This is a genomic window from Loktanella gaetbuli (genome assembly GCF_020531945.1).
GTDB lineage: Bacteria > Pseudomonadota > Alphaproteobacteria > Rhodobacterales > Rhodobacteraceae > Loktanella > Loktanella gaetbuli.
The window spans coordinates 1-113,191 of record NZ_JAJATZ010000005.1; the positions used below are offsets into that span (position 1 = coordinate 1).

Genomic DNA, 113,191 nt, shown 5'->3' on the forward strand with positions numbered 1-113,191 from the left:
CTCCTTGGTTCCAAAATTACCAAGCAAAGCGTCTACAAATCTAGGGGCACCTCAGAACGCGACGACGGCCTTGATATTGTTCATCTGACGCTTGGCCGATGAGGGCTTCATACGAGCTAGCAGGCTATCCCTAAGGGCCTTCGCGTCCTGCCTCGTAATCTTGGTCAAAGGAAGGTCAGCACCCCAGACAGCCAAGGCTTCCCGTTCGATGCGACCAAAGTTAGTGACCTGTTGGTCCCGTTTATAGGGGTCAGGATTGACGTTTTCTTTGAGGTAAATCTTGAATGCGTCCGTGATCGTCGGTTCAGCCTTCACAGCCTCAATGCCATTCCTGAGAGCGACCACCAAGGCCCGGTCCCCTGCCGTCATGTCCTCAGGGTGGCCCGTATCGGGGTCTAGGTGATAGCTGAAGATGATCTCATCGGCCTTGGCGTCACGCGATGTCCGCTCATCCTCGGTCCGACCATCGCTGAATTGGTCCAGCCCGTGAGCCTGAAAGAAGGTCTTCACGTCCTCCAGCAGTTCCATGGGTGACTTGATGTCGCCACTGATCTTGCCCATGGCGATCTGACGCTCAACAAAGTGGTGATAGGGTCCGTAGGCGTTGATAGCCTCACGCTCCGTCTTGCCCAGCACCTTAATGAACTCTGTGATGCCCAAGGTCGCCTGAAGGGGCTGAGGCACACGGCGACGGTACCTATAACGACCGTTGGCGTCGATCTTGACGTGCTTCAACATCAACATGGCCTTCATCCCGAAACCCCAATGTGGACCTATATGTGGACCTAAGGGAGACTACGGTATCCTTTTAGCGTTGTAAATAAGGGCTTCTGTCACTTAAAAGTGGTGCCCCCGGCCGGACTCGAACCGGCACGACCAAAAGGTCAGGAGATTTTAAGTCTCCGGTGTCTACCATTCCACCACGGGGGCACGCGGCGTTGGTAATCCGGCACGCCCGCGCGGACAAGCGTCAGATGTCGGTGCCGGGCGGTTCATCCAGCAACCGGCGTTCCTGCAACCAGGGATTCATCGCAACGGCCGCCCGCAACGTGGCCTGACCTTCTGCGTCACGCCCCAAACCGAACAGCGTTAGCGCCTTGCCGGACAGGGCTGCGACGTGGTTGGGCAAAAGGTCCAGCGCGCGGTCCAGATCCACCAGCGACGCCGCGAAATCGCGTTGCAGGAAATATGACAATGCCCGCTGATTATAACCCTCTGCATAGGCGGGGCAGTAGTTGACCAGATCGTCGAAAAAACCGATCGCCCCCGCGAAATCGCCCAGATCACGCCGGGTCATTCCCGCATCCAGCAGCGCCTGTGCGTGACTGTCAGGCGCATCCAGCCAATAGGACCACAGCGCAGACGCGGAACGCTGCGCCTCTGCCGCTGACTGCGCCCGCTGCATATGTGAAATGGCCTGCGCCATTTCCGCTGCGTGATCGGGCACCGCAGGACATGCATCCTGCGCCACGGCAGGCCCGGCGGACAACACCAGACAAAGACAAAGGGTTCTGATCATGCCGACAGTCTTGGGCGGATGAACGCACCCGTCAAGTCACGCAACCGTCAGCTTGATGGCGGCACGGGCGACACACCCTCTTCCTTGACAGCCTGCATCGCAACATAGGTCGACGTGCCCGACACGTTCGGCAGGGTCGAGATAAAGGACGCCAGTACCGCACGGTAATCGGTCATGCCCTGCGTCCGCACCTTCAGCAGGTAATCGTATGATCCGGCAATCATGTGACATTGTTCGATCTGGGGGATCGCCAGCACGGCGTCGTTGAACGCCCGCAAGGCCGCCTCGCGCGTGTCGGACAACTTGACCTCGACAAAGGATACGTGGTCTCGTCCCAGTGCGATCGGGTCAAACAGGGCCCGGTAGCCCCGAATGACGCCATCCGACTCCAGTTTGCGCAGGCGCGCCTGGGTAGGGGATTTGGACAGGCCGATACGCTCGGCGAGTGCGGTGACACTGATGCGCCCGTCGACCGCCAGCACGTCAAGAATCTTTGCGTCGAATCGGTCCAGGTCACCAGTCGAATTCGGCATAAATTCCCCTAAAATGCGGGCCATCTGACCCCGCAACGATATGATAGAGGTCAGATAGACTAGCGGCAAGTTGATACAGTGGTCCGTATTCAAAATCGGAGAGTGCTATGCCCCGTGATATTCACAATACCCTGCGCGAACAAATCGAGGCTGGCATCTACGCCGACGAACGTGCGGTGGTGGCTGACCTTGTCAGTCAATCGGAACTGACCGACGCGGACCGCGCCCGGATCGTCCGGAATGGCGCCGATCTGGTGCGCCAGATTCGAAACAGCTCTGAACCCGGCCTGATGGAAGTGTTCCTGGCCGAATACGGTCTGTCCACCGACGAGGGCATCGCCCTGATGTGTCTGGCCGAGGCACTGCTGCGCGTGCCCGACAGCATCACGATCGACGCCCTGATCGAGGACAAGATCGCGCCATCCGACTGGGGCAAGCATCTGGGCCATTCCGCATCCAGCCTGGTGAACGCATCGACCTGGGCACTGATGCTGACGGGCCGCGTGCTGGACGACGAAAAGCCGGGCATCACCCGCCACCTGCGTGGTGCCGTCAAACGTCTGGGCGAACCCGTGATCCGGACGGCCGTGGGCCGCGCGATGCGCGAGATGGGCCGCCAGTTCGTGCTGGGCGAAACGATCGAAAAGGCGATGAAACGCGCCGACGGCATGCAGGAAAAGGGATTCACCTATTCCTATGACATGCTGGGCGAGGCCGCACGCACAGACAAGGACGCGCGTGCCTATCAACTGTCCTATTCGCGTGCAATTTCCGCCATTGCAAAACATTGCACGCACGATTCCGTTGCTGAAAACCCCGGTATCTCGGTCAAGCTGTCCGCCCTGCACCCCCGCTACGAAGAGGCGCACCGCGACCGCGTGATGGCCGAACTGGTCCCCCGCGTGCGGTCCCTGGCCATTCTCGCCAAGGCGGCGGGCATGGGGTTCAATATCGACGCCGAAGAGGCCGACCGCCTGTCGCTGTCTCTGGATGTGATCGAAGAGGTTCTGTCAGAACCGTCGCTGGACGGCTGGGACGGGTTCGGCGTCGTGGTGCAGGCCTACGGTCTGCGCGCCGGCATGGTGCTGGATTACCTACACGCGATGGCCGAACGCCTGAACCGCAAGATCATGGTGCGTCTGGTCAAGGGGGCCTATTGGGACGCCGAAATCAAACGCGCCCAGGTCATGGGCATCGACGGTTTCCCGGTGTTCACCGCGAAATCGCACACTGATGTCAGCTACATGGTCAACGCGCGCAAACTGCTGGGCATGACCGACCGCATCTATCCGCAGTTCGCCACCCACAACGCGCATACCGTTGCCGCGATCCTCGACATCGCGGATACGATGGGCCGCGGCACCGATGATTTCGAATTTCAGCGCCTGCACGGTATGGGCGAAACGCTGCATACCATCGTGCTCAAGGATCGCGGCACCCGTTGCCGCATCTACGCACCCGTCGGCGCACACGAGGATCTGCTGGCCTATCTGGTCCGGCGTCTGTTGGAAAACGGAGCCAACAGTTCGTTCGTGAACCAGATCGTGGACGAGGACGTCCCACCAGAGGTTGTCGCCGCCGACCCGTTCGACAACATCAACAAGGTGCCTGACCTGCACGCTGGTCCCGACCTGTTTCAGCCAGAACGCCTGAATTCCAAGGGGTTCGACCTGACGCATATCCCGACGCTGCAGCAGATCGCCGCCGCACGCGATACCTATCGCACGGCCGTCTGGACGGTCGAGCCGATCATCGCTGGCGAAACCGATACCACCCGCGAGGTCATCGAACGCTATAACCCCGCGATCTCGGGCGATCTTGTGGGGCAGATTGCCCACGCGACCCCGGATGATGTTGCCGTGGCCCTGGATGCGGCCACCACTTGGGATGTTCCGGTGCAGGAACGCGCGCGGGTCCTCAACGACGTGGCCGACGCGTTCGAGGACAACTACGGCGTGCTGTTTGCCGCATTGACCCGCGAGGCGGGCAAGGCCCTGCCCGATTGCGTGGCTGAACTGCGCGAAGCGGTCGATTTCCTGCGCTACTACGCCGCGCAATCACTGGACCAGACGGAGGCCACCCCGCGCGGGATCTGGACCTGCATCAGCCCGTGGAATTTCCCGCTGGCGATTTTCACGGGCCAGATTGCGGCGGCCCTTGCGGCCGGCAACGCCGTGCTGGCCAAACCTGCGGAACAGACGCCGGTTGTCGCAAAACTGGCGGTCGACCTGATGCACAAGGCCGGTGTGCCTGCCACTGCCGTGCAGCTGCTGCCGGGCGGTGGCGATGTCGGTGCCGCCGTGACATCCGATCGCAGGATCAAGGGTGTGGCCTTTACCGGGTCGACAGCCACCGCGCGCAAGATTGCGTCCGCCATGGCCGAACACTGCCTGCCCGGCACACCGCTGATCGCGGAAACCGGCGGTCTGAACGCGATGATCACCGACAGCACCGCCCTGCCGGAACACGCCGTGCGTGACATCATCAACGGCGCTTTCCGGTCAGCCGGACAGCGCTGTTCCGCGCTGCGCTGCCTTTATGTCCAAGAGGATGTCGCGGACAAGTTGATCGACATGCTCAAGGGCGCGATGAACGCATTGACGCTGGGCGATCCCTGGTCGCTGTCAAACGACATCGGCCCGGTGATCGACTCCGCCGCCAAGGCCAATATCGACGACCATATCGCCAAGGCCGCAGCAGAGGGCCGCGTGATTCACCAGTTGCCGATCCCGGCACAGGGTCATTTCGTGGCCCCGACCATCATCGCGCTGGACAGTATCGCCGATCTGGAACGCGAGGTTTTTGGCCCCGTCCTGCATGTGGTCCGGTTCAACGCACGCGATCTGTCCAAGGTTGTCGATGCGGTGAATGCCACGGGCTACGGCCTGACATTCGGCCTGCACACGCGGATCGACGACCGTGTCGAGATGATCGTGAACAACGTCCACTGCGGCAACATCTACGTGAACCGCGACCAGATCGGCGCCATCGTCGGGTCTCAGCCTTTTGGTGGTGAGGGCCTGTCCGGCACCGGCCCCAAGGCAGGCGGCCCACTGTATCTGCCGCGTTTCAGCACCGCTGCGCCGGGTGCAGCACTGGGCGGTGGCTGGACGACAGAGGACAACGCCAAACGGCTGGAAAAGGCGTTGGCGGATGCACCCAAGGGTGCGTCGTCCGAACCGCGCGACATGCCCGGACCGACCGGCGAATCGAACCGCTGGTCAACGCACCCGCGCGGCCCGGTGCTGTGCATGGGGCCGGGACAGGACATGGCGGACGCCCAGGCCGAGGCGGTGCGTGCCCTCGGTGGTCAACCGGTCACCGCACGCGGCGAAATCTCGCCCGAGACCCTGACGCTGCTGTCCGATCTGGCCTGCGTGCTGTGGTGGGGGGACGAAGATCGCGCCCGCGCCTATGCCAAGGCGTTGACGCAGCGCGACGGCCCGATCACGGCGCTGGTCACGACGATGCCGGACAAGGCGCATGTGACCCATGAACGCCACGTCTGCATCGACACGACAGCCGCGGGCGGCAACGCCGCCCTTCTGGCCGAAGTCGCAGGCTGAACAGCAAATCCGCCGCCCCGCCCTTGACGCGGGGCGGCGGACCGTCACCTTGGGTCTATGTTTCCGATCCGTGACCACAATCCGTCAACGCGCACGCCGTTCGTGACCTACGCCCTGCTGGCCGCGAATATCGCGATCTGGCTCTGGACGGTTATGGCAGCACAGACCGATGCCGCACTTGGGCAGCTCTATTACGATTACGCCCTGATCCCCGCCCGCGTCACCGGGTTCGAGGGTTGGGGCGGTTTCATCACATCCATGTTCCTGCACGGCGGCATCATGCATCTGGGCGGCAACATGCTGTTTCTTTTCATCTTCGGCGACAACCTCGAGGACAGGATGGGTCATGTCCCCTTTGCGCTGTTCTACCTGGCCTGCGGAATCGCGGCAGGCCTGGCGCAGGTCGCGTCCGAGCCGTTTTCCCCGATCCCTACAATCGGCGCATCAGGCGCGATCGCAGGCGTGATGGGCGGCTACCTCCTGCTGTTCCCCAAGGCGCGGGTGGACGTGTTTTTCTTTTTCATCGTGTTTTTCAAGATCATCCCGATCCCCGCATGGATCACGCTGGCAGTGTGGTTCGTCATGCAGGTCTGGGGCGGTTTCAGCCCCAACGACGGCGTCGCCTACTGGGCGCACAACGGCGGGTTCGTGGCAGGTCTGCTCCTGGTGATCCCCTTGTGGCTCCGGCTGGGTGGCCCCGGATTCTGGCGGGCCACAGACGGTCACCCCGATCACCCGCCCGCGCAATACCGCGAATCCCGCATCCCCAAAGTGCCACGCAGGCGGTAACGTTGGGCGACGCGACCCCAAAGCCGTGAGGATCGCGCGAGCCTGTCGTCTCACGCCAGAGATCGCGATTGCTTTTGGACCTTGCAGCGAAGGTCGGGTTTGAGCCCATTTTGACGGATGCTGCATCGTCGACAAAGGTCTGTTATCAGGTGAGCTCGCGCCAATGAGGAGATTTTTGAATGTTTGGGTTCGGCCGACGATCAAAGGAAATGCCGTCACTCGATGACAACTTGAAATGGTGGGTCATCGAAAGTGAGCGGTTCAATCTGGAATCGAAAGCTTCGTTCAGGGTCTTTGATGCGGTGGTCGCACAAAGTGAAGAAATGGCAATTGAGCACTTACGAATCTCTGACGAGAAATTGGATAAATCTCTCATGAATTCCGCCATTCGGGCGGGAAAAATCGTGGATGAGTTTGATTGGGAACCCGTCAGCACACTTGTCCGACACTTGTCTGTTTTATAGGTTACCACCGAAACGGAGGTCGCCGAACGTGACGAAGTGCTTCTTGGTATGTTGAAAGAGCACGACTTCTTTATGGACGAGTTCAAGGAAGACCCACAGATGGCCGTTGGTGGTGGAATCTACGACTGGCCTAAAGCCTAAGCAGACCTTCGCGCAACTGCAGCGAATTCGCGCTTTGTCCCACACACCGGACCTTCACCGCCTTCTAGCGAAAAGACTGCTGAGATCAGGTCGCACACACACCTGAGCGGACTGCGGCGGCGGGATGACCGGATGGCGCGCTGTCGTCAGGCCTTGCGGACGACTTTGGCGAAATTGTCAAAGATATCGCTGTTCGACACGATCATGGCACCCGTTTCCAGCGGATCGGCGTCGGGGGTGATCGCCTCGACGATGGCACCTGCCTCTTTGCAGATCAGCACGCCTGCGGCGACGTCCCAGATATTCAGGCGGCGTTCCCAGAACCCGTCATAACGACCGGCGGCAACATAGGCCAAATCCAGTGAGGCGGCACCGAACCGGCGCACACCGGCGCAGGCGGGCAGCAACCTTGCCAGGTCTTGCAGTGTTTCGGGCAGATCGGTGCGTCCGGCCCAAGGCAGGCCAGTGGCAAACAGACCGTCCGACAGGCGATGACGCCCCGACACGCGGATGCGCGATTCGTTCACGAATGCGCCGAAACCTTTTTCGGCGTAGAACATCTCGTCCTTGACCGGGTCATAGATCACGCCAGACACGATCTGCCCCTTGTGTTCCAGCGCGATGGAAACCGCCCAATGCGGCAGGCCGTGCAGAAAATTGGTGGTGCCGTCCAACGGGTCGACGATCCAGCGGCGTGTCGGGTCCTCGCCCTCTTTCTCGCCGCCCTCTTCGCCCAGAAAACCATAGGACGGACGCGCATGCATCAGATCATCGCGGATCGTCTGTTCGGCCTGACGGTCGGCGCGGGTGACGAAATCGCCGGGGCCTTTGGTCGACACCTGAAGCTGTTCGACCTCGCCAAAGTCCTTGAGCAGGGCGCGACCGGCCTTGCGGGCGGTTTTCATCATCACATTGAGGTTTGCGCTGCCAGCCATGGGGACTCTCCGATTTACGTCAAGCGGGGCGTATAGGCCCGCAGGCGTCTGCGCACAAGCACATCAGGCGCGTTGCAGTTTGACCGCCTCCTGGCGCGCCAGCCGGACAACATGCGACATGAACGGCAGCCCGTCGTCCGCCGTGCGCGTCGCCGCATACAGCCGTTTCGTGACACCGTCCGCCGTCAGGGGCCGCGTGATATAGTCGGCGTTGTAGCGCACCTGCCGCACGACCCAGTCAGGCAGAACCGCAACCCCCCGGTTGGACGCCACCAGCAGCAGGATCATCGCGGTCAGTTCCACCTGACGCACCGCCAGCGGTTCGACCTTGGCCGGGGTCAACAAGGCGTTAAAGACATCCAGCCGGTGCCGGTCCACAGGATAGGTGATTAGGGTCTGATCCACGAAATCCGCCGCCTCGACATAGGGTTTTTGGGCCAAGGGATGCCCGGCAGGGGCCACGAAGATGGGTTCATAGTCGAAAATCGGGGTAAATCCGACACCAGGCAAATCCTCGGGGTCGGACGACACGACCAGATCCACCTCTTCGCGGATCAGCGCAGGCAGCGCTTCAAACGCCAGTCCGGGGCGGATATCGACATCGACCTCTGGCCAGGCCTTGCGGAACTGATCGAGCACCGGCATCAGCCATTCGAAACAGGCGTGACACTCGATCGCGATATGCAGTCGCCCTGCCTTGCCCGCGACAAGGCCGTCGAATTCGGCCTCCAGTGCCGCGACCTGCGGCAGGATGCGTTCGGCAGCGGCCAGCAGTTTCATGCCCGCAGCCGACAGGCGCAGCGGTTTGGTGCGCCGCACGAACAATTCGACCCCGGCCTGATCCTCGATCCCCTTGATCTGATGGCTCAGCGCGCTTTGCGTGATGCCCAGCATATCCGCCGCACGGCCCAACCCGCCGGTATCATGGATCGCCTTGATCGTGCGCAGGTGACGGAACTCGATGTGCATTTCGCGGTTTGCCTCATGATCATCGTGAAAGTTATGAATTTGCTTCATATGCGGCGCGGTGGCATCTAGGCAAGAACTCAGATCAGGATGAACCATCATGACCCGCCCCGCCATCAGCTTTGAATTCTTTCCGCCCAAGAACATCGCGGGTTCGTTTCGCCTGTGGGATTGCGTCAATGCGCTGTCGCCACTGGCCCCCGAATTCGTGTCGGTCACCTATGGTGCCGGCGGCACCACCCGCCAGCTGACACATGAGGCCGTCACCGCGATCGACAAAACCACCGGTCTCAAGGTTGCGGCCCACCTGACCTGTGTGGACGCCACCCGCGCGGAAACCTTGGCCATCGCCAATGAATATGCTGACGCGGGAATCACCGATCTGGTCGCCCTGCGCGGCGACGCGCCCAAGGGCAGCGACGGTTTCAAACCCCACCCCGAAGGATTCGCAAGCTCGATCGAATTGATCGAGGCGCTGGCCGATACCGGGAAATTCACGCTGCGTGTCGGTGCCTATCCCGAAAAACACCCCGAGGCCCGCAGCCAGGCCGACGACATCGCGTTCCTGAAACGCAAGATCGACGCCGGTGCCTCTGCGGCCATCACGCAGTTCTTCTTCGAGGCAGACACATTCTTTCGTTTCCGCGATGCCTGTGTGGCCGCCGGTATCACCGCCCCGATCATTCCCGGCATCCTGCCCGTCGAAAACTGGAAGGGTGCGTCGAAATTTGCTGCCGCCACCGGCACAAGCATTCCGCCCGTGATCGCGCAGGCCTTTGAAAACGCGACCCGCGACGGAAGCGCCGATCTGCTTGCGACCGCATTGGCGACCGAGCTGTGTGACGAGCTGTTGCAAGGTGGCGTCGACCATCTGCATTTCTATACGCTGAACAAACCGCAGTTGACGCAGGACGTTTGCCGCGCGTTGGGAATTGCCCCTCAGGCACGCTTGCAAAACGTCGCCTGACCAGACCATCTTGGGCGGACCTCAGGACAGGACCGCCCCATGCCACTTGCCACTACTTTTGACGAACTGCCCAGCCGCGAGACGCTGTTGTCACTGACAGGGCTGGAATTCATGCAGTCCGTATTGGCAGGAGAACTGTCCGGTCCGCCGATTTCGGGCATCATGAACTACCACTTGCACAGCGTGGACCACGGGAGCGTCGTGTTCCACGGCACACCTGATTTCGCGCATACCAACCCGATGGGCGGCATCCACGGGGGCTGGTATGGCACACTGCTGGATTCCGCGATGGCCTGCGCGGTCATGACGACCGTGCCGCGCGGGTCGGTCTACACAACGTTGGAATACAAGATCAACATCACCCGCGCGATCCCGCCCGGCACCCCGATCATCGCCACAGGCCAGATCGACCATGCAGGCAGGTCAACCGGCGTGGCCACGGGCCGCATCACCGACGCGGATGGCAAGCTCTATGCCACGGGTTCAACAACCTGCCTGATCATGCAGATTGCCTGACCGTTTCATGCATCCGTTCCGACGGGTCGGTCAGCCTGCGACGCGGCACGCGCCACAAGAACAGCCTGGCCCAGCCGTGCCACTGACCGACTGACGGTGCGTCGGGGTCCGTGGGAAACCTGTCACGCCAACCATCGGGCAATGCCATGCCGGCCTGCGACAGCCGATCCAGCATCCAGACCAGCGGGATGTTCGACAGGGGGCGCACCTGTGACTTGCCATCCAGATGCCCGCCGACATCGGCATGGGTGCCGCGAAACCAGACCTGATCCACCCGGGCCGCATCATCAGCGTCCGTGTCCCACAGGACCGGCACATAGGCCCTGCGACGTTCATCCAGCGCCAGCGCGTGAAATCCCCGCCCGACGTGATCGCCCAGGTGATGATCGTGAAAATCTTGGTTGTTCTCGATGAAACGCCAGATGACCGGCAGGCCCAGCGCCCGGACCGTGTCCCAGACACCGACCGCCGCGACGGGTGTCGCATCATAACAGAACCGCGCACGGAACCGTGCCAGCACCTCGGGCGCGCTTTGCCGCTGATAGTGGCGAAAGGCCTGGCGGACCGCGCGTGTCGTTGCCTGCTGCCGGCGCAACAGGCCGACACGTCCGATCATGCCGGACAATGACCGCACCGCATAGGCACCCCGCGAATAGCCCATCAGCACGATTAGGTCGCCCGGCCGATACCGCGAGGCCAACACGCCATAGGCCCGCGCGATCTGGTCATCGATGCCATGCCCCGACACGACGGCCAGCGTGTCGCGCCAGCCGCGCCATTGGATACCTGCCTCGTAATAGACGGTCAGATTGGACTTCTGCCCGGCCTCGCGCAGCAATTTGTAGGTCAACCCGGCGTTGGTTTCATAACCCTGCGCCAGCGACGACATCGTGCCATCGAGGATGATTACATGGGTCGCCTGCCCCGGTTCGCGTGCCGCGTTGCTCTTGCGGCGCGGCAGAAACCGGAAAAGGCCGAACAGGCGTTTAAGCGGCGTCACGCGACCTAGCATCCCGGAGCCAAGCCCAGACGCGATGCGGAGTCAGCGGCATTTCCACGTGGCGCACGCCCGCGTCCCACATCGCATCAAGTGCTGCATTGGTGACAGCGGCCAGCGCACCGACCGTGCCCGCCTCGCCGCAGCCTTTCATACCCATCGGATTGTATAGCGACGGCGTGGGTCTGGTCGAGAACCCGATCATGGGCATTTCGGACGCGCGCGGCATGGCGTAGTCCATGAAACTTGCTGTCAGCAGCTGGCCGTCCGCGTCGAACACCGTGCGTTCCATCAAGGCCTGCCCCAGCCCCTGCGCGACGCCGCCATGAATCTGTCCCTCGACCAGCATCGGATTCATGAGGTTCCCGAAATCGTCGACCACCGTGTAACGGTCCACGTGGCTTTCGCCCGTTTCGGGATCAATCTCGATCTCGGCCACGTGGCAGCCGTTCGGGAAACTGCGGTTGTCCAGCGTGATCCGCTGGCTGTGGCGCAGCAGGTCGCCGCGGCCGTCAGCCCGCGCCATATCCGCGACCTCCAGCACAGTGGGCGACAGGTTGCTGCCCGGAATGCGAAAGCGTTCGTCGTCGAATGTGACGCCTGCGGCGTCGACACCTTCCTTGTCCGCCAGATAGGCGGCAAAGGCAGGGATCATCGCCTCGACCGTCGCCAGCGTCGCGGTGTTCTGGACCGTCACCGACCGTGATCCACCCGTGCCGCCGCCTTGCGGGATCAGATCGCTGTCGCCCTGCACCACAGCAATCCGGTCGGCAGGAATACCCGTATGGTCCGATAGGAACTGGGCAAAGACCGTTTCGTGCCCCTGCCCGTTTGACTGCGTTCCGACGTAAATATCGACCCGCCCGTCGTCGCGAAATTCCACCGCCGTGGTTTCCGACGGATCGCCGAGGATGCTTTCGATGTAATAGCAGATCCCCTGCCCGCGCAGCAGACCCTTGGCCGCACTCGCGGCCTTGCGCGCGGCAAAACCGGTGGTGTCTGCGCTGTTCTTGGCGGCAGCCAGCACGGCGGCAAAATCACCCACGTCGTAGGTCACGCCGCTGACGGTCGTATAGGGAAACTGATCGGGCCGGATGAAATTTGCGCGCCGCAGCTCCCACGGGTCGACGCCCAACTGGCGCGCCGCCTCGTCCATGGTGCGTTCGAGGACAAAGATCGCCTCGGGTCGACCGGCCCCGCGATAGGCGTCAACGGGCGTGGTGTTGGTATAGATGCCGCGCGTCCGCATGAAGGCGGTCTGCACGTCATAAGTGCCCATCAGCACCTTGGAAAACAAATCCGTCTGGATCGCCTGCGCGAACTGGCTGTTGTAGGCACCCATGTTGGCAACCGTATCCAGATGGTAGGCCACAATCCGGTTGTTCGCATCAAAGGCCAGCGTCGCCGTCGTCGTCAGGTCACGCCCCGCGTTGTCGGTCAGCATCGCCTCTGTGCGTTCAGACATCCAGCGCACCGGACGGCCCAGCACGCGGGCCGCATGCGCACAGGCCAGCGGTTCGGGATAGCGCATCCCCTTCATCCCGAAACCGCCGCCCGTGTCCGGATTGGTCACGCGGATCTGGTCGTCGTCCAGACCAAAGTGTTTCTTGAAATCAGCCTTTGGTCCCCAGACACCCTGTCCGTTGATGGCGACGTGCAACTTGCCATCTGTCCACTCCGCATAGGTGCCGCGTGGTTCCATCGCGTTGACGATCACACGGTTGTCCGGCACCGCGACCGTCACCACATGCGCCGCACCCGCAATCGCGGTGGCCACCGCATCGGCATCACCTAATCCATAGTCAAATGCGAGGTTTTCGGGCGCGCTGTCGTGCAAGGGTTCACCGCCCACCTCCAGCGTCATATGCGCGGGCCGTTCGTCGATATCGACGATTACCGCCTCTGCGGCGTCGCGGGCGTTGTTCAGCGTGTCGGCCAGCACGATGGCGATCGGTTCACCCACATGGCGCACGCGGTCCAGTGCCAGAATCGGGCGCGATGTATGCGCGCCCTTGGACCCGTCACGGTTTTTGACCTGCACGCCGGCCATGTCCATGACCACACCCGCAGCCTGCATGTCAGCCCCCGTGATGACGCCCGCAACACCCGGCATCGCCAGTGCATCCGACACGTCGATCCCGGTGATGGTCCCGTGCGCCACCTGTGCGCGCACAAAAACCGCCCGCAGCGCATCTGCGGGGGCAATATCGTCGACATAGCGTCCCTCGCCTGTCAGGAACCGCAGGTCCTCGACCCGTTTGACCGACTGGCTTTTGCCGAATTTTTCCACTGCGCCACCCCTCGTGTTTTCGCGGCAAACCCTCAGACAATCGCGACCGGGTGTCCAGCCCCCGGCATTGCCCCTTTTCGCCGCAACCCGCTTTGGGGTATTGGGGCGACAACAAAGCTGAAGGACAAGACCCATGGCCCTGCCCAAATCGTTCGACCCCGCCACCCGCGAAGCGGAACTCTACCGGATGTGGGAAGAGTCCGGCGCGTTCAAGGCCGGCGCGGGCAAGCGCCGGGACGAGACATTCACCATCATGCTGCCGCCACCGAACGTCACGGGCGTTTTGCATGTTGGCCATGCGTTCAACCACACGCTGATGGACATTCTGACCCGTTGGAAACGGATGCAGGGCTACGATACGCTCTGGCAGCCCGGTCTGGACCACGCGGGCATCGCCACCCAGCTGGTCGTGGAAAAGGACATGGCCGCCAAGGGCGAGACCCGCAAACGCTCGGAAATGGACCGTGAAGAGTTTCTGGCAAAGGTCTGGGACTGGAAAAAATCATCCGGGGGCACGATCGAGGATCAGGCCCGCCGGTTGGGCGACAGCTTGGACTGGTCACGCTCAGCCTTTACCATGTCGGGGGCACCCAACGCGCCTGCGGGTGAAAAGGACGGCAATTTCCACGATGCCGTGCTCAAGGTGTTCGTCGAGATGTACAACAAGGGTCTGATCTACCGCGGCAAGCGGCTGGTGAACTGGGACCCGCATTTCGAGACCGCGATTTCCGACCTCGAGGTCGAGAATATCGAGGTCGACGGCCACATGTGGCACTTCAAATACCCGCTGGCCGGGGGCGAAACCTATACCTACGTGGAAAAGGACGAGGACGGGAACGTGCTCTTCGAGGAAGAGCGCGACTATATCTCGATCGCGACCACCCGGCCCGAAACCATGCTGGGCGACGGTGCCGTGGCCGTGCACAAGGACGACGCACGCTATGCGCCCATCGTCGGCAAACTGTGCGAAATCCCGGTGGGGCCCAAAGAGTCCCGCCGCCTGATCCCGATCATCACTGACCCCTACCCGGACATGACTTTCGGCTCTGGTGCGGTGAAAATCACCGGGGCGCATGATTTCAACGACTACGAGGTCGCCAAACGCGGCGGCATCCCGATGTATGCGCTGATGGATACGCGCGGGGCGATGCGCGCCGACGGCAAACCCTACGCCGAAGAGGCCGCGACCGCGCAGGCCATCGCAAACGGCGAACAGACATTTGACGAGGCGATGATCGCCGCGATGAACCTCGTGCCAGAGGACTATCGTGGTCTTGACCGGTTCGAGGCGCGCAAGCGCGTCGTGGACGACATCACCGCAGAAGGTCTGGCCGTGATGGTCGCGCCCAATGATCCGCGTCTGGGTGCTGCCGCCGAAAAACTGGTCGCACCCGAAGAAGGCGGCGAGGACCGGCTGGACCAGCTGACCCCCCTGGTCGAGCCCAAGAAAATCATGCAGCCCTTCGGCGACCGCTCCAAGGTCGTGATCGAGCCGATGCTGACCGACCAGTGGTTTGTGGACACCGCGCAGATCGTCCAGCCCGCGCTGGAGGCGGTCAAGGACGGGCGCACGACGATCATCCCCGAGTCCGGCCGCAAGGTGTACGATCACTGGCTGGAAAACATCGAGCCGTGGTGCATTTCCCGCCAGCTGTGGTGGGGCCACCAGATCCCGGTGTGGTTCGATGATGATGGCAATCAATTCTGTGCTGCGAGCGAGGCCGAGGCGCGTGCGCAGGCAGGCGACGACCGCACGCTCACACGCGATCCCGATGTCCTCGACACATGGTTCTCCTCGGGCCTTTGGCCTTTTGGCACCCTCGGCTGGCCGGATCAGACCGAGGAACTCGACCGCTACTTCCCAGGCGACGTGCTGATCACCGGGCAGGACATCCTGTTTTTCTGGGTCGCCCGCATGATGATGATGTCGCTGGCCGTCATGGACGACGTGCCGTTCCACACGATCTACCTGCACCAGCTGGTCCGCGACGCCAAGGGCGAGAAAATGTCCAAGACCAAGGGCAACGTCATCGACCCGCTGACCATGGTGGACACCTACGGTGCCGACGCGCTGCGCATGTCCAATGCCGCGATGGCGTCCATCGGCGGTGTGCTGAAAATCAGCGAGGACCGCATCGGCGGCTACGCCAAGTTCGTCAACAAGCTGTGGAATGCCGCGAAACTGGCGGAAATGAACGGCGCGTTTGACGCACCGGCAGAGCGGCCCGCACCCCGCCAGACCGTCAACCGCTGGATCATGGCAGAGGTCGGACAGTTGCGCGCGGACGTGGACGCCGCATTGACCGACTACCGGTTCAACGACGCGGCCAGCGCGCTTTATGCCTTTATCTGGGGCCGATTCTGCGACTGGTATCTGGAATTTTCAAAACCCCTGCTGATGGACGGCAGCGACGCGGACAAGGCGGAAACGCAGGCGACCTTGGCCTGGACGCTGGACCAGTGTCTGATCCTGCTGCACCCGATCATGCCGTTCGTAACCGAAGAGTTGTGGCAGCAATCGCGCCCGCGCGACCAGATGCTGGCGCTGACCCCCTGGCCCGAATACAACGACCTGGCAGACGCCGACGCGGTGGCCGAAATGAACTGGGTGATTTCCCTGATCGAAGGCATCCGGTCCGCCCGCGCGCAACTGAACGTGCCCGCCGGTCTGAAAATCCCAGTCCTGCAGATCGAGGCGGACGATGCCGCGAAAACCGCGCAGGCCAACAACATCGCGATGATCATGCGCATGGCACGGGTCGACAGCATCGACACCGCCGACACGCCACCCAAGGGATCGCTGACCGTGGCGACCAAGGGCGCGACCTTTGCCCTGCCGCTGGCGGGCCTGATCGACGTGGCCGCCGAAAAGGCGCGTCTGGGCAAATCGCTGGTCAAGCTGGAAAAGGAAATCAAGGGTCTGGCTGGGCGCGCAAACAACCCCAAATTCGCCGAATCCGCCCCGCCAGAGGTCGTCGCCGAAACCAAGGCCAACCTTGCAGAGCGCGAGGCAGAGGCCGCACAGCTGACGACGGCGCTTGATCGTCTGGCGGAACTCGACTGATGACCGACCCACGACTGACACGGCTGGCACAGGGGCTACCCGCCTCTGTGCCGTTTGTGGGGCCTGAACGGCTGGAACGGATGCGCGGTGCACCCTTTGTCGCGCGGCTGGGGGCAAACGAATCCGGCTTTGGGCCCTCGCCGCGTGTCGCAGAGGCGATCCGGGCCGCCGCCGATGAGGCGTGGATGTATCCCGATCCGGACATGCACGCGTTGCGCAACGCCATCGCCGCACACAATGAGGTCGCCCCCGAAAACGTCATGATCGGCGAAGGCATCGACGGATTGCTGGGCAATCTGGTGCGCCTGCTGGTGGCACCGGGCGATAGTGTCGTGACCTCGGTTGGGGCCTATCCGACGTTCAATTACCATGTCACAGGCTTTGGCGGTGTGCTGCACACCGTGCCCTATACCGGCAATTTCGAAGATCCAGAGCGTCTGGTTGCCAAGGCCCGCGAAACCGGTGCCAAGCTGATCTACCTCGCCAACCCCGACAACCCGATGGGCAGCCATCACAGCGCGCACATGATGCGCAATCTGGTCACAAATGTACCGGCAGGCTGTCTGCTGATCGTGGACGAGGCCTATATCGAACTGGCACCACAGGGCACGGCGCTGGCCGTCGCCCCCGATGATGCGCGCGTGATCCGCATGCGCACCTTTTCCAAGGGGTACGGGTTGGCAGGTCTGCGGGTCGGCTATGCACTGGGCGCGCGCGACCTGATCGCGGCCTTTGACAGGGTGCGCAACCATTTCGGGGTTGGCCGCGTGGCACAGGCTGCCGCGCTGGCGGCACTCGGGGATCAGGACTGGCTGGCGCAGATCAACGCGCGTGTCGCGGACAGCCGCGACAGGCTGGCGGCGATCGCGCTCGAAAACGGGCTGGTGCCACTGGCCTCGGCCACCAATTTCGTCGCGATCGACTGCGGGGCCGACGGGACCTTTGCGCGTGCGGTGCTGGATGTACTGGCGACACGCGGTATTTTCGTGAGAATGCCCGGTGTCGCTCCGCTGGATCGCTGCATCCGCGTCACATGCGGCCCGGACAACCAGATCGACGCCTTCGCAAAAGCGTTACCGGATGCATTGGCTGCGGCGCGTCGCCACGCTTGACCGCCGCACGATCCTGACCGCAGGATGGCACAGCGGACAGAGGAAGGGCGATGCAGCACAAGGTTGGACGGGTCCAGGACTATACCAACGCGTTCCTCGGGACGCTTGGCCTGATCCTGTTCATGGCGTTCTGGTGCATCGGTGCGTTGTTCGGTTTTTTCTGGGTGGTCCTGACTGCGGCCTGCCTGGACCATCTGCGGGTGCGGTTCATCCGCGTAAATGCCTGCGACGGCGACGATCACCCCTCTGTAAAATGACTTGCACATGTCCAGGCCCCGTGCTGACTGGATCACAAGGCGTGCAATCTGCGCGTCACCTTCTGACATGATTGGAAATTGAGATGTCGACACGCATTGGTGCGCTTGCCGGGTTGGTTGTGGGGGCTGGTCTGGGGATCGGAGGCATGATGATCTTGCAACAGGATTCCATGATGGATCACGGTACCATGGCGGGGATGGGCGACATGCCGATGACCGGAAACCCCGACCACGATTTCATGGCCGGCATGGTTCCCCATCATCAGGCTGCCGTCGACATGGCAAACGACGTGCTGGCGAACGGCACGGACCCAGAGGTCCGCGCCCTCGCGCAGACTATCTTGCAAAGTCAGCAGGCCGAGATCGACGAAATGAACGACTGGCTGGCCGCCAATCCTGTGCAGAACTAGCCGGCGGCGATCACGGCGGCGGCGGCATCCAGCGCCCCCGGCCCGTGGGCCACACCGGTGGCCATCAGCCCCGCCTGAATGGTGCCCAGCGCGCCCATCATCATCTGCGCGTTGATATGGCCCATGTGACCGACGCGGAAATAGGCGCTTTCCGGTTGGCGGCCCAGGCCGATGCCCAGCGTCAGACCGGCGGTATGTTCGCACCAATGGCGCAGCGCATCGGCCTGTCCCTCTGCCATGCACAGCGATGTCACCGCATGACTGCGGTGCGCTGCATCCGACACGTTCAGATGCAGCGGACCCTGCGCGCCCCAGGCCTCGAACGCAGCCCACAGTGCGCGCGCAAGCACCGTATGCCGGGCAAAAACCGCATCCAGCCCCTCGGCCTTGATCAGATCGAGCGCCGCGCGCAAACCGTACAGATGATGGGTCGGTGCCGTGCCGCAGAAATACTGGTAGAATTGCGCAGGCCGCGCCCGTGGCCGCCAGTTCCAATAGGTCGACACCTGTGCAGGCTGACGCGCGTCGGCACGTGCGTTGAACCAGACAAAGCTGATGCCCGCAGGCGTCATCAGACCCTTTTGGCAGGCGGCGACCATCACGTCGACGCCCCAGTCGTCCATGCGGAAATCATCGCATCCCAACGACGCGATGCAGTCAATCATCAGCAAGGCGTCATGCCCGCTGGCCGTCAGGGCCGCCCGCATCGCCGCCACGTCGGATTTCACACCGGTCGAGGTATCGACGTGACAGGCCAGAACGGCCTTGATCCGACCATCGGTATCCGCGCGCAACCGCGCCTCCAGCCTTGCGGCATCCACCGGGGCCTGCTGTCCGAATTCCAGGATCTCAACATCCAGCCCCAGCCCCTTGGCCATTTCACCCCAGCCGTGCCCGAACCGGCCGGTGGCGCAGACCAGCACCAGATCGCCCGGCGCACAGATATTGACCAATGCGGCCTCCCATGCGGCGTGGCCGTTGCCGATGTAGATCGCCACGTCAGCCGTGGTCCGCGCCACCATCTGCAGATCGGGGATCAGGCTGGCGGTCAGGTCGTGCAGTTCGCCTTCGTAGATATTGGGGGACGCGCGGTGCATCGCCCGCAGAACCGCATCGGGAATGACCGAAGGGCCGGGAATGGCGAGATAGGACCGACCGTGTGACAACGACATGGGAATTGACCTTTGCGGATTGAATTGCGCGAACCCTATGCCTGTCCCGCGCGGCGTCAACACCCCCTGTGCCTTGCCTGACTTGGGGCGGTCGACTAGGTGTCTGTGATGAACACAACACCCGCACCAGTCACCGACACCGCCGCAGGCCAGCCTGCCGCCGACCGGCCCGACATCACACCGATGTTCCGGTGGCTGTGGCGCACCTATCTGCGCCGCCACCGCAAACTGCTGATCGCCGCCGTTCTGCTGATGTCGATGGAAGGCGCGATGCTGGGCCTTCTGTCCTATCTGATCAAACCGATGTTCGACGACGTGTTCATCGCGGGTCAGACCACGGCGCTGTGGGGCGTGGGCATCGCGATCATGCTGATCTTTGTCGTGCGCGCCGTCACCAGTGCGGGACAAAAGATCCTGATGATGCGCGCCAGCCAACGCGCTGCCGCCGCGATGCGCACCGACCTGCTAGACCATCTGATGACGCTGGACAGTGCCTATCATCAGGTCAACCCGCCGGGTCAGCTGATCGAACGGGTGCAATCCGACGTCACTGTGGTGAACAACAGCTGGGCCGACATCCTGGTGTCCATCGGACGCGACACCGTGACCGTGATCGTGCTGTTCGGCGTGGCCGTTTCGGTCGATCTGCAATGGACGCTTGTGACCCTCGTCGGTGTGCCGTTCCTGGTCCTGCCTGCCCTGCTGGCGCAACGCTACGTGCGCCGCCGGTCGGTTTCCGCGCGCGAGTTGGCAGGCCGCATGGCAACGCGCCTGGACGAGGTGTTCCACGGCATCAACCCGATCAAGCTGAACGCGCTCGAATCCTACCAATCCGTGCGCTACCGCAAGCTGACCGGTGATCGCGCGCGCGCCGAAATCAAAGCGACCACGGGTCAGGCCACGGTCCCGGCACTTGTCGATATCGTCACCGGCATAGGGTTTCTGGCCGTGATGATCTACGGCGGCGGCGAAATCATCGCTGGCACGAAAACCGTGGGCGAATTCATGTCGTTCTTTACCGCGATCGCACTGGTGTTCGACCCGCTGCGCCGGATCGCGAACACTTCGGGCAAATGGCAGATTGCGGCAGCCAGCATCGACCGGCTGCGCAGCGTTTTTGACGAACGTCCTACCCTGCTGTCGCCGGCACACCCCAAACCCGCACCGCAGGGCGCACCCGAAATCCGGTTCCGCGATGTCGAAATGCGTTACGGCGACCTTCCCGTTCTGCGGGGGGCCACATTTACGGCCAAGGCTGGCCAGACCACGGCGCTGGTGGGCGCATCCGGCGCAGGCAAGAGTACCGTGTTCAATGTGCTGACCCGTCTGGTCGAACCGAACGGCGGCGAGGTCAGCATCGACGGCACCGCTGTGTCCGACATCGACCTGGGCCAGTTGCGCGCACTGTTTTCGGTCGTGACACAGGATGCCGCCTTGTTTGACGAAAGCCTGCGCGAAAACATCCTGCTCGGCCGCGATGACATCACCGAGGACCGCCTGCGCGAAGTCCTTGACGCAGCCCATGTCACTGATTTTCTGCCGCAGCTGTCGCACGGCCTGGACAGCGCCGCTGGCCCGCGCGGATCGAACCTGTCGGGTGGTCAGCGTCAGCGCGTGGCCATTGCCCGCGCCGTGTTGCGCGACACGCCGATCCTGCTGCTGGACGAGGCAACCAGCGCGCTGGACACCAAATCAGAAGCCGTGGTCCAGCAGGCGCTGGAACGGCTGAGCGTGGGACGCACGACCTTGGTGATCGCGCACCGCCTGTCCACGATCCAGAATGCCGACAGCATCGTGGTGATGGACCAAGGACGCGTTGCGGATCAGGGCACGCATGACGAACTTCTGGCGCGGGGCGGCATCTATGCCGATCTCTACCGGATGCAATTCAAATCAAAGGCGGCTGAAAACAATGACTGATCGCATCGTCCTGGCGCTGACCGGCACTGACCGCGTTGAATTCCTGCAGGGTCTGGTGACCAACGACGTGACCCGCGCTGACGGCGGGATCGTCTACACGGCCCTGCTGACGCCGCAGGGCAAGTTTCTGGCCGATTTCTTTGTTCTCGGTCAGCCTGACCGCCTGCTGATCGACGTGGCCGCCAGCCATGCGCAGGGGTTGGGTCAGCGCCTGAACATGTACCGTTTGCGGGCGGACGTGCAGATCGAAACAACGGACCTGATCGTATCGCGCGGGACAGGGGATGCGCCGGACGGGGCGCTGGCCGATCCCCGACACCCTGCCTTGGGCTGGCGCGCCTATGCCATGACCGACCAGTCGGATGCGACCGATTGGGATGCGCTGCGCGTGGCCCATGTCATTCCCGAGACAGGCATCGAACTGACGCCCGAAACCTATATCCTCGAGGCGGGATTCGAACGTCTGAACGGCGTCGATTTCCGCAAGGGATGTTTCGTCGGACAGGAAATCGTGGCGCGCATGAAACACAAGACGACCCTGCGCAAGGGGCTGGTCCGCGTCACGTTGGACGGTGATGCCGCGGCCGGCACAGCGCTGTCGCAGGATGGCAAGGATGCGGGCGTCTTGCACACGGTGGCGGGCCATCAGGCCATCGCCTACATGCGTTTCGATCGCAGCGACACTGTGTTCGCGGATGAAACGCGGGTTTTCGTCGATTTGGACGCGCAGTCCTGACGACGGTAAGCTTCTGTTAAGACCTCTGCGCCACAACCTCCCCAGATCGGTAACCTGGGGAGGTTGAATGACACACTTGCCGAAACCACCTTAGGCGCGTTCGACGTATTCCATAAGTTCGGTGTTCACGACGATATCCTCGTCGGTGCCCACGAACGGCGGGATCATGACGCGCACGCCATTGTCCAGGATAGCAGGCTTGAAACTGTTTGCAGCGGTCTGACCTTTGACGACCGGCTCGGTCTCGACGACCTTGCAGGTGACGCGCAGCGGCAGGGTCACGTTCAGCGCTTCTTCGCCGTAGTATTCGATCTTGACGATCATGCCGTCCTGTAGAAACGGGCGACGGTCGCCCAGAATATCGGCGGGCAGCGCGATCTGGTCGTAGGTTTCGCTATCCATGAAGGTCAGCATATCGTCGGATTCGAACAGGAATTGCTGGTCCTTTTGTTCCAGACGCACCTGCTCGACCTTGTCTGCGGACCGGAAACGTTCGTTCAGTTTGCGACCGTCGCGCAGGTTTTTCAGCTCGACTTGCGCAAAGGCACCGCCTTTGCCGGGCTTGACGTGATCGACCTTGACCGCAGCCCACAGGCCGTTTTCGTGGTCCAGCACATTGCCGGGGCGAATTTCATTACCGTTGATTTTTGGCATGGGTCACTTCGTGTCAAAATTGTGGCGAAAACTTGATGATTTCTTAACCGGCTCTATATCTGGCAGGCAGTTGCGCCGCAAGACAACTAGATCGGCTGATTTCGACTGATAGCCATGCATTTCGCGCATGGCAGTCATTCCAAATCAGGCGCCCTCCTGAAGGGTGATTCAGAGCATACAAAGCGTCACCGTAACTGCGATGACCGAAACAAGCGAGAAGGACCACACATGAGAGATTTCGTTGACGGGACCGCATTCAACAACGAGCAAGGCAACCGCGCACGCAAACTGTTTGCAGCAGTTGTACTCGCTGCGCTGGACGATGCAATTGCCGACGACAAGAAATATGGCAACGGACCAGAGCAGATCGCACGCTGGGCCCGCTCTCGTGATGGTCGTGAAGTCTTGTCCTGCGCAGGCATCGACCCCAACGAACGTGTCGTTGCCGGCCTGATGGATTTTGTGGGCAAAGGTGTGCGCACCTCGGTCGCGCTGTCCCGCGAAGAAAGCGAACGCCGCCATGCCGCAGAGCAGGACGCCAAGGCCGCCTGATCCGATTGATTGAATGACGTATTTGACGCGGTGCCCTCGGGTGCCGCGTTTTGCGTTTCAGCCCAGGCTCATCAGACCGAACATCAACGGCGGCGTCACCTCGAGCACCAGCAGCACAGCCAGCAGCGTGCGCATCACGCGCCCCGGATATTGCCGCCACAGCCACAGCGTTGCGGCGACAACTGTCGCAACCTCAACGCCCGCGACGATCCGGCCATGATGCGCGGGATCCCAATAGCTGACAGGACTGATGAATTTCCAGTCTGTCAGGGGCCAGAAATGCGCGCGCGCATCTTCTCGGTGGAACGGGAAATCCAACACCAGATGCAACAGTGCCGCCGCGCACAGCGCCACGACCACCCGGGATTTCAGTGCGATGCCTGCGGCCAGGGCCATGCTCCACAGGATGAAGGAATTATCGATCCTGAAAACGGCCTGCCAGGCGTCCGAATAGTACAGCTCTCCGAAAACGACCTGACCCGGAATGCGCTGCACCAGCAACGCCCAGCCGGCCAACAGGTACAGCGACAGATCGGGTAACAGCGCCCCCGTGATCGCGGCACCGGTGACACGACGATCCTTTGGGTCGGCAAAGGCAAACAGCCCGAAAACCACGTGCGCTGGCGTGTTCATGTCTTTTCCTGTCGCTGCCCGTCACCTAAGACTACGGCAAAGGAGCCGCGATGACACGTGCGATCATGATCCAGGGGGCCGGGTCCAATGTCGGCAAATCGTTGCTTGTCGCAGGAATTGCGCGGGCAGCGGTGCGCCGCGGCCTCTCTGTCGCACCGTTCAAACCGCAAAACATGTCCAACAACGCAGCCGTCACTGTTGATGGCGGTGAAATCGGGCGGGCGCAGGCGCTTCAGGCGCTGGCTTGTGGGCGCGATCCGGTGGTCGACATGAATCCGGTCCTGCTCAAGCCCGAAACGGATGTCGGTGCACAGGTCGTGGTGCAGGGCCAGCGCCTGACCACCGTGCGCGCCCGTGACTACGCAGCACTCAAACCGACACTCCTGCCCCGTGTTCTGGACAGCTTTTACAGGCTTTCGCAGTCCTGCGACCTGATCGTCGTCGAAGGTGCAGGCAGCCCGGCCGAGGTCAACCTGCGCGCAGGCGATATCGCCAACATGGGTTTTGCCGCGGCAGCCGATGTGCCGGTTGTTCTGATCGGTGACATAGACCGGGGCGGTGTCATCGCCCAAATGGTGGGCACCCGCGCCGTGCTGGACCCTGCGGATGCCGCCCTGATCAAGGGATTCGCTATCAACAAGTTCCGCGGCGATGTCAGCCTGTTCGATGAGGGCATGGTCACCATTGCCGACAGCACAGGATGGGCACCGCTGGGCGTCTTGCCCTGGTTCGCCGATGCCTGGAAATTGCCTGCCGAGGATGTCATGGACATCGCCAGCCGGGGCGGCGGCGATATTCGCATCGTCGTGCCCCGGCTGAATCGCATCGCGAATTTCGACGATCTGGACCCGCTGTCTGCGACACCGGGCGTCAGCGTCGACATCATCCCCGAAGGCCGCCCCCTGCCCCTGGACGCCGATCTGATCATCCTGCCGGGATCGAAATCCACCATCGCAGATCTCGATCATTTCCGCGCACAGGGATGGGATATTGACCTGGCGGCCCATATCCGGCGCGGCGGCCACGTGCTGGGGATCTGCGGTGGTTACCAGATGCTTGGCACCCGTATCAGCGACCCTGACGGGCTCGAAGGGCCTGCACGCAGCGTGCCGGGGCTGGGTCATCTTGATGTGCAGACCACGCTGCACCCCAGCAAACGGTTGGCACTGTCGCAGGCCAGTTATCTGCCCAGTGGTGACCCCGTGTCGGGGTATGAAATCCATCTGGGTGCCACGACGGGGCCAGACACCGACCGAGCCTGGCTGTCACTGGATGGCAGGCCCGAAGGGGCCGCCAGCCCATCGCAACGTGTGCGCGGCTGCTACCTGCACGGGTTATTTGCCAAGGACCGGTTTCGCGCGGCCTATCTGTCCGACCTTGGAAAACCCGTGGCAGCGGGTGACTACGGCGGTCAAGTACAGGCCACGCTCGACGCACTCGCCGATCATGTCGAAAATCATCTTGATGTAGATGCAGTCCTTGCGATGGCAGCAGAGGTGCAGCGACCGTCCGATTGATGCTCAGGTCAGGTCAGAACTGGACAGGACACGCTGAATTTCGCGGCGGACCAGTTTGCGCACGTTGCGCGTGATGCGCTCACCCATTGTACCCTGCAATTCCTCGCGCACGATCTGGCGCACGATTTCCTGCAACTGATCGTTCTTGACCGTCAGCCCGCCTTCCAGAAACATATGCAGCGCGGCCTCTGCCTCTGGGTCGCGCTCGTCCAGTGCCTCGATCAGGTCGTCATTATAGTCTTGATCAACAGCCTCATGGTCTGCCGCGGCACGGTGACGATGATGGCGAAACAGGACCTGCGCTGAATCGTCTTCATCCTCGTCCTGGATACGGTACAGGCGGGCGGCCTCTGACAATGTGGCGGGCCAGGCCTCTGGCCCTTGCGGCACACCCAGCGGGCGATCGGCGCTGTCCAGCTCGATCGCATCCTCGACGGGCACATCGCCACGGAAACCGGCGCTGGACCAGCTTTTGTCCAGTTCAGTGCCCGTGCCGTCGTCTTCCCAGTCCTCGGCCTGGTCACTGACAGCCGCCTCAAGTTCCGCGATGGTCGAGAGGAGTGACGCGGGGCCGGACGTGTCCTCGGCTGGTGTCACCGCATGCGATGCCTCCAGCACAAATGGCGCGTCTGATTCTGCATCCGAGTCGCGTGCGTCTTCTTCGTGATCCACACGCAAGGCGGGGGTCAGAACAAACTTTTCGATTCTCGCACTTGGGCGCGGTGCCTCACGTTCGGCGGCGTTGTCTTCCGCGACAAGCCTGCGAATGGACGACAGCACATCCTCAATTCTGGCGTTACTCATCGGTTCGGCCATTCTGCATCCTCAACGTCTGTCCCTGACCCTAGACCGAAGCGTCTTGCCAAACAACAAATGTATCCAGGTTACTGACCGATTGCGCGCAAAACACGGTCCAATGCGCGCCCCTGCTCGGACAGTGCCGGCGGCGCGTCCTTCACCAGCTCGTAATAGGCGTTGGGATCGTATTGCTGCACCGGCAGACGCAGATGATCCGTGGTCAACAGTCCCATCGCGGACAAAACCGCATAAGAGGCATTCACCTCGGCTTGCTGTGCGGTGATCACGTTGGCACGCGCATCCAGCAGGTCCTGTTCAGCGTTCAGCACGTCCAGTGTCGTGCGGGCCCCCAGTGTCGCTTCTTCGCGGACACCGTCGAACGCCAGACGCGCGGCGCGCACCTGTTCGGCGGTGGATGACAATTGCGACCGTGCGACCTGATAAACCGCATAGGCATTTGCAACCTGCTGACGAATCCCAAGGGTCGTGATGTGCAACCCTGCACGCGACTGGTCACGCTGCGCCATCGCTTGACGCACCACGGACGCAAGCGCCCCGCCCTGATAGATCGGCCCACCAATGCTGAGGCCGACGCTGTTGCCGACGTTCAGATCGGGATCGACGCCGATCTGTGCATCCAGCGTCGCACGCGGGCCATAGGCCGCCTCGGCGCGTGCGATTCCCAGCTCTGCGGCAGACACGCCGAATTGCGCCTGAAGGATGTCGGGATGACTGCGCACTGCAACAGCGACCGCATCGGCCTCGGACTGCGCAACCGGCGCTGGCTGCGCCGTCGTGAGGTTGCCGGGCGCGCGCCCGATGGCCGCAGCGAATTCCGCTACGGCCTGTTCGCGATCACCGCGCGCGGATTCGAGCAGGGTACGCGCCTCGGCCAGACGCGCCTGGGCCAGTGCGACGTCCGTGCGCGTGACCTCGCCGACCTCGAACCGGTCCTGGGCGGCACCCAGTTCCTGGTTCAGCAGCCGCAGATTGTTTTCACGCAACGAAATAAAGGCGTTGGCGGCGATCACGCCCATATAGGCCTGAACACCGCGCAGCAGGACCTGTTGTTCGGCAGACCGCAGCGCCTGCCGCGTGCCCAGCACCAGTTCCTTTTGTGCCGCAATCGCCAGACGGTTTGCACCGCCGTCATACAGCGTCAGCTGGCCGGTCAGGGACAAAGACCCGGTAAAGCGGTCCGCTCCCACGGGGCGCGGGCTTTGGGTATTCACCGACGCGGCCCAGTTGATCACGGGCAGCAGGCGAGCGGTCGCCTGTGCGACGTCCTCGTCCGCGGCACGCAAGACAGCACGGTTCTGCGCAAGCAATCCGGAATTCGCGTAGGCATCCGTCAGCGCCTGGCTCAGTGTATCCGCATGGGCCAGTTGACCGATCACCGATACGCACAGCACCGCGGCCCCACGACGCAACGTTTCCAGAACGCTCACAAGGCAAACTCCTTGGGCTTGCGAAAGCCACCCAGGATCGGGGCCCCTGCATTGAAGGCATAGCGCCAGCTGACACGACCATGCGCCTTGATGCCGATCCGTACGGTCCCCAACGCGCCGTCGGCAAAGATCGCCGCGATGCGCCCGCCATCCTTGAGCTGGTCAAGCAGGCTGTCGGGGACGACTTCCACAGCACCGTGGATCATCATCAGGTCATAGGGCGCAGATTTGGCACAGCCATCTTCCAGCGGGTTGACCATGACGGCGGCATTGTCGATCCCGTGGTCCGACAAATTTGTCTGCGCGTCATCCGCCAGATCCGCGTCGGATTCGACGGCCACGACGAAATCGGCCAGCCGGGCAGCTACGGCAGCGGAATATCCCAGACCACAGCCCAGATCCAACATCACCTCGTGCGGTTGCACGTCGAGGGCATCAAGCATCTTTGCCAAGGTGCGTGGTTCCAGCATCACGCGCTCTGGGGACAGCATCAGGTTCTCGCCCACATAGGCTGCCTCGCGCAGCGATGACGGCACGAACGCCTCGCGCGGGATGGACAGCATTGCGTCGATGATGGGGAATTTGGTCACGTCTGATGGCCGCACTTGCGTATCGACCATCATCGTGCGGCGTGCTTGAAAATCTGCCACGGTCTGATTTGTCCGTCTGAATTGTTTATCCATCACCAATGCCATAGCTGGCGGTCGCGAGCAACGCATTGATCTGCGTTTGTGAGATAGCGCCGGCACGCGATTGCGCAATCCCCGTTGACCCCGCCCGCGTTCCGTCCTATCCGGGCGACGGATGGCGAGTGGGCAGGTAGGTTATGCAGCGGATTGCAAATCCGTGTAGACCGGTTCGATTCCGGTACTCGCCTCCATCACCCCTTTTTCGATAGATTTCTGGCCGACGCGATGCCTGCGATCAGCCCAGACTGCGGGATGGCGGGCGGGGCGCGTTTGCCCGGAACGGGCCAAACAGCGCCGTCCCGACATCGTCAGGCCACCATCTGTTCCGCTTTTTTCAGATCAACCGACACCAGCTGGCTGACGCCCTGTTCCGCCATCGTCACACCAAACAGGCGGTCCATCCGGCTCATGGTGACAGCGTGGTGCGTGATGATCAGGAACCGGGTCTGTGTCCGGCGTGTCATCTCGTCCAGCAGATCACAGAATCGGGTGACGTTTGCATCGTCCAGCGGCGCATCTACCTCGTCCAGAACACAGATCGGCGCGGGGTTCGCCAAGAACACCGCGAATATCAGCGCCATGGCCGTCAGCGTCTGTTCACCACCCGACAACAGGCTCAGCGTCGACAACTTCTTACCCGGTGGCTGGCACATGATTTCCAGCCCGGCATCCAGAGGATCATCGCTTTCGACCAGTTCAAGCCGCGCCTCACCACCACCGAACAGATGCGCAAACAGGGTACCAAAGCTTTCGTTGACCTGCTCGAATGCCGTCAGCAGCCGTTCGCGCCCCTCGCGGTTCAGGCTCGCGATTCCCGACCGCAGTGCTGCAATCGCCTCTTCGAGGTCGCGCTTTTCCTCGACCAGCGACGCATGTTCGGACTGCACCGCGCGGCTGTCCTCCTCGGCCCGCAGATTGACGGACCCCAAGGCGTCGCGCTGACGCCGGTGACCTGCGACCTCGGCTTCGATCCGGTCAACGGGCGGGATCGTGTCCGGATCAATGGCCAGCACCTCGATCAATGCGGCCGGTGTCAGGTCACGTGCGTCACGGATGCTCATGACAGCCGCCGCAACGGTCTCGCCTGCAGCTTCTGCACGGGCATCCGCCGCGGCACGGGCCTCGCGCGCCTCGGATGCGGCGCGTTCGGCATCGCGTTCCGCCAGGGTCGCCGTCCGCAGATCGCCCTCCCCGACCGAAAGCGCATCACGCGCGGCGGCATGACGCCGTTCCGCCGCCTGCAAGGACCCGGCCAATGTTTCACGCTGTGTTGCCAACGTGGCGGGCGTATCGTGCGCAGCGGTCAATTCTGCCTCGGACGCGGCCTTGCGCGCTTCCAGTTCGGCCAGCCGCCCGGTGGCGGTGTCCAGCCGCGTGCGCCAGCCCGTCAGATCCTTGGCAATGGTGCGTAGTCGCGCCGCGCGCGTGTCACCGGCACTGCGCAACTCATCCGCGGCAGCGCGGCGGTCCATCAGCGTCATGCGCGCTGCTTCGACCGTGACGCGCAGATCGTCGACGGCTGCGCGGGCCGCGGTCAGGTCCTCCAGCTGTGCGACTGCGGCGGTGGCCTGCTGCAATTCAGTCCGGGCCGCCGTTGCCTCATCCGCGTGCCGCGTCTGCGCAAGCGCGGAGGCATCCAGTTTGCTTTGTGCCAGATCACGATCCGCCTCGGCGCGCGAGGCGGCGCGCCGTGCGTCCGTGACCTGTGCATCGGCCGCGCGCCGGGCCGCGCGGGCAGATGTGTCGGCCTCGGTCAACTCCTTCAGCCGTGTGGCAAGCTTGTCGTGCGCCGCCTGCGCGTCACCGGCAACCGTTTCGGCCTGCGCCAGATCGGCACGCAGACGCGCCAGCCGGTTGACCTGTTCCAGACGCAAGGCCGCAGCCGAAGGCGCATCCGCCGCCCCTGCCCGCAATCCGTCCCAGCGCCACAGATCACCCTCGACCGATACCAGCCTTTGGCCCGGCTGCAGATCCCGCTGCATTGCAGCCCCCCGGTCTGCCGCGACCACCCCGACCTGCGACAGGCGGCGCGTCAGGGCCGTGGCCCCCGTCACCGTGTCGGCCAGCGGACGTGCGTCACCCGGCAGTGGCGGCACTGTCGGATAGGCCTCCAGCGCGACCCAGCCTGTCGCGGCATCATCCGTCACCACCGGTGCCTTGAGGTCGTCGGACAATGCGGCCCCCAACGCCCGCTCAAATCCCGGTGCCACGGTCAATGCATCCAGCAGCGCGGTTGCATCACCCCGGTCGCGGTCCACCAGCCGGGTCAGCGCCGCGACCTCTGCACGCAACGCGCTGGCCTCGCCTTCGGCTGCGGACCGCGCGGCGCGCGCCTCGGATTCGCTGGCCTGCGTTTTTGCGCGTGCCGCCTCGGCCATGGCGAGCGTTTCCTCGGCACGACGCGCCGTTTCGGTTGCAGCTTCTTCGGCCTGCCGCGCCGCATCAGAGGTCTGCGCAAGTGTCGCAAGCGTGGCCACGGCAGCAGCATTCGCATCGCGTGCCTGTTGTTCCTGCTGTTCGGCCCGCGCCACCCGTTTGGCGCTGTCCTCGGCCAGTCGCTGTGCGGATTGATGCCGCGCCGCAAGGCGTGCCGCATCCTCGGTCGCCTGCCCCAGATCGGCCTCACGGGTGCCCAGCACCTCGGCTGCGGCGACAGCCTCGCCCATCGCCGATTGCAAGGCAGCCTCATGACCGGCCTGTGCTGCCTCCAGCGCGGTCTGTTCGGCCTCCAGTGCGGCGATGCTCTCGCCTGCATCGGCATTCAGCGCGACCTCGCGGCTGATGTCGCGGGACAGCTGGGCAATGCGTGCGGTCAGGGTTTCGATGGCCTTGACCGCGCGTGTCTCTGCCGATTCCAGTTGGTCGCGTTCCACGATCAGGCGCTGGATCACGGCGGCGGCGATGGCGTCCTCGTCGCGCAGCGCCGGCAGTGCGTCCTCGGCCATCTGCCGCGCCGAGGCTGCCGCGCGGGCAGCGGCCTCGGCCCGCACGGCCTGTGTCGTGCAGTCGCGCACGGCAGCCTGTGCGGTAGCATAGGCCGCGTCCGCATCCCGCCAGCGCCGGTACAACAAAACACCCTCGGCCTGACGCAGTGCAGTTCCGATTTCGCGGTAGCGAGCAGCCTGCCGCGCCTGCCGCGCCAGCGTGCCCAGCTGTGCCGCCAGTTGCGCGATCACGTCATCGACGCGGGTCAGGTTGCCTTCTGCGCCGCGCAGTTTCAGCTCTGCCTCGTGGCGGCGCTGATACAGCCCCGAAATGCCAGCCGCCTCTTCCAGGATGCGACGGCGGGATTTGGGTTTGGCGTTGATCAACTCGCTGATCTGCCCCTGCCGGACCAGCGCCGGCGAATGCGCCCCGGTCGAGGCATCGGCAAACAGCATCTGCACATCGCGGGCGCGCACATCCTTTGCACCGACCTTGTAGGCAGACCCTGCATCACGGGTGATGCGCCGCGTGATATCCAGCGAATCGCTGTCATTGAACGCCGCAGGTGCCAGCCGTTCGCCGTTGTCGATCTGCAGCACGACCTCGGCGAAATTGCGTGCAGGGCGCGTCGCCGTGCCCGCAAAGATCACGTCCTCCATGCCGCCGCCGCGCATGGCAGAGGCGCGGTTTTCGCCCATGACCCAGCGCAACGCCTCGAGAAGGTTGGATTTTCCGCAACCGTTGGGTCCCACGACACCGGTCAGCCCGTCCGCGATCACCAGATCGGTCGGGTCGACAAAGCTCTTGAAGCCATTCAGGCGGAGCTTGGTGAACTGCATTGCGCGCGCTATCCTTGAACTGGCGGGCAGGATGCGTCACGGCAAAGCCCCGAGTCAACGCGCACAGCACCGCATCTGCGCTGATGCGCCCAGTTATCCACAAGATATTGCGCAGCTCCAGCCAGCCCCTCACGTCGGGAAAGCCTGACAGAACGCCGCAGTCCGCCCTTGACGCTGGACACCCCCGAAGCGCACAAAGGGCAGGCAAGGTTCCCCACACAGACGCAAAGCGTTGGGGATGAAACTGGGAATGCGGAACGGGCCGATCCGATCAAGGAGGCCCCCAGCCGCAGCCGCCCCCGCGACTGTAAGCGGAGAGTGCGTCGTCGATATGCCACTGGGGCCAGCCCCGGGAAGGTGACGCCGCACCTTGACCCGCAAGCCAGGAGACCGGCCCTGCACATTGAAACACCACCCGCCGGGGATGGCGGGCAAAGGAGACGACATTATGCATATCGAACCGGGCCTTGTGACAGGCGCAAAAATGGCATTGGGCGCAGTGACCGCAGCAGGCGCTGCCACCGTCAGCGCAAAACTGGTATGGGAAAGCGCCGCAGAGCGCGGGCTGGTCAGCCTCGGCGCACGCGCCGCGATGGCCACCATGGCCACCGTGGTCTTCTTCGAGGTCCTGCCCCACTTTGTCGCAGGTCCGTCCGAGGTCCACCTGATCCTGGGTTCAACCCTGCTGCTGATGCTTGGCACGGCCCCCGCCGCGATCGGTCTGGCAATGGGCCTGCTTGTTCAGGCGTTGTTCCTGTCCCCCAGCGACCTGCCGCAATACGCGATGAACGTGACCACGCTGCTGGTGCCCCTGCTCGGGCTGCACTTTGTCGCGCGCAAGGTGATCGCGTCCGACACGGCCTACGTCGATCTGACCTACACGCAGGCCCTGAAACTGTCCGCCACCTATCAGGCCGGCATCGTGGCCTGGGTTGCCTTCTGGGTGATGTGGGGTCAGGGCATGGGTGCCGAAACGATGGTGTCGCTGGCAACATTCGGTGCGGCCTACATGACCGTGTTGCTGCTGGAGCCGCTGGTCGATCTGGTCGTGCTGGCGGGTGCCAAGGCACTGCGCGCGAACGGCTCTTCGCTGCTGAACAGCCGCGTCTACAACGCCGCCTGAACAACACCCCATTGACTTGAAATCAACGGGCCGAGGGGTATCCCCTTGGCCCGATCCCTATTCCGCGCAGGAGCGTTCCCATGGCTAGCAAAATTCCCGCCACCGTCGTCACAGGATTTCTGGGCGCGGGCAAAACCACACTGATCCGCCACATGCTGCAAAACGCCAACGGCAAGCGCATCGCGTTGATCATCAATGAATTCGGCGATCTGGGCGTGGACGGCGACATTCTGAAAGGCTGCGATCAGGACGCCTGCGACAAGGACGACGTGGTCGAACTGTCGAACGGTTGCATCTGCTGCACCGTGGCCGATGATTTCATCCCCTCGATGGAGGCCCTGCTGGCCCGCGACCCTGCGCCCGATCACATCGTGATCGAAACCAGCGGTCTGGCCCTGCCGCAACCGCTGGTGCGGGCGTTCAACTGGCCGGGCCTCGCCAGCCGCGTGACGGTGGACGGCGTGGTGACCGTCGTGGACGGCGTCGCTGTCGACGAAGGCCGGTTTGCCCATAACGTCGATGCCGTGGACGCCCAGCGCCGCGCCGACGAAGGTCTTGATCACGAAACGCCACTGTCCGAACTGTTCGAGGATCAGATCGCCTGTGCCGACATGATCGTCATCAACAAGACCGACCTGATGAAACCAGAGGCCGCCGCCGCCCTCGCGGCCCGCCTCAAATCCGAATCCCGCGATGGTGTTCAGGTGGTTCGCACCGCGATGGGTGCCCTGCCCGTCGATGTGCTGCTGGGTCAGGGGATCGGTGCCGAAAACGATCTGGAATCGCGGCACGAGGTGCACCACCATCATCACGATGATGACGATGACCATGATCACGACGACGATGATGATCACGACCACCACCATCATCATGCCCATGAACACGGCCACGACGAATTTGATTCCTTTGTGGTCGAGCGGGCGGAAATCGATGATCCGGCGGCCTTTGCGACCCAGCTTGCCGACGTGATCCGCGCCCACGATATCCTGCGGCTCAAGGGGTTCACGTCGGTCGCTGGCAAGCCGATGCGCCTGACGGTGCAGGCGGTCGGCCCGCGGGTTGATCACTACTACGATCAGCCGCTGGGTCAGACCCCGCGCGGTGCACGCCTCGTGGTGATCGGTCAGGCCGGTCTTGACCGCGCCGCGATCACGGCGGCCTTGTCCGCCTGATGCTGACCGTCGCGCCAGCCGATCCGCGCGACCCCGACGGTCGCCGCCTGCTGACGGCCAGCCACGCATTTCTGCTGTCGAAATATCCGCCAGAGTTCAGCTTTGCCCTGTCGGTCGACGAACTGGCCGCACCGCACATCCGGTTTTTCATCGCCAACCAGGACGGCGATGCCCTGGGCTGTGTCGCACTCGCGAACAAGGGAGACTACGGCGAGGTGAAATCGATGTTCGTGGATCCCGCTGCACGCGGATCTGGGGTAGGTGCGGCTCTTATGCAGGCCCTGATCGCCGAGGCGCGCACCCAAGGCCTCGCCCTTTTGCGCCTTGAGAGTGGCGATGACCTCTACGCCGCGCACAGGCTTTATGCACGGCATGGGTTCACGCCATGCGGCCCATTCGGCGACTACGTCGAGGGACCGCATTCGGTGTTCATGGAATGCCGGCTATGACAGCGTTACTTGTCCAGCTTTTCCGGACCGCGCACGGTCTTGGGACCCATCTCGTCGATGGCGATCTTGTCGGCGCCTTCATTGGGACGGTCCAGCGGCAGGCCGCCGGTTTCCGCCAGCTTGGCAGCGCGACTGGCTTTCATCCGCTCCAAAAGGGCGGCCTTGTCGTTGCGCGCATCGCCGGTCTGCGGATTGCGCCCCTTGCCGTCGCGGGTCTTGGGCGCGTTGCGGCCCGGCTTTGCGGCGCCGGATTTGCTGTAGTCCATGGGATTGCCTCATGTATCAATGGTTGGCATGCGACCTACGCTGACCTGTCGAAAGGTCAAGCATAATGCATCTGTTGGCCGCCAGTGCGGGCGCGATATCCGACGGGACGGAACCCGTCGATCTGGGCCAGACACCCGCCGATGTGGTTGTCATCTCGGCCGCCGATACAGAACTCGCCGCCCTGTCAGAGGCGCGCGCCGCGATGGACGCGCCCCCCGGCCTGCGGCTGGCCAGCCTCATGCATTTGCAACACCCGATGTCGGTCGACCTGCATCTGGACGCCTGTGCCGCGAAATCGCGGCTGGTCATCGCCCGCGTGCTGGGCGGTGCCGGATACTGGCGCTATGGCCTGACGCAATACGCAGCCCAGCTGCGGACCGCTGGCGTGCCTGTCGCGTTCCTGCCCGGCGACGACCGAGAGGACCCCGACCTGCGCGGCCTGTCCACCGTCACCGACGCCGACTACGACGCCTTGTGGAGCTACCTTGTCGAAGGCGGACCGCAGAACGCCGTCCGGTTTCTGGCCTGCGCGAAATCCATCGTGGACGATACCGACCGCCCTGCCCCCGCCAGCCCGCTGCTGCGGGCGGGCGTCTACTGGCCCGGCGCGGGTGTGGCCGACCTGGATGCAGCGCAAGAGGGTTGGACCGACGGTGCCCCCGTCGTGCCCATCGTGTTCTACCGCGCGCTGGTGCAAGGCGGCGGGCTTGCCCCGATCAACCGGCTCGTCCGCGCATTGTCACGCAAGGGGCTCAACCCGCTGCCCGTCTTTGTGGCGTCGCTCAAGGACCCGCTGTCGACGGCCACCCTGACCGAACTTTTTCGACAGGCCCCGCCATCGGTGATCCTGAACGCCACCGCCTTTGCCGTCGGCAGCCCGCATGACGGTGACGACAGCCCCGACAACCCACTGGCCGGTCCGCAGGCACAGGGCGCGCCCGTGTTCCAGGTCGTGCTGTCAGGCGGCACCGAACAGGCCTGGCGCGACAGCCCACAGGGGTTGTCCGCCCGCGACATCGCCATGAACGTCGCCCTGCCAGAGGTCGATGGGCGCATCCTGACCCGCGCCATCAGCTTCAAGGGCGAGGCCTTCTTCGACGCCGCCACCGAATGTCCCATCGCTACTTATCAGGCGCAGGGTGATCGGATCACATGGGTGGCCGATCTTGTCGCCAACTGGACACGGCTTCAGCGCACCCCCGCAGCCGACCGCAACGTCGCCCTGATCCTCGCCAATTACCCCAACAAGGACGGCCGCCTCGCCAATGGTGTCGGCCTCGACACCCCCGCCGCCACGGTCCACGCGTTGGGGCTGCTGCAAGACGCAGGCTATGCCACGGCACCGCCCGCCAGCGCACAGGCGCTGATGGACCAGATGATGGCGGGGCCCACCAACTGGCTGACCGACCGCGCGGACACCGAAGGCGGTGAATTCCTGCCGCTCGACATCTACCGACAGCACTTCGACGCTCTCCCGTGGGAGGTCCGCGAACAGATCACCACGCGCTGGGGCGCACCTGACGACGACCCCTTCATCATCTTGCCGGAAATACTCCCGCCGGAGGCACCCGCCACCGAAATCAGCGCAGGTTTCAAATTGTCGATCCATCGTTTCGGCAATGCGGTCGTGGCCCTGCAACCCGCGCGCGGCTATAATATCGACCCGACCGAGACCTACCATTCCCCCGACCTGGTGCCGCCGCATAACTACCTGGCCTTCTATTTCTGGCTGCGCCACCACTGGGGTGCGCATGCGCTCTTGCACATGGGCAAACACGGCAACCTCGAATGGCTGCCGGGCAAGGCGCTGGCCCTCTCGGGCACCTGCTGGCCAGAGGTCACGCTGGGCCCGGTGCCACATATCTATCCCTTCATCGTCAATGACCCGGGCGAGGGCACGCAAGCCAAACGCCGCGCGGCGGCTGTGATCATCGACCACCTGACCCCACCACTGACCCGCGCCGAAAGCTATGGCCCCATGCGCGACCTCGAGGCGCTGGTCGACGAATACTACGAGGCGGCAGGCCTCGATCCCCGCCGTCTCGACCACCTGCGCCGCGAAATCCTGTCCCTGTCAGAGGTCACGGGCCTCAGCCAGGATGCAGGCTTCAAGGGCGACGCCGACGGCGATCTTGCGAAACTCGACGCCTACCTGTGCGAGTTGAAAGAGGCACAGATCCGCGACGGATTGCATGTCTTTGGTGTCAGCCCCACGGGCCAGCAGGAAATTGACCTCAGCATCGCGCTTGCCCGCGTGCCACGTGGTGATGGCAAGGGCGCGAATGCCTCGCTGCTGCGCGCGCTCGCGCTGGATTTCGGCCTGTCCATCGACCCGCTCGACTGCGACCTGGCGGCCCCCGCGCCAGAGAAACCCGGCGCACTTGGCGACGCAAAGGGCTGGCGGACCAATGGCGATACGGTCGAGCGGCTTGAGGCGCTGTCACAAGAACTTTTGACAGGCGGCACTCTTCCCGAAACGTTGCGCGCCGCCTCAGGGGACGGTGGGCGGGGCGCATTGGGCGTCAGCCCAACAGCGTCGGCCGCCGTCATATCGGAAATCGAGGCGCGTATCCGCCCTGCCGTCGCCACCTGTGGTCCGGACGAGGGGGCGGCCCTGCTGCGTGCCTTGGATGGCCGCGCGATCCCGCCGGGGCCATCGGGCGCGCCGACACGCGGCCGGCTGGATACCCTGCCGACAGGGCGCAACTTCTATTCCGTCGACAGCCGCGCGGTGCCGACACCGACCGCCTGGGCGCTCGGCTGGAAATCCGCCAACCTGCTGATCGACACGCATTTGCAAACCCACGGGGATTGGCCGCGCAGCCTGCTGCTGACCGCATGGGGCACCGCGAACATGCGCACGGGTGGCGACGACATCGCGCAGGCGCTGGCATTGATGGGGTGCAAACCCAAGTGGGACGCCGCCAACCGCCGGGTGACCGGTTTCGAGATCATCCCGTCCTCTGCCCTCGGTCGCCCGCGCGTCGACGTCACACTGCGCATATCGGGTTTTTTCCGGGACGCCTTTCCGCAGTTGATCGCGCTTGTCGACAGTGCCGCCCGCGCGATCCAGGCGCTGGACGAACCACAGGACATCAACCCTGCCGCAGCCCGCGCGCGCGCGGGCGAGGACGCATCCCGTGTCTTTGGATCAAAACCCGGGGCTTACGGTGCGGGCCTGCAAGCGCTGATCGACGAACGCATCTGGTCGGACCGCAGCGATTTCGCCGAGGCCTATCTGACCTGGGGCTCTTATGCCTACGGGGCCGACGCACAGGGCACCGCCGCGCGCCCCGCATTCGAGCAACGTCTGACCCAGACCGATGCGATCGTTCAGAACCAGGACAACCGTGAACACGACGTGCTGGACAGCGACGACTACTACCAGTTCGAGGGTGGCGCCGCCGCAGCCGTCGCCACGCTTCAGGGGCAGGATCGCCCGATCTATCACAACGACCATTCGCGTCCCGAACGCCCCCTGATCCGCACGCTCGAGGATGAAATCGGCCGCGTCGTGCGGTCCCGCGTCGTGAACCCCAAATGGATCGCGGGTGTAAAACGCCACGGCTACAAGGGTGCGTTCGAGATCGCGGCGACGGTTGACTATCTCTTTGCCTTTGCTGCCACAACCGGGGCCGTGCGCAACCATCATTTCGATCTGGTCGAAGAGGCCGTTCTGGCAGACGACGACACGCGCCAGTTCATCGCCGATACCAACGCGCCCGCGCTGGCCGAAATCGCGGCTCGCCTGCAAGAGGCCATCGACCGTGGCCTGTGGTCACCCAAATCGAATTCGGCCCGCGCGCGCATCGCGGGATTACTGTAGCGCGCAAACATGCGGCGCAATCTTGATACAGGATCGCATCAGGTCGCAGGCATGCTGCAACGGCCCGTTGCGGCAGGGGCTGTCCTGACTACAGCCCGACAGCCAGCGCCGCCGTACCCAGATAAAGCGCAAAGAGGGTCAGGACAAAAATGCGCATTTCAAGGGATTCCAACTCGTGCTGTTCTGGCGCTTCTCTTGGCAAGCCGCGCCATGCCGCGCCACATCTTTTTTGGCTCCCGATCATGCAGCCGTGAAAATCGTTTCTTTCCTGCCACAACTTCTGCGCTTAGACCGGTGACATGATACAACATCTGACCATTCTCTTGGGGTTTCAGCTCTTGGGCGAGGCAATCAGCCGTGGCGCAGCCCTCCCCCTGCCCGGCCCTGTTCTTGGCATGGCGCTGCTGTTCGTGGCCCTGATGGCTGTGCCACGTCTCGCCGCGATCACCACCACGGCACAAGGGTTGCTGGCACATCTGTCGTTGCTGTTCGTGCCGGCAGGCGTTGGTGTGGTGGGCCAGCTCGATCGCCTGGGCGACGACGGCTTGGGTCTGGCGCTGGCCATCCTGGGGTCGACCGCGCTGGCGATCATTGCGGCGGTCTACACCTTCATCGGCGTGGCACGGGTGCTGGGCCGATGACCGATGTGACCGATATCTGGATCTATCTTTCACAGGGGCCGCTGCTGTGGCTGACCTTGACGCTGATTGCCTACGGCATCGGTGACGCGGCCTTTCGCGCCTCGGGGCGCAAACCCATCGTCAATCCCGTCCTGCTGGCCGTGGCGATCCTGTCGGTCGTCCTGACCCTGACGAACACCAGCTACGCCACCTATTTCGAAGGTGCACAGTTCGTCCACTTCATGCTCGGGCCTGCGACCGTCGCCCTGGCCGTCCCGCTTTATACCAATCTCGCGCTGATCAGGCGCAGTTTTCTGCCGATGCTGGCCGCTCTGATCGTCGGCGCAGCCACCGCGATGGTGTCCGCCGTGGTGATCGCGCGCCTGGCAGGCGTCGGTCCCGACACCCTGCTCAGCCTTGTTCCGAAATCGGTCACCGCCCCCGTCGCCATCGGCATCACCGAGGCACTGGGCGGCCAGCCTGCACTGACCGCCGTGCTGGTCATCGTCACCGGTGTCACGGGCGCCATCATCGGCACACCCATTTTCAACGCACTGCGCATCACCGACTACCGCGCACGCGGTTTCGCCATGGGCGTGGCCAGCCACGGCATCGGCACCGCCCGCGCATTTCAGGTCAATGAAACCGCAGGCGCATTCGCAGGCATCGGCATGGGCTTGAATGCGCTGCTGACGGCACTGATCGCGCCCTTGCTTGCGCCCTATCTGGTCGCCGCCTACTAATACCCCAATCAAAACCGGAGCGCGCCATGACCGACGACACCGAACGCCACAACGCCAAGATGGCCAAGAAAAAGGCCGCCCGCGACAAGATCATGGCGACAAAAACCGACGAAAAAGGCCTGATCATCGTCCACACCGGCAAGGGCAAGGGCAAATCATCTGCCGCCTTCGGCATGATTTTTCGCTGCATCGCGCATGACATGCAATGCGCCGTTGTCCAGTTCATCAAGGGCGGGATGAGCACGGGTGAACGCGACCTGATCTTGTCGAAATTTTCCGACACCTGCGCGTTTCACACCATGGGCGAGGGGTTCACATGGGAAACCCAGGACAAGAGCCGTGACACGGAAATGGCGCAGGCCGCCTGGGCCAAGGCCCGCGACCTGATCCGCGACCCGGCCAACAAGATGGTCCTGCTGGACGAAATCAACATCGCGATCCGCTATGACTATGTCGATGCAGCCGAGGTGGTGGCCTTTCTGCGCGCCGAAAAACCACCCATGACCCACGTGGTCCTGACCGGCCGCAACGCCCATGCCTACCTGATCGAGGCGGCGGACCTGGTAACGGAAATGGAACTGGTCAAACATCCCTTCCGCGCTGGCATCAAGGCGCAGATCGGTGTCGAATACTGACCCATCATGCAGCTGACCAAGGCACATGCAGCCGCATTGCAAGACATCCTGACATGGCGCCGCGACGTGCGCCATTTCCGCACCGATCCGATTGCGCCAGACCGTATCGCGCGCCTGCGCGCGGCGATGGACCTTGCGCCATCGGTCGGCAATGCCCGCCCCTGGCGCGTGATGCAGGTGGACACGCCTGCAACCCGCGCCGCGGTCATCGCCAATTTCGAACGCGCCAACGCCGCAGCAGCAAAGGCCTATACCGACGACCGACGACGCGCCTATGACGCCCTCAAACTCGCGGGCCTGCGCGAAGCACCGGTCCACCTGGCCGTATTCACGGCCGATAATCCGGACGAGGGACACGGTCTGGGTCGCCAGACCATGCCGGAGATGCTCAGCTTTTCCACGGTCTGTGCGATCCACAGCCTCTGGCTGGCGGCACGTGCGGACAATATTGGCACTGGCTGGGTCTCTATCCTCGACCCCGTCGCATTGCATGCCACGCTGGCGGCCCCGCCACACTGGCAGCTGACAGCCTATCTCTGCCTCGGCCTGCCTGCCCGATCGGACGACACACCGCTTTTGCATCGCACCGACTGGCAGGAAAACACCGCAACCCCCTGGCAGGTGGTCTAGCTTTCTTCTGGGCAAAAATATCCCGGGGGAGGCGCAGCCGGGGGCAGCGCCCCCACCCGAATTTTCGCGAAAATTCGGCTATCCGCCCAGTGATGCACCGGGTGCCAGAACAGCAGGGTCCAGCACACATTCGATGATCGCGACGGTGCCGGCGGCGCGCGCCGCGGCAAAGGCCTCCGCGAACTGGTCCTGCGTCGTGACCGTCGCACCGAACCCGCCATAGGCGCGCGCCAGGGCCGCGTAGTCCGGATTGGCCAGCACGGTGCCCGACACACGCCCGGGATAATGCCGTTCCTGATGCATCCGGATCGTGCCGTAGCGCCCATTGTTCATCACGATCACGATCGGGGTGGCACCGTGCTGAATGGCCGTCGACATCTCGTTGCAGGTCATCTGGAAACACCCGTCCCCCGCAAGGCAGACCACCGGCCGGTCCGGATGTCGCAACGACGCGGCAATCGCTGCGGGAAATCCATATCCCATCGACCCCGAGGTCGGCGCCAACTGTGTCCCGTACTGCTTGTAGCTGAAATAGCGGTGCAGCCAGGCGGCATAATTGCCCGCCCCATTGGTCAGGATTGCATCGCCAGGCAGATGATCGGACAGCCAACGGATGATCTGTTCTTGCTTGACCGCGCCCGGCGTCTCGCGCGGCTTGATCCAGTCGAGGTAGTCCGCACGCGCGGCGGCGGTCCACGCGGACCAGCGCGATTCCGCGACAGGCTTTTCGACCAGTCCCACCAGCGTCATGATCGCATGATCCGCTGGGCAGACTGCCTGTGCATCAGCGCCGTAGACGCGTCCGATTTCGTCCGCATCGGCGTGGATGTGCAGAATCGTCTTGGCCGGCGCCGCAGGATCGACCAGCGTATAACCCTGCGTTTCGATATCGCCGAACCGCGTTCCCAGCAGCAGCAGGCAATCCGCATCCCGAACCCGTTGCGCCAGCGCAGGGTTGACCCCGACATTCAGGTCACCGGCAAAACCGTCGTGCCGGTTGTCCATGTAATCCTGCCTGCGAAAACTGGTCACGACGGGCACGCCCGTGGCCGTGGCAAAGCGTTTCAGCGCCTGTTGCGCGGCCGGGGACCAATGCGGCCCACCGACCACGACCAGGGGACGCGCCGCCTGCATCAGCTGATCCAGAATATTGGGCAGCGCACCTACGTCAGCTGCAGGTTGCGCCACGAGTCCCTGAAAATCGGGCACATCCGACGCGGCACTCAGCATATTTTCGGGCAGGGCGAGCACCACGGGACCGGGTCTGCCGGACTGTGCCAGCCGAAAGGCGCGCGCGATGTATTCCGGCAGACGATCCGTATCGTCCACTTGGGCCACCCATTTCGCCAGCCCGCCGAACATCTGTTTGTAATCGACCTCCTGGAACGTTTCGCGGTCCGTGTGGCCATTGTCGATCTGGCCTATGAACAGGACCATCGGCGTGCTGTCCTGCATCGCCACATGCACGCCCGCGCTGGCGTTGCAGGCCCCCGGCCCGCGGGTGACGAAACACACGCCCGGCCTGCCGGTCAGCTTGCCGTGCGCCTCGGCCATCATCGCGGCCCCGCCTTCGTGACGACAGACGACGTTCTGGATACCGCTGTCGTACAAACCGTCCAATGCCGCGAGAAAGCTTTCGCCCGGCACCGAAAACACGCGGTCCACCCCCAGTTTCACCAGCTGATCGGACAGAATTTTACCGCCGTGTCTCATTGCACACCCCTTTCGCGCATTCGCACATTGGCCTTTTGCCACCGCGCCTTACCTCAGCTTCGACTAATTCAAAGGAGGCTTCCATGGCCAAACTTCTCGGCATTTCAGGATCGTTGCGCAAGGCGTCACATAATCGGCTGCTCATCGCAGAAGCAGGGCGGTTGTTCGGCGCGGACACGCTGACATTTGGCGACATTGACCTGCCCCTGTACAACGGAGACCTGGAAGAGGCGTCGGGCATTCCCGCCGCGGTGCAGACCCTTTCCGACCAGATCGCAGCGGCAGACGCGGTCGTCATTTCCACGCCCGAATACAACAAGGCCCCTTCAGGCGCGTTGAAAAACGCATTGGACTGGATCAGCCGCACCGATGGTGCCGTGTTCAAGAACAAGCCCGTCGCAATCATGTCGGCCACCGCTGGCCGGTCGGGTGGCGAACGTGCCCAGTTTTCCCTGCGCCTGATGCTGACGGCATTCGATGCGCGCGTGCTGAACGGACCAGAGGTTCTGGTCGGTGCCAGCTACGAGCAATTCGACGAAAACGGACGTCTGATCGCTGACAGCTATCAGGATTTCCTCAAGGCACAGATGGATGCGCTGCGCGCCCTGATCTGACAGGGCGGCGGCGGCCTGCACGATTGCCCTGCGCTGCCCGTTGCGGCACTTTGTCGACATGGACAGCCGCGAAACCCTGACCCTGACCGATACGATGGACCCCGCCCGTGCCACGGCACTGGCGGCGACGATGGGCGTGGATCGCAGCTATGGTGTTGGCGATCCATTGCCGCCGTTTGGGCACCGTGTCTATTTCTGGACGCCTGAACCGCCCCAGGGATTGGCCGACAATGGCCACCCGGCTCAGGATGCAGGATTGCCCGATCTGGGGTTGCCGCGCCGCATGTGGGCCGCTGGTCGGCTGGTGTTGCACTGCGACCTGCTGGCCGGCGTGCGCGCCGAACGACACACCCGGATCGAGACGATCACGCAAAAGGAAGGGCGGTCCGGTCGGCTGGCCTTTGTCAGGCTGCGGCATGACATCCGACAGCGCCAGACCCTCGCGCTGACCGAATGGCAGGACATCGTCTATCGCGCGGCAGACGCGGACACCCTTGCACCAGCGCAGGCACCGACCGACCAGTCCGAGACACGCATCCATCATTTCGACAGCGTGACGCTGTTTCGCTATTCCGCGCTGACCTTCAACGGACACCGAATCCACTATGACGACCCCTATGCCCGCGCGCAGGGCTACCGCGGCTTGGTCGTCCATGCGCCGCTGCTGGCACATCTGCTGATAGATTTCGCCACGGATGCACTGGGGCCATTGCGCAGTTTCGACTACCGCGCGACGGCGCCGCTGCTGGTGCACGAGGCCGCAACACTCTGCCGGCGCGGCAACGATCTGTGGGTGCGCGCCCCGGACGGACGCCTGTGCCTGACGGCGGCGGCGACATGACCGACCGCCCGTTTCATCCCCGCGCACTGGGCGAAATCGCCATCCGCTGCCGCGACTACACCGCAATGCGTGATTTCTACGGCCGCATCCTGGGGCTGACGCCCATCACCGGCGGCGTGCGCGGCGGCTACCGCGACGGAATCACCTTTTATCAATTGGGCGAAAGCCACGCAGGCCATGTGGCGGTGCTCGCCCTGTTCGCGGATGAGAGGCCTGTGACCACCGGTGCGGGGTCAGCGTTGCACCATCTGGCGCTGGCGCTGCCTTGGGATGAGCAGGTCGCCGCCCGCGATTGGCTGCTTGCAGCGGGACATCCAGCGGAATTCACCGATTTCGACTGGGCTGGCTGGCGCGGGCTGTTTACCCGTGATCCCGATGGCAACACGGTCGAACTGGTCGCCGCATCGCCCGACTGGCATATTACCGCGGATTAGAGGTTCGCCGCGGCCCGGAAATCATCGGGGATCGCATCACGATCGTCGAGCATCAGATCGGCCATGACCTGCGCCACCTTGGGGGCCATGCCGAACCCGATCTTGAACCCGCCGTTGGCGACGAATTGGCCCGGCCTGAACGGATGCGCGCCCAGCATCGGCGCACGACTGCGGCTGCGCGGACGCACCCCGGCCCAGCGTGCGATCACGGCAGCGTCGCGCAACGCAGGCACCGCCGCGCGCGCCGCCGCGATCACCGCATCCAGCTGGTCGTCCGTTGTGCCGGGATCGTCAAAATCGCGTTCGGTGGTCGAGCCGACCGCTGTGGTGCCGTCATGGTGTGGCACGACATGCACACCACCGGCAAAAGCTTGCGCCTGTCCGCGCGCATCGACGTCCAGCAGCGCCGCCTGCCCCTTGACCCCTGTGCCCACCATCCGGCTATGGGCGGCGGTCATGTCTTGCAGACCCTGCCAGCCCGTGGCCCAGACCACCGCGCCGCTGTCCGGCCCTTCGGACAGGATCGGCACGCCCGCGCGGGTCAGCGCCTGCGCGAGGGCGCGGGTCGCGTCGCGTGGCTGGATCAGACCCGACAGGGTGTCATGCACCCACAACCCCGTGGGACTGTCGGGGATCAGGTCCCCGGGGGGCGCATCGGTCACCTGCCAGATGGCATGGCCCTGCCACAGATCCCGCGCGCCCTGCGCCCGCGACCGGGCCAGCGCCACCGCAGCATCATCGGCGAGGGGCTGAACCCGCCCGCTGCGGGCATATCCCGTCGGCAAACCCGAGGCCAAGGCCACGTCCGACCAGAAATCCTCCGCCAGCAGCAGGCTTTCGAATTGAAACGCCTTTTTCGGGTTCCATTGTTCCGGCACATGCGGGGCAAGGGCGCCGACGATGCCGCCGCTGGCCCCCGACGCCGGCCCATGCGGGTCGATGACCTGCACCGATGCACCGCGTTGCAGACAGGCCCAAGCGATGCCGAGACCGAAAACACCTGCGCCACGCACCGTCACATCACTTGCCATCGCGCCCTCTCCGGTTCAGACCTGACCCGACGCTTAAGGCAAACGACAATGACCGACCAGCCCGCCATCCTCAGTTGGAAAGACACGCCACACGGCCCGGTTCCGGTGTCCGACCTGTTCGACGATCCGTATTATTCGCTGAACGGTGGCGTCGATGAAACCGACCATGTCTTTCTGGGGGGCAACGGCCTGCCGGAACGGTTTCGTGACGGGTTCCACATTGCCGAACTGGGGTTCGGGACAGGGCTGAATTTTCTGTGCGCCCTGCGCGCATTTCGCGCCTCCGGCGTGGCGGGACGCCTGATGTTCACCAGTTTCGAACTGCACCCGATGACACAGGCAGACCGCGCACGCGCACTGGCCCCGTTGGACGGCCTGCCGGTGGGCACACTGGACGCGACCGATCTGACGCATGTCGCAGGTCCCGATTTCACGTTGCGGGTGATCGCGGGGGACGCAAACGTCACCCTGCCCGCTTGGGACGGCATGGCCGACGCATGGTTCCTTGACGGGTTTTCGCCGGCCAAGAACCCCGCACTGTGGCGGCCGGAACTGCTGCAACAGGTGGCTGACCACTGCCGCACGGGCGGCACCTGCGCGACCTATTCGGCGGCAGGCCATGTGCGCGCCTCACTGGCTGCAGCCGGTTTCACCGTCACGCGTCAGCCCGGCTACGGGCGCAAACGGCACATGACCACCGGGATCAAGGAATAACCCATGCAAAGTTCCAACACCCGGTTGGGTATCGGCCTGATGACGGCGACCACATTCGTCTTTGCCGTGCAGGACGGGCTGTCGCGGCATCTGGCGACGGATTACAACGTGATGATGGTGGTGATGATCCGCTACTGGTTCTTTGCCGCCTTTGTCATCACCCTTGCGCGGTTGCGCACCGGATCGGTGCGTCAGGCCGCCCGCACCAACCAGCCCAAGGTGCAGATCCTGCGCGGTCTGCTGCTGGCGACGGAAATCATGGTGATGGTCGCGGGTTTCGTGGCGCTGGGATTGGTCGAAAGTCATGCCGTCTTTGCCTGCTATCCGCTGCTGATCGCGGCCCTGTCCGGTCCCGTGCTGGGCGAAGGCGTGGGGCCGCGCCGCTGGATCGCCATTGGCGTGGGGTTCGTCGGCGTGCTCATCATTCTGGAACCCGGATTCGCTGTCTTTGCCCCCGCGGCCATCATCCCGTTGATCGCGGCAGTGATGTTCGCGCTATATGGCTTGTTGACGCGATACGTGGCGAAACTGGACACCGCCGCCACCAGCTTTTTCTGGACGGGCGTCGCGGGGGCGGTGGCGTCCACCGCCGCAGGCATCTGGTTCTGGGAACCCATGACCGGCCCCGACTGGGCGATCATGGCCGTGCTCTGCGTCACGGGCGTCAGCGGCCACTGGCTGCTGATCAAGACCTACGAGGTCGCAGAGGCAGGATCGGTCCAGCCGTTTGCCTATCTGCAACTGGTCTTTGCGACAGCGATCGGGCTGACATTCTTTGGCGAGGTGTTGGAATGGAACGTGGCGCTGGGGGCCGCGATTGTCGTCGCCGCCGGCGTATTCACGCTGATCCGCAGCCGCGCACGCAGTTGAAAACCAAGATTAGTTTAATACCACGACTCTTGCGTCAATTTTTAGCAGATCCTAAAAAAAAGACGCGCTGAACCTACAAAGATTGCACGTGATGCCGCCACCTGATGGATTATTCGATCTGCCCGTCGCCGGACAACCGGATGTGTCGGCTGCATTGCTGCAACTGGGCGTTCAGGTTGCAGGGCTTGGCCTTGGCACCGTGGATTATGTGAACGACACGATCACGCTGGATGCCCGTGCCGCCGAACTGTTCGATCTGCCAGCCTTGCGCCCCGTGTCCCGCGATGAATTGCACGCGCGCATTCACCCCGAAGACCAGCCTCATGTTCAGCACGAGGTCGACGCCCTGCTGGCACCCGGTCAACCTGACATCGTGGATGTGGTGCACCGCGTCCCGCGACCGGACGGGGGCCATCGGTGGCTGAGCGCGCGCAAACAGGTCACGTTCAAACAGGACGCAGATGGCAACGCGCGGCCCGTGTCCGGTCTGGTGGCGATCATGGATATTTCCGCACTCAAGAGCCACGAGGACCATGTCGTGGCCCTGATGGGGGAAATGAATCATCGCCTGAAAAACGTGCTGACCATTGTGCAAAGCATCGCACGTCTGACGGCACGCACCACCGAACCGCAGGATTTTCTGGCCAGTTTCAATGCACGGATGGCGGCACTGGGGCAGAACCAGAACCTGCTGATGCAGCAGGCCGCCGTGGGTGTGCAACTGGGCGATCTGGTGCGCGAGCAACTGAGCCCCTTTGCCAGCAAGACCGACCCGCGGATCACCGTCGACGGCCCCGCGCTGATCCTGCGGGAAAGTGCAATGCAGTCCATCGGGCTGACGCTGCACGAACTGGCCACGAATGCGACCAAATACGGTGCGCTGTCGGTGTCAGAGGGTCGCTTGACCGTCAGCTGGACGGTCACGGACGAAACACTCAGCCTCTCCTGGCGCGAGGATGGTGGCCCCTCGGTCAAGGCACCAGAGCATCGGGGTTTCGGGACATCCGTGCTGCAAACCATGACCGAAGCGGCGCTGAATGCCACCGTCACCCAGGACTTCGATCCCAAGGGGCTGCGCTGGTCGATGACCTGCCCGGTTCAGGCGATCCGCGACACCAACCCGCCCCGTTAGTCAGGGGCGCGGTATCGGGCGCAGGGTTTCCGGCGGGGCGCTGCCTTCGGGAATGACAATCAGCTCGACCACGTCCGGCGGTGCCGATGACGTTGCCACACGCGCCTCGGCATCCAACGCGGCAGGACGCAATTCAGGCCGCGGTGCCGCCAGCACCTCGGCGGGGACCGGTTGTTCCACCGACCCATCGGGGCGCAATCGTGGCCGCACAGATGCCATGCTGCCCGTGATCATGTTCAGAAAATCGACCTCGCCCGTCGTGCCCGTCAGACGCGCACGGTAGATGGGCAGCGATTCACTGACCCGCTGAACGTAGTTCCGCGTCTCGCGGAACGGGATATGTTCGATCCAGTCGACGACATCCACCTCACCCTGACGTGGGTCACCGCGTTCGTCCATCCAGGTTGCGGGGCGGCTGGGACCGGCGTTGTATCCCGCTGCGACCTGAATGACGGAATCACCAAATCTCTCGCGCAGGCCTGCCAGATAGGCCGCACCCAGCTGCGCGTTATAGCGCCAGTCGCGCGTCAGATTGGCCTCGGAATAGCTCAGGCCCAGTTCACGGCTGACCTCGCGCGCTGTGGCAGGCATCAGCTGCATCAGACCCTGTGCGCCCACCGGGCTGCCTGCACCGATGTAGAATTCGCTTTCGCGGCGGGCGATCGCCAGGGTCAAATCGGCCGGCACCGGCAGATCCATGTCCGCCACGGGGTGCAGCGGAAAATACGCCGAGGGCACGATGACGCCGCGTTCGGCAGCGGCCTTGCCCAGCAGGACCGTCAGATATGTTTCATCCCGCGCGGCAAAGGCCCGGCCCAGACGTGCGATATCCGCAGCCCCCAGCGTCTGGCCCAGATTGTTGACGAATGCGATGGCCTTGCCGCGCTGACCCGCCTCCAGCAAGGCGATGGCGGCCCGCACGCGATCATCCTCGATGATCGGTGCACTTTGCCAGTCCAGCCCCTCGTCCGCGCCGATCAGCGCAGAATCCAGTGGCAGGTCCAGCCGGTCGGCGGCCAGCAGACCGTAGAAACTGGTCTGGTGCACCGCCGCACGGGCAAAGGCCGCCTCGGCCTCGGCCGTCCGGCCCAAGGCAGACAGGGCGCGTCCCTGCCAGTATCCCGCACGTCCCTCGCTGATTGGCGTATCGACCGTGGCGGCAAAGGTGTCGAAATGCGTCAGCGCCAGTTCCGCATCGTCCAGATAGGTCAGCGCCAGATAACCCGACAGCCATTCCAGATCGGCATAGTTGTAGCCATCACCGGGGGTCATGAAATGCTGTGATGCCATACGGTAGGCCCGTTCGGGGTCGCCGTTACGCATCTCGTACCGCGCGAGGATACGCCGCCAGCCGGACCAGCGAAAGGGTTCGCCCAGTGCAGCGGCACTTGTGGATTGCGCCAGCAGCAGGTCCATCGCATCACTGCGACGCCCCCGGTCAGCTGCCCAGTTATAACGATCATAGAGCAACCCCGGCGTGTCGCGCAGATCCTCGGGGACCGCGGCCAGTGCTGCATCGACGCCGGAGGCATCGCGGATCAGCCGCGACCGGGCGGTCAGCAACGCCTGCTGGCCCTCGTCCAGCAGGGGGCGCATTTTCTCGGCCGCGTCAGTGCGCCAGGCCCATAGCAGCTGATCGGTTCTCTCTTCGTGCAGATCGGCCAGATCATCACCGAAACTGTCCAGCAACAACTGCTGGCTGAAATCCGACAGTTCCAGATCGATCCATGCCGTGCGCACGACGTTGCGCGCACGATCAATCTGGCCCGTAGCCACCAGCGCCTGCGCCAGTCGCACGGCCCCCAGACCCGTCTGCGGGGGCAAACCGTCGAACCATAGTATGACTTGCGCCGCACTTGCGTCCTCGGGGATCACCTGCTCTCCGGCGGCGCGCACGACGTTTTCACCGGGCCAGTTCGGGCGCCGCGCCTCGAAATCGATGTAATCCACGAATGGCGCATCGCCGAACCGCAGGCGTTGCCATGTCACCAGATCGGTCATCACCGGGTCGTCGCGCCCGGCTGCGGCATAGGCTGCATCATAGTCGCGGTCATTGGACAAACGGACCGCCCTGATGTCGTCATCGGTCACGGTCTGCGCTGTCGCCAAGGCAGGCCAGAACAGGACACTGGCAACACGCATGAAACCGGGGATCGAAAATCGCATAGGGGCACCTGTGGCGCGGAACAGAACTGTCACTCGAATATGGTCTATCATGCTGACGGGGCAACGCACATTCTTGGCATTCGGGGGAAACCCCGCTAGGGTCCGCGCGATTTCGCCGATGGCCCGCAGCCCGGCCCCAACATCAGGACAACACCCCATGTTCAAAGGTTCATTCGTCGCCCTCGTCACGCCGTTCAGCGGCGGCAAGGTGGACCTCGCAACGCTGAAAAACCTTGTCGACTGGCATGTCGCGCAAGGCACGCACGGGCTGGTCCCAGTCGGCACAACGGGCGAGAGCCCGACACTGACCCACGACGAACACGATCTGGTCGTCCAGACCGTCGTTGATCATGCGGCAGGCCGCATCCCGGTCATCGCAGGGGCCGGGTCGAACAACACCATGGAAACCGTTCGGCTGGTCAAGGCCGCCAAGGCCGCAGGGGCCGATGCCGCACTGGTCGTGACCCCCTATTACAACAAACCCACACAGGCCGGTCTGATCGCGCATTTCACCGCCGCTGCCGATTGCGGCCTGCCCATCGTGATCTACAACATTCCCGGTCGGTCCGCCGTCGACATGACCGTCGCCACCATGGCAGAACTGGCCAAGCTGCCGATGATCGTCGGGGTCAAGGATGCCACCGGCGATTTGTCCCGCGTGCCCAAACAGCGCATGACCTGTGGGGTGGATTTCGTGCAGATGTCGGGCGAGGACGCGACAGCACTCGGGTTCAACGCCCACGGCGGCACGGGCTGCATCTCGGTCACGGCGAACGTGGCACCCGCGCTGTGCGCACAGATGCAGGACGCCACGCTGGCCGGCGATTTCGCGACCGCGTTGTCGATCACCGACCGCCTGATGCCCCTGCACGAGGCGATCTTTCTCGAACCGGGGCTGGTCGGCGCGAAATACGGCCTGTCGTTGCTGGGCCTCGGCAACGAAGAGGTACGCGCGCCGTTGGTCGGCCTGACCGACGGCGTCAAGGACCGCATCCGCGCCGGTATGGTTCACGCGGGCCTTCTGAACTGACGGGACGGCGGGCGGGGCGCATTTGCGGGCAGCGCCCGCAAACAGCGGCGTCAGGCGTCCCGCATCCAATCCGGGTCATAATCAATCCGACCACAACCGCCAAAAACGGCCGCGCGCGCCAGCTCTGATTGCAGGCGCGACAACCGCCCCTTGCCCATCGTGACGCCCGGTTCGGGCCAAAAGGCGCGCACCGCCAGCACATCACCCTGCCGTGCCATGTCGATACGCCCGATCGCCCGGTCCCCTTCCCACACCGGAAAGACATAGTAGCCATAGCGCCGCTGCGGCGCTGGTACGAAAATCTCGATCCGGTAGTGAAAACCGAACAGCCATTCCGCCCGCTTGCGGTCGCGCAGCGCGGGATCGAACGGTGACAGGATGCGCACCCGTCCCGGCAGGTCCGGCACCGTCGCATCCAGCAGATCGGGACGCGCAAGGCAGCGACGAATCCGACCATCGGCACCGGATACGTCCACCGGCACGGCACGGCCTGCGGCCATCTCGGTGTCACACCAGACCCGCGCTTCTGCCGGGGTGACATGCGCCCAGAACGCCGCGATCTCGCCGCTTGTGGCGAACCCCAGCTTGTCCAGCGCCAGTGCGCACAGCCGGTCGATGGCGTCTGCATCGCTGATCTTTGTCTCGCGCACCGCCTGCGGGATCACCCGTTCGGTCAGGTCATAGACCTTGCGGAACCCCTCGCGCCGCACGACCGACAGCGCACCGCTGCGCCACAGGTATTCCAGCGCCGTCTTGCTGGGGTGCCAGTCCCACCAACCGCCCTTGCCCCGCGCCTCGCCCTGCCCCACGTCGCCAGAGGTGCAGGGCCCATGATCGGCGATCTGGCGCATGACCCCGTCAACCTGCGCGGCGAATCCGGCAGGCCGGTGACGCGCCCAGCGGCGTTCCAGCATCATGCGGTCGCGTGCGAACCGCATCCGCCACAGTGGCCACAGGTCCATGGGAATCGCGGCTGCGTCATGGGTCCAGTGTTCGAACACCGCGCGTTCGCGCGCCAGCAGACGGTTCAGGACCGGCGGACGATAGGGCCGATGCCGTGACCACAGGATCAGATCGTGCGCCCGCGCGAATGTGTTCACACTGTCCAACTGCACGAACCCCAGCGCATCGATCGCGGCCATGGCACTGCCCACGCCTGCGGCGCCCAGCCCGTGCCGGTCCAGAAACACCGCCCGCGCAAGGGCATTTTCCAGTCGCTCTACCTGCATCATACCCCCTGTCGCGACCAGTCTGGCGCATCAAGTCCGCCCGGGCCAGCCTTGCCCTGCCCCGCACTGTCGCCTATCTGCTGTGCATGGCCAAGAAACCGGACAACAAGAATTACAAGGTGATCGCCGAAAACCGGCGTGCACGCTATGATTACGAAATCCAGGAGGACCTGGAGGTCGGGATCATCCTGCACGGGTCAGAGGTGAAATCCCTGCGCATCGGCCAATCCAGCATCGCCGACAGCTATGCCTCGGTTGACGACGGCGAGCTGTGGCTGACCAACGGCTATATCGCCCCCTATGAACAGGCGATGTTTGGCCACGAGGCCCGGCGCAAACGCAAACTGCTGGTCAGCCGCCGAGAATTGGCGCGTCTGTGGAACGCGACCAAGCGTGAGGGCATGACGCTGGTGCCGCTGGTGATGTATTTCAACGACCGCGGACTGGTGAAACTGAAAATCGCCACGGCCAAGGGCAAGAAAAACCACGACAAGCGTCAGACCGACGCGAAACGTGACTGGGCAAGGCAAAAACAGCGATTACTGCGTCACGACACCTGACGTAGCCCCGCGCCAGTATTGCCGATTGCACTGGCCGCGCCAGTTATGCGACAGCCGCCCGCGATATCGTTCAAAACCGGCACCACGCCGCGATCCTTTCGATGCACCACGGTGCAATCCAACAGAAAGCCTCTGCCGTGCAAACTCCCTATTACCTGATCGACAAATCCCGCCTGTTGCCCAACATGGAAAAAATCGCATGGCTGCGTGCGGAATCCGGGGCGAAATGCCTGTTGGCGCTGAAATGCTTTGCCACATGGTCGGTGTTCGATTTCATGTCAGAATACATGGACGGTTCCACCTCGTCCTCGCTCTATGAGGTGCGTCTGGGCCGTGAGAAGTTTCCGGGCGAAACGCACGCCTATTCCGTGGCCTACGCCGACCACGAAATCGCCGAGGTCCTGGCCCATTCAGACAAGATCATTTTCAACTCCATCGGTCAGCTGAAGAAATTTGCGCCCCAGTCTGCCGGTCACATCCGTGGTCTGCGGGTCAATCCAGGTGTCTCGACCTCGGAATTCGACCTGGCCGATCCCGCCCGCCCCTTCAGCCGGTTGGGCGAACACGACCCCGACGAAATTGACGCCATCGCTGACCAGATCACCGGGCTGATGTTCCACAACAACTGCGAAAACGACAGTTTTGACCGCTTTGACGAGATGCTGACCCTGATCGAGGATCGGTTCGGCAAGGTCATTCACAAGATGGACTGGATCAGCCTGGGCGGCGGCATCCATTTCACGGGTGCGGATTATCCGCTGGACCGCTTTGCCGCCCGGCTCAAGGGCTTTGCCGAACGCTATGGCGTGCAGGTCTACCTCGAACCCGGCGAGGCCGCGATCAGCGGTGCCGCCACGCTCGAGGTGACGGTGCTGGACACGATGCACAACGGCAAAAACCTGGCCATCGTCGACAGTTCGATCGAGGCCCATCTGCTGGATCTGCTGATCTACCGCGAACCTGCCAAAATCACGCCCAACACCGGCGATCACGCCTGGATGGTCTGCGGCAAATCCTGTCTGGCCGGGGATATTTTCGGTGAATTCCGGTTCGATGCCCCGCTCAAGGCGGGTGACCGGCTTTCGTTTCAGGACACGGCAGGCTACACAATGGTCAAGAAAAACTGGTTCAACGGCGTCAAGATGCCCAGCATCGCGATCCGTGAACTTGATGGCAGCACCCGGTTGGTGCGCGATTTCGACTACGACGATTTCGCAGCCGCACTTTCGTAATTCACGGCAAAGGGGTTTTTTGGATAAATGAAACGCAATGTTCTGATCATCGGTGCTGGCGGCGTCGCACAGGTCGTCGCGCATAAATGCGCGCAAAACAACGACGTTCTGGGTGACCTCCATCTGGCCAGCCGCACCATCGCGAAATGTGACGCCATCATTGCCAGCGTCCACGACAAAGGCGCGATGAAACAGGACGGCGTTTTCCAATCCCATGCCATCGACGCGATGGACAGCGACGCGGTCGCAGCCCTGATCAATGCGACCGGTGCGCAGATCGTGATCAACGTCGGCTCGCCCTTTGTGAACATGACCGTGCTCGAGGCCTGCATCCAGACCGGTGCAGCCTATATCGACACGGCCATCCATGAGGACCCGGGCAAGATTTGCGAAACCCCGCCGTGGTACGCCAACTATGAATGGAAACGCCGCGACGCCTGCGCCGCCGCAGGGGTGACCGCCATTCTGGGCGCGGGTTTCGATCCGGGCATGGTCAATGCCTTTGCGCGCCATGCAGCCGATGCCTACATGGACAAGGTGACGTCCATCGATATCGTCGACATCAATGCCGGCAACCACGGACGTTATTTTTCGACCAATTTCGATCCCGAAATCAACTTTCGCGAATTCACCGGCACGGTCTACAGCTGGCAGGACGGCGCATGGCAGACGAACAAGATGTTCGAGGTCGGGCGCGAATGGGATCTGCCCGTCGTGGGCAAGCAAAAGGCCTATCTGTCTGGCCATGACGAGGTGCATTCGCTGTCCGCCAACTATCCCGATGCCGACGTGCGGTTCTGGATGGGCTTTGGCGATCACTACATCAACGTCTTTACGGTGCTGCAAAACCTCGGGCTGTTGTCCGAACAGCCCGTCACCACCGCCGAAGGGCTGGAGGTCGTCCCGCTCAAGGTGGTCAAGGCGGTGCTGCCCGATCCGTCCAGCCTGGCACCTGACTATACCGGCAAGACCTGCATCGGCGATCTGGTCAAGGGGACCAAGGACGGCGAGGAGGTCGAGGTGTTCGTCTACAACATGGCTGACCACAAGGACGCCTACAACGAGGTCGGCAGCCAGGGCATTTCCTACACGGCTGGCGTGCCGCCCGTTGCCTTTGCCATGCTGATCGCGGATGGCACCTACGACAAGGGCACCATGATGAATGTCGAAGAGCTGGACCCGAAACCGCTGTTCACCCTGCTGGACACCATCGGCCTGCCGACACGGGTGCGCGACGCAGACGGCGACCGCGCCTGGAACGCCAACTGACATGGCCGGGGGGCACTGCGGCGCGGTGCCCCCTGCCGATGTCGTCCCGGTCCCGCTTGCCTTGACGCCCCCCGTGGTTTAGCACTCGCCGCGACCCTCGCCCCTACAGGAGAGCGCCATGGCGACCCCGGACGATCCGCGCACCCTCGTCAGTGCTGACTGGCTCAAGGCGCATCTGCGCGACCCCGACATGCGTATCCTCGACGCCAGCTGGCACATGCCCGACGCGGGCCGCGATGCCCGTGCGGAATACGCAGCCAGCCACATTCCGGGGGCGCGGTTTTTCGACATCGACGATATTTCGGACAGCCGGTCCGAACTGCCCCACATGGTGCCAGAGGTCGAAAAATTCATGTCCCGCCTGCGGGCGATGGGTGTGGGCGACGGCCACCAGGTCGTGGTCTATGACAGCACGGGGCTGTTTTCCGCCGCCCGCGTCTGGTGGATGTTCCGGCTGATGGGCAAACGCGACGTGGCCGTGCTGGACGGTGGCCTGCCCGCATGGATCGCCGCCGGAGGTGCGACCGAAGATATGCCGCCCGTGATCCGCGACCGCCACATGACGGTCAGCCGCCAGAACCAGATGATCAAGGACGTGACCCAGGTTGCCCGTGCCGCGAAACTCGGTGACCACACCACGCTGGATGCCCGCGCCCCCGCCCGTTTCAACGGCGAAGTGCCGGAACCGCGCGCAGGTCTGCGCAGCGGCCATATCCCCGGATCGCGCAATCTGCCTTACACCGCGTTGCTGAACGCCGATGGCACGATGAAGGACGCCCCCGCCCTACAACAGGCCTTTGCCGACGCCGGTGCGGATCTGACGAAACCCGTGATCACGACCTGCGGGTCGGGTGTGACCGCCGCCATCATCAACCTTGCGCTGGAACGCATCGGCAAGACCGACCACGCGCTCTATGACGGGTCATGGTCCGAATGGGGCATGTATCCCGACCTGCCCATCGCCACCGGCCCCGCCACCTCTTAAGGACCTACAGATGTTCGAGACGCTCAAGGCGCAACCCGCCGACAAGATCCTGTCACTCATGGCCGCCTACCGCGCCGATCCCCGCGACACCAAGGTCGATCTGGGCGTCGGCGTCTACAAGGACGCCAGCGGCAACACGCCCGTCATGCGCGCCGTCAAAGAGGCCGAGCGCCGCATCGTCGCGGACCAGACGACCAAGGCCTACACGGGTCTGGCGGGTGATCCGGCCTTTGCCGACGCGATGATCGATCTGGTGCTGGCCGACACCGTGCAGCGCGACCGCATCGCGGCCATCGCCACACCGGGCGGCACCGGTGCCATCCGACAGGCGCTGGAACTGATCCGCATCGCATCCCCCGACGCAACCGTCTGGCTGTCGAACCCCACATGGCCGAACCACCCGTCGATCATCAAATTCCTCGGCATGAAAATGCAGGAATACCGTTATTTCAACGACAGCACCCGTGGCGTTGATTTCGACGGTCTGATTGCTGATCTGGGTACGGTCGCACCCGGCGACGTGGTGCTGCTGCACGGCTGCTGCCACAATCCCACGGGGGCCAACCCCACGGCGGACCAGTGGGACCAGATCATTGCGGTGATCAAGGACCGGGGTGCCGTGCCGCTGGTGGACATCGCCTATCAGGGTTTTGGCGACGGTCTGCAGGACGACGCCGCAGCCACCCGCAAGGTGGCCGCCGCATTCGACAACGTGCTCATCGCCGCCAGCTGTTCAAAGAACTTTGGCATCTACCGCGAACGCACCGGGATCCTGATGGGCATCGCCCGTGAGGCCGAAGAAGCCAAGCTGACACAGGCCAACCTCAACTTTCTCAACCGCCAGAACTATTCCTTTCCGCCCGATCACGGCGCGCGGGTCGTCAGCACGATCCTGACGGACCCCGCGTTGCGCGCCGACTGGGAAGCAGAGCTGGAGGAAACCCGCAACACCATGCTGGCCCTGCGTCAGCAGCTGGCCGATGAGTTGCGCCAGCGGGCGAACGACGACCGGTTTGACTTTGTGGCACAGCACCGCGGCATGTTCAGCCGGATCGGTGCTTCGCCGGCAGAGGTCGAAACGATGCGGGATAAAAACGGCATCTACATGGTGGGCGACAGCCGCATGAACATTGCCGGTCTGAACGCAGATACCGTGCCGCTGCTGGCGCAGGCCATCGTCGATGCCGGCGTCTAAGGCGCCCGCCGACTGCACCAATATGGCGGAACTGCGCGAGCAGATCGACGCGCTGGATACCGCACTGATCGATTTGCTGGCGCAGCGCGTGGGCTATATCGACCGCGCCGTCGACCTCAAAAAGGTCGAAGGCCTGCCTGCGCGCACCGTCGACCGCGTGGCCGAGGTCAAGGCGCGCGTGCGCGCCCTGGCCGACGCGCGCGACCTTGACCCCGATCTGGCAGAGGCGCTGTGGCATACCCTGATCGAATGGTCGATCGCGCGTGAGGCGGTGCATTTAGGCTGATTGCGGGACGGCGGGCGGGGCGGCTTCGCGGGGCTTGCCCCGTCGAACAGCGCCGCGCGCCGTGCTGCACGTGCGAAAGAAACTTGCGCGCCGCAGCGTAACATTATACGCGGGACACCTATTCAAACGAAATAAAGTGTCCCGCCCATGTCATTCCGCTTGCAACCGACCCCACCTGCCCGCCCGAACCGCTGCCAGTTGTTCGGGCCAGGTTCGAACACCAAACTGTTTGCGAAAATGGCGGCCTCTGCTGCGGACGTCATCAACCTCGACCTCGAGGACAGCGTATCGCCAACAGACAAGGATGCAGCCCGCGCCAATGTAATCGCGGCGATCGGCGCGCACGACTGGGGCACCAAGACATTGTCTGTGCGGATCAATTCGCTCGACACACCATTCTGGTATCGTGACGTGGTGGATCTGCTGGAACAGGCGGGTGACCGGCTGGACCAGATCATGATCCCCAAGGTCGGCTGTGCGGCCGACGTCTATGCCGTCGATGCGCTGGTGACGGCGATTGAAACTGCCAAAGGCCGGACCAAACCCATCGCGTTCGAGGTCATAATCGAATCTGCCTCCGGTCTGGTGAATGTGAACGAAATCGCGGCGTCCTCCCCCCGGATGCAGGCGATGAGCCTCGGTGCCGCCGACTACGCGGCCTCGATGGGGATGCAGACGACGGGGATCGGTGGCACGCAGGACAATTACTACATGCTGCACGGTGAGACGCGGCATTATTCCGACCCGTGGCACTGGGCGCAGACCGCCATCGTCGCCGCCTGCCGCACCCACGGAATCCTGCCTGTCGATGGTCCCTTTGGCGATTTTTCCGATGACGAAGGTTACTGCGCGCAGGCCCGGCGGTCCGCCACGCTGGGCATGGTCGGCAAATGGGCCATCCACCCCAAGCAGATCGCGCTGGCCAACGAGGTCTTTACCCCGTCAGAGGCAGCCGTTGCCGAGGCGCGCGAAATCCTTGCCGCGATGGAAACCGCCAAGGCAAATGGCGAGGGTGCAACCGTCTACAAGGGCCGTCTGGTCGACATCGCATCCATCAAACAGGCCGAAGTCATCGTCAGACAGTCCGAAATGATCGCGGGCACCTGACGCCTCGCGGCATTGCAATTCCCGGTCTCACGCGCCTATATCGGCACCAGTTCCAGTAAAGGTGCGTGATGACCCAATATCTCGAATTCGAAAAACCCCTCGCCGAAATCGAAGGCAAGGCCGAAGAGCTGCGCGCGATGGCCCGCGAAAACGAGGAAATGGACATCGAAAAAGAGGCCGCCGCATTGGATCGCAAGGCGGCCGACCTGCTGAAACAACTGTATTCCGGGCTGACGCCTTGGCGCAAATGTCTGGTTGCCCGTCATCCCGAACGCCCCCATTGCAAGGACTACATCGAGGCGCTGTTCGACGAATTCACGCCGCTGGCCGGTGACCGGAACTTTGCCGACGATCATGCCGTCATGGGCGGCCTCGCGCGTCTGGACGGTCGCCCCGTCATGGTGATCGGCCATGAAAAGGGCAACGACACCAAATCCCGCATCGCGCGTAATTTCGGCATGGCCCGCCCCGAAGGGTATCGCAAGGCGATCCGTCTGATGCGCATGGCCGACCGGTTCGGCCTGCCCGTCATCACGCTGGTCGACACCCCCGGTGCTTACCCCGGCAAGGGGGCCGAGGAACGTGGCCAATCCGAGGCGATTGCTCGTTCGACCGAAGCCTGTCTGGACCTGAAGGTGCCGATCATTTCCGTGGTCATCGGTGAAGGCGGGTCCGGCGGCGCTGTGGCATTCGCCACCGCCGACCGCGTGGCCATGCTGGAACATTCCGTCTATTCGGTCATCAGCCCCGAAGGCTGCGCATCCATTCTGTGGAAGGACGCAGGCAAAACCCAAGAGGCCGCCGCCGCCCTGCGCCTGACGGCACAGAACCTCAAGGAGTTGGGCGTCTGCGACCGGATCATTCCGGAACCCGCAGGCGGGGCCCACCGCGACGCTGCCGCCGCAATCAAGTCCGTGGGTACCGCGATCAACGAGCTGCTGACATCCTTTGACGGCATGAAACCCGCCAAGATCATGGCAGGTCGCCGCAAGAAATACCTCGATCTGGGGAAAAAGGGCCTCGCGGCCTAAACGTCGCGGTGCAGGGTGACATAGCTGTCACCCCCCTGCACCGCGCGCAGACAGGCCCACAAGGCTGCGTGATCGTCATCCACCTCGCAGGTGGCCTGCGTCCAGCCGCTGGCCACGGCGCGGCGCAGGACGGCCCCCAGAACGGCAGGCACATGGCCTGGGCCGGCACGTGTTGCGTCCAGCCAGCCCAATTCCATATCAGCGCGCAGACTGCCGAACGCCACCAACGCGCCTTGTGCGTCAGTGACGAACAGCGCATCGGTCAGGTCATCCCCACCGAATATCAGCGCCCGCCCCTCTGGTCCCGGATCGCGTGGCGGATTGCTGCGATGGGTGCGCGCGTAATGATCCCAATGGGCCGCGAACCAGCCGGTCCAATCGGCTGGATCGCCCGGCGATACCCATTGCGCCGCCCAATCCGCGGGCAAGTCAGGCAAGGTCAGCGGCAACGTGTTCAGGTCGATTGCGACCAGTTGCGTGCGCCGCACACTGCGAAACCCAAGGGCGAAAAATGCGGTCAGGTCCATGTCAGCGGGGGCCACGACGCGCAAGCGATGGATGAAATCCGGCAGATTCAGACCCGCAATCGCCAGTGTCAACGCGGCGGGGTCACAGGCGGCATCCAGGCTGTCGTCGTCCAGCGTCAACGCATTGGGATGCAGCGCTGATTTGAACCAGCGGATCGCTGCTACCACATCTTGGCCTCGGCCGCTGCGGCATAGCCCGCATCATAGGCGGCACCGTCGAAATCCGGCTCGACTTCTTGCAGCAGGTCCCCCGCCTTGGGCAGGGCTGCGCTGTGATCCTCACCCGACCACAATGCGGACCGCATGATCGCCTTGGCGCATTGGAAATATACCTCGGTCACGCTGATGACGACGACGCTGCGGGGGTGTTTGCCGCGCTGTTCGAATTGCTGCGTCACATCCGCATCGACCGTCACGATGGCATGGCCGTTCACGCGCACGACATTGTTGCTGCCGGGCACCATGAACATCAGGCTGACGCGGGGGTCACGCACAATGTTGCGCAGCGTGTCGATGCGGTTGTTACCCATCCAGTCAGGCATCAACAGCCTGCGATCATCCGCGATGCGCACCACTGGCCCGACATCGCCGCGAGGCGATCCGTCCGTGCCTTCTGGCCCGACGGTGGACACCACGACGAAGCGGGCCGCGTTGATCCACGTCCGGTAGGCCGGGGTCAGACGGTCGCGCACCTTGGTCAGGGACCGAGGCACGGCAGGGCCATAGATCGCGGCCAGTTCGTCGACGGATGATACGGGGGTCATACGGGGGCTCCGGGTTCGACAGGCGGGATTGTCTTGCGCTGCGGCACGTCCAGTCCTGCCTCGCGCGCCAGCGCATTGGACCGCTCCTCTATCGCGTTTTCCAGCACGACCATGAATTCCCGCAGGGGCAGGCCCGCCGGAATCGGATTGAGGAACTCGAACACCGCCACACCCGGCTTGCGATAAATCCCGCGTTTCGGCCAGAACACGCCAACATTGGTCGCCACCGGCACGCAAGGCTGCTGCAACTGCCCATACAGGGCAGCCGTGCCTTTTTTGTAGGGGGCCACAACGCCCGCCGCGACCCGGGTGCCCTGCGGATAGATGCACAGTTGTCCCGGTTTCTGGTCGCCGGCCTTGACCCGCGCCAGCATGTCCTTGATCGCCTGACCCTTTTTGCCCCGATCAACGGGGATGCAGCCCGCACGATAGGCATACAGGCCCAGGATCGGTGCCCAAAGCAGCAATCGCTTCATGATGAAACGCGGGCGCGGCATGGTCTGGTAGATCGCCATCACGTCCATGAAACTTTGGTGTTTGGCCGCGACCATGCAACCATAGGTCGGCGCCGTGCCCCGAAATTCGAACCGCAGGCCAATCATCCAACCGGCCAGCCACATCACTGTCCGGGAGTAGGACATGCAGGCGGTGCGCCCGCCCATTGGCGACACCAGCACATAGGGCAGAAAGACGATACCGTAGATTGCCATCAGAATGTACATCGTGACGGTGAACAGCAGCGACCGCAGCCATTGGATTGCGTAACTCATGCTTGGGTCCTCAGGGTGCGCAACGCCGCGGCACGGGTTGCCAGAAACGCGACGACCGCCGCAAGGGGCGGGATGAAGAGGGGCAGGAACCAGCCAGCGCCGGAAAATCCGAGACCTGTCAGAAATCCACCGTCGTCACCGTTTGGCAGGGCGGCAACCGCCAGCAGTCCCAGGATCGTGCCGACCAGCGCACCCAACCCGGCCCGCAGCGTAAAACGGCGGACGAACGCGCGCGCGATATAGGCGTCGCGCGCACCCACCAGCCGCATCACGCGAATGACCTGCGCATTGGCCGACAGCGCCGATTGCGCCGCCAGCGTGATCATCGCAGCCACCGCACCGCCGATCAGCAACAAGGCGATCCATCCCAGTGTGCGCAGCCTGTTGGCCGCATCGACAAGCGGCGCGCGCCAGCGCGTATGATCGTCCAGCACGGCGGCCGGGACCTCGGCCTGTAGCCGCGCGCGCAGTCCGGTCGCGTCATAGCCATCGGCATCCGCCGTCACTTCAATCAGCCGGGGGATGGGCAGCGTTTCCAGCGGCAGATCGGGGCCGAACCAGGGTTCCAGCAAAACGGCCTGTTCCTCGGGGGTCAGTGCACGGGCCGATGCCACGCCGGGGGTTGTTTCCAACACCTGCAAGGCCGCCCGCACCTGCGCCTCGCCCTCGCCTGCGGGGGCCGATATGCGCAAGGTCGCCGTACGCGCCAGCTCTGCCGACCAGCGATCCGCCAGCCGCCCCGTCGCCACCGACAGCGCCAGCGCAAAGACCGCAAGAAAGGCCATCGCCGCTGCGGTGAAAACCGTCAGCCGCGCCGTGAAACCGGTGGGGGGGACAGCGCGGTCAGCCTCGCGGTCACCCTGCAGCAGACCCAGGATTTGCGTGACCCGCGGATTCAAAGCGTCACCCCGGTTTCCAGTTGGCCGCCCCGGATGCGCAGCACGTTGGCCACCACCTGCGATTTGGCAAAACGGATCAGGTTCAGGTCATGGGTCGCGATCAGCACCGTCTTGCCCATCCGGTTCAGCTCGATCAGCAAGGTCAACAGGCGTTGCGACATGTCCCAGTCGACGTTGCCCGTCGGTTCATCCGCCACGATCACGTCCGGCGAGGTGATGACCGCACGGGCCAGCGCCGCGCGCTGGCGTTCACCGCCCGACAACTGCGGGGGCGTCTGGGCTGCCTGCCGTGACAGGCCGACCCAGCCCAGCAGATCGCCAAGGTTGTCCTGCGCCTCCTTGCTGCGGCCGGATACCTGCAACGGCAGCGCCACGTTTTCAGACAACGGCAGATGGTCCAGAAACTGGCAATCCTGATGCACGACCCCGATGCGGCGGCGCACCAGCGCCACATCATCGCGTGTCAGCCCTGCGGCATCCTTGCCGAACAGCGTCACACGCCCGGATGTCGCCAGCAGATCGCCGTAGCACAGTTTCAGCAGTGTGGTCTTGCCCGCGCCCGACGGTCCCGTCAGAAACTGGAACGATCCCGGTGCCAGCTGCATTGACAGCCCCGCGAACAGGGAATCCCCGCCATAGCTGTAGGCCACATTCTCCAGCTCGATCACGCGGATTTCTCCTCCAGCAGCGTTGCAAGTGTTTTGCCCAAATTTGCAACAGGTTACAATGCAAAGCCTCTGACCCGTGCCGGACGTCTTGGCTTTATCTGTGGGGACGTTAACTATCCCGTGAAACTTCTGTGTCGTAACTTCGGCAAGCCGACGAAGGACTTGGTATGGCGACGATCCGACTGATCTGCCCGAATTGTGGCGCGACCTACGAGGTCGACGCCGACGTGATCCCCGCAGGCGGGCGCGATGTGCAATGTTCGAACTGCGCACATACCTGGTTCGAATCGACCGATGCCCCCTCTGATGCCGCCGAAAGCATGGGCGCGGTCGAACCACCGCGCGCGCCAGAACCGCGCGAGGCGGACCCTGATCCGATGGATGATCCATTCGCCGCGGACGACGACGGCAATGCCCCGGATGATGACGCCGACATGCAGGACGACCCCGCTGACGCTGCAACCGACGACAACAGCGTCGTGGTCGATGATGCACCGGCCGTCCCGCCGCAGGCGCAGGATGTGCCCGCTGCCGCAGCCGCGCCCGCCCAGCGTCGCCCGCTGGAGGCGTCGATTGCGGAAATCCTGCGCGAAGAGGCCGCCCACGAAGAAGCCGCGCGCAAGGCCGAAGCCGGCGATCCCTTTGCCGGGCAGGCCGATATGGCGCTGCGTGATCCCGAACCGCAGCCCGCCGCAGTCAAACCGCGCCGCCCCCTCCCGCCCGAGGACGAAGGCCGCGAACGTCTGGCCCGGCTCAAGGGCGAAACGCCAAGCCCGGTATCCAAGTCTGCCATTCGCCGCGAACAATTCCCCGACATCGAGGAAATCAATTCGACCCTGCGGTCAGACGCAGAACGCGACCCGCTGGGCCCCATTCCGACCGAACAGGCTGAAAATGATCGCAAGAGCGGGCGTGCCGGTTTCCTGACCGTCATCGGTCTGATCCTGATTGCCGTTGCCATCTACACGCTGGCCGACACGATCGCGGCAACGGTGCCCGCGCTGGCCGATCCACTGGCCGCATATGTGGCCGCCGTCGACGCGGGCCGCCTGTGGCTGGACAATCAGGTTCAGGCCCTCGTCCGCGCGATGGGTGGCGACATCTGATCACACCGGCCCACCGGCCGAAGACCCCCGGTCCGCCGGATCAGAACCGGTCGAGAAGCCGGTTCAGGTAATCGCGTTCGACCTGAGGTCTGTTCTGTTCGCCTGACCGGCGGCGCAATTCGTCCAGCAATTCCTCGGCGCGGCGGTAGGTGTCTTCTCCCTGCAACATGTTTTCATCGCTGCCGAACTGACCCGAATTCCCCAGCTGACGGCCCAGCGGATCACGGCGCGAAGGTTGCACCTGACCATTCGTCTCTCCTTGCGCCTGACCTTGACCGGGTTCTTGCTGTTCGTTCTGCGCCAGCGCCTCGCCCAGCGCCTGCATGCCGCCGCGCAGTGCGTCCAGCGCCTCGGCCTGCTGGTCGATGGCCCGGCCCAGATCACCGTCGCGCAGGGCCTGTTCGGCCCCGTCCATCGCACCTTCGGCACGGTCCAACTGCTGTGCGGCACGGTCGCCCGCATCGCCGGGCAGGCCCGGCAACTGACCACGCTGGCGGTTCAATTCGTCGCGCAGCGCCTGCTGCCGTTGTGCAAGGCTCTCGCCGCCCTGACCACCCTGGCCTTGCTGGTTCTGCGCCTGACCCTGCCCTTGCTGGTTGCCGGGTTCGTTGCCCTGTCCTTGTTGCTGACCCTGCCCCTGTTGCTGACCTTGGCCTTGTTGCTGGCCCTGCCCCTGCTGCTGGCCTTCTTGCCCTTGCTGGCCTTGCTGACCCTGCTCTTGCAAATCACGGAACGCGTCGTCGGACAGCTCTTGCTGTTCGCGCAAGGTATCCGCCAGATCCTGCATCGACTGCTGACCGGGCGTGCGCGGACCATCGCCCTGCCCCTCGCCTTGGGTAATGCGCATGTTTTCCAGCATCTGGTTCAGCTGTTCCATCAGCGCCTGCGCCTCGGCCATCCGGCCTTCCTGCATCAGCTCTTCGATACGATCCATCATCGCCTGTAGCTGATCCTGGCTCATTTCCTGTGAATTCTGGGCCATATCAGGCTGGTCCGTGCCGCTTTCGCCCGGTTCCATCTGGTCGGCCAGCATCTGCATGTAATCGCGGGTGGCCTCGCGCAATTCGTTCATCAGTTCGGCGATTTCCTCGTCAGAGGCACCGTTGCGCATCGCCTCTTCCAGCCGTTCCTGCGCGCGGCGCAGACGCTCGCGAGCGTCGGCCAGCGTGCCTTCTTCCAGCTGGATCGCAAGTTCCCACAGCGCCGTGGTCAGTTCCAGCTCCTGATCCTCGGTCAGACCCTCGGTGTTGTAACTCTCCAGATTGCGGACGATCTGGCGCAGACGCAGGTAGGTGGTCTGATTGGTGAACAGATCCTCGGGCGTATAGCTGATCGCACGCAGCACCTGCGCGATGCGCCGCCCGTTGCCATGGCTCCACATCAGGTCGCGGCGCTGTTCGATTACGGCCCGCGCCACCGGCTGGAAAAACCGCCGCCCCGGCAGCGTCATCGGCACCGTTTCGCTACTGCCGTCCTGTCCTGCGGCATCCGTCACCGTCAGCGTCATGGTGACCGGCAGATTGGCCAGCGGATGTTCCGACAGGTTTTCGATCAGCACCTCTTCAAAATCAGCGCGATCGCCGCTGAACGGCATCGGCAGGTCAATGACCAGCGGATCAATCGGATCAGGGTCCACCGCCAGCCCGTAACGGCGGTCCACTGCGTCCAAATCCAGCGCGATGGTCACGAACCCGGTCTCGACACCGTAATCGTCCGTCGCGGCAAAGGGTTGCTGCAGCTCGCCCATCGCGTCGGAATCGATTTCGCCATTGAACGATACGCTGGGGGCCGCATCCGCCTGTGCGGTCACATCCCAGGCCGCGCCTCGTTCACCGCTGATCGCAAGCCGGCCCGATTGCGTCACGACAAAGCGTTGTTCGGGGTCAGAGGCGGGCGCGATATCAGTCGTGCGCCCGGACACGGTTTCATCCACCGTCAATGCGCCGACCTCGCCGTAGAGGCGCAGGGTGATTTCGGATCCCGCCGGAACACGCAACGGGCCCGGCGGAATATCGTTCAGATACAATGTCGGACGCCCGGTATAGGCGGGGGGCGTGACCCAGCCTTCCCAGACGGGACCGGTGGCAAGGGTCTGTGTGCCGCCTTGTGCGATTTCGGAGACCGACCCGACCCGCAGGACCGACCCGAACATCAGGGCACAGACGAAAAACAGCAGCGCGATGAACCGCAGACCATAGGGGTCGCGGTCGCTGACCCGCAGGTCCGGTTGTACGGCACGGGCATTTTCAGATGCGCGGCGCATCCGCGCGACATGGGCCTGCCAGACGGCTTCTGATGCGGCATCGCCGGTGCCGATGGCCTGCGTGTCGCGCACTGCGGCAATGGGTCGCCCCGGCAGGCTGGCATCCAGACGGGCCACGGCGTCGGATTCGGTCGGCCATGTAAACCGGCGGATACCCCAGACAAGGGCGATGCCAATCCCCAGCACGGCCAGCACCGACAGCCCCCAGAATGCCTCCAGCGTCAGGCGGTCCTGCCACCCGAACATCAGGGGCGCGAGGATGACGAAACACATGCTCCACAAGGGCCAAAAGGCCCGCGTCGCCCGTTCGGCGAGCAACCCCAGACGCGTCAGCAAGACGGGTCGTTTCAGATGCGGCAGGTCGTTGTGCGTGCGGCTCAGCTTCCCTCTCCTCGGACGGGGTGACGGGCTGCTGTCGCTACAGCCACGCAGGAATGGTATCGCGCGCAATCATTTCGTCAAAGGTGGGACGTGCGCGAATAACCGCAAATTGATCGCGCTGGACCAGAACCTCGGGGATCATGGGGCGCGAATTGTATTCGCTGCTCATGACTGCGCCATAGGCACCGGCAGACCGGAACGCGACCAGATCACCTGGACCAACCTGCGCCATCTGACGTCCCTTGGCAAATGTGTCGCCGCTTTCGCAGATCGGACCAACCACGTCATAGGTAGCGCGATCAGCCGCCACCGCAGGTTCGATCACCGGGACAATGTCGTGGTGCGCGTCATACATCGCAGGACGGATCAGATCGTTCATCGCGGCATCGATGATCAGGAACTGACGGTCGGCCCCCTCCTTGACATAGATGACCTCGCTGACCAGCAGGCCTGCGTTCCCGGAAATGAGGCGGCCTGGCTCGATCTCGATCTCGCAACCCAGATGGCCGACGCTGTCCTTGATCAGCTGACCATAGTCACTCGGCAGCGGCGGGTTCGCGTTGCCGGTCGAATAGGGGATGCCCAGACCGCCCCCCAGATCCAGTCTGCGGATGTCATGACCGTCCGCGCGCAGCACCTCGGTCAGTTCAGCGACCTTGGCATAGGCAGCGCGGAACGGTTCCAGATCGGTCAGTTGGCTGCCGATGTGGACGTCGATGCCGATCACCTCGATCCCCGACAAAGATGCCGCAAGCGCATAGACCTCGCGCGCACGCGCAATCGGAATACCGAACTTGTTTTCGGATTTGCCGGTCGCGATCTTGGCGTGCGTCTTGGCGTCCACATCCGGATTCACCCGGATCGTGATCGGTGCGACCTTGCCCATCGCCGTGGCGACCTCGCTCAGCGTTTCCATCTCGGGCTCGCTCTCGACGTTGAACTGGCGAATGCCGCCGTCCAGCGCGGTGCGCATCTCGGTGCGTGTCTTGCCCACGCCAGAGAACACGATGCGGTCGCTGGGAATGCCTGCCGCACGGGCCCGGCGGTATTCTCCTTCGGACACGACATCCATGCCGGCCCCGGCCTCGCCCAGCAGATGGATCACCGCCTGATTTGACAGCGATTTCATGGCAAAGCAGACGAGGTGGTCCATGCCCGCCAGCGCATCATCGAACAACTGGAAGTGCCGCAGCAACGTGGCGCTGGAATAGACGTAGAACGGCGTGCCGACAGCCGCCGCGATATCGCGCAGCGGCACATCCTCGGCAAAGAGTTCGCCATTCTTGTAATTGAAATGATCCACCACAGACTCCCGCGCCAAACGACGCGGCCCTCATACCACGGCGGACGCGCTGCGCAATGGGACGGCGGGCGGGGCCCCTTTGCGCCGCAGGCGCGAACAGCGCCGGACGGCGTCAGCGGATCGGTTTGGCGCGCAAGAACAGATAGAGCGGCAAACCGCAGCTGACACCAATGCAGAACGTCGCCGGGATCGCCAGCAGCGCCACCCAGTTGCGCCGCACAGCGACCTCGGCCAGCACCCAGATCGTCAGGGTCACGGCCGCAATCGTCAGATCCCAGGTCAGGCCCGTCGTGGCATCGTTCACATACCAGGCGTCGATCATCGCCCCCAGCGACCAGCCCTCGGCCCGGAACCAGGACACGAACCAATACATCGGATGCACGGCCCCCCACACGGCGAGTGCGGCCCAGACCCAGCGCAGCGGTGACATGTCCTTCATGATGCAGACCCTCCTAGTGTGACAAGGTGGCGGGGATCCCCGCTGCCCCCAAACGTAGACCGCCCGGCCCCAAGGTCACGCGCCCCACGCCGTCCGCCAGCACCACCGGCGGTGCTGCGACCACAGGCCCGTCGCCTGCGGTCTGCGCCGCCTGCGGCGCGACCGGGTCGCCCTGCACACCGCAGCCCATCAGCGCCAGCGCCGCAATCAGCCCAAATGCTTTTGCCATTGCGCAATCGCCTCTCTGACACGCACGGGTGAGGTGCCCCCAAAACTTGTGCGCGACGCGACAGAGTTTTCGACCCCCAGCACGTCGAACACGTCCTGACGGATACCGTCGTGCACGGATTGCATCTGCGCAAGCGTCAGGTCAGGCAGATCGCAGCCCGCGTCCTCTGCCATGGCGACCAGCGATCCGGTGACGTGGTGCGCCTCGCGGAACGGCAGGCCCAACTCGCGTACCAACCAGTCGGCCAGGTCCGTCGCCGTGCTGAATCCTGTCGCTGCAGCCGCGCGCAGGGATTCGCGATTGGCCGTCATGTCAGCGACCATCCCCGCCATCGCGGCGAGTGCCAGCATCAGGTTGTCGGCGGCGTCGAATACCTGCTCCTTGTCCTCTTGCATATCCTTGGAATAGGTCAGCGGCAGGCCCTTCATCACCGTCATCAGCGCGACATTCGCCCCGAAAATCCGACCGATCTTGGCCCGGATCAGCTCTGCGGCATCGGGATTACGCTTTTGCGGCATGATGCTGGACCCGGTGGACCACTTGTCCGACATCTTGACGAACCGGAACTGCGCAGACGACCAGATCACCAATTCCTCTGCCAGACGGCTGAGGTGCATCGCGCAGATGCTGGCCGCCGACAAAAATTCCAGCGCGAAATCGCGGTCCGACACGGCATCCAGACTGTTCGCCATCGGCCCGTCAAAACCCAGCGCCGCGGCGGTCATCTCACGATCGATCGGGAAGGACGTGCCTGCCAGTGCGGCTGCCCCCAGCGGCGACAGGTTCATCCGCTTGCGCGCATCCGCAAACCGGGAACGATCACGGCCCAGCATTTCCACATAGGCCAGCATATGGTGGCCCCAGGTCACGGGCTGTGCGACCTGCAGGTGGGTAAACCCCGGCATGACCCAATCGGCCCCGGCCTCGGCCTGACCCAACAACGCCTTTTGCACGGCGGCCAGCGCCGCATCTGCGGCGTCGCATTGGTCACGCACCCACAGGCGGAAATCGACAGCCACCTGATCGTTGCGCGACCGTGCCGTGTGCAGACGGCCCGCCGCCTCGCCCACGATCTCTTTCAGCCGCGCCTCCACATTCATGTGGATATCCTCAAGGGCTGCGGAAAACGGAAACGTTCCACCCTCAATTTCTGACAAGACCGTCAGCAGCCCTTTGCGAATTTCCTCCGCATCGCTATTTGTGATGATGCCGGTCGCGGCCAGCATCGCCGCATGCGCGCGGCTGCCCGCGATATCCTGTTGCGCCAAGCGACGGTCAAAGCCGATAGAGGCATTGATCGCCTCCATGATCGCATCGGGTCCGGCGGCAAAGCGGCCGCCCCACATGGTGTTCGCGTGATCGGTCATAACAAAAAGGAGCCGCCCTTTGGCTTTGAAAACATCAACGCTGATCTATACGGGCGCTGCCTGCCTTGCAATCGCAGTGCTGACCGTCGGCTCCGGCGTTCTGACACCCGCCCCCACACCCTCGCCGGTGGATACCCTCGCACTTCAGGACCTCGCAGACGGCGACATGCGCAAACTGACATGGTCCGGCCCCGTCCCGCTGCCCGATGTCACCTTCGTGTCCGAGGACGGCACACAGGCCAGCCTGACGGATTATGCAGGCAAACCGGTCGTGTTGAATTTCTGGGCCACCTGGTGCGCGCCCTGCCGGGTGGAAATGCCGCATCTGTCCGCCCTGCAGACGGCGCTGGGTGATGAGGCCGCGGTTCTGACAGTCGCGACCGGGCGCAACGACCCCGCAGGCATCGACCGGTTTTTCACTGAAATCGGCGTGACCAATCTGCCAAAGGCGACGGACGCCAATCAATCCATGGCCCGCGCCTTTGGCGTGCTGGGCCTGCCGGCCACGATCATCGTGGACGCGCAGGGGCAGGAAATCGCCCGCCTGCTGGGCGAGGCCGACTGGTCCAGCGACAGCGCGCAAAACATCGTCCGCGCCCTCGCTGGCGACTGAACACCGCGCGCCCGCATCATCTTGCCGGAAATACTCCCGCCGGAGGCTCCCGCACTGACCAGCCTGTGCTGCGTTTATTCGTCGCGCGGTTGCAGCGCCATGCCCGTGGTGCGCACGATCTCGTCCACATCGTCACCCCGCGCCGCCATGCGTGATTTCAACTGACCGAAACTCGCCCCGCCCTCGGCAAAGATCTGATCCTGCAACGCGCGCAATGCGCGGGTCTTTTCCACATATTCCGTTGCCATCGGGTTGCCCTCGACCTGCTGGAATACCGGGGCCATCGCGATCAACAGCGCGCGGTCGTCGTCGACATAGCCGCTGGTCATGCGATCAGCGGTTTCAGGCGCTGTTCCCATCGCAACCAGCGCCGACCGCCCCGTGCGCACGGCGCTGTCGAACGTCTCGCGGATGATGTCACGGCATCCGGCAGCATATAATTCATAGACATGATGCCGGTCTCGCGCCCGGGCAACGATATGCACATGAGGATAGTTCTCGTGGACATGCGCCACGATCCGGGTGGCACTGTCGCGGTCGTCGATAGCCACCACCAGCATCCTTGCGTCACGGATGCCGGCGGCCTCCAGCATCTCGGGGCGGCTGGCATCACCGAAATAGGCCCGCATCCCGAAGACGCGCAGCATGTCCAGTTGCCGCGCGCTGTAGTCGATGACGACCGGATGGATGCCGCCGCCCTCGAGGATGCGTTTGACCACACCACCGAACCGCCCGTGGCCTGCAATGATGACCTGCGGGGCCTCGTCCACGGTATCCGCCGCGCGCAGGTCCTGATCCGCGCGCGGCAGGATCACACGTTCGTACAGGATGAACAGCGCGGGCGTCAGCAGCATCGACAGGGTGACCACCAACAAGAGCGTGTCCGCGATGTCCTGCGGCAGAATCCGGCCAGCGGTGACGAATGACAGCAGCACGAACCCGAATTCGCCCGCCTGCGCCAATCCCAGCGCAAACAGCCAGCGGTCCGTGCGTTCCAGACGGAACGCCAGCGCCAGCACCCAAAGCACGGCACCTTTCAACAGCAGCAACCCCAGCGTCAGTGCAATCACCACCACCGCCTGATCCGCCAGCAATGCAAAGTTGATGCCAGCGCCCACGGTCATGAAAAACAGCCCCAGCAACAGGCCCCGAAACGGGTCGATATCGGCTTCCAGCTCGTGACGCCAATCGCTGCCCGCCAGCACCACACCAGCGATGAAGGTGCCCAGCGCAGGCGACAGCCCGACCAGCGTCATCAGCAGCGCGATCCCCACGACCATCATCAGGGCCGCGGCGACGAACAATTCGCGCAGGTCCGCCTTGGCGATGAACCGGAATACCGGGCCGGTCAGGGTATAGCCCACCACGATCACCGCGATCACCGCCAGCGCGTTGACCAATGCCGTCTGCCAGCCCGACAGCTCCGCGACGAGGCTCAGATCATGGGTCGCATCGGCTGCCTGCTCTGCCCCGATCCCCGTGGCCAGCAAGGGCAGCAGCGCCAGCATAGGGATCACCGCAATGTCCTGCATCAGCAGCACCGAAAACATCGACTGGCCGCCGTCGCTGCGCATCAGGCCCTTTTCGTTCAGCGTTTGCAGTACGATGGCGGTGGATGACAACGCCAGCACCGCACCGATGGCCAGACCAACCTGCCAGGTTTGTCCCAATGCCATCGCGGCCCCGGTCACGGCCAGCATGGTCAGCACCACCTGCCCGCCGCCCAGCCCCAGCAGACGCGCGCGCATGTCCCACAGCTTGGCCGGGTCAAGTTCGAGCCCGACCAGAAACAGCATCATCACGATCCCGAATTCGGCAAAATGCTGGATCGATTCCACATCGACGGCCATCAACCCAAGCAACGGGCTGATGAGCACCCCGGCGATCAGATAGCCCAGCACGGACCCCAGCCCGAACCGCGTCGCGATCGGAACCGAGGCAACCCCCGCCACAAGAAAAACAAAGGCGAGCATCAGCACATCGGTCATCGGTGGTTCCTTGGGCTTGGGGTCTCAGGCATGACCGCCCGCAGCCGACAGCAGCAGCGGGTCGATGCCAATCGCCCTGAGCGCACCCGTCCATTTGTGTTCATGCGCCCGACCGAACAGCAGTTGCGGCGTGGCCTCACCGGTCAACCAGGCGTTCTGCGTGATTTCGGATTCCAGCTGCCCCGGCGACCAACCCGCGTAACCCAGCGCCATCAGACAAGAGGTCGGACCCTGACCCTGGGCAAGTGCTTCCAGCACGTCGCGGGTGCCTGTCATGCAGACGTCATCGGTCACTGGCACCGTGTTGTCACCGCTGCGGTATGCCCCGTCATGCAGGACGAATCCGCGCTGTTTTTCCACCGGCCCGCCGAAATGCACCGCCATGTCCCGCGCATCGGCGCTTGTTGGAATCGACATCTGTTCCAGCAGGGCCTTGAGGCGCAGTTGCGGAATAGGCTTGTTCACGATCAACCCCATGGCCCCCTCGTCAGAGTGGTCGCAGATATAGATCACGGACCCCGAAAACCGGGGGTCGCCCATGTCGGGCATCGCGATCAGCAACTTGCCGCACAGATTGTCAAAGACGTCCATTTGCCGATGATGCGCCCCCGCCCGCAACTGTGCAAGACGGTCACGGTTGAGAGAGGTCTTCTTTCATGCCTTTTCCATGACACATGGTCCGGGGCATTGATGTGGCATGAAAACATTGTCCGCCCTCGCGCTGTCCGTCTGCCTGTCCGCATTGTCCGCACAGGCGCAACCCGTCGATGTCGAACTGTCGGTCCTGCCAGGCCATGCCACCGCACAGGGCACCCGCATGACGGCCCTGCGCGTGACGCTGCCTGCGGGATGGAAAACCTATTGGCGGGCACCCGGCGACGCCGGCATTCCGCCGCTTTTGTCGCTCCAGGACACGCCGGATGCGCAACTGCACTGGCCGACGCCGATCGTGTTCCACCAGAACGGGATGCGGTCGGTCGGTTATTCCGAAAACCTCGTCCTGCCGATCGAGGTGCCTGCCGGAACCGACCATCTGACCGGATCGCTGGACATCGGCGTATGCCTCGATATCTGCGTGCCGATCAGCCTGCGTTTTGATGCACCACTTGGCCCTGCCGGTGCGCCGACACCCGCGATCATCGCGGCCCTGCTGGACCAGCCGCAACCCGGTGGCCATGCCACCTGCCGACTGACCCAAGCCGATGACGGGCTGATCCTGACCGCGACATTGCATCTGCCGCCCACCGGCACCCAAGAGGCCGTCGTGATCGAAACGGCCGATCCACAGGTCTGGGTGTCGGAACCACAAGTGATGCGTGCAGGCGACAGTCTGACGGCAACGGCACGGCTGGTGCGCGACGGTCAGGCCTTTGCACTGGATCGCAGCAAACTGCGGTTCACCGTTCTGGGGTCGGATCGTGCCGTTGACGTGACAGGTTGCACGGCAGGCTAGACCCTGCGCCGCAGCCCCGCGGCAATCAGCCCGACCGCATAGACCGCCAGCAGTGCGACAGCCAGCAGCACGAGGTATGCGCCCAGCGCCGCACCAAGGTTGCCCAAGGCAGGCAGAAATGCCGTCACCGCGGCCCATCCCTGACCAAACAGCAGCAACGGGGCGACCAAGGCCGCAAACAGCCCAAGCGCCAGCAGTGCGCCCAGCCCCACGGGCAACCACATCGCCATACGCCGCCCGCGCAACGCACGGCGTGCGGCCATGATCTGTCGGTTGAAATCGGCCTGCATCGCCATCAGCGACGGCACCACGATCAGCACCAGCACCATGCCGAACCCCAGACCATAGACCAGCGTGACCACGGTGGGTTTCAGGAATTCGGCCTGAACCGATCCCTCGTACAGCAGGGGCGACAGACCCAGCACCGTTGTCAGGGTGGTCAGCAATACGGGACGCAGCCGGTTGACCGTACCATCGATGATCGCAGGCACCAGCCCGCGGTCCTGTGCGTATTCGTCAATCGTCGTCACCAGCACGATGGAATCGTTGATGATGATGCCCACCATCCCGATCATGCCGATCACGGTAAACAGGCTCATCGGGATGCCCCACGCATTGTGCCCGTAGATCGTCCCGATCAGACCGAATGGAATGATCGCCATCACGACCAGCGGCCGCGTCCAGCTACCGAAAATCCAGGCAAGGCTCAGGAAAATTCCAGCCAGCACGAGGATCAGCGCGTTGCGCGCATCATTGAGGAAATCAGCCTCTTGCTGTGACAGACCCGACAACTGCGTTTCGATGCCGAAACGTTCCTCGATGTCGGGCAGGATCGTGTCGTTGATGATCTGGTTGATCTCGGCCGCGCGGTCGGGGTTGTCGTCAGACAGGTCGCCGACGACAGACAACAGCGGGATGCCGTTTTCGCGCTGTACGGTCGAAAATCCCGTGCGACTGGTCACGCTGACCACATCCGCCAGCGGCACGTAGTCGCCGGTGTCGGTCCGCACCAGCGTCCGTTCCAGGAAATCGGCCTCCAGCTCACCCTCTGGCAGTTCCACGCGAATGGTGGCTGACCGGGTTCCGTCTGGAAAGCTGGCCGCCTCGATCCCGCCCAGCCGGTCGCGCAGCGTGCGACCAAGGGCGTCGATGTTCAGACCCAGCGCCTGCCCCTGCGCGGTCAGTTCCAGCGACAGTTCTTCCTTGTCATAAGGCAACGTATCCTCAAGCCCGCTGATTTCGGCGAATTGCGCCAGTTCGGATTTCAGCGCCTCTGCCGCCTGTTTCAGCGTGATCGCATCGGCCCCGAACATCTGCACATCCAGACTGTCACCGCCCGGGCCGCCCCCCCAGCGGCGGAAACTGACGGTTTCGGCCAGCGGATGCTGCACGACCTCATCCTGCAGGCGCGTCACGAAATCAGAAGAGCTGTAGGGCCGCAGGTCCGCGTCGATCAGGGTGACGCTGACCGCACCCAGCTGATCGGGGTCCTTTTCATCGGCCCCCGAAATGCCCCGGCCCGCGTTGCCACCGATTTCGGACACCACATAGGTCGTGGCATAGACGCCGGTTTCCTGTTCGAACGCCTGCGATGTCGCATCCACGGCGCGCTGCATCTCGCGCATCATTTCCAGCGTGTCGGACCGGGTCGCACCGGGCAGCATCGCAAAATTGCCCGTCACCTCACCCTGTTCGGGTGACGAAAAGAACTGCCAGCGCACATCGCCCTGAATGAACAGCGTCACCTGCGTCGCAAGGATCAGCACGATCCCGGCGAACACGGGATAACGCGCCCGGATCACCAGCGCCATGAACGGCCGGAACAGACGCTCGCTGAACCAACGGAATCCGCGATTCACGAAACGCGACGGCGCATCATACCAGGCCTGCCCGTTATTCGGGCCGATCGAATGGCTCAGGTGATGCGGCAGGATCAGGAAACATTCGACTAGGGACGCCAGCAGAACGACAATCACCGTGAACGGAATATCCGCGATCAGGTCACCGAAACGCCCCCCGACCACCACGAGCCCGAAAAACGCAATCACCGTCGTCAAGGTTGCGGAAAAGACCGGACTGAACATGCGCCGGGCTGCGTTTTCGGCCGCGACCTTGGGCGATTCGCCCAGCTCGCGCGCGCGATAATCGGCGTGTTCACCCACAACGATGGCATCGTCCACGACGATGCCCAGCGTCAGGATCAGCGCAAACAGACTGATCATGTTGATGGTGACCCCGGTCAGATACATCAAACCGATGGCTGCCAGCATGGCGGCAGGAATGCCCATCGCCACCCAAAAGGCCGTGCGCGCATTCAAGAACAGGAACAAGAGGATGACGACCAGCGCCAGCCCCATCAGACCGTTTTCGAACAGCAGATTGAGACGTCCCGTGATCTGTTCGGCCCGGCCGTTCACCAGATCGATCGTCGTCCCGGCGGGCAGGGTTGCGGCCAGTTCCGCCGCGACCTCTTCGACGCTTTCCTGCAATCCGATGGCGTCCCCGGCGGCAGAGCGGACGACGCTGATCAGCACCGCAGGATTTTCACCGACGAAATAGGCCCGGCTTCGGTCAGCGCCTTCGACCCTGACGGTCGCCACGTCGCCCACCGTCAGCGACGACCCGTCAGGATTGGACCGCAGCGCAATGTCGGAGATTTCATCGGCGGTCCGTTTGGCGACGCCAGTGCGCACGCGGGCAGAGCCCGACACATCGCCCGCAGGGCTGCCGGTCGCCTCTTCGTTGATGCGCGCGGCGATATCGGCAAGCCCGATATCGTATTCGATCAGGCTGATCTGCGGCACCTCGACGATGGTCGAAGGTGCGGCGATCCCGCGCACGGTGGCTTGCGTCACGCCCTCTTCGAACAGACGGATGACCATTTCGTCGGCAAAACGCCCCAGCTGATCGACGCTGACAGGCCCGGTGATGACGACATCGGTCACGCGGTCCGACCAGCCGCCTCGGCGTATCTCGGGATCATCGGCGTCCTCTGGCAGGTTGGTCGCGGTATCGATCGCCGCCTGCACATCCTCGGCCGCGCGGTCGATATCCGTGCCCGGCATGAATTCCAGTTCGATCCGGGCGCGACCCTCGCTGGAAGAGGATTCAGAGGCCTCGACCCCCTCGACCGCCAATAGCGCGGGGCCAAGCACCTGCACGATACCCTCGTCCACGGCCTCGGCACCCGCACCGTCCCATGTCACCGTGACATCGATGCCGCCGGCCACGACATCGGGGAAATACTGCGCGCGCATGTTCGGCCAGGCCAGCAGGCCCGCCCCGATCATCACGAACAGCAGCAGGTTGGCGATGGTCCGATGCCGCACGAAATAGGACAGGATACCGCCTGCCCCGGCCGCCAGCCTGTCGCCCCCCGCAGCCATCAGCTGCCCATCCGGCGTTCGAGGTTCGCCACCGTTTCGGCGTCGACCTCTGGGGCGTCCAGCTGCGCAAGGATACGGGTCTTCACCGCGTCGGGCATCTGGCTGGTTTCAACATAATCCTTGAGACGCGCGCGCCGATCGTCATCCAGTGCGATCGGCGGATCAGGTTCGGGCATCGTGCCATCGGGCGACAGCGGCCGCACACCGATACCCGCCCCCAGCAAGGGCGATCGTTCGGACACGATCCGCGCACCGTCCAGCCCCGCTGCGGCGATGATGACATCATCCCCTTGACGACGCAGAATTTCGGTTTGCGCGCTATCCAACCGGTCTTCGCCATTGACCACCAGAACGGTGCCATCGGCGGCCACCGCCGTCGCTGGCACGAGCGCCACATCCGTCAGTTCCGGCTCGGTCACGCTGACCGTGACAAAATCGCCGGGACGAAACGCCCGGCCCGCGTCCAGTGCCGCGAACAGCAGGCGGCCCGTCTGACCTTCGCCGACCGCGCCGCCCACACGGTCCACCTGACCGCGCGCTGTGACGGGCGTGCCTTGCGCATCCAGCGTCACCTGCACGGGCAAACCCGTCACGCGACCGGTTTCGTCCAGCAGGCGCGTGTATTGATCGGTCGACACGCGAAAGGACACATCCAGCAAATCAGGATCCAGCAACGTCGCCACCTGTTCGTTCGCCGTCACCCGCGCGCCCGGCGTGATCGTCACATCCGCCAGAACACCCGCAAAGGGTGCAGTCACCGTCGTATCCACCAGCGTCCGTTCGGCCTCGGCAAGGTCAATCTCGGCCCGATCCAGCGCGGTCCGAGAGGCATCGATGCGCGCTTCGGCGTTGGCCAGCGCCTGCCTGCGGGTCAAAACCGTGCTCTGTGCGCTGGATAATGCGAGGTCGGCCTCTTCAACAGCTTGCTGTGTGCCGATCCCCCGCGTGGCCAGATCGCGCGCGCGGTCCAGCGCCGTCTGGCGCAAAGCAACCTGACGCTCGGCCGCGACCAATTCATCCTGTGCCAATGTCAGGCCCCGATCCGCGTCGCGCACCTCGGCCTCGGCGTCGCGCAATCCGGCGGCAACCCGGTCGCGGGCCGCCTGTGCCGTCGCCGGGTCGATCCGCATCAAAACGTCGCCAGCGGCAACCCGGCCACCATCGACCAGAGCATCGGAAACCTCCAGCACGGTGCCCCCGGCGGCGGCCCGCACCTGCAGGCTGCGCCTGCTGCGCAATTCGCCAAAGGTCCGCAGTTCCGGCGCGATGGTGCCTGCGGTCACCTGCGTGACGTTCACGGCAAAGACACGTTCGCGCTGGGGAAAACTGCGCGGCTCTTCGTTCATGCGTGCAACGATGGCGCCCCGCACCGTGTTGCCGGCCACCACGAGCAGGGCGAGGGTTGCCGCCAGCAGGAACAGACCCGTCAGACTCCGCCTCAGAAAACGCATGCACTATCCCTCTGCTACAGTGTTCAAACTTAGACCAGTTTGACCCCAAGGCCAGCGACATGACGTCACAAGGCCGTGCTGATCACTTGCGCCGTTGATGTTCGTCCAACCGAGGCATGATTTCCACGAAATTGCAGGGCCGGTGACGGTAATCCAGCTGTTTGCACAGAATTTCATCCCAGGCATCGCGGCACGCACCGGGCGAGCCGGGCAAGGCGAACAGATAGGTGCCCTGCGCCACGCCCCCAGTGGCGCGCGACTGCACGGCCGATGTTCCGATCTTGGCCATGCTGACATGGGTGAACACCGTGCCAAAGGCGTCGATTTCCTTTTCATAGACGTCGCGATGTGCCTCGACCGTGACATCGCGCCCGGTCAGGCCGGTTCCCCCGGTGGAAATGATGACATCAATACCCGCATCGGCGCACCAGTCGCGCAACTGATCTGCAATCGCGGCCCGGTCATCCCGCAGGATGGTCCGTGCAACCAACATGTGCCCCGCTTGGGTCAGTCTCTCCACCAATGTATCCCCGGACCGATCATCCTGCGGACGGCGCGTGTCGCTGACGGTCAGCACGGCAATCCGAACGGGAATGAAATCGCGGGTTTCGTCGATGCGGCTCATGCAGGGTCCTTCAGTCTGGATTTCAGCGCAAGCAGATCGGCCCATGCTTCACGCTTGGCGATCGTGTTGCGCAACAGATAGGCGGGGTGGAACATGGGCAAGGCCGGACGACCCAGCACCTCGGCCCAGGCCCCGCGCAAACGCGTAATCCCCTGCCGCCCCAGCAGCGCACCGCATGGCGTATTGCCCATCAGCACGATCAGGTCAGGGTTCGCCAGCGCGATATGCCGTTCCAGGAACGGCACCATCATCGCGACATCTTCAGCCCCCGGCGTGGCATTGCCCGGCGGCCGCCACGGCAGCACGTTGGTGATATAGACAGCGCGGTCTGCATCCGTGGCCCCGCGATCCAGTCCAATCGCCGCCAGCATCCGGTCCAGAAGCTGGCCCGCCTCACCGACAAAGGGCCGCCCCTCGCGGTCCTCGTGCCGTCCCGGTGCCTCGCCGACAATCATCACCCGTGCACCCGCATGTCCGTCCGCAAAGACAAAATTGCGCGCGCCCCGCTTCAGCTCGCACAACTCGAACGCCTGTTGCGCTGCGGCCAGCGCCGGCAGATCGGCTGCGGCCTCTGCCGCATCGCGCGCCAGCGCAACGGGGTCCAGATCCGCGACCCTTGCCACCGGTGGTGGCCCCTTGGGTGCCGGTGCGGGCTGGCGCTTGGGTTGTTTCACCTCCAGCGCATAGCGGTCGACCGGCACGTCGCCTACGGCATCTACAGCCCCCAGCTCGACCTGCCAATCCAGCAGCGCCAGATCCGACCAATATGTATCCACCGATTCCATCCGCGCGATCATAGGCCGCCTGCCGCCGAATGGGCAGACCCCCAGCAAGGGCAATCGCTGTTTTCGAAATATCCCGGGGGAGTCCGGCACGGACGGGGGCTGGCCCCCCTGCCCGGCCCGCACTATAACGCCGCCATCACACCCGGAGGATCCCGATGACATTCCGCGCCCGTCACCTGCTTGGCATCGAACACCTTCACCCGACCGAGATCACGACGCTGCTCGACCTTGCCGACACCTACGCCGAGGCGAACCGCGCCGGCACCGCGCCGCGCGACAGGCTGGCGGGTCTGACCCAGATCAACATGTTCTTTGAAAACTCGACCCGCACGCAGGCCAGTTTCGAGATGGCCGGAAAAAAGCTGGGCGCCGACGTGATGAACATGTCGATGCAGACCTCCAGCGTCAAAAAGGGCGAAACCCTGATCGACACGGCCCTGACCCTGAACGCCATGCATCCCGACCTGCTGGTGGTGCGCCACCCGTCATCCGGTGCTGTGGACCTGCTGGCGCAAAAGGTGAATTGCGCCGTTCTGAACGCCGGTGACGGACGGCATGAACATCCCACGCAGGCGCTGCTGGACGCGTTGACGATCCGCAGGGCCAAGGGACGGCTGCACCGTTTGTCCATCGCGATCTGCGGCGATATCGCGCACAGCCGCGTCGCCCGGTCCAACATCATGCTGCTGGGCAAGATGGAAAACCGAATCCGCCTGATTGCCCCGCCCACGCTGATGCCCACGGGCATCGCTGATTTCGGGGCCGAGGTGTTCACCGACATGCGCAAGGGCCTGGAGGGGGTCGACGTGGTGATGATGCTCCGCCTGCAAAAAGAACGGATGGACGGTGGCTTTATTCCGTCCGAACGCGAATATTTCCACCGCTACGGGCTGGATGCGGAAAAACTGAGCCATGCCAAACCCGATGCCATCGTCATGCACCCCGGCCCGATGAACCGTGGTGTGGAAATCGACGGCACGATTGCCGACGACATCAACCGCAGCGTGATCCAGACGCAGGTGGAAATGGGCGTCGCCGTGCGCATGGCCGCGATGGACCTGCTGGCGCAGAACCTGCGCGCCGCACGGGCTGCCTGACGCACAGGGCTGGCCACCGGGGGCCCAAGCGTCTAGCCTGCCCCCATGAAACATGTGCCAAAACAAACCACCGATGATGCTTTGATCCAGGAATTCCTGAACAAGGGCGGCAAGGTCAGCAAGGGTAAAACCAAACCGCTGCCCGCCGAACTGGGCCTGAGCAACAACACCTGGAACAACAAACCCACGCGCGAGGAACGCGCGGCCCGCGACAAAAAATAATGTCGCGCCACGCCAAAGGCGGAACCGGGGCCGCCCCCTGCGGTTAGCCCTCGACCACCGCAACATGCAGGCAGCCATGACACTGACAATTCCCGACGACGACCACGGCCAGATTCGCATCTTCGCGGTCACTCCGCCTGCCGACCCCGCCCTGCTGGAGGCGGACCCGGCCGCCATTGCCAAGGCACTTGGAACGGATGCGCTGAACCTCGATTTCGTGGACGTCGTCGATACCCGCAACCTGGCGGGGCTGTCGCTGCTGGACTACCTCCATCAGGGCTACGACGTGCCGTCCGATCTGGCCGATGACGCGGCGCTGCGCGATATATCAGGTCCGGTCATTCTGGTGATGTCACGCGCATCATGGGGACAAAAGGTCACACTCGTTCCTGCACCCGGCGTCCGCCATGTCACGACCTTGGGTGAGCCCGCACGCTTGCGCCCGCCCGTATCGCCGATTGCCAGCGCCGGTGCCACGGGTGCGATCCCACCGGGCAAGGGTCCGCCGTCCAACGCCGCCATGTCAGGCCGTGTTGCGACGCTGGCGCTGCTGGTGCTGTTCGCGCTGGTGGGGGTGATGATCTGGGTCGCCAGCTGACGGCCAGGCCCATCTGCGGACACGAGCAAAGATTGACCCTATCCATCCCGGTCCCTAAACCTGCGACGAACAGACAGGACCGGCCCGCATGACCCTGACCCATTTCACCAACGCAACGCTGATCGATCCTGTCGCCCTGACAGAGGAAACCGGCAGCCTGACAATTCGTGACGGGCTGATCATCGCCATCGACGGTGCCGCCCCCAAGGACGCGCAGGTCATCGACGCAGGCGGTGCCTGTCTGGCACCCGGCATCATCGACATCGGCGTCAAGGTTTCGGAACCGGGCGAACGTCACAAGGAATCCTTTCGCTCTGCCGGGCGGGCCGCAGCGGCCGGTGGTGTCACCACGATCGTCACCCGCCCCGACACCCTGCCCGCCATCGACACGCCGGAAACACTGGAATTCGTCGCACGTCGCGCTGCCGCTGACGCGCAGGTCCACGTCCTGCCCATGGCGGCCCTGACCAAGGGCCGCATGGGCCAGGAAATGACCGAAATCGGCCTGCTGCTGGACGGTGGTGCGGTTGCGTTTTCCGACTGCGACCGTGTCGTCACGAATACCAAGGTCTATGCCCGCGCCCTGACCTATGCGGCCAGCCTCGATGCGCTTGTCGTCGGTCACGTGCAGGATCCGGTGCTGTCGGACGGGGCCTCTGTCACCGCGGGCAAATTCGCCTCGCTGCGGGGATTGTCCGGCGTGTCACCCATGGCCGAACGCATGGCGCTGGACCGCGATATCGCATTGCTGGAAATGACGGGCGCGAAATACCACGCCGACCAGATCACCACCGCCCGCGCGCTGCCCGCGCTGGAACGGGCCAAACGCAACGGTCTGGACATCACGGCAGGCGTCAGCATCCACCACCTGACGCTGAACGAACTCGACGTGGCCGACTACCGGACGTTCTTCAAACTCAAACCACCCCTGCGGTCCGAGGACGATCGCCGCGCCGTGATTGCTGCGGTGGCCGAGGGACTGATCGACATCATCAGTTCCATGCACACCCCACAGGACGAGGAATCCAAACGCCTACCGTTCGAGGACGCCGCATCCGGTGCCGTCGGTCTGGAAACCCTGCTGCCCGCCGCCCTGCGGCTGGTGCACGAGGATCAGATCAGCCTGCCGCGCCTGTTCCGCGCCATGTCGTTGAACCCTGCGCGCCGTCTGGGACTGGACGCAGGCCGGTTGCGCATCGGCGCACCCGCTGACCTGATCCTGTTCGACCCACATATGCCGTTCCAGCTGGACCGCAGCACGCTGCTGTCGAAATCGAAAAACACACCCTTTGACGGCGCGCGCCTACAGGGCCGTGTGCTGGGCACATGGGTCGACGGCACCCGCATATTCGGAGACGTCGATGCCTGAATTCGTCAGTCCAACCGGCGTTCTGATCCTCTGGGCCGTGATCGGCTATCTGCTGGGGTCGATCCCCACTGGCGTGATCGCCGCCCGCCTGATGGGTCTGGGCAACCTGCGCGACATCGGGTCCGGCAATATCGGGGCCACCAACGTGTTGCGCACCGGCAATAAAAAGGCCGCCGCGATCACCCTGATCGGTGACGCACTCAAAGGCGTCGTGGCCGTGATTCTCGCGCGCGCGTTCGCAGGTCCCGACGCCGTGCAGCTGGCTGCGCTGATGGCCTTTGTCGGGCATTGCTATCCCGTCTGGTTGGGCTTCAAGGGCGGCAAGGGTGTCGCAACCTTTCTCGGCCTGATCCTCATCCTTGCGCCCATCGCGGGCCTGATCGCCTGCGCCGTCTGGGCTGGCACCGCCAAATTGGCCAAGATTTCATCCCTCGCAGCCCTCGTCGCAGCAGCCGTCACACCACTGGTTTTGCTGGTTCTGGGTGCCGGACAGTTCTTTGCCCTCGCCTTTGTGCTGGCGGCGCTGATTTTCTGGCGGCACCGCGCGAACATCGCGCGCCTGCGCGACGGTACCGAACCGCGGATCGGATCAAAGGGCTAAATCACGCCCAGCCCTGCCCGAATACCCTGCGCCACACGCGTGCCCCTATCGCCGCAAGAAGACGCGCAACAGCATCAACGGCCAGCCAAAGAGGCTGCGCAACGGCAAAACCCGCAGCGCGATCGCCAGCGGCAACACCAGCGCAAGTCCGACCAAGGCACCGCCCGCCGCCGCGATCCCGGCCCCCGGCGGCAAGCCGATGAACACCGGCCCCGCGAGGATGACCGGAAACGTCGCGCGTCTGATGAATGAGCCAAAGATCATGCACCGACCCTGACATAAAAAACGGCGCCGAACATCTGCCCGACGCCGCTGACTTTGGTTTTCAGACGCGCTGTGTCAGCCGCGCCATGCGCGAAATTGCGTCAATATGCGTAGGCGCTGTAAATCGGGTCCAGCTTTTCGTTCCACGGCCCGTGGTATTGCGCCAACAGTTCGTCAGCAGGAACCATGCCGGTTTCCACACTGTCCTTGAGAGCATTCAGGAAATGGGTCTCGTCCGGGATCAACCCGCCGCTGCCTGGACGTGCGCGCGCCCTCAGGCCCGCCTCTGCAATCGCCACACATTCGCGCGCAAGGCTGTGCATGTCGATCCCGTCAACCTTTGCCTGCAACCCGTCGACAGATGCGGCAACCCGCAGCGCCTCGCGCTGTTCAGCGGTCCAGTCCTTGCACAGGTCCCACGCGGCATCGAGCGCCGTCTGGTCATACATCAGGCCAACCCAAAACGCAGGAAGGGCACACAGGCGTCGCCAAGGGCCGCCGTCCGCGCCGCGCATCTCGATGAATTGCTTGACCCGCGCCTCGGGAAACACGGTTGTCAAATGGTCTGCCCAGTCGGACAACAACGGCTTTTCCCCCGGCAACGCAGGCAGTTCGCCGCGCAGAAAATCGCGGAACGACTGGCCCAGCGCGTCGATATATTTGCCGTCGCGGTAGACGAAATACATCGGTACATCCAGCACCCACTGCACCCAGGCCTCGAACCCGAAACCGTCGTCAAAGATGAATGGCAGTGTGCCCGTGCGGCTATCGTCCAGCCCACGCCAGACCCGGCTGCGCCAGGATTTGTGACCGTTCGGCTGCCCCTCGAAGAACGGCGAATTGGCAAACAGTGCCGTCGCAACCGGCTGAAGCGCCACAGCCGTGCGCATCTTCTGCACCATGTCGGCCTCGGTGCTGAAATCGAGGTTCACCTGCACGGTGCAGGTCCGCCGCATCATCTGTTTGCCGTGGGTGCCGACCTTGTCCATATAGGCGTCCATCAGCTTGTAACGGCCCTTGGGCATCAGCGGCATCTGGTCGTGCGTCCATTCCGGTGCCGCGCCAAGCCCGATGAACCCCGCTCCGATCTCGTCCGCGATTTCCTTGACCTGCGCCAGATGGTCGTTCACCTCGTCACAGGTCTGGTGGATCGTCTCCAGCGGTGCGCCCGACAGTTCCAGCTGCCCGCCGGGTTCAAGCGAGATGTTCGCGCCATCCTTGGTCAATCCGATGATGTGACCACCCTCTTCGACACGGTCCCAGCCAAAACGCCCCTCAAGGCCCTCCAGCATCGCCTTGATCCCGCAGTCCCCGTCGTAGGGCAGCGGCATATGCGTCGCGGTGTCATAGCCAAATTTCTCGTGCTCGGTCCCGATCCGCCAGGCGTCCTTGGGCTTGCAGCCCTTTTCCAGCATCTCGGCGAGTTGATCGTGGTTTTCGATGGGCCCGCCACCGGATTGAGGAATAGACATGTCGGGCGCCTTCGCTTGGAACAATTTGGTCACTAATTGGAGTGACCCACACCCTTCGTCAATGCAAGAGAGGACGGCGCGCCTGCCAAACAACAACACGCGCATCCGGTGTGCGTGCCAGCACATCCAGCATCGCCTGCGTTTTGATCCCCGGCAGGGCGGCAAAGACGTCGAACAACTGCTCTGACCCATCCGCATTCACGGGGATTTCAAGCCGCTGTCCACCTGCGCCCGTCAGGATCCAGTGCGGGGCCGGCAATGCCTGCGGCTCAAGTTCCAGCCGTATCAGGTCAGCCACATCCATGGCCCCACCGGTCAGTGGCCCCATGTAGACCAAACGCCCCTCGTCCAGTGCGACAATGCCGGGCCCCTGCCCGTCCTGACGAAAACGCGCACGCTGCACGCCCGCCACGGCCAGCGCCGCCCCGATCAGAACCAATGCCCAACCCAACCAGCGGACCACACCGAAACTCTGCGCCCACCACAGCCCCAAAAGAGCGAGCCCCAGTGCCAGAAACACTTCACGCCAGCGCCAGAGCGCAGCACGGGCCTGCGGCCTAATGAACTGTGCCATGGCCCAGCCCTCCACGTTGCGGCCCGTCAAACAATGACAGGGTCCAATCCCCGACGGCTGTAAATCCAATGCTCCGGTAGGCCCGCGCGGCAGCAGGACCAGAGGCAAACAGCGTCGCCCGTTTCAGTCCCCGGTCACGCAGGCGGGCAAGGTCCATCGCCACGGCGCGCCGCGCATGGCCCCGGCCGCGCAGCGCTGGCGGCACATAGACGCCACCGACCTGCACCATGTCCGCGACTTGGGCGTTCACGTCGGTCAATGCGACAGGTGCATCATCCACACACAGCACATGGTGCGACCGTGCCGCGATATACGTGTTGATGCTGATCTCGGCCTGTGCCTGCGCACGGACCGGGTCAACGTTCAGGGCCTCGACGGTGTAGGCCGCGATCCACCCCGTCAATCGCGTCTGATCCACATCCGCCAACGGCACAATCTGACTCGGTCCCGGCGGTACGACCATCGCCGCGAGGTCCAGCAAGAATTGTGGCTCATCCCGGTCAAGCGTCGCAGCAACGCCCGTTAGACCCGCCGCCGCCAGCAGCGCGCGCGCCACCCGTCGTTCGCCGATCACACCGACCAGATCACGATCCACGATGGCTGCCGCCATCCCTGGTGCCGCCGCAGGGTCGCCAAAGGGCAATACCATGCCTGACCGCGTCACACCGACCACGGATGCCCCGTCCCACCACAGCGACATCGCCAGATCATCCACACCGTCCAGTCCGAGTCGCTCGAGGTTGGACAGCGGAAACATCGCCAGATGCGCGCGCGCAGCCATGACGCCAGTGACCGCCCCAACCGCATCGGGCGTCACGCGGCGCAAGGTGCCACCTCGCTATTCTTCTGGTCAAAAATATCCCCGGGGGAGGTGCACCGCACCGGGGGCAGCGCCCCCACCCGAATTTTCGCGAAAATTCGGGTATCCCTCATGTCCAGTCGCCCAGCGTCGATTGCCACAGCGTCAGGGCCGCGACTGCCGCGGTATCGGCCCGCAGGATACGCGGGCCGAGGCTTATGGCATGGGCCTGTGACATCGCCCGCAGCAGGTCCCGTTCACGCGCGGAAAAACCACCCTCAGGTCCGATAAAGATCGCCCAGGCCCCAGCGGTCAGCGACGTCAGGTCCAGCGCCTCACCGACCAGCTCTTCATCACAGAACAAAATCTGCCTGTCACCCCACCCGCCCAGAAGCGTGTCCAGTTTCACCTGATCATCGACGGGCGGCACAAACAGACCGCCGCATTGCTCTGCGGCCTCGACCGCATGGGACTGCAATTTGTCCGCGCGCATGCGTTCGTTCGTGAAATCGGTCTGTACCGGCACCAGCCGCGCCACCCCCAGTTCGACCGCTTTCTCGACCATGAAATCGGTGCGCGCCTTCTTGATCGGGGCGAAAACCAGCCACAGGTCCGGCGGCAGTCGCATCGCCTGTGTCTGCTCCAGACAGGTCAGCACGCCGCCGCGCTTGTTGCCCTGGGACACCTGCGCATCCCATTCCCCATCGCGCCCGTTGATCAGGCTCAGCACGGCACCCGGTTCCAGTCGCATGACCGCGAACAGGTAATTGGCCTGCGCGCGGTCCAGCGGGACCGGTTGCCCTTTGGACAGGGGGTGATCTACATACAGTCGAACTTTGGACGCCATAGGTGGATACATATGACCCAGCCGTCGACAACGCCAGAGGCTGACGCCGTCGCCGATTCTGCTGGCAACTGGGTCGATACCCGCGCACCACAGGCGTGGCGTCCCTACCTGCGGCTGTCACGTTTCGACCGCCCCATCGGGACATGGCTGCTGCTGCTGCCCTGCTGGTGGGCCATTCTTCTCGCCAGCCTCTACACCGACAGTTTCACGCGGTTCGATGTCTGGCTGCTCATCGCCAGCGCCATCGGTGCGGCGCTGATGCGCGGTGCGGGCTGCACCTGGAACGACATCACCGACCGCCATATCGACGGCAGCGTGGCGCGCACGCGGTCACGGCCGATCCCGTCGGGGCAGGTATCGGTCAAGGGCGCGCTGGCCTGGATGATCGCACAGGCGCTGGTGTCATTCGCCATCCTGCTGACGTTTCCACCGATCGCCATTCTCGTGGGGCTGGCGTCACTGGTGCCGGTCGCCATCTACCCCTTTGCCAAGCGTTTCACCTGGTGGCCGCAGGTGTTCCTCGGCCTCGCGTTCAACTGGGGCGCGCTGCTGCTGTGGACGGCGCATGCGGGCGCACTGCATTGGCCGGCCGTGGTGCTCTATGTCGCGGGGATAGCATGGACCCTGTTCTACGACACGATCTATGCCCACCAGGACGCCGAGGACGACGCCCTGATCGGGGTGAAATCCACCGCCCGCCTGTTCGGCGACCGCACCCCCGCGTGGTTGCGCGGTTTTCTGGTCGCAACCGTGATCGGCGTGCTGTTCGCAACCCTGGGCGCTGTGGCGCAGCAATCGTTCCTCGTTCTGGTCGTGGCCATCGGCGGTCCCTGGGCCATGGGCTGGCATCTGGCCTGGCAACTGGCCCGGTTCGATGCGTCAAACGACGCGGTGCTGCTGCGTCTGTTCCGATCGAACCGGGACGCCGGCCTGCTGCCCTTGCCGTTTTTCGCCGTCGCGCTTCTGCTTTGATTGCGCCCATGACAGTCAGCGCCTAAACCCGTCGATACGACAACAGACAGGATTCTGGCCACATGCGGCTATCCCACATCTTTCTGCGCGCCGGTGTCTTCGTTCTTGCCGCGGGGGTCTGCGTTCTGGCAGCCCGCGCCACGGTCGCCGTGGTCGAGGACGTCTCGGTGATGTCGGTCCAAGAAAATCTGGTCGACGCGGAAATGCCCTGGGCGTCGGTCATCGGTGACGGACTTCAGGTCATCATCGAGGGCAACGCCCCGTCAGAGGCAGCACGGTTTCGCGCAATGTCATCCGCCGGACGTGTCGTGGATGCCAGCCGTGTCATCGACAACATGACGGTGACCGATTCCGACGCGATGGCCGCACCGGACTTTGCGGTGGAAATCCTGCGCAACGATCAGGGCGTGTCGCTGATCGGCCTGATCCCCACAGCCTCGGACCGCGAGGCCCTGACCGCACGGATCGAACGGATCGCCGATGGCGCGGATGTCACCGATTTTCTGGAAACGGCAAATTATCCGGTCCCGCCCGAGTGGCGTGCCGCGATGAACTATGCCCTTCTGGCCTTGGATCTGCTGCCGCGTTCGAAAATCTCGGTCACTGCGGAACGAGTCGAGATCAAGGCCATCGCCGACAGCGCGACCGAAAAGGCGCGACTGGAATCCGCACTGGCGCGCAATGCGCCGCAGACTGTCGCCCGCACCGTGACCATCACCGCACCGCGCCCGGTCATTTCACCCTATACCGTGCGGTTCACCAAGGATGCGGACGGCACCCGGTTTGATGCCTGTGCCGCCGACAGCGTCGAATCCGAGGACCGGATCATCGCTGCGGCCAGCGCCTTGGGCTTTGACGCCAACTCGCCTTGCGTGCAGGCACTGGGCGCGCCGACCTCGCAATGGGGCGATGCGGTGGTCACGGCCATTGCCGCACTGACCGATCTTGACGGCGGCACCGTGACCCTGTCCGACACGGCCGTCACGCTGCAAGGGCTCGAGACCACGGACCAGGCCGCATTCGAACGCGCTGCAGGAGAGCTGGAAAACGCCCTGCCCGACGTGTTCGAGCTGACCACCGATTTGCCGCGCCCGGCCGAGGTCACCGTCGAAGGTCCGCCGACATTCAGCGCGACACGCAGCCCGGAGGGTGCCGTGCAACTGCGTGGCCGGATCGAGAACGATCTGGCGAACGTGACCGCCGAAAACTACGCCGCTGCCAAATTCGGTGCCGCGAATGTCACGATGGGCACCCGCATCACCGAAGGTCTGCCAGCGGATTGGTCCGTGCGCGTTCTGGCGGGTCTGGAATCGCTGGCACAGCTGACCAACGGCGCGGTGACCGTCACGCCCGAAACAGTGCGTGTGTCGGGCAACACCGGCAACGCAAACGCGGCTGCAACCATCACGACGCTACTGATCGACAAACTGGGCCCCACCGCAGAGGCCGATCTGGACATCACCTACGTCGAGGCGCTGGACCCCGTTGCGGGCCTGCCCACGCCGGACGAATGCATCGCCCAGATCGCCGTGGTGACGGAGAACCGCAAGATCCTGTTCGACCCTGGTTCCGCATCGCTGACCGGGCCATCGCAGGACATCATGGATGACATCGCCGAAATCCTGCAAAACTGTCTGGATATCGAACTGCGGATCACCGGCTATACCGACAGCCAGGGCGGCGAAGAGATGAACCAGCAGTTGTCACAACAGCGCGCCGAGGCCGTGTTGGACGCACTGCGGCTGCGGCGCGTGCCGATCGGATCTTTCGTCGCCGAGGGTCTTGGCGAAGCCAACCCGATTGCCGATAACGACACCGCCGATGGCCGCGAGGCGAATCGACGGATCGAATTTTCGCTGATCCAACCCGAACCCACCGTCGAAGAACCCTCGACGCTCGAACAGATGGAACAGGACGCCGACGCCACCGACGCCGACCAGTAATCGCAGGAAACCCACTTGAACCGCATTGAATTCATCGTCGCAACCGCCATCATTCTGTTCATCGCATTTGCGCTTGGGTGGTTTGCCAACTGGCTGGTCACCCGTGCCACCCGCGTGACCAAGGCCGAGATCGGTGAACTGGACCGCATGGCCCAGGCCCTGCACGAGGCCGAGGAAACCCGCGATCAGGCGATCACCTACCTGCAACAGCGCGAAGCTGAAATCACCAACCAGCTGTCCCAGACCGAGGCCGAACTGCGCGCCGCCATGGACGGCCTGCGCGACGCCCGCCGCGAGGCCGAAGAACTGCGCAGCCAGCTGCGCGGCTAGGCGCAGACCCCCGCAACCACACCCGGCTTTGCGTCATGCGGGCCGATGAAGCGTTGCTGACTGCGGTCAGATGCCGCAGCATTGCAAAACCCCTGAAAAACAGGCGCTTTGAGTGCCTGAATTTATGCGTTTCAGATGAAACCCTGCGGCCTGTTTTCCCGTGTGTCCAAGCGACCAGAACGTGGTCGACAACAACAGGGAGAATGACATGAACCTCAAACCACTTCTGATCGGTGCAATGATGGCCGGATTGCCTGCCACCGTCATGGCACAGGACGTGACGGGTGCCTACTTCGGCATCGCCGCCGGTGGGTCCGACATCGACGTCAATTCAGGCGCTCTTGATGGGGACGGCCCCTCTGTGGGTATCTACGCAGGCTATAATTTTGCCGCGAACGGGGTCATCTACGGCGGTGAATTCGACTTTGATTCCAACCAGTACGAAGTCCCCGCAGCCGGTGCCACCGTCGACTACGCGACCCGCCTCAAGGCACGTGTCGGTGTGCCCGTGGGACCGGGTGTCGCCTATGGTGTCGGCGGTTTCATCCTTGCCACATCCGATCAGCTCGATGATGGCCGTGGTTACCTCTACGGTGTGGCCTACGACATGCCCTTTGGCGATTCCTACCATGTTGGTGCTGAAATTCTGCAGCATGAATTCGACGATGACGTCCTCGAAGTGGGTGTGACCACGTTCAAGGTCCGCGTCGGCTTCAACTTTTGATTGACGCCTGCCGGGAACGAGACGTTCCGGCAGACCCCTGCTCGACAAAAGACCGCGGCCCCTCGGGGCTGCGGTCATCATTTCATCGGGGCTCACCCGGCACTGTCACCGTGCCGGGCTATTTGTGTCGTCAGCCGACCAGCGCGCCGTCATCACGCTTGACCACGACGATGGCAGACCGGGGCAGCGATCCTTCGCCGTCCGGGAAACTTCCACCCGGATGCTGGATGCCGACGAACATCGACCGCTTGTCTGCCGACCATGTCAGGCCCGTGACCTCGGACCCCTTGGGGCCGGTCAGGAACCGGCGGATCTCGCCCGTCACCGGATCACCCACCAGCATCTGGTTGTTGCCCATGCCGGCAAAGTCGCCCTCGTTGTCGTCGTCGCCGTCGGTCTGGATCCACATCATGCCCGTCGTGTCGAACATCATCCCGTCGGGCGAGTTGAACATGTTCCCGGCGTTGATGTTGGCCGTTCCAGCATAGGGGCCTTCGGTGTGAACCGACGGGTTGCCCGCCATCACGTACAGATCCCAGTCAAAGGTGGATGCGGCATGGTCGTCGCCATGCGGACGCCAGCGCACGATCTGACCATAGTTGTTGACCTCGCGCGGGTTGGGCGCGTTCACGGTCATCGGTTCCCCTGCGGCATTGGTGCGGATCGCACCCGTGTCGTCGGTGGCACCGCGCCGCGAGTTGTTGGTCAGGCAGCAATAGCCTTCGATCGCGGTGGGGTTGACGGCGATCCACTCGGGCCGGTCCATCGTGGTGGCACTGACCGCAGTGCCCGCCATACGGGTAAAAATCGCGATCTCGGCCTCGGACATGCCGGTGTCCTCTGGCGTCAGCGCCAGCCAGATACCTGTGCCGTCGTCATTGAACTTGGCCACATGCAGCTGACCCTCGCTCAGCAGGGTCGAGGTATCGCCACCGGGAACATAGACGTCGCGGCTGACCCATTTGTACATGTATTCGCCACGCTCGTCGTCACCCATGTAGACGACGACCCGACCATCGGGTGCCAGCGCATAAGCGGCGTTTTCATGTTTGAAACGGCCCAGTGCGGTATGTTTCACCGGTGTCGCATCCGTGTTCCAAGGGTCGATTTCCACGACATAGCCCGCGCGATGCGGCTCGTTCGGGTTCTGCGACAGATCGAAACGCGCGTCGAAACCGTGATAGTTGTAGCGACCGGGATCGACCTCGGTCGACACGCCGTAGCGTTCGAACCCGTTGGCATGGACCTCGTCCAGCGACAGCTCTGCGGTGGTGCCAAAGTAGCCGTTGAAGTTTTCTTCGCAGGTCAGATAGGTGCCCCAGGGGGTGCGCCCCGAACCACAGTTGTTGAACGTGCCCAGCGATTGCGTGCCGGTCGGATCGGCCGCCGTCTTGAGCAGGTCATGACCTGCGGCGGGTCCGTCGATCGCCATCGGGGTGCGGTGGTGGATGCGGCGGTTGTAGGGGCTGTCGACCACGACCTGCCAGCCATCATCGCCTTCGGTCACTTCCATCACGGTCACGCCCTGGAAATTCTGCAGACGGATCACGTCATCGGCAGAGGCGGGCTGACCCTCTTGTTCGGCAGGCAGGTTGATGCCGCCGTTCACATATTCGGAATTCACGACCAGCAGTTCGGTGCCACCCTTGTGGAACAACTCCATGCCGTCGGTATTTTCGCCGAACACGCGGTCAGATCCTTCGGTCGGAATACCCGTTGCGGGGTCGAATGCGGGCGCGTCGCTGAACAGGGCATCACCCCAGCGCACCAGAACGTCCCATGTATAGCCGGCGGGCACATGCACCGTGCCATCGGTCTGCGGGGCCAGCTGATCAAAGGCAAAGCGCGACGCCTGCTGCGCCATCGCAGAAGTGCCGTTCAGCAGCCCGGTGCCCATCACGGCTGCACCGGATCCGAACGCCAGCACGCCGCCCAGAAAACCGCGACGTGAAATTGCACGTTCGACCACGCGGTCAAAATCCTGAACTTCGTCGCGCGGAAATTTCAGCTCGTCTTCGTCGTCGAATGACAGCTCGTCGTAATTGATCTGATCCATGTCCCGTCCTGTCTTTGCAGAAAACCATCTCCCTCGCCTGAACGCGAGGTGTGATTCTGACGCTAGGGAATGCACGTAACAGATGAATGTCATGGCACGGGTGATTGCCACGGATGGGACCGGTGCCTGCGATGCCGCAACGTTATCGCCCATTGGTGGAACATTCGCCAATGGCTGCGCATTGGGACAGTGAATGCCGCGGCAACCGTCCGCGGCTTTGTGCATTTGTTTCCTAGAAAGGATACTCCATGAAAATTCTGATGGTTCTGACCTCGCACGATCAACTGGGCGACACCGGCAAGAAAACCGGCTTCTGGCTCGAGGAATTTGCAGCACCCTACTACGTATTCAAGGACGCCGGTGCCGACATCACGCTGGCATCGCCCAAGGGTGGCCAGCCGCCGCTGGACCCCGGTTCGGATACCGAGGATGCGCAGACCCCCGCCACTGACCGTTTCAAGGCCGACGACGACGCGCAGAAGGTTCTGGCCAACACGCATGTGCTGTCCACGATCGACGCCAGCGAATACGACGCCGTGTTCTACCCGGGCGGCCACGGGCCATTGTGGGATCTGAGCCAGGATGCCGACAGCATCAAGCTGATCGAAACCGTTGTCGCGTCAGACCGCCCGCTGGGTGCCGTCTGCCACGCCCCCGCCGTGTTCCAGAACACCAAGGGCGCCGACGGCAAGCCGCTGGTTTCGGGTCGCAAGGTGACGGGTTTCACCAACACCGAAGAAGAGGCCGTGGGCCTGACCGATGTGGTGCCGTTTCTGGTCGAGGACATGCTCAAGGCGAACGGCGGTCACTATGAAAAGGCCGACGATTGGGCGTCCTTTGTTGTGACCGACGGCAAACTGGTGACGGGTCAGAACCCGGCATCGTCTGAAGAAGCCGCCAAGGAACTGCTCAAACTGGTCTGAATGAAAAAGCCGGGGCGCATTTCGCGCCCCGGCTCTCGGACATGCGGCGGGCGGCATGCAGGCCGCCCGCAATTTCATGGATCAGAACGTATAGGTGACGGACGCCTGCACCCGGTCCACATCATAGGACTGGCCACCAAAGGTCTCGCGCGAGCCGTAGAAATACTCGATCCCGACGCTGGTATTTTCCACGATGTCATAGTTCGCATTCACGTGGATCGTTTCCAGCTTTTCGGTGCTGTCAGCCGTCGCACCCGTATCGTTTTCACGCACACCATACATCGCCCGCAGCGTCAGCTTGTCTCCGACGGCCTGCGTGAGTGAAATGTAGGCGGCCTGCATTTCGATGGCATCACCGTTGGAATCCAGATCCTCGCCCAGGAAAACCATATAAGAATTGATACCCTCGCCGATGGTATAGGCGGCATCAATCGTGGTGTTCCGAAAGGTCGCCGTCCCGGACAGGTTGACGCCGTAGGTATCGACCTCGCCGCCCGCGCCGTCATTGATTTCGCCGCTCAGGACAGAAGCACGCAACAGAAGCGGGTCCGTGTCATAGGCCAGTGCCGCGATGAATACCGGGCTGTCGCTGTCACCGTTCGATTCCTCGATCGCGGCCTCCGCCACGAAATTTCCACCAAACTCCGCCGTATAGCGCAACTGGGTCTGCCGGGCGAAGGGGATCGCGGCGAGGCCCTGGAAATCCAGTGTCGCCGGATAGGACGAGAGCGGCATGAAGGTCGTCCAGTACTTGCCGACCCGAATACCGCCCAGCGTTGCTGTCGCATGGCGCAAACGAAAGGTTTCACCCTCGCCGTAGAAATCACCTTCGACCTGTGTGCCCAGCTCGCCCATCGGGGTCTGGGTCGTGGTGCGGAAACCCAACCGGGTCTGACGTGCCGTCGCGTTAAAGAAATCGCCTTCTTCGCTGGCCGCGCCGATGGCGTTCAGCCCAAAGGTGGTGTTCCCCAACTCGTACCCAAAATCGTAGATGAAGTCGGCCTTGATGTAGCCATAGAGGTCAAGTTCCGTCCCGCTTCCGAAACTCAGGGGGGCCGTACGCGGTGCTGCCTCCAGTTCGGCGACTCGTGCCTCGAGTGCGGCAACGCGGTCAGTATGGGCCTCTGCGTGGGCGGCGGTCGCACCGACCGACGCAAGTGCAATGATCAGTCTGGTCTTCATAGCCGTCGTCTCCATCTCTTATTTGCAATTTTGGGTGTGCAGTAACACCTAGACCACGATCATGTGAGGTCGAGGAACCAAGATCTAAGATATTGATATCAAACACACATGAATGGTGGTCAGCCCCAAACCGCAGGCCAGAGCGTATGCGGCCGGCCCTGCCCGGTTCAGTCGCGCGGGGCCGCCGCGCGCTTGAGCCGATCATTGATTGCGCGACCCAGCCCGTGGTCCGGCACCGGTGCCACGGCGATCGCGCTGGCCTCCATCGCGTCCAGACGGTGCAGGCAGTCGAACAATCGCGCAGCGGCCTCTTGCAGGTCGCCGCTTGCGGATAGGGTCAGATCGCCCGCGATCGCCCCGAACCCCAACAGGGTCTCCCCCGGCAAGGCCTGCACCGCGTTCAGCCGCACCCGGCCACGCGGCGCATAATGGCTGGCCAATTGCCCGGGTGCTGTCGGTGCTGCTGCGTCATCTTCCCCCGCAGTCAGCGCACGGCCCAGCGCCGCCTCGATCGCCTCAGCCGGCACACCACCGGCGCGCAACAAGCGCGGTGTTCCCGCCACGCTGACAATCGTTGACTCCAGCCCCACGCCGCAGGCCCCACCGTCCACGACCGCCGCGATCCGCCCGGCGAGTCCCGCCAGCACATGCGCTGCCGTCGTCGGTGAAATCCGGCCCGATGGATTGGCAGAGGGTGCCGCCACCGGCCCGCCAAAGGCACGCAATACCCCCTGCGCCACGGGATGATCGGGCACCCGCACCGCCAGCGTATCCAGTCCGGCCGTCACCAGTGAAGAAATACCGGCATCCGCCCGCATCCGCCCGACCAGCGTCAACGCCCCCGGCCAGAACGCCTGCGCCAGAACCTGCCCATCTGCACCGAGGTCAATCAAGCCGGCGGCATCGGCCAGACTGGCGACATGGACGATCAACGGATTGAAACTGGGCCGCCCCTTGGCGGCATAGATCCCCGCAACAGCATCGGCATTGCGTGCATCCGCGCCCAGCCCGTAGACCGTCTCGGTCGGAAAGGCGACGCAGGCCCCTTGGGTCAGCAGCGCAGCCGCCCGCGACAGACCTGCTGCATCCGGTCGCAGGTGTTCTGACGTGGCGTTTGCGTTGCGCGGTTGCATGCTTTGGCTACCTTCGGGCAAAGTTCGCACCGACATACCGATCACGCTGGCCGCTGCCAAGCGTGACCGATTAGCAAAGAGGCCGTAATCTGATGCCATACCGCGCACCCGCCGCCGACTACCAGTTCATCCTCGATCACGTTGCGGGCTTTGCCGAGGTCACCGCGACCGACCGCTTTGCCGAGGCGACATCCGATGTCACCAGTGCAATCCTGTCAGAAGCCGCCAAGATGTGCGACGACATTCTTGCCCCGCTGCAACGCGCCGGTGATCTGCACCCCGCGCGTCTGGAAAACGGTGTGGTGCGCACCTCGCCGGGCTATGCCGACGGCTACAAGGCCATCGCCGAGGGCGGCTGGATCGGCATGAGCGCCTCCGAAACCTACGGCGGCATGGGCCTGCCCTTTGCGCTGTCGATCGCGGTCAACGACCTGATGTCGGGCGCGTGCCTGTCCTTGCAGCTCAAGCCGCTGATGGCCCAGGGCCAGATCGAGGCGCTGGAACACCACGCGTCCGACGCGATCAAGGATCTGTACCTGCCCAAACTCATCAGCGGCGAATGGTCCGGCACCATGAACCTGACCGAACCGCAGGCCGGGTCCGACGTCGGTGCCCTCTCAACAAAGGCCGAACCCAACGGCGACGGCACCTACGCGATCACCGGACAGAAGATCTACATCAGCTGGGGGGACAATGATTTCACCCAGAACGTCTGCCACCTCGTGCTGGCCCGTCTGCCCGACAGCGTGCCGGGCACCAAGGGGATCAGCCTGTTCCTTGTCCCGAAATATATCCCCGATGCCGACGGCAACCCTGGCAAACAGAACGATCTGCGCGTCGTGTCGCTGGAACATAAAATGGGCCTGCACGGATCGCCCACAGCCGTGATGGAATATTCCGGTGCGACCGGCTGGATGGTCGGCCCCGAAAACGGCGGCATGGCCGCGATGTTCACCATGATGAACAACGCCCGCGTCGGCGTCAGCACCCAGGGCATCGGTGCGGCCGAGGGTGCCTATCAGCACGCGCTGGCCTATGCGCTGGACCGCAAACAGGGCCGCGTCGGTGGCACCGGCACCATCGTCGAACATGCCGACGTGCGCCGGATGCTGGCCGAAATGAAGGCCGAGGTCTTTGCCGCGCGGTCGATTTCCGCGATGTGCGCTGTGGCCCTCGACATGACGACCGCAACGGGTGACGCCACCCACCGCGCCCGCGCGGCCCTGCTGACGCCGATTGCAAAATCGTTCGGGTCGGATACGGGCATCAAGGTCGCCTCAATGGGGATTCAGGTCCACGGCGGCATGGGCGTGATCGAGGAAACGGGTGCCGCGCAATACGTCCGCGACGTGCGCGTCACCGCCATCTACGAAGGCACCAACGGCATTCAGGCGATGGACCTCGTGGGGCGCAAGATGATGGACGGCGGCGAAGCCGCACAGGCCCTGCTGGACGAAATCCAGTCCGGTGCCGATGCGGCCAAGGGCACCTTTCCCGATCTGGCAGAGGCCGTCTGGCAAGCCGCCGCCGATATGTCAGAGGCGACGGATTGGCTGGTCTCGCGGACCGATATGCAGGACCGTTTTGCGGGGGCCGTGCCGTATCAATCCGCCTTTGCCCGCGTGCTGGGGGCCCATGCCCACCTGCGTGCCGCAATGCAGGACGACCCCGCGCGTCAGCGTCTGGCAAGGTTCTACATCACCCGCCTGCTGCCAGAGGTGACGGGATTGCTGGCCCATGTGCGCACCGGTGCCACGGACCTGATGGCCGTCACACCCGAGGATCTGGCCGTCGCTTGATCCGCATGACGGCGGGTTGCCTTTGCGACCCGCCGCAAAGCCTGCCACAAGGTCAGGCATGAAGATTGCAACACCCTTTCCTGACCCACCCGCACCCGGCACCGCCATCACGGTGGCCCCCGGCATCCTGTGGATGCGACTGCCCCTGCCGATGGCGCTGGATCACGTCAATGTCTATGCGCTGGACGACGGGGATGGCTGGACGATCGTCGATACCGGGTTCGACACGCGCAAGACCCGCGCGATCTGGCAGGATCTTCTGGATGGACCGCTGGCAGGCAAACCCGTCACCCGTGTTCTGGTCACCCACCACCACCCCGATCACATCGGGCTGGCTGGTTGGTTCATGGCCCAGGGCGCGGAACTGCTGACCACGCGCACGGCCTATCTTCAGGCGCGGATGCTGATTTTGGACGAACAATCCGAACCTCTGCCGGAACAGATCGCATTCTGGACGCGCGCCGGCATGGATGGCCCCACGCTGGCCAGGCGCAGCGCTGAACGTCCCTTCAATTTTGCCGATTGCGTGCATGCCTTGCCGCTGGGTTTTACCCGCCTGATCGAAGGCGGCACCCTGACCGCAGCAGGCCGCACCTGGGACATCCGCATGGGTGACGGCCATGCGCCGGAACACGCGACCCTTTGGTCGCGCGACGGCGACGTCGTGTTGGGTGGGGATCAACTGCTGTTGTCGATCAGCCCGAACCTTGGCGTTTATCCCACAGAACCCGACGCGGACCCCGTTGCCGACTGGATCGAATCCTGTGAACGGTTCCTGCCGCATGCCCACCCGGATCAACTGATCCTCGGCGGCCACAAATTGCCCTATACGGGCCTGCCGTTGCGTCTGCGGCAGATGATCGACAATCACCACAACGCTCTGGCGCGGTTGGCCGCCTACCTCGACGCCCCCCGCACGGCGGCCCAATGCTTTCCCGTTCTGTTCAAACGCACCATCGACGCAGGCACCTACGGGCTCGCGCTGGTGGAATCGGTTGCCCATCTGAATCACCTGCATCAGGCCGGGCGCGCGACACGCGAACTGGCCGATGACGGCGCGTGGTATTTCACGGCAGCACCTGACGGCATTGCGACCGAATAGACCATCCGCAGGGCGTGACAGCCCCGCCCGAATGGGCTATTTCAGCGCCAAAGCACACCCAGGGGACACAGACATGTCAGACCACAAGCACGGCGAAATGGACACCACCGAACACGAAAAGACCTTTGACTGGTTCATGTGGTTCATTTCGCGCGGAGCCGTCGCGATCATCGTCCTGCTGATCTTCCTCGCGCTCGTCAACGGCTGATGCTGACCCGGCGTCTTGTCCTGCTTGGCGGGGCTGCCGCGCTTGCAAGCTGTTCCGCACCGCAGACATCGTCACCGCCCGACCTGATCGCCCAGCGCCAGTTCGCAGGCCCCGGTCCGCGCGTGCTGACGCTGTACACGATGCGCAGCATTTCCAACGACAGCGGCGCGCATACCGCCCTGCTGATCGACGCGCCCAGCCAGAGGATCATGTTCGACCCCGCCGGATCGTTCCGCCACAGTTTTGTCGCGGAACGCAACGACGTGCTCTTCGGCATGACCCCCGAGGTCGAGGCCTATTACGTCTCGTACCACGCGCGAGAGACGTTCTATGTCATCGCCCAGACGATCCCCGTCAGTGATGCCGTGGCAGAACGGGCCGCGACCCTCGCGCTGACGAACGGCCCCGTGCCGCAGGCCTTCTGTGCGCGTGCCACATCCGGCATCCTGCGCGCCTTGCCAGGGTTTGAGCGGCTGCCAAGCACGTTCTCGCCCAACCGGTTGTCGGATGCGTTCGGCGCACTGCCGGGTGTCACGACACGCGAATGGCGCGAAAACGATCCCGACAACAAGGCGCTGGCGCTGGCCGAAATCGAAATGCAGATGCGCTAGAACGCGCCCGTCAGCCATAGCCCCAGATACAGCGTCGCAAACCCTGCCAACACGGCGGGGATCACGCTGCGCGTCCACAACCCCACCGCCAGCGCCACCGCAGCGGCGCACAGACGCGCGGGTTCCGGTGCGCCCCCCGTTGCCGCAGGCCACACCACCAAGGGTGCCACCAGCCCCGGCAGCACCGCAACAGGCGTATACCGCAGCAGGCGCAACACCAGCGGCGGCATCGGCCGCGTCCCGATCAGCCCCAGAAACGAGAACCGGATCAGAAACGTCCCCACGCCCAGCGCCAGGATCACCGTCCAGATCACTGCATCAGTCATGCCCGCCTCCCCTCGACAATCACACCTGCCGCCATCGCACAGGCAGCCGCGATCAACAGCCCCGTGCCCGACGGCAACCCGACCAGCGCCAACCCCACGACAACCGACACCAGCGCCGCCGCCACATGCGCCAGCGTCCGAAGCATCGGCCCCACCATCGCGATAAATGTGATCGGCAGCGCGAAATCCAGCGCCGCCGCATCCGGGATGCGCGCCCCCAAGAGCGCGCCCGCCAGCGTCGCCAGCACCCAGGTCGGCGCGATCGGCGTCGCCACACCAAAGAAAAACGCGACCCGGTCACGCAGGGGCATCGTGCCATCGGCCTCGTAGCGCGCGACAGCAGCGACATAACTCTGATCGAACAGCAGATAGGACACGCAGGCGCGTTTCCACAGCGGGGCCTCACCCAGATAGGGCACCAGCGACGCGCTATACATCGCCATGCGCAGGTTGACCGCCAGCGCCGCCAGCAAGGTCAGCGCAACGCCCGCATTGTCCACGATCATCTGCAACGCGGCAAATTGCGACGCTCCGGCGATCACCAGCACGCTGAACCCCATGGCCTGCCCGATGCTCAACCCCGCCTCGACAGCCGACACGCCAAACAGGGCAGCAAAGGGTACGGCAACCAGCAAAAATGGCATCCCGTCGCGGACACCTTGCAGATAGGCTGATTTCCCGGTGGCAAGGGCCATGGTTTCCCCCTAAGTTTCAGTCCTCACCCGGTTACGCCTGACCCACAGGAACTGCAATTGGCCAATCTCATCCCCCCCGGCATCCGGATCGCTCCCGCGCCGGATGACCCGCACCTGACCCGCAGCGTCACAGGCACCGATCACACGGGTGCGCCCATAGACCTCGCCGTGGTCGAGGAACGCCCCCTCACGATCTACCTCAACGCACGTGAAATCGTCACCGCCATGACGATCGGCGATCATCCCGAATACCTCGCCTTGGGGTTTCTGCTCAATCAGGGCATGCTGAAACGCAGCGATCAGGTGACCCGCGTGGACTATGACGAAGAGGTCGAAACCGTCGTCGTCCGCACCGCGCAGCAAACCAACCACGAGGACAAACTCGCCCGCAAGACCCGGACCTCCGGTTGCGCTGTCGGCACCGTATTCGGCGACATGATGGAAGGTCTGGATGGTCTGACCCTGCCGGATACGCCTGTCCGGACATCGCACCTCTACGCGCTGTCGCACCAGATCAACCGCACACCCAGCCTGTATCTTGCGGCAGGTGCAATCCACGGCACCGTCCTGTGCCGTGATGCCCAGCCGCTGATCTACATGGAGGACGTGGGCCGCCACAATGCCGTCGACAAGATCGCTGGCTGGATGTTTTCCGAAACCGAAACACCGGGCGACAAGATCCTCTACACGACAGGCCGCCTGACCTCCGAAATGGTGATCAAGACCGCACTGATGGGCATCCCGACACTGGTGTCCCGGTCGGGCTTTACCGCCTGGGGTGTCGAAATTGCGCGACAGGTCGGCCTGACCCTGATCGGTCGCATGAAAGGGCAGCGCTTCGTCTGCCTGTCAGGCGAACACCGCCTGATACGCGACGCCGACCCCGCAGCGCAGGCTGACGAGCCGCGCAAATCGGCCCGCAAGGGCAGTGCCTGACATGTATGCCATCCTCAATAGGCCTAGCCGCATGGCGGTCTTCTTCTGGTCGGAAATATCCCGGGGTCCGGGGCAGCGCCCCGGGAACACACACCCTCGCCAGGCGCAACCGGAACAGCCCACGGCTACGGGTCGGCGGGCGGGGCGCCTTTCGCGTCAGCGAAACAGCGGCGCGGGCCGACCATGAGGGCACCACTTGGCATCATCCTTGCAGGCGGTCAGGCCACCCGCATGGGCGGCGGCGACAAGGGACTCTTGCGCCTCGACACCAGCCGCATCATCGACCACGTCATCGCACGACTGGACCCGCAATGCGACGGGCTGGCGCTGAACGCCAACGGCGATCCGGCACGCTTTGCACCTCTTGGTCTGACCGTGATCGCGGATAGCATCGCAGATCACCCCGGACCGCTGGCAGGCGTGCTGGCAGGCCTCGACCATGCGGCTACGACCGGCCACAGCCACATCGTCACCGCCGCCGCCGACACGCCGTTCCTGCCCTGCGATCTGGTCCCGCAACTCCAGCTGGCGGGCGGCGCGACAGGCCTGGCGCTCGCCGCGTCACCGGGCGGGCGGCAGCCGACCTTTGGCCTCTGGCCCGTCAGCTTGCGCAACGCGCTGCGACAGGCCCTGCAAGACGGCACCCGCAAGGTCGTCCAGTTCACCCGCGCCCATGATGCCGGCACGGCGGAATTTCCCGACGATGCTGCGTTTTTCAACGTAAACACCCCTGACGATCTTGCCACTGCACAGGCCATGTTATGAAAATCTACGGCATCACCGGCTGGAAAAACGCAGGCAAGACCGGACTGATGGAACGCCTCGTCGCCGAAATCACCGCGCGCGGTTTTACCGTGTCCACGATCAAACACGCCCACCACAGCGTCGATGTCGATCAACCCGGCAAGGACAGCTACCGCCACCGTCAGGCGGGCGCGCAGCAGGTGGTGCTCGCCTCCGCCAACCGCTGGGCGCTCATGACCGAGTTGCGTGGCGCGGATGAACCGCCTCTCGCGGATCTGCTGGCGCAACTCGCCCCCGTCGATCTGGTCCTGATCGAAGGCTACAAACGCGACACCCATCCCAAGGTCGAGGCCTTTCGCGCTGTCACCGAAAATCCCCTGATTGCCACCAATGACCCCACCATCCGCGCAGTCGCCACCGACAGCCCGCTCGACATCGACCGCCCGTTGCTGGACCTGAACGATACGGCCGCCATCGCCGATTTTATCCTGACAGAGGTGGGACTGGCATGACCCATGATCCCCGCTTTGACACGGTCATCGCCGTGGATTGCTCCAGCGGCAACGATCGCGGCCCGCGTCCGACCGCCGATGCCATCTGGACCTGTATCGCCCGCGCCGGTCAGGCACAGACCCCAGTCTATCACCGCAACCGCGCCTTGGCAGAGGCTTATCTGATCGACACGCTCGCCGATGAACTGGCCGCAGGTCGCCGCACCCTCGCGGCCTTTGATCTGTGTTTCGCCTATCCCAGCGGCTTTGCGCAGGCACTGACGGGCCATGCCGACCCCCTCGCCCTGTGGGACTGGTTCGCAGCACGCGTCCAGGACGCACCCAAATCCAACAACCGATTTGCCCTCGCAGGCCAGATCAACGCGCGATTCCCCGGCACTGGCCCGTTCTGGTTCAATGGTCTGAAATCCGACATCCCGGATCTGCCCCGGACCAAGGCGGACTACGGCGACCATGGCCTGCCCGAATTTCGCGGTGCCGACATGGCGGCAAAAGGTGCGCAATCCCCGTTCAAACTGGGCGGTGTTGGCGCCGTGGGTGGTCAGGTCATCATGGGCCTGCCGACCCTGTCACGCCTCCGGGCGCGCTTTGGTGCGGATATCGCCGTCTGGCCGTTCCAACCCGCCGACCGCGCGATCACACTGGCCGAAACCTACTTTTCGCTCCTGCCCGCAGCCCTCGCGGCAGAGGCACACGACATCAAGGACGCCGCCCAGACCGCCCTTTACGCGCGCAGCTTTTCGGCCCTGCCGCCCGCGCAGATGGCCCGCTGCCTCGACGTGCCCGCAAGTGACGAAGGCTGGGTGCTGGGCGTCGGGTCAGAGGACATCCTCGCCGCCGCGCAACTGACCCCGCCGCCCCTGCGCAACGATTGTTTCGCCATGCCACAAGGCGCGCATTGGACGCCGGTGGAAACAGCCCTGGCCCATCTGCGCGACCGGCTCAGCCCGGTCACGGCAACACAGACGATCCCGCTGGTAAAGGCCGCCGGACGCATCCTTGCCGCCGCCGTGGCAGCCACACGCAGCCATCCTCCTCATGCCAATGCCGCCGTCGACGGCTACGCCTTTGCCGGACCGCTGCCCGCTGGCCCCCACACCTTGCCGCTGCACCCGGGTCGCGCCGCCGCTGGCGTACCATTCGACGGCACGGTGCCGCCCGGTCACGCACTGCGCATCCTGACCGGCGCGAACATCCCGGACGGCACCGATACCGTGGTGCTGCAAGAGGACGTCAGTGCCAACGCCACCCACATTGCCCTGCATGGCCCGCTGAAACAGCGCGCCAATGCCCGCCGCGCGGGCGAGGACATGATGGCGGGCGACGCCGTCCTGCCTGCGGGCCGCCGCCTGACCGCCGCCGATCTGGCAACCCTCGCCGCCTGCGGTACGGGTCAGGTCAGCGTCCGCGCGACCCTGCGCGTGGGCGTCCTGTCCACGGGTGACGAATTGCGCGACCCCGGCACGCCCGCGACCGACGGGCAGATCTATGACGCCAACCGCGCCATGCTGCTGGCCGATGTTGCGGGGTGGGGTCACACGCCCGTCGATCTTGGCCGCGCGCCCGATGACCGCGACAAGCTCCGCACCATCCTGACCGGGGCCGCCACCCGTTGCGACGCGATCCTGACATCCGGCGGGGCATCGGCGGGCGACGAGGATCATGTGTCTGCACTTCTTGCGACCACCGGCAGCTTTGCCCTGTGGCGTATCGCCGTGAAACCGGGCCGGCCGCTGGCGATGGGGCTCTGGGACGACACGCCCGTGTTTGGCCTGCCGGGCAACCCCGTCGCCGCCCAGGTCTGCGCGCTGATCTTTGCCCACCCCGCACTTGCCGTGCTCGCAGGGGCCGACTGGCCCGCGCGCCAATCCTTCACCGTGCCCGCAGCCTTTGCGAAATCCAAGAAGCCCGGCCGCCGCGAATACCTGCGCGCCCGCATCACGGACGGTGCGGCAGAGGTTTTCCCGTCCGAAGGGTCAGGCCGTGTCTCGGGTCTGTCATGGGCGACCGGGCTCGTTGAACTGCCGGACGATGCCGCCGACATCACGCCGGGCACGCCCGTGACCTACCTGCCCTTCACGGGCTTCGCATGATCATCCGCGCAGGCCTGCCCGCATCCGACCGCGACGCGGCGGCGACCCTCTACTGGCAGGCCTTCGGCCAGAAACTGGCCCGCGTCATGGGCCCCGACGCCAAAGCTATGCGCTACATCATCCGCGTGATGCGCACCGACCACGTCATCGCCGCCCATGCAAACGACGGCACACTCCTGGGCGTGGTCGGGTTCAAATCACGCGATGGCGCATTCGTCGACGGCACGTTCCACGACCTGCGCGCCGTCTATGGCTGGGCCGGTGCCCTCTGGCGCGCAGCACTGCTGTCACTGCTGGAACGCGACATCGACAACACCCGCTTTTTGCTGGACGGCCTCTGCGTCGCTCCCACCGCGCGGGGGCAAGGCATCGGCTCCGCCCTACTGGACGCCATCTGCACAGAGGCCCGCACACGCGGCTATGCCAAGGTGCGCCTGGATGTCATCGACACGAACCCCCGCGCCCGCGCACTCTATACGCGCTACGGTTTCAGGGCCACGAACACCCAGACCATCGGCCCGCTCAGCTACATCTTTGGTTTCACCAGCAGCACCACGATGGTCAAAACCCTCTGACCGCACCCATCGCTGTTTTCAAAATATCCCGGGGGAGGTGCGACAGCACCGGGGGCAGCGCCCCCCTGACCACACCATCCGCCCTTTCCCTTTGCAGCGTTTCAGCGTAACAGCCCAACGTCATTCAAGGAGCAGACCATGGGCTACAGAATCGCCATCGTCGGGGCCACGGGCAACGTGGGCCACGAAATGCTGAACATCCTCGCCGAACGGGCGTTCCCCGTTGACGAGATCGTCGCACTTGCCAGCCGCCGTTCGCTCGGCACCGAAGTCAGCTTTGGTGAGAAAACTCTGAAAACCAAGGACCTCGATGCCTTCGATTTCACCGGCTGGGACATGGCCCTGTTTGCCGTGGGGTCCGAGGCGACCGCGAAATATGCACCCATTGCCGCCAAGGCCGGCTGCGTCGTCATCGATAACTCCTCGCTCTACCGTTACGACAGCCAGATCCCGCTGATCGTTCCCGAGGTGAACCCCGAGGCGATCCACGACTACAAGAACAAGATGATCATCGCGAACCCCAACTGCTCGACCGCGCAGATGGTTGTCGCGCTCAAGCCGCTGCACGATCGCGCCCGGATCAAACGCGTCGTCGTCAGCACCTACCAGTCCGTGTCCGGCGCGGGCAAGGAAGGCATGGATGCGCTGTGGGACCAGACCAAGGCGGTGTATAACCCCACCGACAACACCGGCGTGACCAAGTTCACCAAACAGATCGCGTTCAACGTCATCCCCCATATCGACGTGTTCATGGAAGACGGGTCCACCAAGGAAGAGTGGAAAATGGTCGTCGAAACCAAAAAGATCGTCGACCCCAAGATCAAGGTCACGGCAACCTGCGTGCGCGTGCCCGTGTTCGTCGGCCATTCGGAATCGATCAACATCGAATTCGAGGATTTCCTTGACGAAGAAGAGGCCCGCGACATCCTGCGCGAGGCACCCGGCGTCATGGTGATCGACAAGCGCGAGGACGGTGGCTACGTCACGCCGATCGAATGTGTCGGCGATTTCGCAACCTTCATCAGCCGCATCCGTCAGGACAGCACGATCGACAACGGCATCAACCTGTGGTGCGTGTCCGATAACCTGCGCAAGGGTGCGGCCCTGAATGCTGTGCAGATCGCCGAACTTCTGGGCCGCGAGTGCCTGAAGAAAGGCTGATCCGCCCCGTTATCTGACCGTTTCACGGGCGGGCCAACAGGTCCGCCCGTTTGCTTTTGCAGGGGGGATCACGCGATTTGACGCAGATCAACGATCGGTCCCGCCGGCTCTGAAAACCGCCAGCAATCTCGCCCAGCACGCTTGGCCTGATAGAGTGCGGCATCCGCATCCGACATCAGCACCGCGCGGTCGAACGGGTCAGCGGCGGATGACACGGCCAACCCGATACTGATCGTGACCCGGTTCACGCCGTCCAGCCGGCCCGGATGCGGATCGGCCATGCCGCGGATTTCGCGGATGATTTCGGTGGCAAGCGCCTTGGACCCGCTGGATGTCGCGCCCCGCATCACCACGGCAAATTCCTCGCCGCCGATACGGGCGATCTGCACATGGGGTCCCAATGCAACCGCTGACAGGGTTGCCGCGACCCGGCGCAGGCAACCGTCGCCTGCCGGATGCCCCATCGTGTCGTTGTACAACTTGAAATGATCGATATCGATCATCATCAACCCGACAGCATCGTGGCCAGCCACCCAGTCGGACATCATCCATTCGAAACTGCGGCGGTTGGGAATCCCTGTCAGCGCGTCGGTCAGCGACAGCATGGTCATGCGGCGTTCGGAGTTTTCAGCGGTTCGCGCCCGATCCGCAGCCCTGTAGGCACGCATGTAATCCTCGCAACGTCGCCGTTCGCTGTGATGGTTTGCATACAGGCAGAACACCGCGGCAAGGATCATCTGCAACGTCAGTGGCCAGATCAGCGTGGTCGCGATGGCCGGGTTGGTCCAGATCACGGCCAGCGTCAGACCCAGCACGACCGCCGTATAGATGATCGCATGCCGAAACCGCAGGGTAATCAGGGTCGTGGCGAAAACGATCATCAGGATCATCTCGTTTGTCAGCAACAACGCCCATTGCGACCGGGACGACCACAACACAAAGACCGGCACCAGATAGGCATTGATCATGCCGACCAGCAGGATGCGTTCCCGCCAGATCGCATTCACCCGCTGCAGGACCATCATCATGGCAAAGGACAACGGTGTCACCACAGCAAGCCGCATGACCAGCCCATGCCAGAAGACGTCGCCGGCCAGCACATATGCGGTCAGGTTGTAGGCATTGTACATGACCAGACCAAACACGACCATCCGGTTGACCAGCCGCAGTCGGACCGCCTCATGCTCTGCCTCATAGGCGGCATCAATATCCGGGGCGAACCGCAGCAGGATGTCATATCCTGCATCAGTTCCGTTCCAACCGCGCAACAAGGTGGGCCACCGCATCATCCGTGCAGCGTGCCGCCAAGAGATTAACAAATGCTTTAGATCGACGCCCCAACCGCACGACGTCGTGCGTGTCCAGCCGCTAGATCGGGTGGAATGCCCCACTGGGGGGGTCATAAACCTCGAGCGAGCCATTGCCGATATGGTTCCAGACGCCGTGCAAGGTCAGCTCACCCGACTCGACGGCTGCCCGCACGAATGGAAAGCTCATCAGGTTTTCGAGGCTGATCAGCACGCCTTCCTTTTCCAGCGCGCGTTTGCGCGTCGCATCATCCCCCTGCGGCAAGCGGTCGTATCCGGGACGCAGAATATCCATCCACCGCCCGACGAAACTGGTTTTCTCCTCCAGCGCGGGGGCATGGCCCTCGCACATCTCGTAACAGCCTTCGACACCGCCACAGCCTGAATGACCCATCACGACCAGATGCGACACATGCAGTGACGTAACCGCGTATTCCACGGCCGCAGAGGTGCCGTGATGTTCACCATCCGAAACAAAGGCCGGCACCAGATTGGCGATATTCCGGTGAATAAAGAATTCGCCCTGATCCGCCCCGAACATCGCGGTGACATGCACCCGGCTGTCGCAGCAGGAGATGATCATCGCGCGCGGGCGCTGTCCTTCGTCGGCCAGACGCCGATACCAGCCCTTGTTCTGTGAATATGTGGTCGCCTGCCAGCCATGAAACCGTGTGATCAGGTATTCGGGAAGAGGTCTTGCGAAGTCCATGATCGCGCTTTCCGTAATTTTTACCCCTGAAACCTATCGCGCATTTTAGGGGAATTCGAGGCATTAAAATCAGCTTGTTCAACGAATTGGGAACCCTGTTGCGCGCAGGTTGGGCCGAACCCCAGCCCTGAGAAACACCTAAAATGACCCAAGTGACCGTTCTCGAATGCCTTCTGGATTGCGCCATCGACCATGGCCTTTTGCAGGACCTCTATGCCCGGCAGGGGGCCGCCCGCGCGGACCGCACCATCGCCACCTCGCTCGAGGATCTGGCCACCCGCCTGGGAATCATGCGCGACGGGCGTGACCATGGGGGTTTTGACGACCTGCCCGGTCAGGCCAGACGCATGGCGACAATCGCCGCCCGGATCGGCCTGACCGAGGTCGCGACAGCCGCAGGCCACGTGGCGGACAGCGCCAGACAGCGCGACGGCATCGCGGTCGAGGCGACGATGGCCCGTCTTGAACGCAGCTTTGATTTGGCCATCGGCCAGGTCTGGATGCTGCGCGGGGGCTAGGCACTGGGCCTTGTCGCGGCTGACCAGACGGTTAGGTTGGATCTGATCCCAAATCATAGGCCCCCCAATGTCCGCGACCTTTGCCAGCCCCGACAGCTCTGCCGTGCCTCTCTACATCATCGAACAGGACGTCCCTGATACGATACCGGACAGCGCCCGCACCTGGGCCGATGCGGCGGATTTCACCGGCGGTGCCGGTGCCACACTGGCTGTGCCGGGGCCCGAGGGGGGCATCGCCATGGCCCTCGTCGGTGCCGGGTCCGAGGCCAGCCGCAAGCGCAGCCGTTTTGATGTCGGATCGGCGGCCCGCAGTTTGCCCGCCGGCACCTATGCGATCCAGACCGATCTGTCCCCCGCCCGGATGCAAGAGGCCGCATTGGGCTGGTTGCTCGCCTCTTATGACTTTGACCGCTATCGCAAACCGGCCAAGCCACCCGCCCAACTGATCGCGCCCGCCAG

General features: G+C 63.8%; 108 protein-coding genes, 2 tRNA genes and 1 riboswitch (1 of these 111 cut by a window edge). Of the genes, 62 read left to right on the plus strand and 48 right to left on the minus strand.

What is annotated here, in order from left to right:
- Positions 1–51: 51 nt before the first annotated feature.
- The 4 genes from LGQ03_RS11235 to LGQ03_RS11250 form a co-directional block, all read right to left on the minus strand.
- Positions 52–744, minus strand: coding sequence for a hypothetical protein (locus LGQ03_RS11235; RefSeq protein WP_226748479.1), 693 nt, complete (start codon positions 742–744; stop codon positions 52–54).
- Positions 745–844: 100 nt separating this feature from the next.
- Positions 845–930, minus strand: a tRNA-Leu gene (locus LGQ03_RS11240).
- A 40-nt stretch (positions 931–970) separates the two neighbouring features.
- Complete coding sequence (locus LGQ03_RS11245) at positions 971–1,519, minus strand: tetratricopeptide repeat protein (protein WP_226748480.1); 549 nt, start codon at positions 1,517–1,519, stop codon at positions 971–973.
- 47 nt (positions 1,520–1,566) lie between these two features.
- Positions 1,567–2,052, minus strand: a complete 486-nt coding sequence (locus LGQ03_RS11250; RefSeq protein WP_090160026.1) for an Lrp/AsnC family transcriptional regulator — start codon at positions 2,050–2,052, stop codon at positions 1,567–1,569.
- A gap of 107 nt (positions 2,053–2,159) precedes the next feature.
- Here LGQ03_RS11250 and putA point away from each other — a divergent pair, with 107 nt between their 5' ends.
- From putA to LGQ03_RS11265, 3 genes are all read left to right on the plus strand, one after another.
- Positions 2,160–5,618, plus strand: coding sequence for a bifunctional proline dehydrogenase/L-glutamate gamma-semialdehyde dehydrogenase PutA (putA, locus tag LGQ03_RS11255; RefSeq protein ID WP_226748481.1), 3,459 nt, complete (start codon positions 2,160–2,162; stop codon positions 5,616–5,618).
- Positions 5,619–5,675: 57 nt separating this feature from the next.
- Positions 5,676–6,407, plus strand: coding sequence for a rhomboid family intramembrane serine protease (locus LGQ03_RS11260; RefSeq protein WP_226748482.1), 732 nt, complete (start codon positions 5,676–5,678; stop codon positions 6,405–6,407).
- Between the two features lie 209 nt (positions 6,408–6,616).
- Positions 6,617–6,871: a hypothetical protein gene (locus tag LGQ03_RS11265; RefSeq protein ID WP_226748483.1), complete on the plus strand. Its 255-nt coding sequence runs from the start codon at positions 6,617–6,619 to the stop codon at positions 6,869–6,871.
- 287 nt (positions 6,872–7,158) lie between these two features.
- On the opposite strand, the gene LGQ03_RS11270 is transcribed toward LGQ03_RS11265, so the two are convergent.
- Together LGQ03_RS11270 and LGQ03_RS11275 are read right to left on the minus strand one after the other, a co-directional pair.
- Positions 7,159–7,947 (minus strand): inositol monophosphatase family protein, encoded by a 789-nt coding sequence (locus LGQ03_RS11270; protein WP_090159947.1) that lies wholly within the window; start codon positions 7,945–7,947, stop codon positions 7,159–7,161.
- Positions 7,948–8,010: 63 nt separating this feature from the next.
- Positions 8,011–8,916, minus strand: a complete 906-nt coding sequence (locus LGQ03_RS11275) for a LysR family transcriptional regulator (protein ID WP_226748484.1) — start codon at positions 8,914–8,916, stop codon at positions 8,011–8,013.
- Positions 8,917–9,013: 97 nt separating this feature from the next.
- Here LGQ03_RS11275 and metF point away from each other — a divergent pair, with 97 nt between their 5' ends.
- Positions 9,014–9,880 (plus strand): methylenetetrahydrofolate reductase [NAD(P)H], encoded by an 867-nt coding sequence (gene metF, locus LGQ03_RS11280; protein ID WP_226748485.1) that lies wholly within the window; start codon positions 9,014–9,016, stop codon positions 9,878–9,880.
- A 39-nt stretch (positions 9,881–9,919) separates the two neighbouring features.
- On the plus strand, positions 9,920–10,396 hold the full coding sequence (locus LGQ03_RS11285) for a PaaI family thioesterase (protein WP_226748486.1): 477 nt from the start codon (positions 9,920–9,922) through the stop codon (positions 10,394–10,396).
- Here the strand turns inward: LGQ03_RS11285 and LGQ03_RS11290 are convergent.
- Both LGQ03_RS11290 and LGQ03_RS11295 read right to left on the minus strand, forming a co-directional pair.
- The gene (locus LGQ03_RS11290; RefSeq protein WP_226748487.1) at positions 10,380–11,396 is read right to left on the minus strand and encodes a DUF2235 domain-containing protein; all 1,017 of its coding nucleotides are present in this window, start codon (positions 11,394–11,396) and stop codon (positions 10,380–10,382) included. The two genes, LGQ03_RS11285 and LGQ03_RS11290, sit on opposite strands and share 17 nt — an antisense overlap.
- On the minus strand, positions 11,383–13,683 hold the full coding sequence (locus LGQ03_RS11295) for a xanthine dehydrogenase family protein molybdopterin-binding subunit (protein ID WP_226748488.1): 2,301 nt from the start codon (positions 13,681–13,683) through the stop codon (positions 11,383–11,385). The genes LGQ03_RS11290 and LGQ03_RS11295 overlap by 14 nt, the downstream gene beginning before the upstream one ends.
- A gap of 133 nt (positions 13,684–13,816) precedes the next feature.
- Here LGQ03_RS11295 and LGQ03_RS11300 point away from each other — a divergent pair, with 133 nt between their 5' ends.
- From LGQ03_RS11300 to LGQ03_RS11315, 4 genes are all read left to right on the plus strand, one after another.
- A complete protein-coding gene (locus LGQ03_RS11300; RefSeq protein ID WP_226748489.1) occupies positions 13,817–16,747 on the plus strand; it encodes a valine--tRNA ligase in 2,931 nt (976 codons plus the stop codon).
- Positions 16,747–17,859, plus strand: coding sequence for a pyridoxal phosphate-dependent aminotransferase (locus LGQ03_RS11305; protein ID WP_226748490.1), 1,113 nt, complete (start codon positions 16,747–16,749; stop codon positions 17,857–17,859). Before LGQ03_RS11300 ends, LGQ03_RS11305 begins: the two co-directional genes overlap by 1 nt.
- 50 nt (positions 17,860–17,909) lie before the next feature.
- Complete coding sequence (locus LGQ03_RS11310) at positions 17,910–18,116, plus strand: hypothetical protein (protein WP_226748491.1); 207 nt, start codon at positions 17,910–17,912, stop codon at positions 18,114–18,116.
- Between the two features lie 83 nt (positions 18,117–18,199).
- On the plus strand, positions 18,200–18,526 hold the full coding sequence (locus tag LGQ03_RS11315) for a DUF305 domain-containing protein (protein WP_226748492.1): 327 nt from the start codon (positions 18,200–18,202) through the stop codon (positions 18,524–18,526).
- Here LGQ03_RS11315 and LGQ03_RS11320 read toward each other — a convergent pair.
- A complete protein-coding gene (locus LGQ03_RS11320) occupies positions 18,523–19,698 on the minus strand; it encodes a pyridoxal-phosphate-dependent aminotransferase family protein (RefSeq protein ID WP_226748493.1) in 1,176 nt (391 codons plus the stop codon). The two genes, LGQ03_RS11315 and LGQ03_RS11320, sit on opposite strands and share 4 nt — an antisense overlap.
- A gap of 108 nt (positions 19,699–19,806) precedes the next feature.
- On the opposite strand from LGQ03_RS11320, the gene LGQ03_RS11325 reads away from it, so the two are divergent.
- Both LGQ03_RS11325 and ygfZ read left to right on the plus strand, forming a co-directional pair.
- Positions 19,807–21,618, plus strand: a complete 1,812-nt coding sequence (locus LGQ03_RS11325; protein WP_404807655.1) for an ABC transporter ATP-binding protein — start codon at positions 19,807–19,809, stop codon at positions 21,616–21,618.
- Entirely contained in the window at positions 21,611–22,354 is a 744-nt protein-coding gene (gene ygfZ, locus LGQ03_RS11330; protein WP_226748494.1) for a CAF17-like 4Fe-4S cluster assembly/insertion protein YgfZ, read from the plus strand. Before LGQ03_RS11325 ends, ygfZ begins: the two co-directional genes overlap by 8 nt.
- A 90-nt stretch (positions 22,355–22,444) precedes the next feature.
- Here the strand turns inward: ygfZ and efp are convergent, their stop codons facing one another.
- Positions 22,445–23,008 (minus strand): elongation factor P, encoded by a 564-nt coding sequence (gene efp / locus LGQ03_RS11335; protein ID WP_090159936.1) that lies wholly within the window; start codon positions 23,006–23,008, stop codon positions 22,445–22,447.
- 228 nt (positions 23,009–23,236) lie between these two features.
- On the opposite strand from efp, the gene LGQ03_RS11340 reads away from it, so the two are divergent.
- Positions 23,237–23,560: a DUF6280 family protein gene (locus LGQ03_RS11340; RefSeq protein WP_090159935.1), complete on the plus strand. Its 324-nt coding sequence runs from the start codon at positions 23,237–23,239 to the stop codon at positions 23,558–23,560.
- 57 nt (positions 23,561–23,617) lie between these two features.
- Here LGQ03_RS11340 and LGQ03_RS11345 read toward each other — a convergent pair whose 3' ends face one another.
- Positions 23,618–24,193 (minus strand): cobalamin biosynthesis protein CobQ, encoded by a 576-nt coding sequence (locus LGQ03_RS11345; protein WP_226748495.1) that lies wholly within the window; start codon positions 24,191–24,193, stop codon positions 23,618–23,620.
- A 50-nt stretch (positions 24,194–24,243) separates the two neighbouring features.
- On the opposite strand from LGQ03_RS11345, the gene LGQ03_RS11350 reads away from it, so the two are divergent.
- Positions 24,244–25,710 (plus strand): cobyric acid synthase, encoded by a 1,467-nt coding sequence (locus LGQ03_RS11350; RefSeq protein WP_226748496.1) that lies wholly within the window; start codon positions 24,244–24,246, stop codon positions 25,708–25,710.
- A 3-nt stretch (positions 25,711–25,713) separates the two neighbouring features.
- On the opposite strand, the gene LGQ03_RS11355 is transcribed toward LGQ03_RS11350, so the two are convergent.
- The 3 genes from LGQ03_RS11355 to LGQ03_RS11365 all read right to left on the minus strand — a co-directional run bounded on the left by LGQ03_RS11355 (position 25,714) and on the right by LGQ03_RS11365 (position 28,606).
- The gene (locus LGQ03_RS11355) at positions 25,714–26,514 is read right to left on the minus strand and encodes a hypothetical protein (protein WP_226748497.1); all 801 of its coding nucleotides are present in this window, start codon (positions 26,512–26,514) and stop codon (positions 25,714–25,716) included.
- 80 nt (positions 26,515–26,594) lie between these two features.
- Entirely contained in the window at positions 26,595–27,956 is a 1,362-nt protein-coding gene (locus tag LGQ03_RS11360) for a TolC family outer membrane protein (RefSeq protein ID WP_319004490.1), read from the minus strand.
- Complete coding sequence (locus tag LGQ03_RS11365) at positions 27,953–28,606, minus strand: protein-L-isoaspartate O-methyltransferase family protein (protein WP_226748498.1); 654 nt, start codon at positions 28,604–28,606, stop codon at positions 27,953–27,955. Before LGQ03_RS11365 ends, LGQ03_RS11360 begins: the two co-directional genes overlap by 4 nt.
- Before the next feature lie 156 nt (positions 28,607–28,762).
- On the opposite strand from LGQ03_RS11365, the gene LGQ03_RS11370 reads away from it, so the two are divergent.
- A tRNA-Cys gene (locus LGQ03_RS11370) sits at positions 28,763–28,836 on the plus strand.
- A 117-nt stretch (positions 28,837–28,953) separates the two neighbouring features.
- On the opposite strand, the gene smc is transcribed toward LGQ03_RS11370, so the two are convergent.
- A complete protein-coding gene (smc, locus tag LGQ03_RS11375; RefSeq protein ID WP_226748499.1) occupies positions 28,954–32,409 on the minus strand; it encodes a chromosome segregation protein SMC in 3,456 nt (1,151 codons plus the stop codon).
- A gap of 190 nt (positions 32,410–32,599) precedes the next feature.
- Positions 32,600–32,822: riboswitch (cobalamin riboswitch) on the plus strand.
- Positions 32,823–32,857: 35 nt separating this feature from the next.
- On the opposite strand from smc, the gene LGQ03_RS11380 reads away from it, so the two are divergent.
- The 3 genes from LGQ03_RS11380 to LGQ03_RS11390 all read left to right on the plus strand — a co-directional run bounded on the left by LGQ03_RS11380 (position 32,858) and on the right by LGQ03_RS11390 (position 35,153).
- A complete protein-coding gene (locus LGQ03_RS11380; RefSeq protein ID WP_226748500.1) occupies positions 32,858–33,532 on the plus strand; it encodes an energy-coupling factor ABC transporter permease in 675 nt (224 codons plus the stop codon).
- 80 nt (positions 33,533–33,612) lie between these two features.
- Positions 33,613–34,704: a cobalamin biosynthesis protein CobW gene (gene cobW / locus LGQ03_RS11385; protein WP_226748501.1), complete on the plus strand. Its 1,092-nt coding sequence runs from the start codon at positions 33,613–33,615 to the stop codon at positions 34,702–34,704.
- Positions 34,704–35,153, plus strand: coding sequence for a GNAT family N-acetyltransferase (locus LGQ03_RS11390; RefSeq protein WP_226748502.1), 450 nt, complete (start codon positions 34,704–34,706; stop codon positions 35,151–35,153). The genes cobW and LGQ03_RS11390 overlap by 1 nt, the downstream gene beginning before the upstream one ends.
- Before the next feature lie 5 nt (positions 35,154–35,158).
- On the opposite strand, the gene LGQ03_RS11395 is transcribed toward LGQ03_RS11390, so the two are convergent.
- Positions 35,159–35,419 (minus strand): hypothetical protein, encoded by a 261-nt coding sequence (locus LGQ03_RS11395; protein WP_090159927.1) that lies wholly within the window; start codon positions 35,417–35,419, stop codon positions 35,159–35,161.
- Positions 35,420–35,484: 65 nt separating this feature from the next.
- Here LGQ03_RS11395 and cobN point away from each other — a divergent pair, with 65 nt between their 5' ends.
- The 5 genes from cobN to bluB all read left to right on the plus strand — a co-directional run bounded on the left by cobN (position 35,485) and on the right by bluB (position 41,874).
- Positions 35,485–39,246, plus strand: coding sequence for a cobaltochelatase subunit CobN (gene cobN / locus LGQ03_RS11400; RefSeq protein WP_226748503.1), 3,762 nt, complete (start codon positions 35,485–35,487; stop codon positions 39,244–39,246).
- Between the two features lie 299 nt (positions 39,247–39,545).
- On the plus strand, positions 39,546–39,887 hold the full coding sequence (locus tag LGQ03_RS11405) for a CidA/LrgA family protein (protein ID WP_226748504.1): 342 nt from the start codon (positions 39,546–39,548) through the stop codon (positions 39,885–39,887).
- Positions 39,884–40,609, plus strand: a complete 726-nt coding sequence (locus tag LGQ03_RS11410) for an LrgB family protein (protein WP_226748505.1) — start codon at positions 39,884–39,886, stop codon at positions 40,607–40,609. Before LGQ03_RS11405 ends, LGQ03_RS11410 begins: the two co-directional genes overlap by 4 nt.
- A 26-nt stretch (positions 40,610–40,635) precedes the next feature.
- A complete protein-coding gene (cobO, locus tag LGQ03_RS11415) occupies positions 40,636–41,244 on the plus strand; it encodes a cob(I)yrinic acid a,c-diamide adenosyltransferase (protein WP_226748506.1) in 609 nt (202 codons plus the stop codon).
- Between the two features lie 6 nt (positions 41,245–41,250).
- Positions 41,251–41,874, plus strand: coding sequence for a 5,6-dimethylbenzimidazole synthase (bluB, locus tag LGQ03_RS11420; protein ID WP_226748507.1), 624 nt, complete (start codon positions 41,251–41,253; stop codon positions 41,872–41,874).
- A gap of 78 nt (positions 41,875–41,952) precedes the next feature.
- Here the strand turns inward: bluB and LGQ03_RS11425 are convergent, their stop codons facing one another.
- Positions 41,953–43,587 carry a thiamine pyrophosphate-binding protein gene (locus tag LGQ03_RS11425; RefSeq protein ID WP_226748508.1) on the minus strand — a complete coding sequence of 545 codons (1,635 nt, stop codon included), beginning with the start codon at positions 43,585–43,587 and terminating at the stop codon, positions 41,953–41,955.
- Positions 43,588–43,670: 83 nt separating this feature from the next.
- Between LGQ03_RS11425 and LGQ03_RS11430 the strand changes: the two genes are divergently transcribed.
- The 3 genes from LGQ03_RS11430 to LGQ03_RS11440 are packed head-to-tail and all read left to right on the plus strand — an operon-like array spanning position 43,671 to position 45,476.
- Entirely contained in the window at positions 43,671–44,201 is a 531-nt protein-coding gene (locus LGQ03_RS11430) for an NADPH-dependent FMN reductase (protein ID WP_226748509.1), read from the plus strand.
- Positions 44,202–44,259: 58 nt separating this feature from the next.
- On the plus strand, positions 44,260–45,042 hold the full coding sequence (locus tag LGQ03_RS11435; protein ID WP_226748510.1) for an acyl dehydratase: 783 nt from the start codon (positions 44,260–44,262) through the stop codon (positions 45,040–45,042).
- Positions 45,039–45,476 (plus strand): VOC family protein, encoded by a 438-nt coding sequence (locus LGQ03_RS11440; RefSeq protein WP_226748511.1) that lies wholly within the window; start codon positions 45,039–45,041, stop codon positions 45,474–45,476. Before LGQ03_RS11435 ends, LGQ03_RS11440 begins: the two co-directional genes overlap by 4 nt.
- On the opposite strand, the gene LGQ03_RS11445 is transcribed toward LGQ03_RS11440, so the two are convergent.
- Complete coding sequence (locus tag LGQ03_RS11445; protein ID WP_226748512.1) at positions 45,473–46,507, minus strand: NAD(P)/FAD-dependent oxidoreductase; 1,035 nt, start codon at positions 46,505–46,507, stop codon at positions 45,473–45,475. The genes LGQ03_RS11440 and LGQ03_RS11445 overlap by 4 nt on opposite strands.
- Before the next feature lie 48 nt (positions 46,508–46,555).
- Between LGQ03_RS11445 and mnmD the strand changes: the two genes are divergently transcribed.
- The 3 genes from mnmD to LGQ03_RS11460 all read left to right on the plus strand — a co-directional run bounded on the left by mnmD (position 46,556) and on the right by LGQ03_RS11460 (position 49,223).
- Positions 46,556–47,221 carry a tRNA (5-methylaminomethyl-2-thiouridine)(34)-methyltransferase MnmD gene (gene mnmD, locus LGQ03_RS11450; RefSeq protein ID WP_226748513.1) on the plus strand — a complete coding sequence of 222 codons (666 nt, stop codon included), beginning with the start codon at positions 46,556–46,558 and terminating at the stop codon, positions 47,219–47,221.
- A gap of 3 nt (positions 47,222–47,224) precedes the next feature.
- Positions 47,225–48,091 (plus strand): DMT family transporter, encoded by an 867-nt coding sequence (locus tag LGQ03_RS11455; RefSeq protein WP_226748514.1) that lies wholly within the window; start codon positions 47,225–47,227, stop codon positions 48,089–48,091.
- Positions 48,092–48,182: 91 nt separating this feature from the next.
- Positions 48,183–49,223 (plus strand): sensor histidine kinase, encoded by a 1,041-nt coding sequence (locus tag LGQ03_RS11460; protein WP_226748663.1) that lies wholly within the window; start codon positions 48,183–48,185, stop codon positions 49,221–49,223.
- Here LGQ03_RS11460 and LGQ03_RS11465 read toward each other — a convergent pair whose 3' ends face one another.
- The gene (locus LGQ03_RS11465) at positions 49,224–51,389 is read right to left on the minus strand and encodes a lytic transglycosylase domain-containing protein (protein WP_226748515.1); all 2,166 of its coding nucleotides are present in this window, start codon (positions 51,387–51,389) and stop codon (positions 49,224–49,226) included.
- Between the two features lie 157 nt (positions 51,390–51,546).
- On the opposite strand from LGQ03_RS11465, the gene dapA reads away from it, so the two are divergent.
- Positions 51,547–52,419, plus strand: a complete 873-nt coding sequence (gene dapA / locus LGQ03_RS11470; RefSeq protein WP_090159914.1) for a 4-hydroxy-tetrahydrodipicolinate synthase — start codon at positions 51,547–51,549, stop codon at positions 52,417–52,419.
- A 50-nt stretch (positions 52,420–52,469) separates the two neighbouring features.
- On the opposite strand, the gene LGQ03_RS11475 is transcribed toward dapA, so the two are convergent.
- Positions 52,470–53,651, minus strand: a complete 1,182-nt coding sequence (locus LGQ03_RS11475; protein WP_319004491.1) for a winged helix-turn-helix domain-containing protein — start codon at positions 53,649–53,651, stop codon at positions 52,470–52,472.
- An 83-nt stretch (positions 53,652–53,734) separates the two neighbouring features.
- Here LGQ03_RS11475 and smpB point away from each other — a divergent pair, with 83 nt between their 5' ends.
- The 8 genes from smpB to LGQ03_RS11515 all read left to right on the plus strand — a co-directional run bounded on the left by smpB (position 53,735) and on the right by LGQ03_RS11515 (position 61,313).
- Positions 53,735–54,208, plus strand: coding sequence for an SsrA-binding protein SmpB (smpB, locus tag LGQ03_RS11480; protein WP_056035144.1), 474 nt, complete (start codon positions 53,735–53,737; stop codon positions 54,206–54,208).
- Positions 54,209–54,345: 137 nt separating this feature from the next.
- A complete protein-coding gene (locus LGQ03_RS11485) occupies positions 54,346–55,440 on the plus strand; it encodes a carboxynorspermidine decarboxylase (RefSeq protein WP_226748516.1) in 1,095 nt (364 codons plus the stop codon).
- A 27-nt stretch (positions 55,441–55,467) separates the two neighbouring features.
- Positions 55,468–56,709 carry a saccharopine dehydrogenase family protein gene (locus tag LGQ03_RS11490; protein ID WP_226748517.1) on the plus strand — a complete coding sequence of 414 codons (1,242 nt, stop codon included), beginning with the start codon at positions 55,468–55,470 and terminating at the stop codon, positions 56,707–56,709.
- 118 nt (positions 56,710–56,827) lie between these two features.
- Complete coding sequence (gene sseA / locus LGQ03_RS11495) at positions 56,828–57,694, plus strand: 3-mercaptopyruvate sulfurtransferase (protein ID WP_226748518.1); 867 nt, start codon at positions 56,828–56,830, stop codon at positions 57,692–57,694.
- A 10-nt stretch (positions 57,695–57,704) separates the two neighbouring features.
- On the plus strand, positions 57,705–58,889 hold the full coding sequence (locus tag LGQ03_RS11500; protein WP_226748519.1) for an amino acid aminotransferase: 1,185 nt from the start codon (positions 57,705–57,707) through the stop codon (positions 58,887–58,889).
- Positions 58,876–59,175, plus strand: coding sequence for a chorismate mutase (locus LGQ03_RS11505; RefSeq protein WP_226748520.1), 300 nt, complete (start codon positions 58,876–58,878; stop codon positions 59,173–59,175). Before LGQ03_RS11500 ends, LGQ03_RS11505 begins: the two co-directional genes overlap by 14 nt.
- A 147-nt stretch (positions 59,176–59,322) precedes the next feature.
- Positions 59,323–60,282, plus strand: a complete 960-nt coding sequence (locus LGQ03_RS11510) for an L-malyl-CoA/beta-methylmalyl-CoA lyase (protein WP_226748521.1) — start codon at positions 59,323–59,325, stop codon at positions 60,280–60,282.
- Between the two features lie 68 nt (positions 60,283–60,350).
- Positions 60,351–61,313 (plus strand): acetyl-CoA carboxylase carboxyltransferase subunit alpha, encoded by a 963-nt coding sequence (locus tag LGQ03_RS11515; RefSeq protein WP_226748522.1) that lies wholly within the window; start codon positions 60,351–60,353, stop codon positions 61,311–61,313.
- On the opposite strand, the gene LGQ03_RS11520 is transcribed toward LGQ03_RS11515, so the two are convergent.
- The 5 genes from LGQ03_RS11520 to LGQ03_RS11540 are packed head-to-tail and all read right to left on the minus strand — an operon-like array spanning position 61,310 to position 64,941.
- Positions 61,310–62,008 carry a hypothetical protein gene (locus tag LGQ03_RS11520; RefSeq protein WP_226748523.1) on the minus strand — a complete coding sequence of 233 codons (699 nt, stop codon included), beginning with the start codon at positions 62,006–62,008 and terminating at the stop codon, positions 61,310–61,312. The two genes, LGQ03_RS11515 and LGQ03_RS11520, sit on opposite strands and share 4 nt — an antisense overlap.
- The gene (locus tag LGQ03_RS11525) at positions 62,002–62,604 is read right to left on the minus strand and encodes a pyridoxamine 5'-phosphate oxidase family protein (RefSeq protein ID WP_226748524.1); all 603 of its coding nucleotides are present in this window, start codon (positions 62,602–62,604) and stop codon (positions 62,002–62,004) included. Before LGQ03_RS11525 ends, LGQ03_RS11520 begins: the two co-directional genes overlap by 7 nt.
- Complete coding sequence (locus LGQ03_RS11530) at positions 62,601–63,374, minus strand: lysophospholipid acyltransferase family protein (RefSeq protein ID WP_226748525.1); 774 nt, start codon at positions 63,372–63,374, stop codon at positions 62,601–62,603. Before LGQ03_RS11530 ends, LGQ03_RS11525 begins: the two co-directional genes overlap by 4 nt.
- On the minus strand, positions 63,371–64,273 hold the full coding sequence (locus tag LGQ03_RS11535; RefSeq protein ID WP_090159904.1) for a cell division protein FtsX: 903 nt from the start codon (positions 64,271–64,273) through the stop codon (positions 63,371–63,373). The genes LGQ03_RS11530 and LGQ03_RS11535 overlap by 4 nt, the downstream gene beginning before the upstream one ends.
- Positions 64,270–64,941 carry a cell division ATP-binding protein FtsE gene (locus LGQ03_RS11540; RefSeq protein ID WP_226748526.1) on the minus strand — a complete coding sequence of 224 codons (672 nt, stop codon included), beginning with the start codon at positions 64,939–64,941 and terminating at the stop codon, positions 64,270–64,272. Before LGQ03_RS11540 ends, LGQ03_RS11535 begins: the two co-directional genes overlap by 4 nt.
- A gap of 167 nt (positions 64,942–65,108) precedes the next feature.
- Here LGQ03_RS11540 and LGQ03_RS11545 point away from each other — a divergent pair, with 167 nt between their 5' ends.
- A complete protein-coding gene (locus tag LGQ03_RS11545; RefSeq protein ID WP_226748527.1) occupies positions 65,109–66,047 on the plus strand; it encodes a zinc-ribbon domain-containing protein in 939 nt (312 codons plus the stop codon).
- A gap of 40 nt (positions 66,048–66,087) precedes the next feature.
- Here the strand turns inward: LGQ03_RS11545 and LGQ03_RS11550 are convergent, their stop codons facing one another.
- From LGQ03_RS11550 to argH, 5 genes are all read right to left on the minus strand, one after another.
- Positions 66,088–68,670 carry a TIGR02302 family protein gene (locus LGQ03_RS11550; protein ID WP_226748665.1) on the minus strand — a complete coding sequence of 861 codons (2,583 nt, stop codon included), beginning with the start codon at positions 68,668–68,670 and terminating at the stop codon, positions 66,088–66,090.
- Positions 68,671–68,728: 58 nt separating this feature from the next.
- On the minus strand, positions 68,729–69,994 hold the full coding sequence (lysA, locus tag LGQ03_RS11555; RefSeq protein WP_226748528.1) for a diaminopimelate decarboxylase: 1,266 nt from the start codon (positions 69,992–69,994) through the stop codon (positions 68,729–68,731).
- Between the two features lie 112 nt (positions 69,995–70,106).
- A complete protein-coding gene (locus LGQ03_RS11560) occupies positions 70,107–70,424 on the minus strand; it encodes a DUF2834 domain-containing protein (protein ID WP_056035724.1) in 318 nt (105 codons plus the stop codon).
- A gap of 22 nt (positions 70,425–70,446) precedes the next feature.
- A complete protein-coding gene (locus LGQ03_RS11565; protein ID WP_226748529.1) occupies positions 70,447–70,662 on the minus strand; it encodes a hypothetical protein in 216 nt (71 codons plus the stop codon).
- Positions 70,641–72,029, minus strand: coding sequence for an argininosuccinate lyase (argH, locus tag LGQ03_RS11570; RefSeq protein ID WP_226748530.1), 1,389 nt, complete (start codon positions 72,027–72,029; stop codon positions 70,641–70,643). The genes LGQ03_RS11565 and argH overlap by 22 nt, the downstream gene beginning before the upstream one ends.
- Before the next feature lie 19 nt (positions 72,030–72,048).
- Between argH and LGQ03_RS11575 the strand changes: the two genes are divergently transcribed.
- The gene (locus tag LGQ03_RS11575; protein WP_226748531.1) at positions 72,049–72,642 is read left to right on the plus strand and encodes a TlpA family protein disulfide reductase; all 594 of its coding nucleotides are present in this window, start codon (positions 72,049–72,051) and stop codon (positions 72,640–72,642) included.
- Positions 72,643–72,716: 74 nt separating this feature from the next.
- Here LGQ03_RS11575 and LGQ03_RS11580 read toward each other — a convergent pair whose 3' ends face one another.
- Positions 72,717–74,630, minus strand: coding sequence for a cation:proton antiporter domain-containing protein (locus LGQ03_RS11580; protein ID WP_226748532.1), 1,914 nt, complete (start codon positions 74,628–74,630; stop codon positions 72,717–72,719).
- 24 nt (positions 74,631–74,654) lie between these two features.
- Entirely contained in the window at positions 74,655–75,221 is a 567-nt protein-coding gene (locus tag LGQ03_RS11585; RefSeq protein WP_090159897.1) for a YqgE/AlgH family protein, read from the minus strand.
- 106 nt (positions 75,222–75,327) lie between these two features.
- Between LGQ03_RS11585 and LGQ03_RS11590 the strand changes: the two genes are divergently transcribed.
- Positions 75,328–76,083 carry a protein-disulfide reductase DsbD domain-containing protein gene (locus LGQ03_RS11590; protein WP_226748533.1) on the plus strand — a complete coding sequence of 252 codons (756 nt, stop codon included), beginning with the start codon at positions 75,328–75,330 and terminating at the stop codon, positions 76,081–76,083.
- On the opposite strand, the gene LGQ03_RS11595 is transcribed toward LGQ03_RS11590, so the two are convergent.
- The 4 genes from LGQ03_RS11595 to LGQ03_RS11610 form a co-directional block, all read right to left on the minus strand.
- Entirely contained in the window at positions 76,080–79,469 is a 3,390-nt protein-coding gene (locus tag LGQ03_RS11595; RefSeq protein WP_226748534.1) for an efflux RND transporter permease subunit, read from the minus strand. The genes LGQ03_RS11590 and LGQ03_RS11595 overlap by 4 nt on opposite strands.
- A complete protein-coding gene (locus tag LGQ03_RS11600; protein ID WP_226748535.1) occupies positions 79,469–80,920 on the minus strand; it encodes an efflux RND transporter periplasmic adaptor subunit in 1,452 nt (483 codons plus the stop codon). Before LGQ03_RS11600 ends, LGQ03_RS11595 begins: the two co-directional genes overlap by 1 nt.
- Before the next feature lie 82 nt (positions 80,921–81,002).
- The gene (gene moaB, locus LGQ03_RS11605) at positions 81,003–81,545 is read right to left on the minus strand and encodes a molybdenum cofactor biosynthesis protein B (RefSeq protein ID WP_090159893.1); all 543 of its coding nucleotides are present in this window, start codon (positions 81,543–81,545) and stop codon (positions 81,003–81,005) included.
- Positions 81,542–82,330: a uracil-DNA glycosylase gene (locus tag LGQ03_RS11610; RefSeq protein ID WP_226748666.1), complete on the minus strand. Its 789-nt coding sequence runs from the start codon at positions 82,328–82,330 to the stop codon at positions 81,542–81,544. The genes moaB and LGQ03_RS11610 overlap by 4 nt, the downstream gene beginning before the upstream one ends.
- A gap of 155 nt (positions 82,331–82,485) precedes the next feature.
- On the opposite strand from LGQ03_RS11610, the gene LGQ03_RS11615 reads away from it, so the two are divergent.
- The 5 genes from LGQ03_RS11615 (at position 82,486) to plsY (ending at position 86,217) form a co-directional block, all read left to right on the plus strand.
- Positions 82,486–83,427, plus strand: coding sequence for an aspartate carbamoyltransferase catalytic subunit (locus tag LGQ03_RS11615; RefSeq protein ID WP_090159892.1), 942 nt, complete (start codon positions 82,486–82,488; stop codon positions 83,425–83,427).
- Between the two features lie 54 nt (positions 83,428–83,481).
- Complete coding sequence (locus tag LGQ03_RS11620; RefSeq protein ID WP_177172698.1) at positions 83,482–83,649, plus strand: hypothetical protein; 168 nt, start codon at positions 83,482–83,484, stop codon at positions 83,647–83,649.
- A 76-nt stretch (positions 83,650–83,725) separates the two neighbouring features.
- Complete coding sequence (locus LGQ03_RS11625) at positions 83,726–84,247, plus strand: hypothetical protein (RefSeq protein ID WP_226748536.1); 522 nt, start codon at positions 83,726–83,728, stop codon at positions 84,245–84,247.
- Positions 84,248–84,335: 88 nt separating this feature from the next.
- Positions 84,336–85,616: a dihydroorotase gene (pyrC, locus tag LGQ03_RS11630; RefSeq protein WP_226748537.1), complete on the plus strand. Its 1,281-nt coding sequence runs from the start codon at positions 84,336–84,338 to the stop codon at positions 85,614–85,616.
- Positions 85,609–86,217: a glycerol-3-phosphate 1-O-acyltransferase PlsY gene (gene plsY, locus LGQ03_RS11635; RefSeq protein ID WP_226748538.1), complete on the plus strand. Its 609-nt coding sequence runs from the start codon at positions 85,609–85,611 to the stop codon at positions 86,215–86,217. The genes pyrC and plsY overlap by 8 nt, the downstream gene beginning before the upstream one ends.
- A 45-nt stretch (positions 86,218–86,262) precedes the next feature.
- On the opposite strand, the gene LGQ03_RS11640 is transcribed toward plsY, so the two are convergent.
- From LGQ03_RS11640 to LGQ03_RS11660, 5 genes are all read right to left on the minus strand, one after another.
- Complete coding sequence (locus LGQ03_RS11640) at positions 86,263–86,481, minus strand: hypothetical protein (protein ID WP_226748539.1); 219 nt, start codon at positions 86,479–86,481, stop codon at positions 86,263–86,265.
- Between the two features lie 101 nt (positions 86,482–86,582).
- Entirely contained in the window at positions 86,583–87,953 is a 1,371-nt protein-coding gene (locus LGQ03_RS11645; protein WP_226748540.1) for a glutamate--cysteine ligase, read from the minus strand.
- Between the two features lie 58 nt (positions 87,954–88,011).
- Positions 88,012–88,527, minus strand: a complete 516-nt coding sequence (locus LGQ03_RS11650) for a hypothetical protein (protein ID WP_226748541.1) — start codon at positions 88,525–88,527, stop codon at positions 88,012–88,014.
- Positions 88,511–89,344 carry a GNAT family N-acetyltransferase gene (locus tag LGQ03_RS11655; RefSeq protein ID WP_226748667.1) on the minus strand — a complete coding sequence of 278 codons (834 nt, stop codon included), beginning with the start codon at positions 89,342–89,344 and terminating at the stop codon, positions 88,511–88,513. The genes LGQ03_RS11650 and LGQ03_RS11655 overlap by 17 nt, the downstream gene beginning before the upstream one ends.
- Positions 89,345–89,456: 112 nt before the next feature.
- Positions 89,457–90,173 carry a 16S rRNA (uracil(1498)-N(3))-methyltransferase gene (locus LGQ03_RS11660; protein ID WP_226748542.1) on the minus strand — a complete coding sequence of 239 codons (717 nt, stop codon included), beginning with the start codon at positions 90,171–90,173 and terminating at the stop codon, positions 89,457–89,459.
- A gap of 12 nt (positions 90,174–90,185) precedes the next feature.
- Between LGQ03_RS11660 and ubiA the strand changes: the two genes are divergently transcribed.
- The 4 genes from ubiA to LGQ03_RS11680 all read left to right on the plus strand — a co-directional run bounded on the left by ubiA (position 90,186) and on the right by LGQ03_RS11680 (position 94,142).
- Complete coding sequence (ubiA, locus tag LGQ03_RS11665; protein WP_226748543.1) at positions 90,186–91,145, plus strand: 4-hydroxybenzoate octaprenyltransferase; 960 nt, start codon at positions 90,186–90,188, stop codon at positions 91,143–91,145.
- 62 nt (positions 91,146–91,207) lie between these two features.
- Positions 91,208–93,088 (plus strand): OmpA family protein, encoded by a 1,881-nt coding sequence (locus LGQ03_RS11670; protein ID WP_226748544.1) that lies wholly within the window; start codon positions 91,208–91,210, stop codon positions 93,086–93,088.
- 15 nt (positions 93,089–93,103) lie between these two features.
- Positions 93,104–93,418 (plus strand): hypothetical protein, encoded by a 315-nt coding sequence (locus LGQ03_RS11675; protein ID WP_056035239.1) that lies wholly within the window; start codon positions 93,104–93,106, stop codon positions 93,416–93,418.
- Positions 93,419–93,626: 208 nt separating this feature from the next.
- The gene (locus LGQ03_RS11680; RefSeq protein ID WP_226748545.1) at positions 93,627–94,142 is read left to right on the plus strand and encodes a porin family protein; all 516 of its coding nucleotides are present in this window, start codon (positions 93,627–93,629) and stop codon (positions 94,140–94,142) included.
- Between the two features lie 130 nt (positions 94,143–94,272).
- Here the strand turns inward: LGQ03_RS11680 and LGQ03_RS11685 are convergent, their stop codons facing one another.
- Positions 94,273–96,198, minus strand: a complete 1,926-nt coding sequence (locus LGQ03_RS11685) for a PhoX family protein (protein ID WP_226748546.1) — start codon at positions 96,196–96,198, stop codon at positions 94,273–94,275.
- A 248-nt stretch (positions 96,199–96,446) separates the two neighbouring features.
- On the opposite strand from LGQ03_RS11685, the gene LGQ03_RS11690 reads away from it, so the two are divergent.
- Entirely contained in the window at positions 96,447–97,121 is a 675-nt protein-coding gene (locus LGQ03_RS11690) for a type 1 glutamine amidotransferase domain-containing protein (RefSeq protein WP_226748547.1), read from the plus strand.
- 81 nt (positions 97,122–97,202) lie between these two features.
- On the opposite strand, the gene LGQ03_RS11695 is transcribed toward LGQ03_RS11690, so the two are convergent.
- The gene (locus tag LGQ03_RS11695) at positions 97,203–98,303 is read right to left on the minus strand and encodes a DcaP family trimeric outer membrane transporter (protein WP_226748548.1); all 1,101 of its coding nucleotides are present in this window, start codon (positions 98,301–98,303) and stop codon (positions 97,203–97,205) included.
- Positions 98,304–98,470: 167 nt separating this feature from the next.
- Complete coding sequence (locus tag LGQ03_RS11700) at positions 98,471–99,436, minus strand: L-threonylcarbamoyladenylate synthase (RefSeq protein WP_226748549.1); 966 nt, start codon at positions 99,434–99,436, stop codon at positions 98,471–98,473.
- A 92-nt stretch (positions 99,437–99,528) separates the two neighbouring features.
- Between LGQ03_RS11700 and LGQ03_RS11705 the strand changes: the two genes are divergently transcribed.
- The 4 genes from LGQ03_RS11705 to LGQ03_RS11720 all read left to right on the plus strand — a co-directional run bounded on the left by LGQ03_RS11705 (position 99,529) and on the right by LGQ03_RS11720 (position 103,156).
- The gene (locus LGQ03_RS11705) at positions 99,529–101,235 is read left to right on the plus strand and encodes an acyl-CoA dehydrogenase (protein ID WP_226748550.1); all 1,707 of its coding nucleotides are present in this window, start codon (positions 99,529–99,531) and stop codon (positions 101,233–101,235) included.
- A 58-nt stretch (positions 101,236–101,293) separates the two neighbouring features.
- Complete coding sequence (locus tag LGQ03_RS11710; protein WP_226748551.1) at positions 101,294–102,337, plus strand: MBL fold metallo-hydrolase; 1,044 nt, start codon at positions 101,294–101,296, stop codon at positions 102,335–102,337.
- A gap of 73 nt (positions 102,338–102,410) precedes the next feature.
- Entirely contained in the window at positions 102,411–102,545 is a 135-nt protein-coding gene (locus LGQ03_RS11715; protein WP_090160015.1) for an aa3-type cytochrome c oxidase subunit IV, read from the plus strand.
- Positions 102,545–103,156, plus strand: coding sequence for a hypothetical protein (locus LGQ03_RS11720; protein WP_226748552.1), 612 nt, complete (start codon positions 102,545–102,547; stop codon positions 103,154–103,156). The genes LGQ03_RS11715 and LGQ03_RS11720 overlap by 1 nt, the downstream gene beginning before the upstream one ends.
- Here LGQ03_RS11720 and LGQ03_RS11725 read toward each other — a convergent pair.
- Both LGQ03_RS11725 and LGQ03_RS11730 read right to left on the minus strand, forming a co-directional pair.
- Positions 103,153–103,482: an AzlD domain-containing protein gene (locus LGQ03_RS11725; protein WP_226748553.1), complete on the minus strand. Its 330-nt coding sequence runs from the start codon at positions 103,480–103,482 to the stop codon at positions 103,153–103,155. The genes LGQ03_RS11720 and LGQ03_RS11725 overlap by 4 nt on opposite strands.
- Positions 103,479–104,177 (minus strand): AzlC family ABC transporter permease, encoded by a 699-nt coding sequence (locus LGQ03_RS11730; RefSeq protein WP_226748554.1) that lies wholly within the window; start codon positions 104,175–104,177, stop codon positions 103,479–103,481. The genes LGQ03_RS11725 and LGQ03_RS11730 overlap by 4 nt, the downstream gene beginning before the upstream one ends.
- Before the next feature lie 51 nt (positions 104,178–104,228).
- Here LGQ03_RS11730 and LGQ03_RS11735 point away from each other — a divergent pair, with 51 nt between their 5' ends.
- From LGQ03_RS11735 to LGQ03_RS11760, 6 genes are all read left to right on the plus strand, one after another.
- The gene (locus tag LGQ03_RS11735; protein WP_404807657.1) at positions 104,229–105,113 is read left to right on the plus strand and encodes a formate dehydrogenase accessory sulfurtransferase FdhD; all 885 of its coding nucleotides are present in this window, start codon (positions 104,229–104,231) and stop codon (positions 105,111–105,113) included.
- A 183-nt stretch (positions 105,114–105,296) separates the two neighbouring features.
- On the plus strand, positions 105,297–105,878 hold the full coding sequence (gene mobA, locus LGQ03_RS11740) for a molybdenum cofactor guanylyltransferase MobA (RefSeq protein WP_226748556.1): 582 nt from the start codon (positions 105,297–105,299) through the stop codon (positions 105,876–105,878).
- Positions 105,875–106,369: a molybdopterin-guanine dinucleotide biosynthesis protein B gene (gene mobB, locus LGQ03_RS11745; RefSeq protein WP_226748557.1), complete on the plus strand. Its 495-nt coding sequence runs from the start codon at positions 105,875–105,877 to the stop codon at positions 106,367–106,369. Before mobA ends, mobB begins: the two co-directional genes overlap by 4 nt.
- Positions 106,366–108,462, plus strand: a complete 2,097-nt coding sequence (locus tag LGQ03_RS11750; protein WP_226748558.1) for a molybdenum cofactor synthesis domain-containing protein — start codon at positions 106,366–106,368, stop codon at positions 108,460–108,462. The genes mobB and LGQ03_RS11750 overlap by 4 nt, the downstream gene beginning before the upstream one ends.
- On the plus strand, positions 108,459–109,037 hold the full coding sequence (locus tag LGQ03_RS11755; protein ID WP_226748559.1) for a GNAT family N-acetyltransferase: 579 nt from the start codon (positions 108,459–108,461) through the stop codon (positions 109,035–109,037). The genes LGQ03_RS11750 and LGQ03_RS11755 overlap by 4 nt, the downstream gene beginning before the upstream one ends.
- A 138-nt stretch (positions 109,038–109,175) precedes the next feature.
- Positions 109,176–110,198: an aspartate-semialdehyde dehydrogenase gene (locus LGQ03_RS11760; protein WP_056035283.1), complete on the plus strand. Its 1,023-nt coding sequence runs from the start codon at positions 109,176–109,178 to the stop codon at positions 110,196–110,198.
- A 68-nt stretch (positions 110,199–110,266) separates the two neighbouring features.
- On the opposite strand, the gene LGQ03_RS11765 is transcribed toward LGQ03_RS11760, so the two are convergent.
- Together LGQ03_RS11765 and LGQ03_RS11770 are read right to left on the minus strand one after the other, a co-directional pair.
- Positions 110,267–111,487, minus strand: coding sequence for a GGDEF domain-containing protein (locus LGQ03_RS11765; protein WP_226748560.1), 1,221 nt, complete (start codon positions 111,485–111,487; stop codon positions 110,267–110,269).
- Positions 111,488–111,566: 79 nt separating this feature from the next.
- Entirely contained in the window at positions 111,567–112,214 is a 648-nt protein-coding gene (locus LGQ03_RS11770; RefSeq protein ID WP_090159867.1) for a carbonic anhydrase, read from the minus strand.
- Positions 112,215–112,357: 143 nt separating this feature from the next.
- Here LGQ03_RS11770 and LGQ03_RS11775 point away from each other — a divergent pair, with 143 nt between their 5' ends.
- Positions 112,358–112,732 carry a hypothetical protein gene (locus LGQ03_RS11775; protein WP_226748561.1) on the plus strand — a complete coding sequence of 125 codons (375 nt, stop codon included), beginning with the start codon at positions 112,358–112,360 and terminating at the stop codon, positions 112,730–112,732.
- A gap of 67 nt (positions 112,733–112,799) precedes the next feature.
- A protein-coding gene (locus LGQ03_RS11780) for a leucyl aminopeptidase family protein (RefSeq protein WP_226748562.1) crosses the window boundary here: on the plus strand, positions 112,800–113,191 show its beginning. It continues 976 nt past the right edge of the window; 392 of the gene's 1,368 nt are visible here — the first part of the coding sequence; it begins with the start codon at positions 112,800–112,802; the stop codon falls past the right edge of the window.

Excerpts from the sequence above, each read along its gene's own strand:
- LGQ03_RS11235 (WP_226748479.1), bottom strand. The coding sequence starts at position 744 with ATGTTGATGTTGAAGCACGTCAAGATCGACGCCAACGGTCGTTATAGG.
- LGQ03_RS11245 (WP_226748480.1), bottom strand. The coding sequence starts at position 1,519 with ATGATCAGAACCCTTTGTCTTTGTCTGGTGTTGTCCGCCGGGCCTGCC.
- LGQ03_RS11250 (WP_090160026.1), bottom strand. The coding sequence starts at position 2,052 with ATGCCGAATTCGACTGGTGACCTGGACCGATTCGACGCAAAGATTCTT.
- putA (WP_226748481.1), top strand. The coding sequence starts at position 2,160 with ATGCCCCGTGATATTCACAATACCCTGCGCGAACAAATCGAGGCTGGC.
- LGQ03_RS11260 (WP_226748482.1), top strand. The coding sequence starts at position 5,676 with ATGTTTCCGATCCGTGACCACAATCCGTCAACGCGCACGCCGTTCGTG.
- LGQ03_RS11265 (WP_226748483.1), top strand. The coding sequence starts at position 6,617 with ATGCCGTCACTCGATGACAACTTGAAATGGTGGGTCATCGAAAGTGAG.
- LGQ03_RS11270 (WP_090159947.1), bottom strand. The coding sequence starts at position 7,947 with ATGGCTGGCAGCGCAAACCTCAATGTGATGATGAAAACCGCCCGCAAG.
- LGQ03_RS11275 (WP_226748484.1), bottom strand. The coding sequence starts at position 8,916 with ATGCACATCGAGTTCCGTCACCTGCGCACGATCAAGGCGATCCATGAT.
- metF (WP_226748485.1), top strand. The coding sequence starts at position 9,014 with ATGACCCGCCCCGCCATCAGCTTTGAATTCTTTCCGCCCAAGAACATC.
- LGQ03_RS11285 (WP_226748486.1), top strand. The coding sequence starts at position 9,920 with ATGCCACTTGCCACTACTTTTGACGAACTGCCCAGCCGCGAGACGCTG.
- LGQ03_RS11300 (WP_226748489.1), top strand. The coding sequence starts at position 13,817 with ATGGCCCTGCCCAAATCGTTCGACCCCGCCACCCGCGAAGCGGAACTC.
- LGQ03_RS11305 (WP_226748490.1), top strand. The coding sequence starts at position 16,747 with ATGACCGACCCACGACTGACACGGCTGGCACAGGGGCTACCCGCCTCT.
- LGQ03_RS11310 (WP_226748491.1), top strand. The coding sequence starts at position 17,910 with ATGCAGCACAAGGTTGGACGGGTCCAGGACTATACCAACGCGTTCCTC.
- LGQ03_RS11315 (WP_226748492.1), top strand. The coding sequence starts at position 18,200 with ATGTCGACACGCATTGGTGCGCTTGCCGGGTTGGTTGTGGGGGCTGGT.
- LGQ03_RS11320 (WP_226748493.1), bottom strand. The coding sequence starts at position 19,698 with ATGTCGTTGTCACACGGTCGGTCCTATCTCGCCATTCCCGGCCCTTCG.
- LGQ03_RS11325 (WP_404807655.1), top strand. The coding sequence starts at position 19,807 with ATGAACACAACACCCGCACCAGTCACCGACACCGCCGCAGGCCAGCCT.
- ygfZ (WP_226748494.1), top strand. The coding sequence starts at position 21,611 with ATGACTGATCGCATCGTCCTGGCGCTGACCGGCACTGACCGCGTTGAA.
- efp (WP_090159936.1), bottom strand. The coding sequence starts at position 23,008 with ATGCCAAAAATCAACGGTAATGAAATTCGCCCCGGCAATGTGCTGGAC.
- LGQ03_RS11340 (WP_090159935.1), top strand. The coding sequence starts at position 23,237 with ATGAGAGATTTCGTTGACGGGACCGCATTCAACAACGAGCAAGGCAAC.
- LGQ03_RS11345 (WP_226748495.1), bottom strand. The coding sequence starts at position 24,193 with ATGAACACGCCAGCGCACGTGGTTTTCGGGCTGTTTGCCTTTGCCGAC.
- LGQ03_RS11350 (WP_226748496.1), top strand. The coding sequence starts at position 24,244 with ATGACACGTGCGATCATGATCCAGGGGGCCGGGTCCAATGTCGGCAAA.
- LGQ03_RS11355 (WP_226748497.1), bottom strand. The coding sequence starts at position 26,514 with ATGAGTAACGCCAGAATTGAGGATGTGCTGTCGTCCATTCGCAGGCTT.
- smc (WP_226748499.1), bottom strand. The coding sequence starts at position 32,409 with ATGCAGTTCACCAAGCTCCGCCTGAATGGCTTCAAGAGCTTTGTCGAC.
- LGQ03_RS11380 (WP_226748500.1), top strand. The coding sequence starts at position 32,858 with ATGCATATCGAACCGGGCCTTGTGACAGGCGCAAAAATGGCATTGGGC.
- cobW (WP_226748501.1), top strand. The coding sequence starts at position 33,613 with ATGGCTAGCAAAATTCCCGCCACCGTCGTCACAGGATTTCTGGGCGCG.
- LGQ03_RS11390 (WP_226748502.1), top strand. The coding sequence starts at position 34,704 with ATGCTGACCGTCGCGCCAGCCGATCCGCGCGACCCCGACGGTCGCCGC.
- LGQ03_RS11395 (WP_090159927.1), bottom strand. The coding sequence starts at position 35,419 with ATGGACTACAGCAAATCCGGCGCCGCAAAGCCGGGCCGCAACGCGCCC.
- cobN (WP_226748503.1), top strand. The coding sequence starts at position 35,485 with ATGCATCTGTTGGCCGCCAGTGCGGGCGCGATATCCGACGGGACGGAA.
- LGQ03_RS11405 (WP_226748504.1), top strand. The coding sequence starts at position 39,546 with ATGATACAACATCTGACCATTCTCTTGGGGTTTCAGCTCTTGGGCGAG.
- LGQ03_RS11410 (WP_226748505.1), top strand. The coding sequence starts at position 39,884 with ATGACCGATGTGACCGATATCTGGATCTATCTTTCACAGGGGCCGCTG.
- cobO (WP_226748506.1), top strand. The coding sequence starts at position 40,636 with ATGACCGACGACACCGAACGCCACAACGCCAAGATGGCCAAGAAAAAG.
- bluB (WP_226748507.1), top strand. The coding sequence starts at position 41,251 with ATGCAGCTGACCAAGGCACATGCAGCCGCATTGCAAGACATCCTGACA.
- LGQ03_RS11425 (WP_226748508.1), bottom strand. The coding sequence starts at position 43,587 with ATGAGACACGGCGGTAAAATTCTGTCCGATCAGCTGGTGAAACTGGGG.
- LGQ03_RS11430 (WP_226748509.1), top strand. The coding sequence starts at position 43,671 with ATGGCCAAACTTCTCGGCATTTCAGGATCGTTGCGCAAGGCGTCACAT.
- LGQ03_RS11435 (WP_226748510.1), top strand. The coding sequence starts at position 44,260 with ATGGACAGCCGCGAAACCCTGACCCTGACCGATACGATGGACCCCGCC.
- LGQ03_RS11440 (WP_226748511.1), top strand. The coding sequence starts at position 45,039 with ATGACCGACCGCCCGTTTCATCCCCGCGCACTGGGCGAAATCGCCATC.
- LGQ03_RS11445 (WP_226748512.1), bottom strand. The coding sequence starts at position 46,507 with ATGGCAAGTGATGTGACGGTGCGTGGCGCAGGTGTTTTCGGTCTCGGC.
- mnmD (WP_226748513.1), top strand. The coding sequence starts at position 46,556 with ATGACCGACCAGCCCGCCATCCTCAGTTGGAAAGACACGCCACACGGC.
- LGQ03_RS11455 (WP_226748514.1), top strand. The coding sequence starts at position 47,225 with ATGCAAAGTTCCAACACCCGGTTGGGTATCGGCCTGATGACGGCGACC.
- LGQ03_RS11460 (WP_226748663.1), top strand. The coding sequence starts at position 48,183 with ATGCCGCCACCTGATGGATTATTCGATCTGCCCGTCGCCGGACAACCG.
- LGQ03_RS11465 (WP_226748515.1), bottom strand. The coding sequence starts at position 51,389 with ATGCGATTTTCGATCCCCGGTTTCATGCGTGTTGCCAGTGTCCTGTTC.
- dapA (WP_090159914.1), top strand. The coding sequence starts at position 51,547 with ATGTTCAAAGGTTCATTCGTCGCCCTCGTCACGCCGTTCAGCGGCGGC.
- LGQ03_RS11475 (WP_319004491.1), bottom strand. The coding sequence starts at position 53,651 with ATGATGCAGGTAGAGCGACTGGAAAATGCCCTTGCGCGGGCGGTGTTT.
- smpB (WP_056035144.1), top strand. The coding sequence starts at position 53,735 with ATGGCCAAGAAACCGGACAACAAGAATTACAAGGTGATCGCCGAAAAC.
- LGQ03_RS11490 (WP_226748517.1), top strand. The coding sequence starts at position 55,468 with ATGAAACGCAATGTTCTGATCATCGGTGCTGGCGGCGTCGCACAGGTC.
- sseA (WP_226748518.1), top strand. The coding sequence starts at position 56,828 with ATGGCGACCCCGGACGATCCGCGCACCCTCGTCAGTGCTGACTGGCTC.
- LGQ03_RS11500 (WP_226748519.1), top strand. The coding sequence starts at position 57,705 with ATGTTCGAGACGCTCAAGGCGCAACCCGCCGACAAGATCCTGTCACTC.
- LGQ03_RS11505 (WP_226748520.1), top strand. The coding sequence starts at position 58,876 with ATGCCGGCGTCTAAGGCGCCCGCCGACTGCACCAATATGGCGGAACTG.
- LGQ03_RS11510 (WP_226748521.1), top strand. The coding sequence starts at position 59,323 with ATGTCATTCCGCTTGCAACCGACCCCACCTGCCCGCCCGAACCGCTGC.
- LGQ03_RS11515 (WP_226748522.1), top strand. The coding sequence starts at position 60,351 with ATGACCCAATATCTCGAATTCGAAAAACCCCTCGCCGAAATCGAAGGC.
- LGQ03_RS11525 (WP_226748524.1), bottom strand. The coding sequence starts at position 62,604 with ATGACCCCCGTATCATCCGTCGACGAACTGGCCGCGATCTATGGCCCT.
- LGQ03_RS11530 (WP_226748525.1), bottom strand. The coding sequence starts at position 63,374 with ATGAGTTACGCAATCCAATGGCTGCGGTCGCTGCTGTTCACCGTCACG.
- LGQ03_RS11545 (WP_226748527.1), top strand. The coding sequence starts at position 65,109 with ATGGCGACGATCCGACTGATCTGCCCGAATTGTGGCGCGACCTACGAG.
- LGQ03_RS11560 (WP_056035724.1), bottom strand. The coding sequence starts at position 70,424 with ATGTCACCGCTGCGCTGGGTCTGGGCCGCACTCGCCGTGTGGGGGGCC.
- LGQ03_RS11565 (WP_226748529.1), bottom strand. The coding sequence starts at position 70,662 with ATGGCAAAAGCATTTGGGCTGATTGCGGCGCTGGCGCTGATGGGCTGC.
- argH (WP_226748530.1), bottom strand. The coding sequence starts at position 72,029 with ATGACCGATCACGCGAACACCATGTGGGGCGGCCGCTTTGCCGCCGGA.
- LGQ03_RS11580 (WP_226748532.1), bottom strand. The coding sequence starts at position 74,630 with ATGACCGATGTGCTGATGCTCGCCTTTGTTTTTCTTGTGGCGGGGGTT.
- LGQ03_RS11585 (WP_090159897.1), bottom strand. The coding sequence starts at position 75,221 with ATGGACGTCTTTGACAATCTGTGCGGCAAGTTGCTGATCGCGATGCCC.
- LGQ03_RS11590 (WP_226748533.1), top strand. The coding sequence starts at position 75,328 with ATGAAAACATTGTCCGCCCTCGCGCTGTCCGTCTGCCTGTCCGCATTG.
- LGQ03_RS11595 (WP_226748534.1), bottom strand. The coding sequence starts at position 79,469 with ATGGCTGCGGGGGGCGACAGGCTGGCGGCCGGGGCAGGCGGTATCCTG.
- LGQ03_RS11600 (WP_226748535.1), bottom strand. The coding sequence starts at position 80,920 with ATGCGTTTTCTGAGGCGGAGTCTGACGGGTCTGTTCCTGCTGGCGGCA.
- moaB (WP_090159893.1), bottom strand. The coding sequence starts at position 81,545 with ATGAGCCGCATCGACGAAACCCGCGATTTCATTCCCGTTCGGATTGCC.
- LGQ03_RS11610 (WP_226748666.1), bottom strand. The coding sequence starts at position 82,330 with ATGGAATCGGTGGATACATATTGGTCGGATCTGGCGCTGCTGGATTGG.
- LGQ03_RS11615 (WP_090159892.1), top strand. The coding sequence starts at position 82,486 with ATGACATTCCGCGCCCGTCACCTGCTTGGCATCGAACACCTTCACCCG.
- LGQ03_RS11625 (WP_226748536.1), top strand. The coding sequence starts at position 83,726 with ATGACACTGACAATTCCCGACGACGACCACGGCCAGATTCGCATCTTC.
- pyrC (WP_226748537.1), top strand. The coding sequence starts at position 84,336 with ATGACCCTGACCCATTTCACCAACGCAACGCTGATCGATCCTGTCGCC.
- plsY (WP_226748538.1), top strand. The coding sequence starts at position 85,609 with ATGCCTGAATTCGTCAGTCCAACCGGCGTTCTGATCCTCTGGGCCGTG.
- LGQ03_RS11640 (WP_226748539.1), bottom strand. The coding sequence starts at position 86,481 with ATGATCTTTGGCTCATTCATCAGACGCGCGACGTTTCCGGTCATCCTC.
- LGQ03_RS11645 (WP_226748540.1), bottom strand. The coding sequence starts at position 87,953 with ATGTCTATTCCTCAATCCGGTGGCGGGCCCATCGAAAACCACGATCAA.
- LGQ03_RS11650 (WP_226748541.1), bottom strand. The coding sequence starts at position 88,527 with ATGGCACAGTTCATTAGGCCGCAGGCCCGTGCTGCGCTCTGGCGCTGG.
- LGQ03_RS11660 (WP_226748542.1), bottom strand. The coding sequence starts at position 90,173 with ATGGCGTCCAAAGTTCGACTGTATGTAGATCACCCCCTGTCCAAAGGG.
- ubiA (WP_226748543.1), top strand. The coding sequence starts at position 90,186 with ATGACCCAGCCGTCGACAACGCCAGAGGCTGACGCCGTCGCCGATTCT.
- LGQ03_RS11670 (WP_226748544.1), top strand. The coding sequence starts at position 91,208 with ATGCGGCTATCCCACATCTTTCTGCGCGCCGGTGTCTTCGTTCTTGCC.
- LGQ03_RS11680 (WP_226748545.1), top strand. The coding sequence starts at position 93,627 with ATGAACCTCAAACCACTTCTGATCGGTGCAATGATGGCCGGATTGCCT.
- LGQ03_RS11685 (WP_226748546.1), bottom strand. The coding sequence starts at position 96,198 with ATGGATCAGATCAATTACGACGAGCTGTCATTCGACGACGAAGACGAG.
- LGQ03_RS11690 (WP_226748547.1), top strand. The coding sequence starts at position 96,447 with ATGAAAATTCTGATGGTTCTGACCTCGCACGATCAACTGGGCGACACC.
- LGQ03_RS11695 (WP_226748548.1), bottom strand. The coding sequence starts at position 98,303 with ATGAAGACCAGACTGATCATTGCACTTGCGTCGGTCGGTGCGACCGCC.
- LGQ03_RS11700 (WP_226748549.1), bottom strand. The coding sequence starts at position 99,436 with ATGCAACCGCGCAACGCAAACGCCACGTCAGAACACCTGCGACCGGAT.
- LGQ03_RS11705 (WP_226748550.1), top strand. The coding sequence starts at position 99,529 with ATGCCATACCGCGCACCCGCCGCCGACTACCAGTTCATCCTCGATCAC.
- LGQ03_RS11710 (WP_226748551.1), top strand. The coding sequence starts at position 101,294 with ATGAAGATTGCAACACCCTTTCCTGACCCACCCGCACCCGGCACCGCC.
- LGQ03_RS11715 (WP_090160015.1), top strand. The coding sequence starts at position 102,411 with ATGTCAGACCACAAGCACGGCGAAATGGACACCACCGAACACGAAAAG.
- LGQ03_RS11720 (WP_226748552.1), top strand. The coding sequence starts at position 102,545 with ATGCTGACCCGGCGTCTTGTCCTGCTTGGCGGGGCTGCCGCGCTTGCA.
- LGQ03_RS11725 (WP_226748553.1), bottom strand. The coding sequence starts at position 103,482 with ATGACTGATGCAGTGATCTGGACGGTGATCCTGGCGCTGGGCGTGGGG.
- LGQ03_RS11730 (WP_226748554.1), bottom strand. The coding sequence starts at position 104,177 with ATGGCCCTTGCCACCGGGAAATCAGCCTATCTGCAAGGTGTCCGCGAC.
- mobA (WP_226748556.1), top strand. The coding sequence starts at position 105,297 with ATGAGGGCACCACTTGGCATCATCCTTGCAGGCGGTCAGGCCACCCGC.
- mobB (WP_226748557.1), top strand. The coding sequence starts at position 105,875 with ATGAAAATCTACGGCATCACCGGCTGGAAAAACGCAGGCAAGACCGGA.
- LGQ03_RS11750 (WP_226748558.1), top strand. The coding sequence starts at position 106,366 with ATGACCCATGATCCCCGCTTTGACACGGTCATCGCCGTGGATTGCTCC.
- LGQ03_RS11755 (WP_226748559.1), top strand. The coding sequence starts at position 108,459 with ATGATCATCCGCGCAGGCCTGCCCGCATCCGACCGCGACGCGGCGGCG.
- LGQ03_RS11760 (WP_056035283.1), top strand. The coding sequence starts at position 109,176 with ATGGGCTACAGAATCGCCATCGTCGGGGCCACGGGCAACGTGGGCCAC.
- LGQ03_RS11765 (WP_226748560.1), bottom strand. The coding sequence starts at position 111,487 with ATGATGCGGTGGCCCACCTTGTTGCGCGGTTGGAACGGAACTGATGCA.
- LGQ03_RS11770 (WP_090159867.1), bottom strand. The coding sequence starts at position 112,214 with ATGGACTTCGCAAGACCTCTTCCCGAATACCTGATCACACGGTTTCAT.
- LGQ03_RS11775 (WP_226748561.1), top strand. The coding sequence starts at position 112,358 with ATGACCCAAGTGACCGTTCTCGAATGCCTTCTGGATTGCGCCATCGAC.